Genomic DNA, 112,804 nt, shown 5'->3' on the forward strand with positions numbered 1-112,804 from the left:
CAGACCGCCATCAGGTGCTCGCCGTCGTCGGCGAGGCCGCCCAGCAGGTCACGGAAGATCGGCAGCACCCGGGCCAGCGGGTGCGCCGCCCGGTAGGACTCCAGGTCGTCGTCGCTGAGCTCGATCGGGGCGGTCGCGTCAGGGCCGGGCAGCGCGACGGCCGAGCGCTGCCAGGACTCCGCCACGACCGACCGGATGGCGGGGGTGGTCGGCGCGGCGCCCGCCACGAACTGCTCGTGGGCGCGCCCGACCTGCCGTATGCGCTCGACGGGATCGGCGCCGGCGTCGAGGGCGAGCCACGGATTCGCCAAGGAGCACCTCCAGATCCACCCATCGTGACGCCGATCACGGCCGCCGACAAGCGCTGATCGATCCGGGGTGCCGGCAGTGATCTCATCACGTAACAGTGACGCTGCCTCGTTGCCACCTTGTCGTAGCCGTGCCTCCGCTACTCTCGGCCGCAACAAAAAGTGGTCCGAGGGGGAGCAGTGTCTGATCTGTCCAAGATCGTCAAGGCGTACGACGTCCGGGGCATCGTGCCGGACCAGTTCGACGAGGCGATCGCCCGGGCCCTGGGCACGGCGTTCGTCGAGATGCTGCGCGAGAGCGGCGACGACGCCGACCGGATCGTCATCGCCCACGACATGCGCGAGTCGGGCCCCGGCCTGGCCGCCGCGTTCGCCCGGGGCGCCAACGCCGCCGGCGCCGCGGTCGTCAACATCGGCCTGGCCTCCACCGACGAGCTCTACTACGCGTCCGGCTCGCTCGGCCTGCCCGGCGCGATGTTCACCGCGAGCCACAACCCCGCGCAGTACAACGGCATCAAGCTGTGCCGCGCGGGCGCCAAGCCGGTCGGCCAGGACAGCGGCCTCGCGGTCGTGCGGCAGCGCGCCGAGGCCCTGCTCGACGACCTGAACGGCGCGGCCGACGGACCGTCGCGGGTGGAGACCCGCGATCTGCTCACCTCGTACGCGGAGCACCTGCGCTCGCTGGTCGACCTGTCCGGCATCCGCCCCCTCAAGGTCATCGTGGACGCCGGCAACGGCATGGGCGGGTTCACCGTGCCCGCCGTCCTCGGCGACCAGGTGCTGCCCGCGCTGCCGCTCGAGATCGTCCCGCTCTACTTCGAGCTCGACGGCTCGTTCCCCAACCACGAGGCCAACCCGCTGGACCCGGCCAACCTGGTCGACCTGCAGCAGGCGATCCGCGAGCAGGGCGCCGACATCGGCGTCGCGTTCGACGGCGACGCCGACCGCTGCTTCATCATCGACGAGAACGGCGACCCGGTCTCGCCGTCCGCGGTCACCGCGCTGGTGGCCAAGCGCGAGCTGGCCAAGTTCCCCGGCAGCACGGTGATCCACAACCTGATCACCTCGGCCGCCGTGCCCGAGATCATCCAGGAGAACGGCGGCACGCCGGTGCGCAGCCGGGTCGGCCACTCGTTCATCAAGGCCGAGATGGCCCGCACCAACGCGGTCTTCGGCGGCGAGCACTCGGCGCACTACTACTTCCGCGACTTCTGGTTCGCCGACACCGGCATGCTTGCCGCGATGCACGTGCTCGCCGCGCTCGGCGGGCAGGACCTGCCGCTGTCCGAGTTTGCCGCCGAGTACGAGCGCTACGCCGCCTCCGGCGAGATCAACTCGACGGTCGAGGACGCCGCCGCCAAGACGGCCGAGGTCCGGGCGCACTTCGCCGGCGCGACCTTCGACGAGCTCGACGGCCTCACCGTGTCGCTGCCCGACGGCGCCTGGTTCAACCTGCGGGCCTCCAACACCGAGCCCCTGCTGCGGCTCAACGTCGAGGCGCCCAAGCCCGACCGCATGGCGTCGCTGCGGGACGAAGTGCTCGCCATCGTCCGCAGTTAGGATCGTGGAGCCCAGCCTTCGCCGTCATGTAAGGAGCCGTTCGGTGGCCCTCGATCCGCAGCTGTTGGACATACTGGCCTGTCCGGACACGCATCACGCGCCGCTCACCCACGACGCCGACGCGCAGACCCTCACCTGCACCGAGTGCGGGCGTGTCTTCGAGATCCGCGCCGACATCCCGGTGCTGCTGCTCGACGAGGCCCGCACGCCGGGCGGTGCGGCCTGATGGCGGGTCCGCTGGAGGGCGCCGCCGGCGTGCACGGTCATCGGCACGCCGACGAGTCGCTGCTGGACGACGAGCAGTCGATGCTCGCCAACGACCCGGGCGGCATGCTGCGCGCCACGGCGTCGGCCGGGGCCCAGGTGCGCGAGGCGGCCGCGCTCGCCGCGGAGACCGACCTGAGCGTGCTCGCCGACGAGGGCCGCCCGCGCGCGGTCGTCGTCGCCGGCATCGGCACGGCCGGGCTGACCGGCAGCATCCTGTCGACCGTGGCGGGCCCGCGCTGCCCGGTGCCGATCATCGGCCACCGCAGCGCCGGCGTGCCCGGCTGGGTCGGCGCCGCCGACGTGGTCATCGCCGTGTCCGCCTCGGGCCGCAGCCCCGAGGCCCTGGCCGCCGCCGAGGCCGCCGCCCGCCGCGGCGCCCGCCTGGTCGCGGTCGGCAACCCCGACTCCGAGCTCGAGGCGGTGGCCGCCCGCGCCCGCGCGCCGTTCATCCCGGTACCGCGCCGCGCGCCCGCCCGCGCCAGCCTGTGGGGCCTCGCCGTCCCGGTGCTGCTGGCCGCCCGGGCGATCGGCCTGGTCAAGGTCAACGAGGCCGACCTGGCCGAGACCGCGACCCGGCTCGACGCCGACGCGGAGCGCTGCCGTCCCGGCGCCGACTCGTTCGTCAACCCGGCCAAGGCGCTCGCGCTCGGCCTGGCCGGCTCGATCCCGATCGTCTGGGGCTCCTCGCCGCTGGCCACCGTGGCCGCCCGGCGCTTCGCCGAGACCCTGGCGGCGAACGCGCGCTATCCCGTGATGGCCGGCGCGCTGGGCGAGGCCGGCCGGGGCCGGGTGGGCCTGCTCGACGGCGTCTTCGGCGGCTTGGCGGAGTCGTCGCGCGACATCTTCGCCGACCCGGGCGACGACGACGACGAGTCGAGCGCGACCCGCCTGCGGCTGGTGCTGTTCCGCGACGGCGGGCTCAACCCCGAGGAGGACGCGGACGAGCCGGTCGCCGTCGAGGAGCGCCGCGCCGACGCCGTGCAGACGCTGGCCGAGCGGCGCGGGGTGCGCTGCGACGTGCTCACCGCCGAGGGCGGCTCCGCTCTGGAACGGCTCGCCTCGCTCACCTCGGTACCCGACTTCGCCTCGCTCTATCTGGCGCTCGCCCACGGGCTCGACCCGATGGCCGTGCCCGCGATCAGCGAGATGAAGGAGCTTTCAAACCCTTTGCCCGAGGGAATGCAGTAACTCGACGTCACCTCGAGCACAGCGGAGCCACAGCATGAGCGCAGAAGGCGGTACCAAGGCAATCCTCGCGGCCCTGACCGCGAACCTCGGTATTGCGGCCACGAAGTTCGTCGCCTGGTTGCTGACGAGCTCGTCGTCGATGCTGGCCGAGTCGATCCACTCGGTGGCCGACTCGGGCAACCAGCTGCTGCTGCTGGTCGGCGGCAAGCGGTCGCGCCGCCAGGCGACCCCCGAGCACCCGTTCGGCTTCGGCCGGGAGCGCTACATCTACGCGTTCATCGTCTCGATCGTGCTGTTCACCCTCGGCGGGCTGTTCGCGCTCTACGAGGCGTGGCACAAGATCAGCGAGCCGCACCCGATCGAGAGCTGGCAGTGGGTGCCGATCGTCGTGCTCGTGGTCGCGATCGGCCTCGAGACGTACTCGTTCATCACCGCGATCCGGGAGTCGAACCGCACCCGGGGCAACACCTCGTGGGTCGACTACGTGCGCCGGGCCAAGGCGCCCGAGCTCCCGGTCGTGCTGCTCGAGGACTCCGGCGCGCTGCTCGGCCTCGTGTTCGCGCTGTTCGGCGTGGCGATGACCCTGATCACCGGCAACGGCGTCTGGGACGGCATCGGCACCGCCATGATCGGCCTGCTGCTGGTGGCCATCGCCGCGATCCTGGCGATCGAGACCAAGAGCCTGCTGATCGGCGAGGGCGCCAACCCCGAGGCCACCCGCAAGATCGAGCAGGCCGTGCTGGCCGGCGAGGGCGTCGAGCGGATCATCCACATGAAGACGCTGCACCTCGGCCCCGAGGAGCTGCTCGTCGCCGTGAAGATCGCCGTGCCGCGCGCCGAGCGGGCCGAGGAGCTGGCCCGGCACATCGACGAGACCGAGGAGCGCATCCGCGAGGCCGTGCCGATCGCCCGCATCATCTACATCGAGCCCGACATCTACCGCCCGGGCGCGGCCGCTCCCGCCACGGACGCCACCGCGGTGTCCTCGGCGCCGTCGCCCACCGCCTGATCCTCGCTCCCGTCCACCAGCCAACCGGATAAGGGCTACTTTTTCCGTCATGAGCGTGTTTCCGCTGACCGGGGCCGTCCGCCCGTACGCCTGGGGTTCCCGCACCATCATCGCCGAACTGCAGGGCCGGCCCGCGCCGACCGACGAGCCGGAGGCCGAGCTGTGGCTGGGCGCCCACCCCGGCGACCCGGCCACCGTGCAGGCGCCCGGCGGCCCCGTCAGCCTCGAGACGCTCATCGCCGACGACCCGAAGGGCCAGCTCGGCGCCGAGGTGGTCGAGGCGTTCGGCCCGCGGCTGCCGTTCCTGCTCAAGGTGCTCGCGGCCGAGGCGCCACTGTCGCTGCAGGCCCATCCCGACTCCGAGTACGCCGAGCAGGCGTACGCCCGGCAGGAGGCCGACCCCAGCCTGCCGAAGAACTACACCGACGCGCACCACAAGCCCGAGATGCTCGTCGCGGTCACCCCGTTCGAGGCGCTGTGCGGCTTCCGCTCGCCCGCCGCGGCCGCCGACGCCCTCGAGGCCTTCGGCGTGCCCGGCCTGGCGCCCGTGGTCGAGGCGCTGCGCTCCGGCGACCTGCGCAAGGCCGTCCACACGCTGCTGACCTGGCCCGCCGAGGACCGCAACGGCCTGATCGCCGCGGTCGTGGCCGCCGCCGGCGCCGCCCCCGCCGACCACCCCCAGGCGCCGTCGTTGGCCCTGGCGTCCCACCTGGCCGCCCACTATCCCGGCGACCCCGGCGTGCTGGTCGCGCTGCTGCTCAACCACGTGCGGCTGGCCCCCGGCGAGGCGATCTGGATGCCCGCCGGCAACCTGCACGCCTACCTGCGCGGCGCCGGCGTCGAGCTGATGGCCGCCAGCGACAACGTCCTGCGCGGCGGCCTCACCCCCAAGCGCGTCGACGTCGACGAACTCCTGAACGTCCTGCGCTTCGAGGTCCTCGACGACCCGATCCTGCCCGGCGCCGAGGCGGCCCCCGGCGTCACGACCTGGTCGGTGCCGATCCCCGACTTCGTCCTGTACCGCGTGGACCTCGACGGCACCCGCCCGCCCACCGAGGTCCCCGCCACCGGCCCGCGCATCATCCTGGCCACGGCGGGCGACATCTTCGTCGGCGAGAGCGTCGACGGCACCCCCGTCGAGCTCACCCCCGGCGCCGCCGCCTACGCCCCCGCCGACGCGGGCCTCATCAAGGTCGCCGGCACCGGCCAGGCCTTCGTGGCAGCCGTCCCTTCCTGACCCGCCCACCCGCGCCGCGGCGCCGTCCTCCCGCGCGCCGCCCGCGGTGCCTGTCACCTGCCGTGCGCTGCGCGCGCCGCCATCGTGCCGCGCCCGCCGCTGTCTTTGCGCGCTGTGCCCGCCGCGCGCTATGCGCGCCGGTTGCCTGCTCGCTGTGGCCGCCGCCATCGTGCCGCGCCCACCGTTCTTCTGTGCGCCGTTGCCGCTCCCTGCGGTGCCCGCTTCCTGCGATTCCTGCTCGCTGCGGTGCCGCCGCGCGCCGTGCCCCGTCGTTCTCTAGTCCGCTGTCGCGGGGGCGGCGGCGGCCGCTGAACTCCACGTGCTGTCGCAGGAGCGGCGCCTGGTGATGCCGACGGTCGGCTCGGCCCCGCAACGCCGCCCTTGAAGCGGTTTGGTTAGCTGATCGAGGTCGTCGGCGCCCACTCTGGGTTGCCCTAAGAGGCAGTCAAAACAGGAAATTTCCGGATCTGCTTGACACGGTCTGTGCGGAGTGTGAATCTATAACCACGCAGCGTCATTGGTGATCGGGGGGTCCCACGGACGCGCGCGGTACCAAACCGGGGGGATGAACGGGGCGGCGGGCTCAGGCCTGCCGTCCCGTTCGCTATGCAGGGCTCACCGCCGCACCGTCGGCCGTTCAGAGCCCACCGGCCGCGCGCAACCCGCCGTCGTTGCCCGAAGTGGCCGGCCGCCCGAAGCTCGCGCCCGGCCGCATGGGCCGACAGCCAGTCGCTTGGGCCGGCAGTCAGTCGCCTGGATCGGCAGCCAGTCGCCCGGGCTGGCAGCCAGTCGCCCGGGCTGGCAGCCAGTCGCCCGGGCCGGCAGCCAGTCGCCTGGACCGGCAGCCAGTCGCCGGACCGGCAGCGGCCGTTCGAGGCCCTCGACTCGTCGCCGTCCGGACCGTCTGCCATCGAACGCGACGACAGTGATCCACCGGCGGGTCGCAGTCGCCGGCGCCAGGGACAACCGCCGTGGGCCCGACCGAGTGAATGGCAAGCCGGACAACCGCGGCGTCCGCCGCCGGGCCGGGGGCACGCCGAAGATGGCGAGGACCCCGTCCGCCCGCCGAACGGGGCCTCTCCTTCGGGCCGCAGGTGTTTGCCGCCACCTTCGGACCCGTCGTTCCCCTCCATTACTTCATGGCCCCTGACCTGCTTGCAAGTGCATAGCGTGGGATGCAAGTTGCAGACAGCGACCACCGTGCCGTTATGGTGTTGCGCATGGCGAGGGCAACGTCGACGGCTCGGCGCGAGCTCGGCAACGAGCTGCGCCGGCTCCGCGGTGACCGCCGGGCGGCCGACGTGGCGACGGCGCTCGGCTGGTCGGAGTCCAAGCTCAGCCGCATCGAGACCGCCCACACCGGCATCACGGAGCCCGACCTCGACCGGCTGCTGACGGCCTACGGCGTACGGGTGGAAGACCGTGACCGCCTGCGCGACCTCGCCCGCCGGGGCCGCGCGCGGGCGTGGTGGACGCCGTACCGGTCGTCGGTGCCCGACCCCTACGACGAGTACGTCGCGCTCGAGGCCGAAGCCGTGCTCATCAGCGAGTGGGAGTCGCAGGTGGTGCCGGGGCTGCTGCAGACCGACGAGTACGCCCGTGCCGTGATCGAGGTCGGCGCCGACGTGGGCGCGGCCGAGACGATCCAGCGCCGGCTCGCGCTGCGGATGGCCCGGCAGGCCGTGCTGACCCGGGAGCCGCCGCCGACGCTGCGGATCGTGGTGGACGAGGCGGTGCTGCACCGGCAGGTGGGCGGCCCGGGTGTGCTGCGCCGCCAGCTGGCCCGGCTCGTCGAGGCCAGCAGCCGGCCCGGCGTCGAGCTGCTCGTGCTGCCGTTCAGCGCCGGCGCGCACGCCGGGATGACGGAGCCGTTCATGGTGCTCGAGTTCGCTCCGGGCACGCGCGCCGCCGTCGTCCACATCGAGGGCCTGACGGGTGGTCTCTTCCGGGTGAAGCCCGCCGATGTCGACGTCTACCGCGACGCCCTGTCTGACCTGCGGGAACGCGCTCTTTCCGCAGAGATGAGCCGAACGGTTATCGCTGAGAGGGAGGAAGCGCTCCGCTACTCGACCGCTTCGTGAGTTCCAATGGACACGCACTCTTACTTCACCGAAGGGAACCCACGATGCAGGACGCCACCCTCACCTGGCGTAAGAGCACTCGCAGCGGAGCCGCCGGCCACTGCGTCGAGGTTGCGACCGTTCCGTCGAGCGTGCTGGTGCGCGACTCGAAGGACGTCACCGGTCCGGTGCTCGCCTTCGGCGACGCCGACTGGGCCGGCTTCATCGCCGGTGTCCGGGCCGGGGAGTTCGACCGGCCCAGCGCCTGATCCGCGCGGACAGCCTGCCGGGCGGCCCCCGTCGTGGGGCCGCCCGCTTGCGTGTCGCGGGGCCTCGATCTACGCAAGATCGGCCCCGGGGTACATGGGGTGCGGGAGGACAGTGCAATATTGGACCGCATGAGAGCCCGGGTACTCGTCGTCGATGACGATCCAGCGCTGGCCGAGATGCTCGGCATCGTCCTGCGGAGTGAGGGATTCCTGCCCTCGTTCGTCGCCGACGGCGAACGCGCCCTGGCCGCCTTCCGCGAGAACCGGCCCGACATCGTCCTGCTCGACCTGATGCTGCCCGGCATGAGCGGGATCGACGTGGCCCGCGCGATCCGTGCCGAGTCCGGTATCCCGATCGTGATGCTGACCGCCAAGAGCGACACCGTCGACGTGGTGCTGGGTCTGGAGTCGGGCGCCGACGACTACGTGGTCAAGCCGTTCAAGCCCAAGGAGCTGGTGGCGCGCATGCGAGCCCGGCTGCGCCGCGGGGAGGACGCTGCTCCCGAGATGCTCACCATCGGGCCGCCGGGCAACCAGATCACCATCGACGTGCCCGCGCACACGGTGTCGCGCGACGGCGACGAGGTGAAGCTGACCCCGCTCGAGTTCGACCTGCTGGTGGCGCTGGCCCGCAAGCCGCGCCAGGTGTTCACCCGCGAGGTGCTGCTCGAGCAGGTGTGGGGATACCGGCACGCGGCCGACACCCGGCTGGTCAACGTCCACGTGCAGCGGCTGCGCGCCAAGATCGAGCCGGACCCGGAGCGGCCGGAGATCATTTTGACCGTACGGGGAGTCGGCTACAAGGCCGGCACCGCGTAGGAGCCCCGAGCGGCTAACCTTGCCGCGTGCGCGCTCCGGCCTGGCTCCCGCTTCCGGTTCGCCGCATCCTGCGGGTGGTGCGGCGCTACTGGCGCGTCCTGGTGCGCCGGTTCGCGGTCTGGTCGTCCCCGGCCCGGCGCGCGTGGCGGCGTTCGCTGCAGCTGCGCGTCGTCGCCCTCACGCTGGTGGCGTCGAGCCTGCTGGTGGGCGCGTTCGGCTGGTTCATCGCGGAGCGCAGCGCCAACATCCTGCTGAGCCGGACGCAGGACGAGGTCCAGATCTCGATGCGCAACAAGGTGGCGTACGCGGAACAGCAGCTCAGCGTCCACCCGACGGCACGCGACCCCCGGCTGCCCACCACGTTCACCACGATCGTCAGCCAGCTGGCCGACGGCGACCCCGCCGAGTCCGGCGGCTCGGTCCTGTCGATGCGCGCCGGGCAGTACGCCGACCTGCTGCCGGTCAACCTGCCCAACAACGTCGACACCGAGCAGCTGGTCACCCCCGAGCTGATCCGGCGGGTGTCCGACGACGGCAAGGTGGCCCGGCAGATCGTCACCGCCCGCGTCAACGGGCACACCACCAAATACCTGGCCACCGGCTCGCCCGTGCCGACCAGCTTCGGCCACGTCGAGCTCTACTACCTCGTGCCGCTGACCACCGAGGACAGCGCCGCCGCCCAGATCCGCGCGACGGTGCTGGCCACCGGGCTCGCGCTGGTCATCATGCTGGGCGTGATCGCGGGCCTGGTGACCCGGCTGGTCGTCACCCCGGTGCGGGTCGCGGCGCGCACGGCGCAACGGCTCAGCGCCGGCCTGCTCGACCAGCGCATGAAGGTCGACGGCGAGGACGACCTGGCCCTGCTCGCCGCGTCGTTCAACCAGATGGCGGCGAACCTGCAGCGTCAGATCGTCCGGCTCGAGGAGCTGTCGCGGCTGCAGCGCCGGTTCACCTCCGACGTCTCGCACGAGCTGCGGACCCCGTTGACGACCGTACGCATGGCGGCCGACCTGATCTTCGCCGAGCGCGACGAGTTCGACCCTGCGGTCGCGCGCAGCGCCGAGCTGCTGCAGGCCGAGCTCGACCGGTTCGAGAGCCTGCTCACCGACCTGCTCGAGATCAGCCGCTTCGACGCCGGCTTCGCCGCGCTCGACGCCGAGCACACCGACCTGGTGCCGATCGTCGAGCGGGTCGCCGACCGGCTGTCCGGGCTCGCCGAGCGGGTGGGCGTGACGATCGAGCTGCGGCTGCCCGACACGCCGGTGATCGCCGAGATCGACCCGCGCCGGGTCGAGCGCGTGCTGCGCAACCTGGTCGGCAACGCGGTCGAGCACGGCGAGGCCCGGCCGGTGCAGATCACGCTCGCCAGCGACGACGCGGCCGTGGCGGTCACCGTCCGCGACCACGGCATCGGCCTCAAGCCGGGCGAGGAGCGGCTGGTCTTCAACCGGTTCTGGCGGGCCGACCCGTCGCGCGCCCGGCAGACCGGCGGCACGGGCCTGGGCCTGTCGATCAGCGCCGAGGACGCGCGCCTGCACGGCGGCTGGCTCGAGGCCTGGGGCGCGCCGGGGGAGGGCGCCCAGTTCCGGCTCACGCTGCCGGTGCGCTCGGGCGACCGGCTGCTGGCGGCGCCGTTGCCGCTGATCCCGCGCGACCGGGAGCCGGTGCTGTCGCCCGCGTCCGGCGAAACCGCCGAGCCGAAGGCCGAGGTGGTCTGACATGAGACGCCTGCTCTGCGCCGCGGCGGTGCTGGCCACGCTGCTGGCCGGCGGCTGCGGCATCCCCGACGAGAGCGACGTGACGGTTGTCGGCGACGGACCGGCGGCCGGCGTGTCGGTCGACTACGGCGGCGAGACCCCGGTGCAGAACTCCCGGGAGGACACCGACGACCTCAAGACGTTCGCCGACAACTACCTCAAGGCCGCGGCCGGCGATCCCGACACGTCCGTCAACCGGGTCAAGGCGTTCCTCGCGCCGGAGATGGCGGCCAGGTTCCCGGCGCAGTCCGACATCGAGGTCTTCCGCCCGACCGAGGACCCGCTCTACTCGCCGAGCGATCCCGAGATCACCTACATCGGGCAGGTCGTCGGCACGCTCAAGAGCAACGGCGTGCTGGAGCCCGCCGACGCCACGTCCGGCCCGCAGCGGTACACGCTGCGCATCGGCCCGGTGGAGGGTCACGACGGGTTGTACGTGCTCAACGCGCCGACCAAGATGCTGATGGCCGACGTCACGCTCGAGGCGTTCTACGGGCGCCGCACGATCTACTGGTGGAACAAGGACAACACCGGCCTCGTCCCCGACCTGCGCTACATGCCGCGCACCGTGCCCACCGTGCAGCAGCCGACGACCATCCTGGGCTGGCTCACCGGTCAGCCCGCGTCGTGGCTCGCCGACGCCGTCAACACGCTGCCCCAGGGCACCCAGGCCGCCGACAACGTGCCCGCGATCACCAACGACACCCTCGAGATCCGGCTCAACGAGAAGGCCCTGCCGCCGGGCGCCGACGCGGGGGCGCTCGACCGGCTGCGCAGGCAGCTGCAGTGGTCGATGCGGCCCGTCCCGCGCACCATCACCATCGCGGTCGGCCACAACGATCCGGTGCGCGTCACCGATGGCGAGTACCTCGACAGCAACCCGGCGTACCGGGTCGCCGACGTGCCGGAACGGTTCGCCCTCTTCGACGGGGCGATCCGGCGCCTCAAGGAGACGCCGCACGAGACCGATCCGGTGCCGGTCCTCAAGATGGCGGCGAACAAGAGCATCGCGTCCGCCGCGATCAGCGCGTCCCCGACCCGGGCGTACGCCGCCGTCGTGACCGGTCCGGCCGGCGCACGGCAGCTGCGGGTGGCCCAGGCGCCGCTCGGGGAAGAGGCCGACCTCGTCCAGGTGGGCGGTCTGCCCGGCCCGCTCGGCATGCCGGTGTGGGCGCAGGTGCCGCCCGGTGACGAGGCCGACCGGGCGATCGGGCTGATCACGTCGAACGGGCGGATCTACAGCTTCGACGCCGCAGGGTCGCGGGCCGAGGCGGTCGACTGGCAGGGCGGGCCGGGCGCGGTCACCGCGCTCGCCGTGGCGCCCGACGGGCGGCAGGTCGCGGTGGTCAGCGGCGGCCGGCTCTACCGTGCGGTGCTCGACACCAGCGGCGACGACATCGTGCTCAGCGCGCCCCAGCGGGTGCTGCCGCCGACGGTCAAGGCCGTGGCGGCGGTGGCCTGGATCAGCGAGACCCAGCTGGTGATCGCGGGCGTGCGGCCCAACGGCCGCTACACGGTGTTCGACATGACCGCCGACGGGGCGGTCTCCACGCCGCGCCTCGACGACATCGGCGCCGAGCCGGTGACGTACCTGGCGGCGTACCCGATGAACCCGGTGAACGGCGAGCGCTACGCCGTCGAGGCGTACGTGGCCGGCAACAAGGCCTTCGACGTGCAGAGCGGCCCCGTCTCCATCACGCCCGGGCACATCGCAGGTCTGACGGCGCCGCCACGGGCCGGCTTGAACCCGACCAACCCGTTCTTCCTGGGCTGAGCCGGACGAGCGCGTGGCCGGCCTGCTGGGTGATCTCGCCGACCTGGTGCTGCCGGTTGCGTGCGCCGGGTGCGACGCCGAGCGGGTGCCCCTGCGGTACGGCGCCTGCGCGGCCTGCGCCGCCCGTCTCGAGGCGCTCAGACCTTTCCGTACGGCGCCCGAACCGCCGCCGCCCGGTCTGCCGGTCTGCGTGGCGGTGGGACCGTACGAGGGCGCCCTGCGCGGTGTGCTGCTCGCCTACAAGGAGAGGGGGCGGCACCGGCTCGCGAGGCCGCTCGGCGCGCTGCTGGCGTCGGCGGTGGCCACGCTCGCGCCGCGGGGCACACCGGTGACGCTCGTGCCCGTGCCGTCGACCGCCGCCGCGGTCCGGGAGAGGCACGGCGACCACATGGCGCGGCTGGCCGGGCACACCGTCCGGCGGCTGCGCGAGGCCGGCTGGGACGCCCGCGTCAGCCGTCAGCTCGAAGCGTTACCGCGTCCCGACTCCACGTCACTGAGCGTGGCCGGACGCCGTGCCGCAGCTGACAGTTCGCTGCGAATTCGCGGGCCCCGAATCGGCGTTCCGCGGCGCGCCGCGCCGCGGAAAGGCACGCTGGTGATAGTCGACGACATCGTCACGACCGGGGCCACCCTGGCCGCGGCGACGGGCCGGCTCGAGGAGGCGAAGATGCAGGTCGCAGGCGCTGCGGTGCTGTCCGCCACCCGGTTGAGGCGAGGTTCCCCCTTCCGCTGCGCCGGATTCCCGCCCAGGGGTGCAGATAGGGCGCAATGCAGGGGATCCGGTATCCCTAACGAGGGGTGACGCGGGAGCATCGGCACGTTAGCGTCTTGGTGACGAGGGTATGAGGTTCGCCTCCTACCCGTCCTGCCTCCAGGCGCAGCGTTCCGCGAACGCGCACCGGAAAGGAGTCGTCTCATCCGTGATCGGTCACGTCCGGTGAGTCGGCCGAGAGGCTGACCACGACGTCGCCGAATACAGCACCGACAGCACCGCGTGTAGTTCGGCGCCCCCGGCCCCCTGTTGAGGGCGCCTGCACGACCAGAACACGTTGGGGGAGGTCACGAGTGGACATTGTCGTCAAGGGCCGCAACGTAGAGGTTCCCGATCACTATCGGGAACACGTCGCCGACAAGCTGAGCAAGGTCGAACGCTACGACCAGAAGCTGATCCGGGCGGACGTCGAGCTGTTCCACGAGCGCAATCCGCGCCAGTCGGACAAGTGCCAGCGAGTCGAGATCACTGTCATGACGAGGGGCCCGGTCATTCGCGCCGAGGCCTGCGCCAAGGACTTCTACGCAGCCCTGGACTGCGCCATCACCAAGCTCGACGGCCGGCTGCGGCGTTCCGCGGACCGGCGCCGGGTCCACCGCGGGCGTCACGCGCCCCTCTCGGTGGCGGCGGCCACCGCCGGCCTGCCCACCGACCTCGACCTGGCCCAGGCGGCCGGGGAAACGTCATCGGTCGCCACCGCCCTCGCGGAACACGACGAGGACCAGCCGTGGCGCATCGTGCGCGAGAAGGAACATCCCGCCGACCCGATGACCGTCGACGACGCCCTCTTCCAGATGGAGCTCGTCGGCCACGACTTCTACCTGTTCCTCGACAAGGACAGCGGCCGTCCCAGCGTCGTCTACCGCCGGCGCGGCTATGACTACGGCATCCTGTCGCTGGACACCACGGGCTAGTCACCCATCCCGGCCGAGGGCCTTCAGTTCAGGAGGTCCTCGGCGAGGAGGAGGTACTGCACGTCGTCGACCCGTGTCCCGTCCGGGCCGGGCAGCCGGGCGCGCAGGTAGGCCTCCCGGTGGAAACCCGCCTTCTCCAGCACCCGCTGCGAGCCCAGGTTCGATGGCATCGTGCCGGCGATCAGGCGCGCCACGTCCGTCTCGGCGAAGGCCCACAGCGACAGCAGCTGAGCCGCCCGGGTGGCGAAACCCCTTCCGCGGTACGCCGGGAGCATGCTGTAGCCGATCATGGCCTGCTGCGTCACCGGCTCCTGGTAGAACAGCCCGATGTCGCCGGCCGGCGCGCCGGTCTCGGCGTCCTCGATCACCAGGTCGGCGCGGGTCCCGGCGAGCCAGTGCGCCTCAGCCCGGCCGCAGCGCTGCTCGATGTCCGCGCGTGTCGGCGGCAACGGCGGCACGCTCGTGGCGACCACCTCGGGGAGGCTGAGCAGCTCGGTGAGAAAGTCCACGTCGCCGGGGCCCAGCGGGCGCAGCCGCACGACGTTGTCGGTCAGCTCGCCGCCGGGCAGGTCCGGCAGCAGCCGCGGGGCCGGCTCGTCCGAGTCGCCGGCGAGCCGCGCGTGCACGATCAGGTCGTCGCGCTGCTCGCCGGGGCCGGGCTGCGCCCCCCGCCGTACGCCCTCGCGCTGGAAGCCCGCGGCGAGCGCGACCCGCTGGCCGATCGGGTTGTCCCAGTGGGTGAGCAGCTCGAGGCGCTCGAGGCCGTGGCCGAGGGCGTGCGCGCCCAACGCCCGCAACGCGGCGGTCGCCACCCCGCGGCCGCGCGCCCACGGACCCACCCAGAAGGTGGTCTCGGCCTGCCGGCGCGCCGGCACGACCTTGTCGAAGCCGATGCCGCCCAGCAGCTCGTCGGTCTCGGCGTCGGCGATCGCGTAGAGCGCGCCGCCCTCCGCGAACGTGGCCACGACCCGCTCGGCGATGTACCGCTCGGCGTGGGTGACCGTGAACGGTGACGGCACCGGCGGCAGGAACCGGCGGGACAGTGGATCGTTGAGTCCGGCGGCGAGCGCTTCCGCGTCGTCCGCGTGAAACGCCCGGAGGCGTACCCCTGTGCCGGTGATCTGTGCGATGGTCAAGCGCTCTCCTTTTCCGGGGCTCATCCTGCCCGAAGAGCTGCGCTGAGAGCGAACTTGATGCGACGTTTCGCACGTTTTGTGCGGTTAACCGGAGGCTCGGGTCACAGCTTCGGCCCGAGGGTGCCTACCATGGTTCGGCAGACTGTCTAGGGGAGCGCTGACCCGTGTCGATTTTGGAAAAGGTCCTACGCGCCGGCGAAGGCCGCATGGTGCGCCGGCTCAAGGCGATCGCGGACGCGGTCAATTCGATCGAGGACGACTACGTCGACCTCACCGATGACGAGTTGCGCGAGTGCACCCAGCAGTTCAAGGAGCGCTACGCCGACGGTGAATCGCTCGACTCGCTGCTGCCGGAGGCCTTCGCGGTGGCCCGTGAGGGCGCCAAGCGGGTGCTCGGCCAGCGGGCGTACGACGTGCAGCTCATGGGCGGCGCCGCGCTGCACTTCGGCAACATCCCGGAGATGAAGACCGGTGAGGGCAAGACCCTGACCGGCGTGTTCCCGGCCTACCTCAACGCGTTGAGCGGCAAGGGCGTGCACATCATCACGGTGAACGACTACCTGGCTCAGCGCGACGCCGAGTGGGTCGGCCGGGTGCACGTGTTCCTCGGCCTGACCGTGGGCGTGATCCTGCCCAACCGGCCCGCCGCCGAGCACCGCGCGGCGTACCTGTGCGACATCACGTACGGCACCAACAACGAGTTCGGCTTCGACTACCTGCGCGACAACATGGCGTGGTCGAAGGACGAGCTGGTGCAGCGCGGCCACAACTTCGCGATCGTCGACGAGGTCGACTCGATCCTCATCGACGAGGCCCGCACCCCGCTGATCATCTCGGGTCCGGCCGAGCACTCCGCCCGGTGGTACGGCGAGTTCGCCGCGCTGGTCAACCGGCTGCAGCGCGGCAAGGACGGCGAGGGCGACTACGAGGTCGACGAGGCCAAGCGCACCGTCGCGGTCACCGAGCGCGGCGTCGCCCGCGTCGAGGACCGCCTCGGCATCGACAACCTCTACGAGTCGGTGAACACGCCGCTGGTGGGCTACCTCAACAACGCCATCAAGGCCAAGGAGCTCTACAAGAAGGACAAGGACTACATCGTCAGCCCCGACGGTGAGGTCCTGATCGTCGACGAGTTCACCGGCCGCATCCTGCACGGCCGCCGCTACAACGAGGGCATGCACCAGGCCATCGAGGCCAAGGAGGGCGTGGAGGTCAAGCAGGAGAACCAGACCCTGGCGACCATCACGCTGCAGAACTACTTCCGCCTCTACGACAAGCTCGGCGGCATGACCGGTACGGCGCAGACCGAGGCCGGCGAGTTCAACAAGGTCTACAAGGTGGGCGTCGTGAGCATCCCGACGCACCGGCCGATGATCCGCATCGACCACCCCGACGTGATCTACAAGACCGAGAAGGCGAAGTTCAACGCCGTCATCGAGGACATCGCCGAGCGGCACGCCACCGGCCAGCCCGTGCTCGTCGGCACGGTCTCGGTCGAGAACTCCGAGATCCTCTCGACGCTGCTGCGCCGCCGCGGCATCCCGCACAGCGTGCTGAACGCGAAGTTCCACGCCCAGGAGGCCACGATCATCGCGCAGGCCGGCCGCAAGGGCGCGGTCACCGTCGCGACGAACATGGCGGGCCGCGGCACCGACATCCTGCTCGGCGGAAACCCCGAGTTCCTCGCGGCCAACGAGCTGCACCAGCGCGGCCTCGACCCGGTCGAGAGCCCCGAGGAGTACGCGAAGGCGCTCGAAGAGGTCCTGCCGGTGTGGAAGGAGGCCTGCGAGGCCGAGGCCGCCGAGGTGCAGGCCGCCGGCGGTCTCTACGTGCTCGGCACCGAGCGGCACGACTCCCGCCGCATCGACAACCAGCTGCGCGGCCGCTCCGGCCGGCAGGGCGACCCGGGCGAGTCCCGGTTCTACCTGTCGCTGCAGGACGACCTGATGAAGCGGTTCCGCGCGAGCGCGGTCGAGGCGGTCATGGACCGGTTCAACATCCCCGAGGACGTGCCGATCGAGTCCAAGATGGTGACCCGGCAGATCCGCAGCGCCCAGACCCAGATCGAGGGTCAGAACGCCGAGATCCGCAAGAACGTCCTCAAGTACGACGAGGTGCTCAACAAGCAGCGCCAGGTCATCTACGCCGAGCGCAAGCGCGTGCTCGACGGCGAGGACATGCACGACCAGGTCGAGCACATGATCGACGACGTGATCCGGGACTACGTCACGGCCGCGACCGCCGACGGCTACGCCGAGGACTGGGACCTCGAGCAGCTCTGGACCAACCTGCGCCGGCTCTACCCGGTCAGCGTGACGATCGACGACATCGTCGAGGAGTCCGGTGGCGAGCGGCAGAGCATCGACCAGGAGTTCCTCGCCGAGCAGCTGCGCCAGGACGCCCGCGCGGCGTACGAGACGCGCGAGGAGGAGCTCGGTCCCGAGGCGCTGCGCGAGCTGGAGCGCCAGGTGCTGCTCAGCGTCATCGACCGCAAGTGGCGCGAGCACCTCTACGAGATGGACTACCTGCAGGAGGGCATCAACCTGCGGGCGTACGCCCAGCGCGACCCGGTGGTCGAGTACCAGCGCGAGGGCTTCGACATGTTCAACCAGATGATGGAGGGCATCAAGGAGGAGGCGGTCGGGTTCCTGTTCAACCTGGAGGTCCAGGTCGAGGAGCAGCCCTCGGTGGTCGTCGACCCCAGCAAGGCCGTCCCGCTGCCGGCCGGCGGCGTCGTGGACTCCACGGCGACGCTCGACGAGGACGCGAACGAGACCGAGTCCGACCGCGTCGAGGTCCGCGCCAAGGGCCTGGGCGGCAGCCGGCGCCCGCAGAACCTGCAATACACCGCCCCCGCCATCGACGGTGAGGCCGGCGAGGGTTCCCCGGTGATCCAGCAGCAGCAGGCGCCCGCGCTCGGCATCGGCGCCGGCGGAGCCCCCGTGGTCCCGCCGCCCAGCCCCGCCCACACGTCGGGCCGCCGCCCGCAGTCGTCGGGCCAGGCCGAGGCCTCCAACGGCCCGTCCCGCAACGCCCCCTGCTACTGCGGCTCCGGCAAGAAGTACAAGCGCTGCCACGGCGCCCCCGGCGCAGCCTGACAACGCCCGCCCCGACGGCCCGCCAGCGGTACCCCCGCGGCGGGCCGTCGCCGTTCAGCCCCTGTTCCGCTCCGCGCCGCATCCGGTCCCGGCTCGAACCTGCAGCGCCGCACTACCGCGGCCGGCTCCGGCTCGACCGGCGCCGCCACGCGGCCTCCTCTCCTGGTCGCCCTCTTCCTTCGGGCGTGGCTCGCTCGCCCGGCGATGGGGCCCGGGACGCCCGCTGCCGGGCGTGGTCGGTAGGCGCCCCGGGGGTCTTCGGGTCAGATCAGCCGGAGCGTGGTGGCGCGCCAGCTGTCCTGGTGCAGCTCCAGGCGCAGCGCGAGCGCCCACGTGCGCTCGCCGGTCAGGAGCGCCACGGCGGCCTCCACGGCGCCCGGGCGGGGCTCGCACAGGCGGACGTGCACGATGCCCACGGGCGAGGCCCGCTCGGAGGGGCGTCCGGGGCGCCGTGAGGCCTTGCGCAGGTCGGCCACCCGGTGGGCCGCCGCCATCCCCTGGGCGACCACCTCGGAGGCCTCCATGGGCCGAGCCAGGCGCCGCAGATGAGCCGCCGGGCGGTGGCCGTTGAGAACCTCGACGCAGGTGCGCACGAAGCGGCGCACCGCCAGCTTGGCGTCCGCCGACGCGCCCGCGACGGGGGAGCGGTACGGCCCGTCGTATCCCGGCATCGACCCGCCGCCGCCAGTAGGACCCGCCCGCTCGGGCAACGCGCCGGACGTAGCCGGCGAGGCTCCAGCACCGCGCGGCAACGGCGCCCCTGTACCGTGCGGCGGCGCCCCGCCCAACGCCGCCCGCCCACCGTGCCGCGACAAGGCGACCTCCTGCGAGGACAGCGCGGCGGCAGGCGGGCGCGCGGGCCAGGCGAGCGTCAGCTGATGGGCCGTGGCCCAGAGGGCCGGCTCGAGCTCGTCGTCGAAGGGTGGCTCGCAGCGTGGCGCCGGGCGCAGGCTGATTGCGGGCCCCAGCCCGGCCGACGTTGCCTCCAGCGTCCTCTGCATCGCAGCACCACCCCTGGTCTGATCTTGCGTTTGCCTACGTTTGCCTCCGACAGCGATTCTGGCGAGCGCCGAACGGCAGGGTCAACGCGAGACGAGATCGAACTGGCGCAGACGAGAAGACGGACAAATCACTCGGCATCCGGCGGCGTGAGCGGGTTCTGCGCCACCCACGCGGCCGTCTCGGCGTACTTGTCCTCGATGTACTTCTCCAGGCGCGCCCGCTCCACGCGCCACTGGCCGCGGCCGCCTATCTTGATGGCCGGCAGCTCGCCGCTGCGCACCATGTGGTAGACCTGCGACTCCGAGACGTTGAGCTCGGTGGCAACGTCGGAGAGCAGCAGGAAACGTGGTTCCGCCATGGTCACCTCCCGCCGCCGTCGTCGTGGATGCTTCAGTTTGCCACCGTTCGCCTGTGACGGTTGCCCGGACCCTCGGGTGGCGGGAGCGCGAAGCCCGGCGAGCCACGATCAGGACACGACTGGTGGAATGGGCCTTCCCCGCGCCGCCGTGGCGGTGTACTACGGGGACGGTTCAACCGCTGGAGGAGATGTGCCGATCACCGAGCTGGTCCGGGTCTACGTGCCGGCCACCGTGCCGATGCTGTCGGCCCTGCGCGCCGACGGGCAGCTCGGCTCCGGGCCGCTGGAGGCGCACGCCGTGACGCCCGCGCTGCGGGAGTGGTATGCGGAAGGCGACGAGGAGGAGCTGGAGTACGTCGCCTTCACCCGTGCCGCCCAGGGGGCGCTGCACCTGCTGCGGCTCGACCCGCAGGCCCCGCGCCGGCGGGTGGTGGTCTCGGCCGACGTGCCGTCCACCGCGCTCGTGCGCGAGGACGTGGAGCTCGGCTCGAGCACCGTCCGGCTGCCGCAGCCGGTGTCGCTCAAGGAGGTTGCCGCGATCCACGTGGACGGCGCCGACGCGGCCGAGGCGGTGGGGGCCGCCGCCGAGGTGGTCGACGAGGCGGCCGCGGGCGATCCCGACGCCCAGTTCACGGTCGACGGCGCCGAGGACCACGAGCTCGAGTGGTACGCGGTGACCGAGCTCGACGAGCTGGTCTGAGCGGCGGGCTACGCGTCCTCGTCGTCGGGGGCGGGGCTGATCGTGCGGCCGACCGCGATCGTTGCGGAGATCGCCCCCACGAACAGGATGATCAGGGCGCTGTTGAGGCGCGCGCCGCTCAGCGTCTGCTGGACGGCCAGCTCGAGCTCGCTGACCCGCCCGGCGAGGTCGAGCACCCGGCTGCCGGCCGTACGGGTCAGGATCTCGGCGATGACCAGCAGCAGACCGGCCCCGGCGCCCGCGAGCGCGTAGAGCGGCCACGGCACGTCCAGCTCGTTCGTCCGGCGGCGGTCGCGGCGCAGCACGAAATACGCCACCAGGCCCGCGGCGAGGCCACTGAGGAACCCCTGGCCGTACGAGAACCACTGTGACGCACTGGCCTGGGAGGCGGGGTCGCCGGAGCTGAGCGCGTCGAGCAGCGGGCCCTGGAACAGGTTGAGCACGAAACCGACCACGAACACGGCGACCGAGGCCCAGCCGACCGCGTTCACGACCCGGGGCACGCGGAAGCCCGCGAGCGCCCCGCCGATCGTGGCGGCCGCGGCCACCGTGCCGCCCATCACGGCGTACACCCAGCCCTCGGTGTTGATCGTGACGATCACCAGGGCGCCCAGCAGGCCGACGACCAGCCCGCTGCCGGTGGCGACCAGGAAGCGGCTGCCGGCGCCGAGCTCGCGGCGGCGGCTCAGCAGCGCCAGGACCGCGAGCGCGACTGTGGACCCGGTGACGAGGCCGGCCGAGATGGCGCCGGGCAGCGCGTAGGCCGTGGAGGTCACCTCCATCTCGGCGTCGGTGCGGCCGGTGATGGTGGCGCGGGCCGACCACAGCATGGCGCCGGTCCAGACGAGCGTGACGATCGCCAGCAGAAAGCCGTTCGACGAGGCGGCAGCGTCGGCCGTCTGCGGGGCCGGTGCGACCTCCTGCTTACTCATGGGGCTCAGGGTACGCGGCCGGACCGCGTGGCCCGGCGCACCTCCGGCCGCTAAACGGAGTGGGGCACAGGCGACAATGGAGAACGCACGCGTTCCGCGAAGGCTCGCTGTACGGTTTCGTCCGTTTCCTGCCCGGCATCGCCGTCTGACCGATTAATGAGTGCCATTTTAGCTGGTCAAGACCAAGTTCCGGGCGAAACGCGCCGGGAACGACCCTCGTGGTCGGACTGTCTGTGCGGGACAGTCGCTTGTGGAGACGCAAACTGGACGGATCGGGCGAAATCCTGGACGTCGGCGCGACAAAGTGGCAGCTTAGAAGGCATGCCCGACTCTCAAATCAATCCCACGGCTGCCGCACTGCTCGGCCTGCTTCACGAGGGGCCGATGACCGGCGGACAGCTCATGGCGGCTGCCGAACGCCGTCTCGGGCCATACTGGTCGATGACGCGGAGCCAGGTCTACCGCGAATTGCCGGTTCTCGCCGAAATGGGGTTCGTCCGTCTCGGCAAGCCCGGTCCCCGATCAAGCCAGCCCTACGCCATCACCGCCGCCGGCAAACGAGCCTTCAGCCGGTGGCTCGCCGAGCCCGCGGGCCGGGACGCGCTGCGCAACCCGGTCGCCCTGCGGGTCGCCTTCGGCGATCAGCACAGCGGCAACCAGCTGCAGACCCTCTACACGGGCGCCAACGAGTACCACGCGGAGGCGCTCGCGATGGCCAGGGAGCAGGCGAAGGAGGCCAAGAAGGCGGGCGACCAGTACGGCGCCGCGGCCCTCGAGTTCGCCGTCGCCTATCACAAGGCCGCGCTCAGCTGGCTCAAGGCCGCACCGAGCACCTGACACAACCCACTGCCCCGGCCAGCTTTCTGGCCGGGGCGGCGTAGTCTTGACTGTCGTGACCGCTGCCGACTATCCCGAGCAACTCAAGACCCTCGACGCCACCCTGCGCAACATCGAAAACGTCCTGGACGTCGACAAGCTGCGCCGGGACAAGGCCGACCTCGAGGAGCAGGCCTCCGCGCCGGACCTGTGGGACGACCAGGCCCGGGCGCAGGAGGTCAACAGCCGTCTCTCGTACGTCTCCGGGGAGATCAGCCGGATGGAGCGTCTGCGCTCCCGGCTCGACGACGCCGGCCTGCTGCTCGAGATGGCGCAGGCCGAGGGCGACGAGGCCTCCGTCAACGAGGTGGGCGAGGAGCTCGTCTCGCTGAGCAAGGCCATCGAGGAGATGGAGGTCCGCACGCTGCTGTCGGGGGAGTACGACTCCCGCGAGGCGGTGGTGGCGATCCGGGCCGGCGCCGGCGGCGTCGACGCGGCCGACTTCGCCGAGATGCTCATGCGGATGTACCTGCGCTGGGCCGAGCGCCACGGCTACCCGACCGAGGTCTACGACACCTCCTACGCCGAGGAGGCCGGGCTCAAGTCCGCCACCTTCGCGGTCAAGGTCCCGTACGCCTACGGCACCCTCAGCGTCGAGTCGGGCACCCACCGCCTGGTGCGCATCAGCCCGTTCGACAACCAGGGCCGCCGCCAGACGAGCTTTGCCGGCGTCGAGGTCATGCCCGTGGTCGAGCAGACCGACCACATCGACATCCCGGAGAACGAGCTGCGCGTCGACGTCTACCGCTCGTCGGGCCCTGGTGGACAGAGCGTGAACACGACCGACTCCGCCGTGCGGCTCACGCACATTCCGACCGGCATCGTCGTGACGTGTCAGAACGAGAAATCGCAGCTGCAGAACAAGGCTTCCGCCATGCGCGTGCTCCAGGCGCGGCTCCTCGAGCGCAAGCGCCAGGAGGAGGAGGCGAAGATGGCGGGCCTCAAGCAGGACACCACCGGCTCCTGGGGCGACCAGATGCGCTCGTACGTGCTGCACCCCTATCAGATGGTCAAGGATCTGCGCACTGAGCAGGAGACGGGCAACCCGTCCTCGGTCTTCGACGGCGACCTCGACGAGTTCATCGAGGCCGGCATCCGGTGGCGCAAGCAGACCCAGAAGGCCGGCTGATCCTCGCCGGTCCGGCCCCGGACGTACGGACGGCGACCGCGCCTGAACGTTGGGTCAGGCGCCGCCGTCCGGACGCGGGTTTCTCCACCCGTGGTGCACATTGACGGACCCGGCGGGGTTGGCGTTTTCGTTACACCGCGTAGACTGCGTTCCCGTGATTCAGCTCGAGAACGTGACGAAGACGTACCCGAAGGCGTCTCGGCCGTCGTTGGACGATGTCAGCGTCGGTATCGAGAAGGGTGAGTTCGTCTTCTTCATCGGCCCCTCCGGTTCCGGCAAGTCGACGATCATCAAGCTCCTCCTGCACGAGGTGGCGCCCACCCAGGGCAAGGTCATGGTGAACGCCAAGGACGTGACCTCGCTCCGGTCCTGGAAGATCCCCCACTTCCGCCGCTCGATCGGCTGTGTGTTCCAGGACTTCCGCCTGCTGCCCAACCGCACGGCGTACGAGAACGTGGCCTTCGCCCTCGAGGTCATCGGCAAGACCAAGGCGGTCGCCCGCCGGGTCGTGCCCGAGGTCCTCGAGCTGGTCGGCCTCGGCGGCAAGGAGCACCGCTACCCGCACGAGCTCTCCGGTGGTGAGCAGCAGCGTGTCGCGGTCGCCCGGGCGTTCGTGAACCGCCCGCTGATCCTGCTCGCCGACGAGCCGACCGGAAACCTCGACCCGGACACGTCGATCGAGATCATGCGGCTGCTCGACCGGATCAACCGCACCGGCACGACCGTCGTGATGGTCACCCACGACTCCAACATCGTCAACCAGATGCGCCGCCGCGTCATCGAGATCGAAAGCGGCCGTATCGTGCGCGACCAGGCTCGCGGCGTCTACGGCTGAGCCCGGCTCCGCCAACCGTTCCCCCTCGAGAAGAACCTGAAATGCGCGGAGTCCCGGAAGGAACCCCCCGATGCGCTTGAAGTACGTCCTCAACGAGGTCCTGGTGGGCCTGTGGCGAAACGTCACGATGACGGTCGCCATGATCATCACCATGGCGGTCTCGCTGACCATGCTGGGCGCGAGTGTGCTGCTGTACATGCAGGTCGACCAGATGAAGAACTACTACTACGGCGAGATCGAGGTCTCGGTCTTCCTGCGCACCGACGTCACCGAGGCGCAGCGGGCGGCGATCGACAAGACGATCTCGGAAAACCCGCTGGTCGCCAGCCGCACGTACGAGACCCGCGAACAGGCGCTCAAGCGGTTCCAGGAGCTCTGGAAGGACTCGCCGGAGTTCGTCAAGTCGGTCGGCCCCAACAGCCTGCCCGAGTCGTTCCGGGTCAAGCTCAAGAACCCGGAGACCTACAAGACGTTCACCGACCAGATGACCGGGATGCAGGGCATTCAGGACATCATCGACCAGCGTGCGCTGCTCGACAAGGTGTTCAACATCTTCAACGCCATCCAGGTGGGTGCGCTGGTGGTCGCGGGGGTGATGGCGTTGGCCGCGCTGCTCCTGGTGGGAAACACCATCCAGGTCGCCGCGTACAGCAAGCGCCGCGAGGTCGCGGTCATGAAGCTGGTCGGCGCGTCGAACTGGTTCATCCAGGCGCCGTTCGTGCTCGAGGCGGTGGTGGCCGGCGTGATCGGCGCCGTCCTCGGCTTCGTCTTCCTGTTCGTCAGCAAGCTGGTGCTGTTCGACAACAAGCTCCAGGCGCTCACGAACATCCTGACGCCGATCGACAACGGCAACGTGTGGCTCATGCTGCCGCTGCTCGCCGGGGTCGGCGCGCTGGTCAGCGCCATCACGGCGTGGATCACGCTGCGCTTCTACCTCAAGGTCTGACGCCCCGCCGAGCTGCTCACACCGCGGCCGCGTCCCGGATCACCGGGATGCGGCCGTTGGGCGTTTTAGGCGTGAAGGCGTGGATGATCGCGTTACGGTGCCTGGGTGTGGTCCAAACGTCGACATAGCCGGAAAAGTGCCCTTCTGGTCTTTTGCGCGGGCCTGCTGATCGCACCCCACCCCGTGCGGGCCGACCCGGGGGACAGCGCCGCCGAGCGCGCGAACCGGGCCGTCCAGCGCGCCGAGTCCGTCCTCGAGCACGCCACCGACGTGGCGCGCGCGGCCGCCCGGCGCCTCGAGGCCGCGACCGCCGCCATGCCCGCGGCGCAGAAGAAGGTCGCCACCTCCCGGGGCGTGGTGGACGCCGCCCTGGCCTCGGCCACCACCGCCTCCCGCAAGGCCAAAGAGGCCCGGGCCGCGTACGCGAAGGTCGCCGGGCGGTTCGAGCAAGCCCAGAACCGGGTGGACGAGGCCCGTGAGCGGGTCGACGAGATCGCCACGGCCAGCTACATGGGCAGCAACATCGCCCGGCTCAACGTGCTCGTCGACGCCTCCGGGCCGGCCGACATGATGGACCGGCTCAGCATCGTCGACCAGATCATGCGCAACCAGCAGCACGACGTCGACACCCTGGTCGTGGCGCGGCGCGACGCCCGTACGGAACAGGACCGGGCGGGTCTCGCCAAGCGCGCCGCCGAGGAGGCCGAGGCCGCCGCCCGCGGCCGGTTGCGCGCCGCACGGTCCGCACAGGCCGCCGCCCAGCGCGCGCAGCAGGCCCTGCTCCAGCTGGCCCGGACGCGCGCCGCCGCGCTGCGGGTCGCGAACGCCCAGCGCTCCGCCGTGCTCGCCCGCTACCGCGCGGCCAAGGCCGAGGAGTCGCGGATCCAGGCGGCCCTGCGCGGCTACTCGCGCAAGTCCGGTGAGGGCCGGTACGGGGGCGGCCGCCTGCTCATGCCGGTCAACGGCTGGAAGTCCAGCGACTACGGCTGGCGCTACGACCCGTACTACCGGGTCTGGCAACTGCACGCCGGCATGGACATAGCGGCGGGCGGGGGCACGCCCATCCACGCTGCCGCGTTCGGCCGGGTGATCAGGGCCGGATGGGCCGGCGGGTACGGCAGATACACCTGCATCAGCCACGGCCGGATCGGCGGGGCCGGGCTGCAGACCTGCTACGGGCACCAGTCGGCGATCCTCGTGCACGTCGGCGAGTACGTACGCCGCGGCGAGGTGATCGGCCGGGTCGGCACCACGGGCGCGTCCACTGGCAACCACCTGCACTTCGAGACCCGCTTCGACGGCTCACCCCGCAACCCGGTGAACTATCTGCCTCCATGTCTGTGTTGAACCCCGGGTAACATTGTCCGGCTGGTTCACTTCTCCATAGGAGGTCGGCGGCATGCCACGCGAGCAAGGCCGCAAGGTCGTCGCCTCCAACCGCAAGGCCCACCACGACTACGCCATCCTCGACACCTACGAGGCGGGCATGGTGCTCACCGGCACCGAGGTCAAGTCGTTGCGGGCCGGGCGGGCCTCGCTGGTCGACGCGTTCGGCCACGAGAACGGCGGCGAGATCTTTCTGCACGGGATGCACATCCCGGAGTACACGCAGGGCACCTGGACCAACCACGAGCCCCGCCGCGTCCGCAAGCTGCTGCTCAAGCGCGACGAGATCGCGAAGATGCGCAACAAGCTGCGCGACGACGGCGTGACGCTGGTGCCGCTCCAGGTTTATTTCCACAACGGTTACGCCAAGGTCGAGATCGGCCTCGGCAAGGGCAAGAAGAGCTACGACAAGCGGCAGGACCTCGCCTCGCGCGACGCGCAGAAGGAGATCAGCCGCGCGCTCGGCCGGCGTGCCAAGGGCATGTCCTGACAGGTACTCTTCCCCGCCGGCACTTTCGATCACCGCCGGCGCGATCGTGTCGGGGAGGGGTCGGGGAGTGGCAGCCAAGCACTCCGTGCGCGTGTTCGGCACGGCCAGGTTCGTGTTGAGCTTCGCCGTGGCGATCCTCGTGCTGCTGGTCGTGTGGGTCGCGGTGCGCGCCGTCGGCCCCGCCGAGGCGTCCAAGGCCCCCTCGCTGGTGCTGCCCGCGCCGTCGCTGCGGGTGACGCCCGCGGCCCCCACCCGTACGCCCTCCCGTTCCCCGGCGCCGTCGAAGACCTCGGCCACGCCCCGAGCCACCACCCCCACCCCCGAGCGGACCCGTCCCACCACCACCCGGCCCGCCCGGACGACCGCGCCGCCGCCCGCGACCGACGTCGAGGCCACGCTCTCGGTCCGCGCGAGCTGGGAGGACGGCTACGTCGCCGCGGTCCGCGTCGTCAACGACGGCGACAAGCCGGTGTCGTGGCGGGTGACCGTCAGCCACTCCCGCCGCGACGACGTGGAGCTGCGCGGGGTGTGGAACGCCAGCGGGAACCAGCAGGGCAACAGCATCGTCTTCACCGGCGGCACCCTGCAGCCGGGCGCCACCGCCACGTTCGGCTACCAGACGTCGTCGGGCGGCCGCGGCGGCGCGCGGCCCGCCGCCTGTAATGCAGTGGGCGGCTCGTGCAGCGTCAGGTAGGATGGCACAGTTGTTTCACTACCAGGGGGTGACTGGTTTCGACTTCGAATGTGGAGACAGGGGAAGCGAGCCGAGGAAGCCGACGTCGTCTCGAGAATCGATCGTCGGAAACCAATAAGCGCCGATTCCAATCGCGCTGACTTCGCTCTCGCCGCCTGAGGCGAGTAGCGAGTCTGTCGGACCGGGAGCACCTCCGTCCCGGATTTCCGGCATCAGCTAGGAGGTTGGCCTATCGGTCCCGGTCGCGGGGACCGTGCGGCGAGATCAATCAGCGACTGGGCCCGTCACTGGAACTAGCTCACGTGATTCCAGGGGCCGAGTAGAGGCACAGTGAGCTGCGCTCGGAGAAGCCCTGACGAAGCGACGAAGGACCCGGGTTCGATTCCCGGCACCTCCACTGACTGGCGGCCCCCTGCTCGCGGAAAGCGCGAGCAGGGGGCCGTTTCGGTTCTTCTGCTCAAAGGGGGCCGAGCCCCCGAAACCCTCCCGGCATGGCGTGCGCAGCACTTGATCGGATCGGGCCGCAGCGATCGGGCGCGGCCGGTACGTCCCCGGCCAAGGTTGACGTCGGAAGGGGACTTCATGATCTCGGCGCTCAACCGGCTCGTCGACCTTGTCGAGGAGAGCCTCACGAACGACCTCGATGTCAAGGCTGTCGCCGGCGCGCTCGGCACGACCGAGCACCACCTGCGGCGGATGTTCTCGTCGTTGGCCGGCATGCCGCTGTCGGAGTACGTCCGCCGCCGCATGACCGTTGCGGCCGCCGACGTCGTCCGGGGCGAAGCAGACTTGCTGAGCATCGCCGTCCGGCACGGATACGGCTCGGTCGAGGCGTTCGGGCGGGCTTTCTCCAGCGGTCCACGGAGCCGGCCCTGGTGACGTACGCCGCGATGGAGGGCCCCTTCGCGCACAACCACAGCTCAGGTTCCGCCTGACCGTCGAAGGGAGCGAACGCATGGACACCCGCATCGTCGACCGCCCCGCGTTCCGGCTCGTGGGGCACGCAGCCCGCGTTCCGCTGATCCACCAGGGCGCCAACCCACACATCCAGCAGCACATCTCTGCACTGCCACAGCAGGAGCACCTGCGCTTGAAGGCTCTGAACGACACCGAGCCGGCGGGCCTGCTCGCGGTCAGCGACGACCTCGACCCCGACCGCACCGAGGGCAGCGAACTGACCTACCTCCACGGGGTCGCCGTATCTCCGGAGACATCGACCCCGGACGGCCTCGACACCATCGGGGTCCCGGCCGGCAGATGGGCAGTCTTCCGGACCGCGGGGCCGCATCCGCAAGCTCTGCAGGATGCTTGGGCCGCGACCGCAACGGACTGGTTCCCCTCCAACCCGTGGCGTCTCCGGCCCGGTCCGGAGATCGTCGCGGTGCTCGAGCGCGCGGACGACTTCAGCACCGCAACCTGTGCGCTCTGGTTGCCGGTCGAACCCGCGTAACGGCACCTCACCTGCATGATCAAGTGCAGCCCCGGCCGGATGGCCGGGGCATCGCCGTTACGCGTCCCTGCTCCGTCGGTGGCGGAGCACCAACGCCTCGAGCGCGCGCAGCTCGGCGTCCAAGGCGTTACGGCCGACGGGCGTGATGGCGATCCACGTTCTGGGCCGGCGGCCCTCGTACCCCTTCGTCACGTCGATCAGGCGGGCCTCTTCGAGGACGGCGAGGTGGCGCGAGAGGTTGCCCCCGGTCAGTTTCAGCATGTCGCGGAGGTAGGTGAACTCCACGCGTTCGGCCTCCGCCGTGATGGTCAGGATGCCGAGCCGGTGCCGCTGGTGGACGGTGTCGTCGAGTGCCTGGGTGGGGTGTGCGGGGGCGGCCGCGTCCGAAGGGTCACGTGGCATGGTCATGTGCGGTTTCGGCGGGCCTGTTTCGTGGCGACGACGCCGGTGACGAGCAGGAGGAGGGCCGGCAGGAGCACGGTGGGAAGATATCCGAAGCGGGGGAAGTCGTCGCCGAACGGTGCCGTGTTGACGTACACCGGGGCCAGGGCCAGAAGGACGACCAGCAGCCCTCCGGTCGCGGCGAGCAGACGGCTGCGTTCCAGCCGGGCCAGGACCAGCAGGCCGACCGCGACCACGAGGATCGGGATCAGCCCCAGGTTGAGCAGGACGAAGATCGGGGCGAAGACGCTGCGGACGATGTCGGACACCGCCGTCGCGGTGCTGGTTGCCAGGAACTGCAGGACCGGGCCGAGCGCCAGCCCACCGAGCACGCCGAGGATTCCGGCCGTCAGGTAGGTGCGCGTCCGGGTCTGGACTCCCACTCTGAGCGCGTGCCGGCGGTACCACCACAGCGTGCCGAGATACCCGCCCAGGAGGGCGGCGAGCCAGTACCAGCCGATGGCCTCGGAGTGCTGGAGCAGGTCGCCGCCGAGTCCGGAGAGCGCGGGGTTGTCGTGGGGCGTCCGCAGGGCGTCCGGACCGGTGGGGTCGAGGTGCAGCGGCGTGGCGGCCAGCGTCAGCAGGCCGAAGAGCAGCAGGGGAAACGCGTACGCGTGCCGATCGCGGCGAACCGCCCCGCGCAGGAGCATCAGGTCGGCCAGCAGCCGCTCCGGTTGTCCGGTCTCTCCGCGTCGTGCGAAGTCAGCCATCGCGCACCTCCGTGTGCCGTAGCAATCAGTTTGGATTGCAAACCGGAGAAGCGCAAGGCCGTGCCGAAGGGTCCGACGGTGGTGAGCCGGGTCAGTAGTGGCCGTTGTCCTGGAAATAGCCCCAGGCGCCGCAGGGTGTGTCGTAGCGGCCCTTCACGTAGCCGAGGCCCCACTTGATCTGCGTGGCGGGGTTGGTCCTCCAGTCGGCGCCGGCGGAGGCCATCTTCTTGCCGGGCAGCGCCTGCGGAATGCCGTACGCCCCGGAGCTCTTGTTCTCCGCCTTGTAGTTCCAGCCGCTCTCGTGGTCCCACAGTTCCTCGAGGCACGGGAACTCGGAGATCGGGAAGCCCTTGTCGAGCATGAGCGCGCAGCCGATCTCGCGGCTCCCGGAGTACTCGTTGCAGGAGGCGGGGATCGGGCCGTCGTACGGCACCGGGCCCTTCGCCTCCTCCTTCTTGCGCTCCTCCTCCGCCTTCTTGGCGGCGGCCACCCTGGTCTCGGCCTTGTGCGCGCGCACGGCGGCGGACCGGGCCGCGGTGGCGGCCTGGGCGGCGGCGCGGATCTCAGCCTCGCGCTGGTGGGCGCGGGCGGCGGCGCGGCGGCTCTCGTGCTGTTTGAGCAGCTGCACGTCGAGGTCGGCCTGCACGGCGTCGGCCACCGACTCGGCGGCGGGCCGCGGCTGCGGGGCCTGCGAGTCCCGGCCGAGATGGACGCCGCCGATCAGACCCGCGACGAGTACGCCGACCGACACGGCGCGTACTCCCATCCGGCTCCAGAGCCCATTCACGAGCTTCCCTTTCGTCCGCTGCCCGCAACACCCTGGCGTATCGGAAGCGCGAAGGCAATATCGCGCCGGTAAAGGACGGGAACTGACCGCTGAAAGGGCGACGATTGCCGGATGAAGATTCCGCACGGTAAGGGAACAGTGACTCCGTACGTGGCCGCGAAGGGCGCCGAGCGGTTCCTTGCTTTCATCGAGGCGACCTTCCGCACCGAGCCGGCGCAGAAGGTGTTCAACCCCGACGGCACCATCGGCCACTCCGAGGTGACGATCGGTGATTCGGTCGTGATGGCGTTCGACGCCGACCCGGCCTGGCCGGACCTTCCGGCATTGCTCAGCGTCTATGTGGATGACGTCGACGAGGTCTTCGCCCGGGCGCAGCGCAACGGCGCCACGGTCGTCACCGGCATCTTCACCTCGCGGATCGTCGGGGCGCGGGGCGGCCGGCTGCGTGACCCGGTGGGCAACCTCTGGTGGGTGCAGACGCATCTCGGCGACCCCGACCTCGGCGCCTTCGAGGACCCGGACGAGCTGCGGATCATGCGGGACGCTCAGCGGTCCTTCGTCGACGAGATGGGCCGCCGCGCGAAGGCGTAGCCGAACGCCACGAACCCGTCGATCACGAGCACGAGCGTCCACAAGCGCATGACGTTCCACAGCGCGAGCGTCCGGCCGGCATCGCCGACGAGGGCGGTGAACAGACCCAGGACCAGACCCCCGACGACGTACGCCGTGAGGTGCCGCAGCCACATGCGGCGCTCGTGCGCGGCGCGCTCGCGCGTGCCCTTGGCCGGCGGCCGGACGGGCGGGGGCCCGCCGGCGAAGCGGTGCGCGAACCGCTGGTCCGCCCAGCTCAGCATCCGGTGGCCGTACGCGACCGACACCCCGAGGTAGACGGCGGCCAGCCCGTGCGTGGTCCCGGCCTCGCCGCCGCGCCGCAGGTCGATCACCGAGAAGGCGAGCAGTGCCACGTCGACCAGCGGCACCGACACCAGCAGCACCGTGCTCAGCGCGCGGGCCTTGAGCAGATAGCGCGCGGCCAGCCCGGCTCCGAGCAGCACCCAGAACCCGATCTCGCACGCGACGATGGCGACGATCATGCCTACCCCCTGTTTTCGCACGGTCGTGTCATAACCTTTGTAACACGACCGTGCGAGAATGGGGTGTGCCAAAAGTCGTCGACCATGAAGCCCGTCGCCGCGAGATCGCCGCCGCGGTGGGCCGTGTCATCGCCCGTGACGGCGTGGCGGAGGTGTCGATCCGGTCGGTCGCCGCGGAGTCGGGCTGGTCCTCGGGCGCGTTGCGGCACTACTTCGGCACCCGCGCCGAGCTGCTGGCCTTCGCCTGCGAGCGGGTGCTCGACCAGGTCACCGCGCGCATCCAGAACCTTCGACTGCCGGCGGACGTACGGGAAGCAGTTCGCATGGTCCTGCTGGAGACCATGCCGCTGGACGAGCGCCGCCGCACCGAGGCGACGATCGCGTTCTCGTTCGTGGCGCTCGGGCTCGGCGACCCGGCGCTGGCGCAGGTGCAGCGGCTGACCTTCACCCGCATGTACGAGCTGTGCCTGCAGCTGGCCGGCTATCTGGACCCGGACGGCGACGCCGAGGCCACCGCCCGCCGGCTGCAGGCAGTGGTGGACGGCCTCAGCATGCACGTGCTGGTCGGCCACGTCACCCCGGACGAGGCGACGCGCCGCCTCGACGGCTACCTCGGCGAGCTCACGGGCTGAGCGTCACGGCAGCTCGATCGGCAGCTCGAGACCGTCGAGAGCGGACGCGCACGGGCAGGTGCGCTCGGCCGGGAGCCGCGTCACGGCGTCGAGCAGCACGCCGCGCAGGCGTTGCGTGTTGTCGGCGAACACCCGGAACACCTCCTCCTGGGTGACGCCGTGCTCGCCCTCGACGCCGGCGTCCAGATCGGTGACCAGGGCGATCGCGGTGTAGCAGAGGCCCAGCTCGCGGGCCAGCACCGCCTCGGGGTGGCCGGTCATGTTGACCACGGCGCCGCCGATCGAGGTGAACCAGCGCGACTCGGCGCGGGTGGAGAAGCGCGGACCCTCGACCACGACCATCGTGCCGCCGTCGACCGGTGCGACGGGCTCGGCGGCGGCCAGCACCGCGCGGCGGCCGTCGGGGCAGTACGGGTCGGCGAAGTTCACGTGCACCGCGCCGGTGTCGTAGTAGGTCTGCGCGCGGCCGCTCGTACGGTCGATGAGCTGGTCGGGAACGACGAACGTGCCCGGCCCCAGCTCGGGCCGCAGACCGCCGACCGCACAGGGCGCCACGATCTGGCGTACGCCCAGCGCGCGCAGCGCCCAGAGGTTGGCGCGATAGGGGATCTTGTGGGGCGGGAAGCGGTGGTCGCGCCCGTGCCGCGGCAGGAAGGCCACGCGGCGGTCACCCACTCGGGCGACCGTGATCGGGTCGGACGGCGCGCCGTAGGGCGTGGGCGCCTCGTGCTCCGTGGCCCCGTCCAGCAGGGCGTACAGCCCGGAACCGCCGATGACGCCGATCTCCGCCGCTGGGTTCATGGGCAGACCTTATCGGTGGCCGGAATCTCGGGCTAATGTGCGATGCATGGCGTTGCTGGGGACGGCGAATGTATAGCGAGGGCCAGCGGATCGGAGGCCGGTCGATGGAGTCGATGACCGGTCGGCTCCTGGTGGCGACACCGACCCTCAAAGATCCGAACTTCGACCGTACGGTCGTGCTGCTCGTCGCCCACGAGACGGGCGGGGCACTGGGCGTGGTGCTCAACCGCGCGACCGAGGTGCCGGTCGCCGACGTGCTCGGCGGCTGGGGCGAGCTGGCCGGGGATCCCGCCGTGCTCTTCGAGGGCGGCCCGGTGCAGCCCGAGTCGGCGATCTGCCTGGCCCGCACCCGTCCCGAGGTCAAGAAGCGCGTCTCCGGGTTCCACCAGGTGGCCGGCTCGCTGGGCACGGTCGACCTCTCCGGCGACCCCGAGCGCCTGCGCGAGAGCCTGGCCGGCATCCGGGTGTTCGCCGGCTACTCGGGCTGGTCGGCCGGTCAGCTCGAGGAGGAGATCGCCTCGGGCTCCTGGTTCCTGCTCGACGCGCTGCCCGGCGACCCGTTCATGACCCGTCCCGACGACCTGTGGGCCATGGTCCTGCGCCGCCAGGGCGACATCCTCGCCGCGGTGGCGCACTTCCCGCCCGACCCGGCGCTGAACTGAACCCAGGGGGTCCCGGCGGGCCCCGTTCGCGGGTGTGTAGTATTTCCTCCGTGCCCGGGTGATCCGGGGACGGCAAGGGGCTGTGGCGCAGCTGGTAGCGCACCACACTGGCAGTGTGGGGGTCAGGGGTTCGAGTCCCCTCAGCTCCACCCTTGAGAAACGCCCGGACGGATGTCCGGGCGTTTTTGTGTGTCGGTTTTGCCGCACCCGATCGTTTCCCGGCCTTTCCGCGGATGACCCGGCTTATCCGTGATGCAACTTTCCCTGGTCCGTGCAAAGGCCAGATCTTGCTGCAGTCTGCATCTCGGTCGGCGGATCACGCGCCGCAAGCACGTCGGCACTCTGCATAGAAATACGAACCTGATGGAAGACCTTTATGCCGTCTTCGCCGCCGTTGTGGGGCTGATCCCGTTTCGGTTGATCACGCACGGAACCTCATTCACGGGACACCACGGAGTGAGCCGTCCCTCTATGGTGTGGCCCGCTCCTTTATTGGACCAAGCGACGGGGAAACACCATGAAGGCTTTGCAAGATCTGGACGTGGACAAGTTCTGGGAGAACGGCTACGCCATCCTCCGGAACGTCTACACCCCGGATGAGATCCAGCGATTCCGCGAGGGCGCCTTCGCGTCGCGCGGACGCGGCCCCGGCGACCTGCTGTCCAACCCGCTGATGCAGGACGCCCTGCTCGACGGCAACTTCGTCGCGGTCGCCCGCAAGCTGCTCGGCAGCGACGACATCTGGTACGCCGGCGACAGCTCCTTCACCATCAACTCCGGCCAGCGGGGCTTCCACAAGGACAACGTCGACCGCAAGGACCCCAAGGGGCCGGACTGGAACGGGCGCTACACGCTGCTCCGGTTCGGGATCTACCTGCAGGACCACTGGACCCACACCGGCGGGCTCAACCTGCGCGCCAAGTCGCACAACACCACCGACCACTCGTACGGCAAGAACGTCTACGTCCGTACGCGGGTGGGTGACATCGCCGTGTGGAGCATGCGCACCACGCACAGCGGCAACGGCGCGCTGCTGCGGTGGCCGTGGAGGAACAAGTTCCCCGAGCCCACCGAGATCCCGAACCTGCCCAAGTGGAAGGTCGCCAAGCCCGACGGCGACCGCCTGGCCGTGTTCGCCGCGCTCGGGCTCAACGACGCCCACCACGACCGGTACGTGGAGTACATGAAGACCCGCACGTACCTGGTCAACTCGTTCCGCGCCTCCAAGTACGACGACGAGACGCTGGCCAAGGCCGCGAAGATCGGCCTGAACGTCCGCGACATCGCCAAGGAGATCGAGGGCGACGACACGGTCGGCAAGAACGTCGCGTGGGAGCCGATCCCGTACGACGTCGGCGCCCGCTGACCCTCCCGGCAGCGGCACCGTCCTCTTCCGGCGGTGCCGCTGCCGCCCACTCTGCCTCCGGCGTCAGCTGCCGGGAGAGTGACTCATGCGGTCGGTGGCTCCGTGATCCACTAGCGTCGGGACCGTGATCATCGTTCTCGACCTCGAGTTCACGACGTGGGACGGCGCGCAGGAGCGCGGCTGGACCGGGCCCGGCGAGTTCCGCGAGATCGTCCAATTCGGGGCGTTACGCGTCGACGCCGGCAGCCTCGAGGTGGACGGCGAGTTCGACGCGCTCGTGCGCCCGCGCCGCAACCCCGCGCTGTCCCCGTTCTTCCAGACCCTCACGGGCATCAGCCAGGCCGAGGTCGACGAGCGCGGAGTTCCGTTCCTCGCGGCCCTCGACGCGTTCCTCGACTTCTGCGGCGGCGACTACGTCCTCTCGTACGGCAACGACATGGTCATCGTCGGCGAGAACCTCGTGCTCCAGGTGCCCGAGGGCCGCGCCCCGAAGCGGGGGCTGCCCCCGTTCCTCAACATCAGGCCGTACGTGAACGGCGTGCTCCCCGCGACCGCCGGGCTCTCGGCGGGCCGGCTCGCGCACGGACTCGGTCTGGCGGAAACAGCGGACCGCGAGCACAACGCGCTGGCCGACTGCTATTCGATCGTCGCGACGCTGGCCCATCTGCGAAAGCAGGGCCATCCGCTTCTCGAGATCGGGTGAAGCCGGCCGTTATTTCCCTGGCGCCGGGCTGCCGAAACGTATCGGTGCGCCTCCTCTTTTCGGATGTCGATCTTCCGGGCTACTTGGCGTGTTGAATGCGCCGTTTCCGGCGGGGTGCGTGCTTTTCTTGATCACGCACCGCCTGGAAGGAAATGAAGTAGTCCCGAAAGGAGAATGGCATGGAAAAGATGATGCGTCTCGCGACGGCCGGTCTCGGACTGGTGGCCGGGCTGGCCTTCGCGGCCGCCCCGGCACAGGCCGCCACCGCGGCGCCGTCCGCCGAGGGCAAGCAGTCCACCCAGGCCGACCGGCACCGGGACCGCGACGTCGTGGTCGGCTACTACCGCTCCCTGCGCGCCTGCGAACTGGCCGGCCGGATCGGCGAGCGCTTCGGCCGCTGGCACGACTACGACTGCGACTACCAGCGCCGGGGCTTCAACCGTGGCGTCTTCGCCCTCGAGGTCGAGCGCGGCTGGGGCGGGGCCCGTCCCGGCCACCACGGCGGCTGGGGCGGGGACCGTGCCGGCCACCACCGCGGCCGCTGACCGCATCCCCCGGTAACAACTGAGCACCGTAGTCCACCCATCAGTGCGCCTCTGCCCCGAGGCCACGGAAATGGAGGCGCGGATCAGATAGACAACGAAAACTCCACAGGTCCCCCTGCCGGTGCCGGGCACATCACGTGCCCGGCACCGGTGTGCCTAACACCTTCTCGAGAGCCTCGTGCAGTTGTGCGAATTCCGCTCCCCGATGCATCTCGGGCGTCAAGGTGTTCATGTCGCGCAGAATGTCGGTGATCCCGGCGACAGTGTTGCGAATTCGTTCGTAGAGGTCGAGGTCCTCGCGGATTCCCTGCAAATTCTCCTGACCCACGCCCCGCATGGCATCCTCGAGTTCTGCCTTCTGCCGCTCCCAGTAGCCGACGTGCTTGACCCGGTCGATCGGCCGGAAGATGCCGGCGTCCGCGAGCACGATCGGGAACACGCGGTCCCGGAACTCCGGCCGCGCGGCGATCTCGGTCAGCTCGAACATGCAGTTCTCCGACTCGAGGTACGCCTTGTCGAGCACCACGACGACGGCCTTGCCGGCGCCGAGCCGCCGCATGAAGCCGCGGATCGAGTCGCGGTACGACATCTCGTCCCGGTCCCGCACGACGGCGACGCCGCGCTCGCCCAGCCGGGTCACGATGCCGTCGACGAGCGCGTCCGCCTGACCTCCCCACTTGTACGAGACGAACACCTCGGGCTCCGGTGCGACACGTTCCTGCCGGACAGCACCGGTCCGCCACACGGGATCAGGTGACAGCTCGGCCAGGAGCGGGACGGGGTCGAGCAGCTTGCGGCTGACGCGGCACTGGATGAGGTCGCCGGTCCGGGCGAAGTCCTCCAACTCGCTGACCGGGAACATGCCAGGCTCCGCCGAGGCCTGGCACACGGCGCAGTTGCACGGCCGCAGCTTGCTGAATCTGATCTCGGGATACGAGCGGTGGATCAGCGTCAGCTCCCGGTCGATGATCGCCAGAAGCGTGCGCGGATCGGCTCCGTCGAGCCGGATGCGTAGTCGCCGCCGGTGGTACTCCTCGATGAGTTCTGCCCGGCCGTGGTCGTGGGTGAGAACCACGCCGGACCGCCACACCAGTGGGCCGTCGATCAGATCGTGGAGCGCGACGATGAGCCGGCGGACGATGCCCTTCGGCATGACGTCGTACTCGTAGCGCAGCGCCAGGGTGCCTGTCTCGCTCCACGCGTAGGCAGGCTGGGCCGGCGACAGCAGCTGGGGCGCGACATACCTCTGCTCGGGGCCGTCCACCGGGAAGCACAGAGCAAACTTGACCATGAGCTGCACGAGCTCGGCGTGCATGCCGGCGAAGGACTGCTCGTGCCAGATCCGCGGCAGATCGTTTCTGGCGAAGACGCCCAGGCGTGAGATGACCTCATCGTCGTCCAGCACCCGGTAGACCGCGCTCGTGCCCCACTCCGGCTTGAGGATGACCGTCTTGCGAAGCAGGTCGTCGTCCTGGAAGTACAGGCAGATGCCCAGGTCGTGCAGGAAGCCGCCGAGCTGCCGGATGTCGTCGTCGCGGGTGAACCCGTGCGTCCGGCAGATGCGGAAGAACTCCTCGGCGCTGATGTAGTCGCGGGTGTCGCGTTCCAGGGCTACCCGCACGTCACGCCAGGTCTTGGGCAGAGCCGCTCCGATGTGTGGCAGCGACTCGACCTCCTGGCGAATCTTCGCGACGGCGTCGTCGAGCCCGCTGTTGTCGGCCAGGTTGAGACTGATGGTGTCTCTGAGATGCGGGTACGCCTGCCGAAGCCCGGTCGTGTTCAGGGCCTGCGCGCGTCCCTGCTTCCGGTTCTGCACGATGATCAGCGGGCTGGCGCCACTGAGCAGGTTGACGACGTCGAGCCAGTACTGGAAGTCGGTGTCCTCCTTGCGCTCGTCACAGACCAGGACGTAGACCGATCGCTTGGTCAGGAAGAACTGATGCGTGGCGTGATAGATCTCCTGGCCGCCGAAGTCCCACACGTTGACGCGGAAGGCGCGATCGAGCATCCGCTCGGCGCCGCCGTCGCGAACCCGGATCGCGCTCGGGAAGCTCCAGGTGTGTACGTCGATGCCTTCGGTGGAGTCCTCCGACTCGTCAAGGGAGTACGAGGGATTGAGGATCTTCTTGGTCAGTGAGGTCTTGCCCGCTCCCGGCTCGCCGATGATGAGCAGTTTCGCCTCGGCGAGGTAGTCGACCCCGGCTTCCTCGTTCTGGAGCCAGTATCGCTTGATCGCTTCGAGGCCCTGCTGTGCGACCTCGGGCGGAGGGGAGACGAACTCGTCGGGAACCCTCGAGGCAGAGCTCGCCAGCTGGTCCGAGCCGATCGTCAGCGTGACGAGCTCGCTCAGCCGGAGCACGTCAGCCGGCACCTCGCTGATGGGACACCCGTCGAGATGGAGATCCTGGAGGCTGTGCAGGTTCCAGACACTCGACGGGATGCTGCGGAACTCGTTCGAGCGCAGATCCAGGCTGCGGAGTCCTCGCGCGAGCGACACCGACTGCGGCAGGTCGGTCAAGCCGTTGAACGCGAGCGCCAGATCCGTCAAGGACGGCAGGGTGAACAGCCAGTCCGGCAGGGACCGCGGCCGGACCGCCGCAAGGTCGAGCTTTTCCAGCCGGTGGAGGCGGGAGATCGCTGGAGGAACGTGCCCGAGCGGACAGCCGAACATCATCAACGACTCCAGCGAGGGCTGGGTCGAGAGGAGCGCGTCGGCATTGTTCTGTATCCAGGTCAGCGCGCCCCAGTCGTCTGTTGTGAACGGTGCGCCTGTCGGGACGACTATCGCGCCGGTGATGCGGAGTTCGGACAACCTCAAGTTGCCGGTCCGGGCGACGGTGAGGAGTTTCTCGAGTACGGGCTCCGTCGTGTCGCTGCCGATGTCCACGGCATAGACCAAACTTGGCGCGACTTCGAGACGTACCAGGGTGTCGGCGTCGAGGGCCCAACGCGCCTGTCGATGAGGCGGCAGATAGGTAGGCTCCATCCCGCGGACGTCGATCTCCTCGAGGCCGCCGAGGTCGCTCAACCAGTCAGGCAACGCGCGGTCGTCGTCCCGGCGGATGATCCGTTTGTCGGTGTCGACTTTCCGCAGGCCCGCAAGGCGCCGGGCAGCTACCGCGACTCCCTCGGTTTCGACGAACGTGACGAGGGTGTCGAAGTCGAGCGTGTCCAAATGGCCTGCCAGGACCGCCCGCAAGATTTCCGCTTGCGCTGGTGTGAGATCGGTTCTCGAGCCGGTCTTCGACCGCCACCAGCGCGCCACGCGTCGACACTACAGACCCGTTGCCGGCTCGGCAGCTCCTGATCGGACGGTTTTCATACGTACCGTCGCAGTGTGAATACCGGTCCGGTAGCCGCCGATGCCGTGATCGAGGCCCGCGCCGGGGTGTCACTGGCCGCAGGAGAGGAGTAGCCAGTTGAGGCGGCGCATCATCTCGTGGGAGGTGAAGGGCTTGGGCAGGTAGTCGTCGGCGCCGGCGGCGTAGCCGAGCTCGAGGTCGGCGGGGGCGCAGTTGCCGCTGATCATGAGGACGGGGATCTCGGCGGTCAGCGGGCTGGAGTGCAGGCGGTTGCAGACGGTGAGACCGTCGATCTGCGGCATGGTGACGTCCAGGATGATCACGCGGGGGCGGCGCTCGATGGCGAGGCTCAGCGCGGACCGGCCGTTGTCCGCCGTGATGGTGCGGTAGCCGGCGACCTGCAGGCGGAACTCGATGACGTCCCGTACGTCGTCATCGTCGTCGGCGATGAGGACGCTGGGGGACAGCGGCGCCGTGATCGGCCCGGAGGACAGCGCGCGGGCGAAGTCGTCGGCGTCGGTGGGCGGTGCGAGAAGCGCGGTCATTTCTGTCTACCTCCTGGTGCGGGAAACGGCTCAGGGGACTCGGCGGTTCAGCGGCCGGACGTGCCGCGTTCGGCGATCAGATCGCGCAGTTCGGCGACCAGGCGCCGGGGCGACACGGGTTTGGGCAGGTAGCGGTCGGCGCCGCAGCTCCGGGCGGCGTCGAGGTCGAACTGGTGCGCAACTGCGGAAATCATGAGGATCGCGGTGTCCCGGGTGGCCGGGTCGCGGCGCGCGAGCTGGCACAGCTCCATGCCGTTGAGCGCCGGCATCCGCACGTCGGTGATCAGGCCGGCCGGGCGGGCGACCGTGAGGATGCGCGCGGCGGTGTGCCCGTCCTTGGCGGCCACGGCGCGGAACCCGGCGGACTCCAGGGTCACGGTGAGCAGGTCGCGGATGTCGGGGTCGTCCTCCGCGACGAGGATCAGCTGGGGGGTCACGTCCCGCCCATCGACCGGCTCGGTGCGAGCACGAGGAAGATCCCGGTTGCCGGACGGTTGCAGGTTCGCCGGGGGCGAAAATGTGTGGGCCGTGCGGCGGAGCCGGGGCCAGGATCGGGCGATGGTGACCTTCTCGCTGCAGGCCCTGCCCGACACCGCCGCCGGCTGGCTCGACACCGCCCGCCGCGCCGAGGAGCTCGGCTTCGAGGCGCTCTACGTGGCCGACCATCCGGGGTCGTGCGCGTCCCCGTTCGTCGCGCTCGCCGCGGCCGCGGCCGTCACGTCACGGCTGCGGCTGGGGTCGTACGTCTCGAACGCCGGCGTCCGGGAGCCGATCCTGCTCGCCTCCGACGTGGCCACGCTCGACGTCGTCTCGGGCGGGCGCGCCGTGCTGGGGCTCGGCGCCGGGCACACCCCGGCGGAGTGGGAGGCGATCGGCAAGGTACGGCCGGACGCGGACGGACGCGTCGACCACTGCATCGCGGTGGCCGAGGCGACGACACGGATGCTCGCCGGCGAGGGCATGGCCGAGCCGCGGCCGGTGCAGGAGCGCGTGCCGCTGCTGATCGGCGGCGGCAACACGCGGCTGCTGCGCTGGGCGTCCGGGCACGCGGACCTGATCAGCCTCTCGGGGCTGGGCCGGACGCTGCCCGACGGGCACCTGCACACGTCGCGGTGGCGTCCCGACCAGGTCGACGCGCACGTCGAGCTCTGCGGCGGCAAGCCGATCGAGGCGCTGGTGCAGCACTTCGAGGTCACCGGCGACGCCGGAGCCGCCTACGCGGCCTACGCGAAGGAGTCCGAGGAGGACGAGGGTGCGGTCGCCACGTGCCCGTACGTCTTCGCCGGCACCGTGGGCGAGATCGCCGCCAAGCTGCGGGACGTGGAGCGGCGCTGGGGGATCACGCGGTTCGCCGTACGCCCTCCCGCGGTCGCCGGCGTGGCGGAGCTCAGGCGGGGTCGATGAACAGCTCGCGCTCGACCTGGGCCCGGTAGTCGACGTAGATCTGGCGGTAGCGGGCCAGCGCGCCCTTGCGGTCGCCCTCCTCGAGCAGCCGCAGGATCGCGTCGTGCCCGTCGATCCAGCTCGTCCACAGGTCGCTCTCGGCGGTCATCGCCAGGATGCGCATCGTCCGCGCGACCACCAGGTCGACCATCGACTGCAGCTCACGGTTGCCGCTCGCCAGGATGATGATCGTGCTGAAGTCGGCGCCGGCGGCCCCCGCGGCCAGCACGTTGCCCGCGGCCAGCGCCTCGACGAACTCTTTCTGCCGCAGGCGCAGCAGCTCGATGTGGGTGTCGGTGAGGTTGTCGACACCCCACTCGAAGCCCGCGCAGGCCAGCACGCTCATCACGTCGATCAGCTCGAGGGCGTTCTTCTGGGTGACCTTGGTGACGTGCCGGGTGCGGTTCGGCGCGATGTCGATCAGGCCCTCGACGCTGAGCTGGGCGATGGCCTCGCGTACCGGAGTGATGCTGACCCCCAGGCGCGCGGCGAGCTCGGCGTCCTTGATGAGCGTGCCGGGAGGCAGCTCGCCGGTGACGATCTCGTTGCGCAACTGACGGACGACCGCTGCGGTACGGGTCGGTGGGACCGCGTAAGACATACGGGCAGAGTACTCAGGGTGACGAGAGAGCGTGGTCCCGCCCGTCCGATCGGCGGGTCAGGTCGCCGCGCAGATGTCGGTGCGGTCGGCCTCCGCGCTGTCGGCCAGGTCCGAGGTGGTGCAGAACGCGGTCATCGTGACGTTCGCGCTGATGTCGCCGGCGCTGTCGTCGCCGCCGGTGGCCAGGGTGACGGAGTCGATGAGCACGGCCCGGTTCTGCGTCTCCTGCAGGCGCACCAGGAACTTGCTGACGTTTGCCGACTTGCCCTTCGCGGTCAGCGACAGCGGCATCTCGACCGCGGTCGTGACCGTCTCCGACTTGCGCGCGGCGCCGACGGAGAGGCCGCTGACCTCCACGCTCAGCGCCGTCCCGGAGTCCTGCAGCGCGCGCAGGAAGGCCGGCATGCCGTACGTCTCGGGCATGTTCGTCACCAGGGTGTCGAGCTGGGCCTGGTAGGTGGCCTTCTTCGCGTCCTGCTCCTTGAGCGCCGCCACCTCCTTGCGGAGCTTGGTGAGCTGCAGCGAGGTGTCGTCGGCCTGGGTCTGCACGTTCTCGACCTCGGCGAACTTGGGTGAGATGGCCAGGAGCCAGGCGGCGGCGACCAGGATGACGATCGCCACGATCCCGCCGATGAGCCAGATCCGGTCGGTGCTCCGCGCTTCCATCAGTTGCCTCCGGTCCGGTCGCACGCAGTGGTGAAGCGGCCGCAGAGCGCGGCAGAAGTGATGTCGAGGGAGAGCGCGTAGCTGACGCCGTTCGTGCCGTTGGTGGCCGTCGTCAGGTACGGGTCGGTGATGCCCTCGAGGGTGGCGAGCTTGTCGATGAAGGTCGCGATGTGCTTCTTGTCGGGCGCGTGCCCGGTGACCGTGAGCGTCCCGACGGTACGGTCCTTGTCCGTCGTCGAGGTTCCGGAGCCCGCCGCGGCCGGGGCCGCCGCGCCGGGAGCGCCGGCCTGCTGGAGGGTGCCGCCGATGTTGTCGATCGTGACGTCCGTCGCCTTGGCGTTGTCGCGCACGGTGTCGAGGGTCTTCGCCCACGGCAGGTCGTCCGCCATCAGGGTCTTGAGGTCGGCGGTGGCCGTGTCCCGGTCCTTGATGACGGTCACCACGTCGCGGTAGGCCTTCTTGTCGTTCTGCGCCCGCTGGACCGCGTCGCTGGCCGTGGCCAGGTTCTCGTTCGCGCCGCTCAACGACTGCACGGCGAACAGGTACCAGGCGGCCAGCACGGCCACCACGATCACCACGGCGCCGATCAGCGCGATCCGGGTGCGCCGCGCGTTACGCCCCGCGAGGATCTCGCCGGGCAGCAGGTTGGCCCGGATCGGCAGGACGCGCGAGACCTGGGCCGGTGAGACCGCCGGGTCGATCGGCATCAGGGCGGTCGGGGTCGGGTTCGGGGTCGGGAAGGTGGTGGTCATCAGGCTGCCGCTCCCAAGGTCAGGCCGATCGACACCGCGGCCGAGGGCACGAAGCTGTCGAAGCCACGCTCGCGACCCTTGCGCGTGTCCCGCAGCCGGCTGGCGCTGTCGGCGTACATGACGGTGATCCGCAGTTCGTTCTGGAGGTGCTCGGCGAGGCCGGGCATGAGCGCGCTGCCGCCGCAGAGCGCGAGCCGGGTGACCTGCTTCTGCCGCTCACCCGAGGCCAGATACGTGAACGAGCTGCGCAGCTCGCTCACCAGCGGGCGGACCGCCTCCTCGGCGGACTCCGCGCCGTCCGGCCGGCCGTCGCCGTGCAGGCCGTACCGGCACTTGAGCTCCTCGGCCTCGGGCTGGGAGATGCCGAGCCGGGCCGCGATGCTTTCGGTGATCTCCTGGCCGCCGCGCGGCACGGTCCGCACGATCAGCGGCTCGCCGTCGGCGTGCACGACCACGCTGGTCACGTCGAGGCCGATGTCGACGATCGCCTCGACCTGGGCGTCCAGCCGGGAGGCGGCGCGCAACAGGGCGAACGAGGCCAGGTCGACGGACTTGACGTGCAGGCCGGCCTTCTCGACGGCGCCGACGGCGCTCATCACGGCCTCCTTGGGCATGGCGATCAGCAGACCCCGTACGGTCGGGTTGTCGCCCGGGTCCTCGAGCGGATAGAAGTCCAGCAGCGAGCGCTCGACGGCCAGCGGCAGCGCGTCCTTGACCTGGAACGGCAGCGCCTGCTTCATCTCCTTGGCCGGCAGGTTCGACAGCGTCATCTCGCGGACCACCAGCTGCGGGTTGGTCACGCCGATGTTGACGTTCTTGGTGCCGAACTTGCAGGCCGCCCAGAGCTGCTTGAGGGCCGAGGTGACCATGACCGGGTCCTGGACCACGCCGCCGTTGACGGCGCCGGGCGGCAACGGCACCTGGCCGAAGTTGGACAACGTGTAGTCGTCCTTGCCGCGGCGGACCTCGACGGCCCGGATCGAGGACGTGCCGATGTCCAGCCCGATCGGGGTTGCGCCAGCCATGGGTTCTCCTTCCTTCGAGCAGACTTCAGACGGTGGGCACGAGTAACGAGGCGTACCACTGCGCGATGGGCGCTCCGGCGAAGACCGCGAGGAAGGCGCCGGCGAGCATGTAGGGACCGAACGGGATGCGGGTCTTGCGGTTGGCCCGGCGCAGCAGCATCAGCACGGCGCCGACCACGCCGCCGAACAGGAACGCCGAGAACGCGCCGATCGCGACCGAGCTCCAGCCGAGCCAGCCGAGGTAGAAGCCGAGCAGCGGGGCGAGCTTGAGGTCGCCGCCGCCCATGCCGCGCGGCATGATCGCCAGCAGGAAGTACAGCGCGTACAGCACGGCGGCAGCGATCAGTGCCCGGACGGCCGTCGACCAGCTCCGGTCCGCGATCACCGCGGGGGAGAGGAGGACCAGGGCGACGGCGTACGAGGGCAGGACGATCTTGTCGGGCAGCCGCATCACGTCGAGGTCGATCACGGCGAGGGCCACCGAGATCGCCGCCAGGTACAGGTACGCCGGCAGCTCCCAGGAGAGGCCGAACCGGGCCGCCACCGCGACGAACAGGGCGGCGGTGCCGGCCTCGACGAGCGGATAGCGGGGGCTGATCGGGGTCCTGCAGTCGGCGCACCGGCCGCGCAGCAGCAGCCAGCCCAGCACCGGGACGTTGTGCCGGGGCCGGACCGCGTTGCCGCAGGCCGGGCAGTGCGAGCCCGGGCGCACCAGCGACTCGTCGCGGGGCACCCGGTGGATCACGACGTTGAGGAACGAGCCCACCGCCAGCCCGAGCAGGGCGACGACGACGAGCAGCGCGGGCTGCGGCATCCGGGCCTCCTCGAGCAAGTGGTGGGACCCGGGCAGCGCCGCCGGCGCCGCCCGGGTGGAGCTTCAGCCAGTCGTCAGGGCGTCGTCGCCGCACACGTGTCGAGGTTGCCGTTGGCGAGCGCCTGGACCGAGCCGCCCTTCGAGCTGTCGTAGACGTAGAGCTTGCCGCTGCCGCCGTCGTTCTTGGCGCAGACCGTGTAGGACTGCCCGGCCGGGGTGCCGCCCGCGAGGATGTAGGTCATCTTGGTCTTGTCCGACAGGGTGACCCAGCCGCCCTGCGAGGCGCCGGCCGTCGTCGAGCCGTCCTTGAGGCTGAAGCTCGACGCGATGGACTTGATCGGGGTGGTCGGCGCCGGGTACGCGTTGCCGTTGTCGGTGTAGTACTGCTCGATCGCGCTCACCGCGCCGCGCACGTCGGACTGCGCCGACTTGTCCGCCGCTCCCTTGCGGTAGTTGAGGTAGACCGGCACGGCGATCGCGACGAGCACGCCGATGATGACCACGACAACGAGCAGCTCGATGAGGGTGAAGCCCTCGTCGGCCTTCTTGTTGCGGAGCCGGTTGATGATGTCGTGCATTGGGGGTGCCTCCATGGCGTCTGGGGTGGGGCGGGGCGGGTGGTGCCGGGCCGGGGGGCCCGTTCGGCCGGCGGGAGTCCGGCCTGGTGGCACGCGATTTCAGTTGCTCTGGATGTTCTGGTAGATCGTGAACATCGGGAGGTACAGGCAGATGACCATGCCGCCGACCACGGCACCCATGACGAGCACCATGATCGGTTCGATCGACGCGGTCAGGGACTCGGCAGCGCTGTCGACTTCCCTGTCATAGAAATCGGCAACCTTGTCCAGCATCTGACTGATTTGGCCGCTTTCTTCGCCGACTTCGATCATCTGCGTGACCATCGCGGGGAAGATGGGGTGGTTGCGCAGGGCCGAGGACATGGTGTGGCCGTCGCGGACGGCGGCCTGCACGTCCTTCATCGCCATGTTGATGACCTCGTTGCCCGTGGTCTCGCCGACCACGGTGAGCGCCTGCATGACCGGCACGCCGACGTTGAGCAGCAGGCCCAGGTTGCGGGCGAACCGGCTCATGGCGAGCTTGCGGAACAGCGGGCCGAAGACCGGCATCCGGACCTTGATCCGGTCGACCTTGAGCCGGAACGCCTCGTCCGCGCGCATCTGCCGCTTGTAGAAGATCGAGCCGCCGATCCCCGCGCCGAGCACCAGGGGTCCGATCCACCACATGTTGTGGCTCGCGTCGACCAGGAACTGGGTGATCGCCGGCAGCTCGCCGCCGAGGTTGCGGAACATGCCCTCGAAGATCGGCACGATGAAGATCAGCACCGCGGCGATCAGGACGAAGGTGAACGCCAGCACGATCGCCGGGTACGTCATCGCGCTCTTGATCTTGCCGCGGAGCTCGGTGTCCTTCTCCAGGCTGTCCGCGATCTGCTCGAGAGCGCGGTCGATCATACCGCCGGTCTCGCCGGCCCGGACCATGGCGATCATGAGGCGCGGGAAGATCCGGTCGTGCTTGGCCATCGAGGCCGACAGCGAGGCGCCGCCGGCCACGTCCGTACGGACCTCGCCGAGCGCCTTCTTCAGCGGCGGCGAGCTCGTCTGCTCCTCGAGGATCGCCAGCGACCGCAGCAGCGACATGCCCGAGGCCGTCATCGTCGCGAACTGGCGCGCGAAGACGGCGAGATCCTTGAGCTTGACCCGGCCGCCGAAGCCCGGGATCTTGATCTCCATGTCGAGGCCCTTGCCGGCCTCGGTCAGCTCGAGCGGGGTCTCGCCGCGCTGTTTCAGCAGATGCGAGGCCGCGGCCTCGTTGGGCGCCTCGACGGTGCCCTTGGCGCGGTGACCAGCGCCGTCGATGCTGCTGTAGCGGTAGACCTTGGTCGCCGGCATCGGATCACATCCGTCCCACGAGTCGTTTGAGTTCCTCCTGCGAGTGGCACAGCTCGAGGGCGGCCGGCAGCGTGACGACCTGCTCGCGGACCTTCTCGGCCAGGTGCTGGTCGAACGCGAGCATGCCGTCGCCCGCGCCGGCCTGCATGAACGAGGGGATCTGGTGCGACTTGCCCTCACGGATCAGGCTGCGGATGGCGGGCGTGGCGGTGAGGATCTCGCAGATCACCGCGCGGCCCTTGTTGTCGGCGCGGGGGGCCAGCGCCTGGGTGATGACGCCCTGCAGCGACGCCGCGAGCTGGGCGCGGATCTGCAGCTGCTGGTGCGGCGGGAAGATGTCGATGACGCGGTCGATGGTCTGCGTGGCGCTCTGCGTGTGCAGCGTCGCCAGCACCAGGTGGCCGGTCTCGGCGGCGGTCAGCGCGGTGGCCGTGGTCTCCAGGTCGCGCAGCTCGCCGACCAGGATGATGTCGGGGTCCTGCCGCAGCGCGTGCTTGAGCGCGCTGGCGAAGTCCTCGGTGTCGGTGCCGACCTCGCGCTGGTTGACCACGCTGCGCTTGTGCGGGTGCAGGAACTCGATCGGGTCCTCGATCGTGATGATGTGGTCGGCGCGGCTGCGGTTGGCCAGGTCGAGGATCGAGGCGAGCGTCGTGGTCTTGCCGGAGCCGGTCGGGCCGGTCACCAGCACCAGGCCGCGGGGCAGGTGGGCGAAGCGGGCGACCGAGTCGGGCATGCCCAGCTCGTCGAGCGGCTTGATCTCGTGCGGGATGGCCCGGAACACCGCGCCGCACGAGTTGCGCTGCACGTACAGGTTGCCGCGGAAACGGGAGACGCCGACGATGCTGTGCGCGAAGTCCAGCTCCTGCGTGCGCTGGAACGTGTCCCACTGGTCGATCGACACGGGGGCGCGGGCCAGCAGCGCGGTGTCCGCCGAGTTGAGGTTGCCGTAGCCCTGCAGCGGGCGCAGCGAGCCGTTCACCCGGATCATCGGGGGCGTGCCGACCGTCAGGTGCAGGTCGGAGCCCTTCGACTCGACCAGCGTCACGAGCATCTGGTTGAGCACGGCCAGGTCGCCGGGCGCGGGCGAGGCCGCCACCGCCTGTTGGGGCACCACGGGGTTGGTCGTGTACATCTCCACCGCTTCTGCTCGTCGGTTCTTCGGGCGCCTCTTGTATTCGGCACTCCACTGGGCCGCTTTAGGGGCTTTTCCGGGGTTTTCGGATATTGACAACGCGTACGCGGTACCCTGCGCGCCCCTCAGATGGCGACGCGCGAGACCTCGCGTACGGAGGTGAGACCGCCCGCGGCCTTGGCCAGGCCGTCGGCGCGCAGCTCGTACATCCCCTGGTACAGGGCCACCTCGCGGATCTCGTTGGCCGAGGCGCGCCGGATGGTCAGCGCCTCGATCTCCGGCGAGATCGGCATGACCTCGTGCAGCGCGAGCCGGCCGCGGTAGCCGGTGTTCGCGCAGTTGCGGCAGCCCACCGGCCGGTACAGCGCCTCGGGCACGGCGAGGTCCTCGAACGGCCAGCGGGCGCCGACCAGCTCCTCCTCGGTCGGCGCGTACGCCTCCTTGCACCAGTCGCAGAGCCGCCGCGCCAGCCGCTGGGCCAGCACGCAGTCCAGCGACGAGCCGACCAGGAACGGCTCGATGCCCATCTCGGTCAGGCGGGTGACCGCGCCGGGCGCGTCGTTGGTGTGCAGCGTCGACAGCACGAGGTGGCCGGTCAGCGACGCCTCGACCGCGATCTGCGCCGTGTTGCTGTCCCGGATCTCACCGATCAGCACGACGTCCGGGTCGGAGCGCAGGATGGCCGGCAGCACCGCCGCGAACGTCAGGCCCGCCTTCGCGTTGACCTGCACCTGGTTGACGCCGCGCAGCCGGTACTCGACCGGGTCCTCGACGGTGATCACGTTGACTTCCGGCTTGCTGATCCGGCCCAGCGTGGCGTACAGGGTGGTCGACTTGCCCGAGCCGGTCGGCCCGGTCACCAGCACCATGCCGTGCGGCTTGGTGAACGACGCGGCGAAGCGGTCGAGGTTGTGCTGGGTGAAGCCCAGCTTGTTCATGTCGAGGTCGATGCCGCCGGTGTCGAGCACGCGGAGCACGAGCTTCTCGCCCCACACCGTGGGCAGCGTGGCCGTACGCAGGTCGACCGTGCGGTCGCGGATGAGCGCGGTGATGCGGCCGTTCTGCGGCACCCGCTTCTCGGTGATGTCGACGCCCGACATGATCTTGATGCGGGAGGTCAGCGCGGCCATGACGCCGCGCGGCACGATGTCGACCTCGTGGAGCACGCCGTCGATGCGGTAGCGCACCCGCATGTCGTCCTCGGTGGGCTCGAGGTGCAGGTCGGAGGCGCGGTTCATGACGGCCTGCTCGATCAGGCTGTTGACGTAGCGCACGATCGGGGCGTCGTCGGTGCTGGTGGCCTGCGCGGCCATGCCGGACTGCGACTCCGCCTCGTCGTCGGCCATCTCGCCCAGGTCGCTGGACTCGCGCTGCAGCTTCTCGATGATCCGGCGGACCTCGCTGCGGGCGACCACGACGGGGCGCACGACCATGCCGGTGGCGGCCCGCACGTCGTCGAGCGCTACCACGTCGCCGGGGTCGGTGACGCCCACGACGATCTCGCCGCCGGCCATCGACAGGCCGAGCACGCGGTGGCGCAGCACGACCGGCAGCGGGATCTTCTTGAGCGCGGCCGGGTCGGGGACGAAGCTGACCAGGTCGACGGTGTTGATGCCGAACGCCAGGGCGGCGGCCTGGGTGAGCTGCTCCTCGGTGACGACCTGGTCGTTGATCAGGACCGCGCGCACGGACCGGCCGCTGCGCTGCGCTTCCTCCGCGGCCGCGTCGACGGCGCGCGGATCGATCCCGATCTGCTTGAGCGCGTCCAGCAGCGGGCGGAAGGTCTGGTCCATGACATCCTTCGGATAGGCAGAGGTGCTCGCCTGTCCGATCGGACGCGCGGAACGTTCCCTGAGATGCGCCCGGTTATGATGTGGTTTGCGCCGGTTGCCGGAAGGTTCGGCGGTACGCGGTGGGCGCCACGCCGATGGCCGCCTGCAGGTGCTGCCGCAGCGCGGTGGCGCTGCCCAGCCCCGAGCGCCGGGCCACCGTCTCCACCCCCAGATCGGTCGACTCCAGCAGGAGTTGAGCGTGCGCGATGCGCTGGCGCAGAATCCACTGCCGCGGGCTCGTGCCGGTCTCCTCGCGGAAGCGCCGGGTGAAGGTGCGCACGCTCATCCGCGCGTGCTCGGCCATCTCCTCCAGGCTCACCGGCTCGGCCAGCCGGTCGAGCGCCCAGGCCCGCGTCGGCGCGGTGCCGGCGCCGTCGGAGTGGGGGACCGGCCGCTCGATGAACTGCGCCTGCCCGCCGTCGCGCCACGGCGGCAGCACGCAGCGCCGGGCCGCCCGGTTGGCCACCTCGGCGCCGTGGTCGCTGCGCACGATGTGCAGGCAGAGGTCCGCTCCGGCGCCGACGCCGGCCGAGGTGAGCACGTCGCCGTCGTCGACGAAGAGCACGTCGAGGTTCCAGCGCACCCGCGGGTAGAGCCGCCCGATCGTCTCGCCCCACGCCCAGTGCGTGGCCGCCGGGCGCCCGTCGAGCAGACCGGCGGCGGCGAGCACCGAGGCGCCGGTGCAGATGGAGACGATCCGGGCGCCCCGCTCGGCCGCCTGCCGCAGCGCCTCCCGCACGTCCGCCCGCAGCGTGCCGTCCACGACCGTGCTGCCGGCGTCGACCCCGGGCACGATCACCGTGTCGGCCGTCTCGAGCAGGCTCAGATCGTGGTCGGGGGTCAGGGTGAAGCCGCCCTTGGCCCGCACCGGGCCGGGCCCGCAGACCCGCGTCTTGTAGAGGCGGCGCAGGCCGGCGTCGCGGGCCGCGCCGAAGACCTGGATCGCCGTGCCCAGGTCGAAGGCGACGAGCCCGTCGAGCACGAGCACGGCGACGGTGTGGCGTTCCGGCAGGGTCATGGCCTGATTCTTGCGCATCATGGCTTCCGGGCCACTCGCCCGTCCGGCCGGGACTTTGCAGAATCTTGTGCGTGACCAAGTACCGCATCCATCCCGCCTGGCTCGTCGCCGTCGTGGCGTTCGTCGCGCTCGTGGGCGCCGCCGGCTTCCGGGCCACCCCGTCCGTCATGATCCGGCCGCTGCACGAGGAGTTCGGCTGGTCGCTCGGCACGATCTCGGCGGCCGTCTCGGTCAACCTGCTGCTCTACGGCCTCACCGCGCCGTTCGCCGCGGCGCTGATGGAACGGTTCGGCATCCGCCGGGTCATCATGGCCGCGCTGCTGTTGGTCGCGGCCGGCTCCGGGCTGACCGTGTTCATGCGGCACAGCTGGCAGCTGATCCTCTGCTGGGGCGTGCTGGTCGGCCTGGGCACCGGCTCGATGGCGCTGGGCTTCGTCGCCACCATCACCGGGCGCTGGTTCGTCAAGCACCGCGGCCTGGTCACCGGCGTGCTCACCGCGGGCGGCGCGGCCGGCAACCTGGTCTTCCTGCCCGTGCTGGCACGGCTCACCGAGCACTCCGGCTGGCGCCTGGCCGCGCTCACCGTCACCGGCGCGGCGCTTCTGGTCGTGCCGCTGGTCTGGTGGCGGCTGCGCGACCACCCGGCCGAGCTCGGGCTGGGCGCCTACGGCGGGCAGTACGAGCAGCCCAAGCCGATCGCGCCCGCCGGCGCCGCCCGCATCGCCCTGCGCGCGCTCGGCAGGGCCGCCCGCACCCGCCCGTTCTGGCTGCTCGCCGGCGGGTTCGCGATCTGCGGCGCGACGACCAACGGGCTGGTCGGCACCCACTTCATCCCGGCCGCCCACGACCACGGGATGCCCGAGACCACCGCCGCGGGGCTGCTCGCGCTGGTCGGCGTCTTCGACATCGCCGGCACCATCGCCTCGGGGTGGCTGACCGACCGGGTGGACAGCCGCATCCTGCTGGGCGGGTACTACTTCCTGCGCGGGTTGTCGCTGCTGGTGCTGCCCTCGCTGTTCGCCGCGGCCGCGCACCCGAGCATGCTGCTGTTCATCCTGTTCTACGGCCTCGACTGGGTCGCCACCGTGCCGCCGACGGTCACGCTGTGCCGGGAGTACTTCGGCGAGAGCGGCGCGGTGGTCTTCGGGTGGGTCTTCGCCTCGCACCAGTTCGGCGCCGCGGCCGCCGCCACCGCGGCCGGCCTGGTGCGCGATCAGCTCGGCGCGTACACCTGGGCCTGGTACGGCGCCGGGGCGCTCGCCGTCCTCGCCAGCGTGCTCAGCCTGATGCTGTTCGCGGGCAAGCGGCTGGGCCCGGTCGCGCCGGGGATCGGGCTCGCGGCACAGGCCGTCAAGGCGTGAGCTCGACGACCTCGAGCAGGCCGCTGAGCACCAGGATCTGGCGGACGGTCGGGGTCGGGTTGGCCAGCCGGAAGCGGATGCCGGCGTCGCGGGCGCGCTGAAACCCGAAGATCAGCGCGCCCAGGCCGGTGGAGTCGATGAAGTCCAGATCGGTGAGGTCGACCAGGATCTCGCGGGGCCGCCCGGCGAGCGCGTCGGCCATCACCGAGCGGACCCGGTCCACCGTGAGCACGTCGACCTCGCCGCGCAGCGCCACCGTGGCGACGCCACCGGTCTCATCCAGGTTCGTCACGAACTCGTCGGCCAAGGCATGCCCTTCTTCCACTGTGGCGATGGTTCCACGTACGGTAATCGGCATCACCGAACACGTGAGGAGCGTGGTGTGCCGGTCCTGGGCGGTCTGCCACCGCGGAATACCCGTTTCGTGGGCCGCGAGAACCTGCTCGCCCGGCTCCGCACCAGACTCGGCACGGGGCCGGTCGTGCTGCTGCCCGACGAGGAGCACCCGCTGGGCGGCACGGGACGCACCCAGCTGGCCGTCGAGTACGCGTACCGCTACGCCGAGACGTACGACCTGGTCTGGTGGATCCCCGCCGAGCAGGCCGCCGGCACCCGCGCGGCGCTGATCGGGTTGGCCCACCGGCTCGGGCTGCCCGAGTCCGGCGACATCAACCGCACGCTGGCCGCCGTCCGCGACACGCTGAGCCGCGGGGAGCCGTACCGCAACTGGCTGATCGTCTTCGAGGACGCCAACCGGCCCGAGGACATCAAGCCCTACCTGCCCAGCGGCGCCGGGCACGTGCTGGTGACCAGCCGCAACCCGCGCTGGTCGGCGGAGGTGACCCAGGCGGTGCCGGTCGGCGTGTTCGACCGCGCCGACAGCGTCGACCTGTTGCGCCGCCGGGCCCCCGAGCTGACCACCGAGGACGCCGACCGGCTCGCCCGGCAGCTCGGCGACGTGCCGATGGCCCTGGAGCTGTCCGCCGCGGTGCGGGCCGTCACCGGCCGCGGCGTCGACGACTACCTGGACCGCTACGAGTCCCGCGCCGCCGAGCTGGCTTTTCCCAGCCCGTTGCGGGTGACCTGGGGGCTGGCCGCCGACGAGCTGCGGGCCGCCTCGCCCGCGGCGTACGGGCTGCTCGAGCTCTGCGCCTTTCTGGGCGGCGCGCCTGTCTCGTGGCGGCTGCTCTGGGGCGCGCGCACCCTGGCGCTGCCGCCGGAGCTGGCGCCGACCGTCCGCATCGAACGCCGGCTCAAGGCGGCGCTGCGCCTGATCGGACGCTACGGGCTGGCCGAGCTCGACCCGCCCGGCGAGCACCTGCTGGTGCACCCGCTGGTGCGCGGCATGCTCGGCCAGGAGCTCAGCTCCGAACGGCACGCCGCGCTGCTGGGCACGGTGCGGGCCATGCTCGCCGCCGCCGACCCCGGCGACCCGGACGACCCGGCCACCCGCGCCCGCTACGCCGAGCTGACCCCGCACCTCGTGCACTCCGACGTGCTCGGCGCCGCGGCCGAGGAGATCCGCCAGCTGGTGGTCAACTGCGTGCGCTACCACTACGCCCGCGGCGACTACGACTCCAGCCGCGACCTGGCCGCCGCCGCGGTGGCCCGCTGGCGCGAGTCGCTCGGCGAGACCGACCCGCAGACGCTGCTCGCCTCGTTCCACCTCGCCAACGCGCTGCGGGCGGTGGGGCGTACGGCCGAGGCGCGCGCGCTCAACGCCCAGACCCTGCGGGCGCAGCGCGAGGCGCTCGGCGGCGACGACGAGACCACGCTGGCCACGGCCAACAGCGTCGGCGCCGACCTGCGCATCCGCGGCCACTTCGGACAGGCCCGCCAGCTCGACGCCGACAACCTGGTGCGCTACCGGCGGCTGTTCGGCGAGAGCTTCCCGACCGCGCTGCGCTGCGCCAACAACCTCGCCGCCGACCTGCGCCTGCTCGGCGACTTCCGGGGCGCGCGCACGCTCGACGAGCAGACCCTGCGCCACCGTCAGGCGATCCTCGCCGACGGGCACCCCGAGATCCTCTCGTCGCGGGCGGCGCTGGCGTTCGACCTGTTCGGACTCGGCGACTACGCGGCCGCCGCCGAGATGGCCGTCGTACGCCCCGGCACGGTCGGCGAGGACCACCCGTTCGCGCTGTGGGCGGCCCGGTCCGCCGCGATGGCCGCCCGCCGCCGGGGCGAGCCGCGCGCGGTGCCGCTGGCCGAGACGGCCGTCGAGCTCACCCGGCGCCGCTTCGGCGACCTGCACGTCGAGACGCTCGCGGCGGGCGTGTCGCTCGCCAACGCCGTCCGCGAGACCGGCGACTTCGACCGCGCCCACGAGCTGCTCGAACGGGCCGTGATCCGCTACCACTCGGTGCTCGGCGACGACCACCCGTTCACGCTCGCCGCCTCCGCCGTGCTCGCCGGGGTGGTGCGCGCGACCGGCCGGTACGCCGAGGCGCGCCACATCGACGACGAGGCGCTCGGCGGCCTGCGGCGCAGCGTCGGCCCCGACCATCCCTTCACGATGAGCTGCGCGAACGGCTACGCCACCGACCTGTTCGGGCTGGGGGAGCGGCAGGAGGCCCAGCAGCTGGCCGCCGAGACGTGGCAGCGGTCCCGGCTGATCCGCGGCCCCGAGCACCCCGACACGCTTGCCTGCGCCTGGAACGCGGCGCTCGACGGCGGCGACGAGGAGGCGCTCAACCAGGTGACGGCCGCGCTGGCGAAGGCGTACGGGGAAGGGCATCCGGTCCTCGCCCGGGTGGCCCGCGGCGAGCGGCTCGAGACCGACGTGGACCTACCGCCCCTGTAGCGCGGCCTGACGGGTGAGCAGGCCGGTCAGCTCGCCGGCGGGCATCGGCTTGGCGAAGTGGTAGCCCTGCGCCTGCCCGCAGGCGAGCTCGCGCAGCATGGCCGCCTGCACCTCGTCCTCGACGCCCTCGGCGACCGGCGCCAGGTTGAACGTGCGGGCGATGTGCAGCACCGCCTCGGCCACCGACCCGTTGGCCGTGGACTCCTGCATCGCCTGCACGAACGACTTGTCGATCTTCACAACGTCGACCGGCAGCGCGCCCAGGTGGCTCAGCGACGAGAACCCCGTGCCGAAGTCGTCCAGGGCGATGCGCACGCCCAGCGCCTTGAGCGAGCCGAGCACCCGCGCCGACTCGGCCAGGTCGGTCAGCGCCGCCGACTCGGTCAGCTCCAGCACCAGCGACTCGGCCGGCATGCCCGTGTCGGCCAGCACCGCACGGATCTCCTCGGTCAGCGCCGGACTGGCCAGCTGGGTGGCCGACAGGTTGACGTTGAGCTTGAAGCCCGGGCTGACCCGCTGCCACTGCACCGCCTGCAGGCACGCCTCGCGCAGCACCCACAGGCCCAGGCCCGGCATCATCCCCATCGACTCGGTCAGGTCGATGAAGTCGGCCGGCGCGAGCAGCCCGCGCACCGGGTGCCGCCAGCGCACCAGCGCCTCGACGCCGACGGTGTGCTCGCCGTCCAGGTCCACGATGGGCTGATAGAACACCTCGAACTGGCACTCGGACAGCGCCCGGCGCAGGTCGCTCTCGTCCCGGCGGCGCTGCGCGATCTCGGCGAACCGGACCGGGTCGAAGCGCCGCACGACGCCCTTGCCGTCGTCCTTGGCGTGATAGAGCGCCTCGTCGGCCTCGCGCAGCAACGAGTCGACGTTGTGCTCGGCGCCCCGGGCGATCGAGATGCCGGCGCTGGCCCGCACCTGCAGCAGCACCTGCCCGTCCACCTCGAGCGGCTGCTGCAGGTCGCGCAGGATCCGGTCGGCCACCGAGTCGGCGATCTCGTCGTCGGCGAGCCGGGGGAGCAGCACCACGAACTCGTCGCCGCCCAGCCGCGACACGGTGTCGTTGGCCCGGACGTTCGCGTTCAGCCGGTCGGCGGTGACCTTGAGCAGCTCGTCCCCGGCGGCGTGCCCGTACATGTCGTTGATGCCCTTGAACCCGTCGAGGTCGAGCAGGATCACCGCGGTCATCGTGTCGTCCGCGTCCTCCAGGGCGTCCCGGGCGTGATCCATGAACATCGCGCGGTTGCCGAGCCCGGTCAGCGGGTCGCGGAACGCCTGGCCGGCCAGGATCGCGCGCTGCCGGGTGAGGTCGCGCATCAGGCCCGCGTTGGTGTGCGAGCCGAGGAACTGGCGGATCAGGATGATGCCCGTGACGACGAGGACCAGCCAGATCAGCTCGGGGCCGGAGTCGCCCAGGTGGGTGTGCAGGGCCGCCATGATCACCGCAGCCGAGACCGGCGCGTACTGCACCAGCGGCCAGCGGCGGGTCGCCCGGGCCACGCCCGCGCCGGCCAGCACGACGGCGCCGACCGCCAGCAACCAGGCCGGGGCGCTGCTGCCGGGGCCGGTGAGCGGCTCGAAGAGCAACGGCCAGGCGAGCACCATGAGCGACGCAAAGATCATGGCGATGTCGACGCCGCGCCGCACACGATCCAGGGTCTTGCCGAACCGCCCCATTGAGCACCTCCGCCGCGACTGATCGGCCGGGGGTTCGCGCACATGAGAACTCTTGATCGTGGGGGTGTCGCTCGCTTGATCACCGGTGGGCGGCCGTGTTCCCGGCTTGCTTGATCACCGGGGGCCGCCGTCTTTCCCGGTCCTTTTGATCACCGGTGGGCCACCGCCTCCCCCGCCCACCCAGGGACGGGGGCGACGCTACCCCGCCGCGTCCCGCCCCGTCGGGTCGTCCACATTCCCGCCTCGTCCACAGGGCCCCTTGTCAGCGCCGCCCACCCACTCCGCCACGGCGCGCAGGTCTCCGCCGACCCGCCGCCACAGCGCCCTCACCACCTCGGGCCGCTCGCGCAGCGCCGGCAGCGGGGCGACGAGCGCCAGCCCCGCCACGTCCCCGGCGTACGCGTCGGCGGCCACGTCGTGGTCCCCGCGCAGATAGGCGGCGTCCCCCGGCCGTACCGCCGCCTCGGACCGCCCGCGCAGATACCGGTGGGTCAGCGTGAGCCGCTCGCTGTGCGAGAGCTCGCGCCGCGCCGCGGCCCGCAGCTGCGGCGGAGGCACGGCCGGCGGCACTGCGCCCGTCTCCCACGCCCGGGCCAGCGCGTTCACCGCGCCCGGGTCCACGGTCAGGTTGCGCAGCCGCCACCGCACCCGGTGCTCGAGGTTGGCGCCCGCGGCCAGCCGCGCCACGTCCGGGTCGACCGGCTCGCCGAGCCACGGCGCCACCTCGTCGCGCAGCGCCCCGGTGAAGCGCCGCCCGACCGGAGTGAGCAGGCCGCCGGTGAGCAGATCGCCCGCGAGCAGATCGCCCGCGAGCAGGTCGTCCGCGGCGGCCACCACGGCGGACCGCCACCGGGCGAACTCGAACGCCGCGAGCGGGTCGCCCGCCGCCTCCGTACGCCAGAAGCGCGCCACGCTCTGGTAGGCGTACGCGCCGTGCAGGATCCCGAACGCCGGCCGCGGGTCGTCGCGCCACGGCGAGTAGCCGCGCGCCGGGGACGGCTCGACCAGGTCGAAGAGCACGCGCAGCGCGTTCAGCAGGCTGTGCTGCGCCTCGTGCAGCAGGCCGACCGCCAGCGACGTCGCGTCCGCGGGAGCCGAGATCGCCACCGCGCCGAACGCGTCCGCCGACGTGGCGCTGATGCCGCCGGCGCCGGGGTCGGGCTCGACCGGGACGAGCACCGACAGCACCCGGGCGAGCGTGGCCGCGGCGGGGCGGTGGCGGTCGGCCAGCAGGCGCCAGGCGTCGTCGAGGTGGCGCTGCCAGCGGGCGACCGCCTCGTCGGTGAGCCGGTCGGTGGGGGTGAGGCCGAGCCGTTCCCGCAGCGGGTCGGTGTCCTCCAGGCGTACGCGCAGACGCAGCCCGGCGTGCGAGGCGGTCAGGAAGCGGGTGGACACCACGGCCGCGTCCGGCGGCGTGGCGCCCGCGAGCCGGGTGGCCGTGTGCAGGGCCGCCATCGGGTCGGCGGGGTCGCGTCCGGCGGGCGGACCGGGCAGCGACCGTAGCTGCAGCAGGTGGCGGCTGAGCTGAGCCCTGCGCAGCAGGCCGAGCGTGGCCGGCGAGGGGCGGCCGGCCGCGAGCGCGACCAGATCGGTGTCGCTGAGCCGGAACGTACGCACGAGGACTGCCCTAAAGGGCGGAGTTGAAGCCGGCGATCGGCTCGCCGGGGTCGTCGCGGTCGGCGGCCAGCCGGCGCAGGCAGGCGGCGAGGGCGGAGTCCGACTCGTCGAGCGCCGCCAGCTCGGCCGGCGACATTGCGGACACGTCGACCATTGCCGACCGCCACTGGTCGGCGTTCTCCTCGGTCGTCCGGTCCACGACTGCCACTCCTACCCGTCCGTCAGCACCGGTCAATCTCTTGCGTGAAGGTTACGGTGGTCGTCAGGTCGGGTGACCGGCGGGCGGTGAGACGGGGTGTGCGGCACGCTGTTGCCCGACCGTGATCTCATAGGCCAACAGCACCAAAGTCGGCAACGGAGGACAAAATAGTGCCGGGTGGAAATCTCGAGGACCGGCTCGCGGCGCTCAGCGCGACGGCGACCGACGAGGACGGCGTGGTCACCGTGACGGTGGGCGGCCCCGGCGTGGTCACCGGGCTGCGGCTCGACGACCGCGTGCAGGAGCTCACCGGGGCGACGCTCTCTGCCGAGATCCTGCGGACCATGCGCCGGGCCCAGGCCGCGCTCGCCGAGCAGGCCGTGGTGGCGGTCGACGAGACGGTCGGCGCCGGCACCGAGGACGGCAAGGCCCTGCTCGACAGCTACACCGAACACTTCGGCGACCCCGCGGAGCCGCCGGCGCCCGTCATGCCGGCCGCGCCGCCGTTCCCCACGTTCCAGAACACGCCGACCCTGCCGGCGCAGTCGCCCGGCAACGGTTTCGAGAGCGGGCGGGACAGCCGTGCCCGGTGACCTGCCCTCGCTGCCCCGGCGCGGGCCCGCACCCGCGGTGGACCGGATGTCGAACGCGGAGCTGGCCCGCATGGTGGAGTCGGAGCACCCGTACCGGGGAAAGGCGCTTTTCGAGCTCTCCGACCGCATCCCGCACGACGACGACGCGGCCACCAAGGTGGCGATGCTCAGCCGGCTGACCTCGCTGCGGCAGGCGCGGCTGTTCGACCGGGTCTCGCTGGCCTGGTCGGGGATCATCGCGCTGCTCGCGGCCGAGACCGAGCACTCGCGCGCGGTGGCGTACGAGGCGTTCGGCGCGCTCGACGTGGCGGAGCAGCGCGACATGCTCGACTATCTGGAGGTCTCGTCGATAGAGCTGGCTCACCCCCGCATCGTGTGAGCGGGCCGGGCTCAGTCCTCGACGCGGACGTCCTTCCAGAAGGCGACGCGGTCGCGGACCACCTTGGCGTCCGGCTTCGGCTCGGGGTAGAACCAGACGGCGTCGGGCGTCGTGCGGCCGTCGGCGGTGAGCGTGTAGTACGACGCCCTGCCCTTCCACGGGCAGATGGTGTGGGTGTCGGAGGGGGCCAGCACGTCCTCGCGCAGCGATGCGCGCGGGAAGTAGAGCCTTCCCTCGACAACCACGGTGTCGTCGCTCTCGGCGATCACTTCGTCGTTCCAGATGGCCTTCGGCATTGCTCGAACGTAGCGCGAGATGAGCCCGACGTCTGATATGCGAGGGTTAATCGCTATCGGGAGTGAAAGGTGATGACTCGTCCCCACATTGCCGCGCCGGTGCTAAAGAATCTAGAGTCGATCCGGTGAACGGTCCGATCACGCTGCCTGCCACCGCCGAGCAGGCCCGGCACGCGCTGCTCCTGCTCGGCGCGCCGGCCGCTCCCCGGCTCGTGGTCGACGTGCACAGCGCGCTGTTCGACGGCGACCTCTCGATGCCCGCGCTGGCGGCGCTGCGGCGCGATCCCGCTTCGGGGCTGGCCGCCGCGCTGCGCCCCGACCTCACCGCGGCCCCCGGACTGGTCACGCTCGCGGAGTGGCCGCTCGAGCTGCGGATCGTCACACCGGCCGCCCGGCGGGCCGGTGCGCTGACGGCGGTGGTGCGCGTGGCGGAGTTCGTGGCCGCGCGGCCCGGCGCCGGGCGGGCTGCCCACCTGCTGCTGCGGTCGCTCGCGGAGGACGTGCCGCAGGGATGGGAGGCCGCCGACCTCGCGGACGCGGCGCGTGCGGCACTCGCGTCGCCGGAGCTGGTCGCGGCCCTCGCGGAGGAGGAGCCCGTACGGGTTGAGGCGGCCGCGCGAGCGGCGTCGCTGCCGGCGGCCCAGCAGCTCACCGGCGCTCCGGCGGTGCCCTCCCAGCGCGGCGGGGAGCTCGGGTGAACCGGATCGACCGGCTGCGCGGCTCCGCGCCGGGCAAAAGGCACAACGCCCGTACGGTCGCCGCGCTCACCGGCAACCCCGGCTGCACCCGGCGAGCCGTGCTCGACGCGGCCGGGGTCGACAAGGTGGGACTGGCCGAGCGGATCGGGTTCCCGGGCAGCTTCGGGCAGTCGCGGTTCGCGCTGGCCCGCGGCAACGCGTTCGAGGCGATGCTCAAGGCCGACGACTGCGCGCTGCTGCGGTCGACGCTCGGCGCGTACGTGGGCGGCTACGAGGACCTCGGCGCCGACGAGGACGACACGCTCACCTCGCGGCACGCGCGCACCCGGGCGCTGCTGCGCTCCGGCGCCGAGGGGCTGCTCGACCACCCGCTGCTCACGCTCGAGGTGGCGGGGCAGACGGTGTACCTCGAGCCCGACCTCATCGCGTACCGCAACGGCTCCCAGCTGCAGGTCGTCGAGATCAAGTCGTTCGCGATCATCGACGGGCAGGCGGACGGGACCGCGGTGTCGGCCGCCGCCGTGCAGGCCGCGGTCTACGTGCTGGCGCTGCGGCGGCTGCTCGGCGACGACCAGGTCAGCCACGAGGTCGTGCTGGTGTGCCCGGAGAACTTCTCGATGCAGCCGGTGGCCGTCGTGCTCGACGTGCGCAAGCAGCTGTCGACGCTGCGCCGCCAGCTCTCGCGGCTCGCCTCGGTGTCGGCCCTCGTCGACGGGCTGCCCGAGGATCTCTCGTTCGACCTCGCCCTGTCGCCGTCCTCGCTGATGACGGCGCTGTCCGCCGTCGAGGCCCGGTACGCGCCGGAGTGCCTGTCCGCCTGCGAGCTGTCGGTCTACTGCCGCCACGAGGCCGCGGGGACGACCGCCGTGCTGGGACGGCCGGTCCGCGATGCGCTCGGCGGCATCGACACCGTCGACGAGGTGCTCGCGCTGGCCTCCGGTGCGCCGGCGTCGGAGGAGAAGGCCGAGGCCGCGGCGCTGTTGCGGGCCGCTCGGCGCCTGCGGGACGAGGTTCTTTGAGTACGCTCGTCGCGCTCGCGCGGGCGCAGGCGTTCGCCGCCGGCCGGGCGCAGCCGATCACGACCGTACGGCATCTGCACCTGCACGAGCGCCCGCTGGTGCTCATCCCGCTCGCCATGGCAGGGGAGGCGAACGCGCCGCTCGCCGCGATGCTGGGCACCTCGCGCGACGACCCGCGGCTGCTCGTGGTGGGCCAGCCGCGCAACCGCGACGAGCGCTTCACGTTCACCGCCGACCTCGCCGGCGAGATCGTGCCGTACCTCGACTCGTTCGCCGCCGGCGCGACCGAGGCCGTGCCGGTCGACCGCGGCCGCGACGTACGCCACCGGTTCGTCGACGCGCCGCAGGTGTGGGTGCCCAACCCCGGCGGCGTCGACTTCCTGCGGCTGCTGGGCCGGTCCACCCGCTTCCGCCGCACCGACGGCGACAACCCCGTGCCGCCGTCCGTGCCGCTGCTCGGGCAGTGGCTCACGTTCCTCACCTCGGCGGCGGAGGTGCCCGGCTCGCAGCTGCTGGTCAACACCGTGCAGGCGCTCGGCACGCACTGGGCCACCGGGCAGAGCGCGGCCGAGGACAACCACCTCGGGTCGCTGTTCGCCTGGATCACCTCGGGCGCCGCCGCCGCGCGCGAAGCCGAGCGGGGCCCGGTCGCGGGCCCGGCGACGGACCCCGACTTCGACAACAAGGTGCTCGCGCCGCTGATCGCCGCCTCCTCGCCCGATCTGACCGGCGCCGTCCGCGAGCTGCTGCTGCCCACCTGGGAGCGGATGTGGGCCTCGCTCGACCTGCTGCGCGCGCTGCCGCCCGGCGCCCGCGTCGGCTCCCGGTGGGACAGCGACCGGGACGCTTACTCGGCCTTCGTCGCCCACCTGATCGAGGACGGCACGCCGCAGCCGCGCCGCGACGGGGCCGTGGCCGCCGCCGCCCGGCTGCAGCGGCTCGAGAACGCGGCCGCCCGCTACGCCGTCCAGCGGGCCTTCGACGACCCGCTGGTGATGGCCGAGCACCGGCTGACCGGCGCGGCGTTCGGCGGGGTGGTCACGCTGGCGAAGGCCGACCGCATCGACGACAGCGGCAAGCGGCCCGTGCTGCGCCCCCGCATCATGGTGGCCACGACCGAGACCGTACGGGTGGAGCCCGGCGCGTCGCTCACCTCGCCCGCGCGCCCCGCCCAGAAGGCGAAGGTCATCTCCGTCACGCCCACCGCGACCGGCTTCGACGTGGTGCTGGAGCTCTCCGGCGGCATGGGCCGCAAGCTCGTGGCCGAGCCCGGCAGCGTCCCCGCAGTGGGGGAGCAACTGCTGCTGACCACCCTCAGCGAGGCCTACCGCCCGGGCGCCGCCTTCCCCGACCCGGCCGACACGCCCTGGACCCACGGCGGCCCACCCGGCGTGTCCTAACAGGAGTGCCCGCTCCGCCAGAGCTCGGGGATCACGTCGTTGCCCCACAGCACGGCCCGGCCGCGGCCGGCGGCGATCGTCGCGACGGTGCGCACGAAGGAGAGGCTCAACGCCGGCCAGTCGCGGTCGCGGTCCTGCCCGGCCATGCCGGCGAACGTGGGCGCGTAGCGCGGCAGCGGCAGCCGGTCGAGGCGTACGGCGAGGTCGGCTGTCTCGGCGACGGTCAGCCAGCCGTAGATGCCCTCGCTGCTGCCCCACCGGTAGCCCACCACAGTTCCGCGGGTGCCCAGCGCGCGAAGGTGAGCGCGGACGGGGCCGTCGCCGGGCACGCCGAGGCGATCGAGCACGGGAAGGTAGTAGTCGGGCGTGGCCGTGCGGCCGACGAACTGCGCCTCGCCCAGGCAGCGGGTCGCCACGAGCGCCTCGTGCAGCGCGTGCAGCTCCTCCCGCTGGTCGTTGGCGGTGTGGAAGACGCAGCGTCCGCGCTCCGGGCAGGTGCGGGAGGGGCAGCGCAGCAGCCGCCTTTCCGGACGGGCGCCCGCGCTGCGCAGGTCGTCGCCGAGCCAGGTGCAGTGGCGCGCGAGGTCGGCGGGATGGTCCCGCAGCCAGTCGGCCATCTGCGGCCACTCCACGTCGTAGCCCCACTCGCCGTCGGCGATCCACGGCGCCAGTTCTCCCGTACGGATCAGATCGACCAGCGCGGGCACGACCTCGTGGCGGTAGCGGTCGTGGTCGAACAGGAACAGCTCCGCGTCCGACCCCACGTCACCGCCCTCGCAGGCCGACGACCAGCAGCGCGATGTCGTCGGCGCGGCGGCGGACGGACTCGACCAGCCGGGCGCAGAGCTCCTGCGGCGGCAGCGACGGGTTGCCGTGCAGCACCGACCGGATCCGGGCGATGCCGTCGTCGATCAGGTGAGCGGGGTGCTCGACCAGGCCGTCGGTGTAGAGCAGCAGCGTGCTGCCGGGAGCCACGCGACGGTGGTGGGTGGTGCGCTGATCGCGGGGGATCAGGCCGAGCAGGGGCTCCGGCTGCTCCCACCACACCTCGACCTCGCCGTCGGGGCGCAGCAGCACCGGCGGGGGATGGCCGGCGTTGGCGAACGAGACCAGGTAGTCGTCGTGGTCGCGGCGCAGGCGGGCGAGCACGGCGGTGGCCGCGGCGGGCACGTGCAGGCCGTGCAGCGCGCGGTCGAGCTGGGCGAGCAGCGGGCCCGGCTCGTCGTCCCGGCCGTACGCGTCGCCGCGGACCAGGTTGCGGACCTGGCCCATCGTCGCGGCCGCCTCGATGTCGTGGCCCGAGACGTCGCCGACCGCCAGCATCAGGCTGCCGTCCGGCTGGGCGAAGGCGTCGTACCAGTCGCCGCCGACCGCGGCGCCGTCCTGGGCCGGCAGGTAGCGGCCGTGCAGGTCCACACCGTCCACCACCGGCAGTTCGGGCAGCATGCTCTGCTGCAGCACCTCGGCGACGTGGCGCTGCCGGCCGTAGACGCGGGTGTTGTCGACCGCCATGCCGGCGCGGCGGCCCACCTCGGCGGCCGTGTTCTCCTCGGCCTCGGTGAAGGGCGCCCGGCCCGGGCCGTTGACCAGCACCACGGCGCCGAGCACCCGGTACGTGCCCGGGGACGTGATCGGCACGACGAGGAACGACCCGAAGCCCATGCGGTCGGCCAGCTCGGCGAGGTGCCCGGCGGTGAGGCGGTCGCGCAGCGTGCCCGGGTCCGCGTCGTCGCGCCGGAAGGGGCGGCCCGTACGCTGCACGGCCCGCAGCAGCGCCTTGACGTCGAACCGTGCCACGCGGGCCAGCTCGGCGAGGCGGCCCGCGGTCGTGGCGTGCGCCGGGTCGTGGTGCGCCGCGGAGACGTGCCGCAGGTCGCCCGACGGGTCGGTCAGCGTGATGAAGCACCAGTCGGCGAGGCGGCCGGCCACCACGCCGCCGAGCCGGTGCAGGGCCGCGTCGATGTCCATGGTGGCCGCGAGGGTGTCGGTCAGCTCGCCGAGCAGGGCGAGCTGACCGTGCGCCGACTCGGCCGCGCGGCGCTCCTCGTCGGCGATCTCCCGCGCGATGCGCAGGCGCAGCTCGGAGCTGCACACCTCGCCCAGCTCGGTGAGCAGGGCGAGCTCGCTGGCGGTCCAGACGCGCGGTTCCCGGTCGGTGACGGCGAGCGTGCCGAGCACCAGCCCGTCGGAGTCGGTGAGCGGCACCCCGGCGTACGCGATCACGCCCACCTCGCCGATCGCCGGGTTGTCCCGCATGCGGGGGTCCGCGCGCACGTCCGGCACCACGATCATCTCGCCCGACTCGGCCACGTGCCGGCTGAACGAGTAGTCCAGCGGCATCTCCCGCGCCGTGGCGAACGGCTCGGGCAGACCCACCTGGCCCGGCAGGTGCTGCCCTTCGCCGGTGAGCACGGTGACCAGCGCGACCGGCGCGTCGACCAGCCGCTCCACGATCGTCGCGATCCGGTCGAACGCCGCGTCGGCCCGCGCCCCGAGCCCCAGCCGCGCGACCGCCCGCAGGCGCGCGGGATCCACGAGCACGCTCCCCGGCGCTTCGGTTGCCAAGTCACCCCGCAGCACAGTCGCTCCCCGGCAGGTTGGAGCTGCCAGGCTACCGGCGGTCCGCTCGTCCATCGACCCCCGCAGGCCTGGTCCCTCATCCCCCGACAATCCACAATTCCCCCGCGCGCGTGACCCGACCGCCCACCCGGAGACACCGCCCGCCGTCCGCCGCTGCCCGGCCCGCCCGGCCGCCCGCCGCTGCCCGGCCCGGCCCGGCCCGGCCGCCCGCCGCCGCCCGGCCCGGCCCGGCCGCCCGCCGCCGCCCGGCCCGGCCCGGCCGCCCGCCGCCGCCCGGCCCGGCCCGGCCGCCCGCGGCTCCGACCGGCCGGAGCGTCAGGAGCCGGGGGCTCGGTCGGCGGCCGTGGTGATCGTGGCGTCGGCGGCCATGGGCGCCCACCGCTTCGCCCATGTCTCGCGCGCCGCCTCGAACCCGGGGTCGTCGACGCCGTACATCGAGACGGTCACCTCGAAGCGGGCCGCCGCGGGATCGTCGAGCGGGATCCGGCCGGCGACCACGATGAGGTGACCGTCCTCGACCGTCCAAGCCACCCGCGGCCCGAACCGCTGCCACTCGCCCGACGCCAGCGTCAGCGCCTGCCGCCCGGTGGTCTCACCGGTCAGATACAGCGTGCGCCGCCGCCCCTCCGGCCGTTCCTCGAGCAGGAACCGCAACTGGATCAGAAACGACCGCCACCCCTCCTCGATCGCGTCGTAGACCTCCGGCCCGCCCGGACCGGTGCCCTCGCGGGCCACCCGCACCCGCGCCGTGTCGTCCCCGCCGCCGACCTCCAGATAGGAGCCGTCGGCCCAGCCCATCCTCTCCGGCGCCCACAGGGTCGCCTCGTCCACGAAGATCTGCTTGATCTCGGCGGCGAGCCCGTCGTAGTCCCACCCGAACCACTGGTGGAGGACGGCCGGCTGCGTCACGGCCTCCCAGACCTCGTCCCGCCCCGCCGCCACGGAGATCTCCACGTCGTAGGGCTTCAGCTCTCGTGCGCGTGTCTCGGTCCTCTCGGTCATGCCCCCATCTTTGGGGCAGAAGTGTTTTCACGCCACGTGGCGACGTGAACCGGAATCAAGTGCAACCGGATCGAAAGGCGTGCGCCGGCCCGCCGTGAGCCCCGACCGCAGGGTGCCGCGGATCTCGGCCCGGCCCAGCCCGGCGAAGCGGGCCGCGTCCTCCAGCTCGCGCATGGTCTCGGTCAGGTCGAGCAGCCCGGCGCCGACGAACCGGCCCAGCGCGTACGCCGCCCGGTTGAGCGTGTCGTTGCGGGCGCCCACGGGCGCGCGCGCCACCCGATCGGCCTCGGCGGTCAGCGCCGCCCGCGCGTACCTCGTCGGATGGGCGATCGCCCGCCGGCTGTGCGACGGAGCGGGCCCCTCGATCAGGGCGCGCAGGGCCTCGGGGCCCTCGGGCAGCGGCTCGCCCGGCGGGTGCACCCACCGATAGTCGCCGCCCGAGTGGTGGCGCGACGGCGGGGCGACCACGTAACCCCCGGCGCCCCGCCAATCGAGGCCGGGCAGCAGCCGTACGCGGTTGCCGTAGCCCATCGGCGCGAACCAGAAGTGCCACCCGCCGCTGCCCGTGCGCACGCGGGGGCCCGCCGGGGGATCGCCCCCGAGCAGGTGGCACAGCCCGTGCCACCCCTCGGCGGAGTCGACATCGGCCACGTCCATCACGATGCCGGTGCGCAGGCCGACGTTGGCGCCGGGCCAGCGCTCCCACCACAGGTCTATCTGTCGCGGGTCGGTGCTCGCCTCGGTGAGACCGTGGCGCAGATGGGGATGCTTGCCGGGTCGCGCGCATGACACTCCCTTGTCGCAGGTGCAGCCGCCGCGCGGATCAGGCGCATGCACCGGCAGGACGGGGATCCCGTGCCGGGCGTAGGCCAACGCGGCTGTCAGCGACATTAGAACAAGCGTACGACAGTTTCAGCCGGCCCTCAGGCTTTGCAGCACATGCGCGATGTGGTGTGAGGTGCTCCACGACATCCAGCTCGCGGCGCTGCCGGCGCCGTGCGCGATCCGGGCACGCCGGGCGATCTCGGCGTCGCCCCACGAGAAGCGCGCGCCGGCCGCCGGCCAGTGCGGCGAGGTCACCAACGTGCGGCACAGGTCGTGGCAGCGGTCGTCGCTGCGCCCGCCGCGCCGCGACCAGCGGTAGATCCACCAGTTGTGCTCGGCCGTGTAACGCAGCGTGGGCAGCTGGCGGTGCCGTTGCACGCCGCGGCGCCGTACGGGAGAGGTCACGCCGTAGTCCGCGTACCCGATCCCCGGCTCGCCGATCCTGGCCCAGACCCGCGCGTCGTGCCGGTCGATGGTCACCGGCCGGTCGGTGGGCAGGTCGTCGAGGTTGGGCGGCATCGCGCCGGAGGCCACGCTGACCGTGCGCCACGGCCGGCTGCGAGCCCAGCGCAGGATCCGCCGCAGCTGCTCCTCGAACCGGTCCGCGTGTGCCACGCAGGCCGTCTCGGCCAGATCGATCAGCAGGTCGACCTCCTCGACCTCGAGGCCCGCGCCCCGCAGCATCCGGTCGACCAGCACGTCGGCCTGCGCGGGGTTGGCCGCGTCGGTGTGCGGCTGCAGGCGCAGCACGGCCCGGCGCAGGTGCATGCGGGCGGCGAGCCCGTGCGCGGCCAGCCGGCGGCGGCTCTCGTGCGCCCGCAGCACCGGCAACATCGCCACGCCCGACGCCGCGAGCGCCTCGGCGAGGTCGAGCGAGGGCGCCACGAGCGGGTCGACGGGGTCGGGGACGTCGCCGAAGTCGACCGCGAGCGCGCCGGTGCGCGGTGGCAGCTCACGGATCAGCGGAAGGAGCCCAGTACCCTCGTCGAGCTCGAGGATCGGCATGACGCGCGTGGCCTCGGTCGGTGTCAGGTGGGCGAGCGCTGCCATCTCGCCGCGGCGGGGGCGCAGGATCGGGCGGTAGACGCCGTCCTGCATGGAGCCCGCCGTCGTGAAGACCGCCATCAACACAAAGTAGCGGTCAGTGTCGGCTAAGCGACACTCCCTTGTGCAAATGGGCGAGAACTGCCTGATTCGCCTCCCAGCCGTCGGGGAACTTGACCGGCACGTTGAGGTGCACCGGCTCGGTCGAGGGGTGCGCGTCGAGCAGCTCGGCGATGCCCTCGCGGGCCACCACGACGCAGGCGTGACGGTGCCGCGAGGTGAGCACGCAGAGGCGGCCGGACTCGAGGTGGAAGGCCGTCGCGTCCTGCCGGCCCGACAGCGGGTGCAGCACGATCGTCAGGTCGTACTCCCGCCCCTGCAACCGGTTGGCAGTGTCGACTGTGACCCCTTTCGCCTCGGGCGGCAGCTGAGAGCGGATGGCCGCCGCCTGGTCGCGGTGGGCCGCGCCGATGGCGATGCGGTCGGCGGTCAGCGCGCCGCCGCCGGACTCGGACGAGGTCACGGCCTCGCGGGCCAGGGCGCGGACGGCCAGCTCGGCGCAGGCCGACGCGGCCTCGGCGTCGGTGCGGATCGTGAAGCGGGCGGGCAGCTCGTGCAGCCCCCACCCCGTCTCGGCGGCGACGTCGAGCACGTCGTCGAGCGGCCCCTGCGAAACTCGCCCGAAGCGCAGCGCGCGGTCGCCCGGCCCGGTGCCCGACCGGAATCCGGTGAAGGGATAAAAGGCCTCGGCGACGACCGGGGCGGCCGTGTGCGGCAGCCGCCACGACACCGGCAGCCGGTGCACCGGCAGGTCGGGGTTGTGGCGCAGCAGGACGGCGACGGCGCTCTGCATCGGGTCCCACGACAGGCCGGTCCAGCGGTCGACCTCGACGGTGGAGAACGGGTCGAGCTGGCCGGGATCGCCGACGAACAACGCCCGCAGGAACCGCGGAGCCACCCTGAGCAGCGCGTCGGAGCGCATCTGATAGGCCTCGTCGACGATCGCCCACGGCCACGACCCCTCGGTCACCGTGGCCCACTTGGCCGCCGTGCCGATGGTGACCGCCGGCGTGCCCAGGTCGGCGACCTTGGCGCCCACGCGGCAGTTCGGATGCTCGCGCACCCGCTCGCTGGGCTCGTAGTCGACCGCGGAGAGCCGGCCGACGCCGACCTCGGGCGAGCGGGCCCCGAGCCGGGCGATGAGGTCGTCGACCTGCTCGTTGGTCTGCGCGACGATCATCAACGGCTCGCCGGAGGAGGCCAGCTCGCCCGCGGCCCGCACGACGAGCGTCGACTTGCCAGCCCCCGGCGGCGAATCGACGACCACGCCACGATGGTCGCCCTCGCGCAGATCGCGCAGGACGGCCTCGACGACGAGGCCCGCCTCGGCGGCCGGACTGAGCAGCTGTTCCGCATTCACCGGGGCACCGTAGCGCGAGCCGCCGACAGTTTCCGGCGCCCTGTGGACGGCGCGCCCGTCATCCACAGGCGCCGCCGGTGTTGGCTTCCGGGACTACGGTGAGCCCGATGTCGATGCGGGGAGGAGGCATCCATGGTCGACGGTCGCGGTGTAGATCCCCCTCGCAGACAGCGGCACTTCGGATGGACCTCCGTGACCCATCCCGATGCGGAAGCGTGGCTGACCCAGGAGGCCGACGACCTGTTGAGCCAGGGGCCGTTCGGCCTTTACGAGTTCGTGTGGGGGCTGCGGGGCACCGACTTCGGGCTGACCGACGCGCAGGCCCGGGAGCTCGCGGCCCGAGTTGCGCGGCGGATCGTCGACGCCGGGCGGGCGCGGATCTTCGCCGTCACGTGGCCGGCGCTCGAGGTGGTCGAAGGGCCGCTGGACACCGGCGTGCTCGACGAGCACGAGACGTGGTCGCCGGGGAGAGCGGCGCGCTGATGGCTCTGGTGCCGTCCGCGTAGCTGATTCGCGCGACGGCGGGAAGCTGAATGGCGGTGGTCTCATGCGGGTGCCGTGGTCGGTGCCGGCGGCGTTGCGGGACGACTGGGTCTCGGACTTTGAGATTCAGTCGGATTATCGGGACGAGTTCTCGCTGTCCGCCGAGGACGCCTATCGGCGGATGATTGCGGATCTTGCGGTGGATCTGCGTGACGGGGTTCTGGTGGCGGGCGATCTTGTGGGTGGTTTTCGGCCCTGGGCGGGTGGCGCGCAAGAGGTGAGCGACCGCTTCGTCAGTGAGGCGGGGCAGCGGTCCGTGGTGGCGTCTCCGGGGCAACTGTGCTGGTTCGATCTCGGTCCCCACGCACCTGGGGACGACTGAATCGCTTTAGCAATGCGTCGCGCGATTATGGCCGGTGATGTATCGATCGCCCACTCCGATGGCAACTTCGGGCCTGTCGGTGGGGGTGAATGAACCGGCTCAACGCCGATCGCTTGGATGGTTGTCGATGATTGTGCGTCGAGGCGCAAGCCGGGTGCGACAGTGCTATTGCTCACAGTGGTGGAGTGATTACGCCACGTTGCAGGTGGGCAGAGAAGACATCGACGCTCTCTCTGCGTCACCGGGCCGGGAATGTCCGGTGAGGCCGCCGTGTCCATCGGGCGAAACGGGTCTATGGCGCGTATCCGGAGCGGCGCACGCGGCCGTGACGGGTATCCGACAGCGGAACGGTCTTGGCCGCGCTCGCGCCGCCGACCGGTCGAGTTGCCGCGGTGCACGGAATCACGTATGGCGCAAGAAGTTAAGTGGCCGTCGTGCCGCAGGTGAGAGCACTGTGGATCGTCACTGTGAGTGGATGTTTGCGTCGTGGTCATCACCTTGAAATATCGAAGTGATTTACTGGCTGCGCGGGATGAAAAGCGAAGCCGGCATGCAACTTGCACGTGCGGTTCGCCGTGCAAGTTGCATGTTTCGCATCCTCTACCTGCTGCTCCATCGTCGTGGCAAGGTTTGATCGTTTCGCTGGATTTCATTCACGGGCGTTTTTGCCGATCTTGGAAAGTCGACTCTTCCAGTCGATCACCGGAGATGAAACTCTTCTAGCCAGCAGTAACGCCAGCGACACGGACGGTGGTGGTAAAGAATGCGCCCAGACGTTCTGATTGGTCCGAGCGAGTGGGTGGTCGAGCAGTTCGGCGACAAGGTGGCCGGCGAGCTGTGGACCCGGGTGCCGGAAGCGCTGAGCACCGCGATCGAGCGCGAGATCCACACTCACCACGCGATGACTCAGGCCATGGAACGCGTGCTCGCGAATCCGCGATGGGCTCTTCCCTACGAGGAGCTCGTGCTCTTCCTGGGCACGCTCCCCGGTGCCGAGATCATCACTGTTCCCAAATCGATCTACCAGCTCGTCGTCATCAACGGACACGTCGTCGTGCCGTGGTGCTACGGGCAGTCCGCCAACGACTCGATGCGGGACGCGCCGGTCGGGCGTTCGTTCGGCCGCCTCGCCCGCGAGCTGCTGCGCCGCTTCGGCCCGCCGTGGCGCCGCTCGCAGGCCGAGCCCCCGTTGCCGCTCGACGCCGTCGACGAGCGGGAGGTCGCCAAGATCTGCGCAGCGATCGCGCGGATCGACCCGAAGCCCGAGGTCGTGATCGCCGGGTTCGCCGGCGCGCCCAACCTGGGCCTGGTCCGGGCGTGCCTCGGCGAGATCAAGTCGACCGACAACGGCTCGCTCAACTGGAGTCACCTCGACGACCTGCCGCTGCCCCCGCCCGTGATCCCGCGACCCCGTCGCATGCAGTTCCCCTGACGCGACGCGAACCCGCAGACGCGCGCCACCGGTCTCCCGGAGGTGCGCGTCTTCGCGTGGGGCGCCGGTGAAGGGCCGCGACAAGGGTGCCGACGGGTGGACGGTCGTGATGCGGGTGCCGGCGAGCGGGTGCCGGCGAGCGGGTCCCCGGACGAGGGCCGCCCGGTTTATCCGAAAGGCGCCAGGGAACTCGGCGACCATGGAAAGAGGAAGCAACAAGCACAGTCCCCGCGTGGACGAGGAGATGGCCAACGAGGTGCGCGGCATGGTCCAGGGCGTGACCGGCGGACGGGTGGACGAGCACCGCCTCGCCGAGCCGTCGGCGGAGGACCAGCCCGAGGTCAGCGGCGTGCTCGCCGAGGAGGTCAACGACCTGAGCCGGTTCGGGCGCTACATCGGCCTGTCCGCGCTGCCCGGCGACCGCGAGACGTTGCGGCAGAGCGCCGAAACCCTGAACGCGCCCGACGACGTGCTCGCCGACCTCGACAGCCTGCCCGCCGACACCGAGTACCGGAACGTCGCGGAGATCTGGTCGGCCCTCGGCCGGCGATAGTCGTTTCCGGGTGTACGGATTCGGAGCGCGCGGCGCTCCGGTGGTCGCGGCTGCGCCAGGGTCGCCGGAGCGTACGGCCGGAGCCCATGCCGATAGCCGGCCTGGGGGAGGGCAGCGCGGACCGCCGGGAAGGCCGCGTGGATCCGCGGGCGACGGCGTGGGCCTGCGGGAAGACCGGATCCGCCGACGACGGCGCGGGTCTGCGGGAAGACGGCGTACGCGGTAAGACCTACGGGTGACTTCTGTGGTGGTTACCGGTGGGGGACGTGGCGTCGGGCGCGCGATCGTGGAACGGCTCGTGGCCGACGGGGTGCGGGTCGTCGTGGTGGAGTTCGATCCGCGGGCGCTCGAGTGGGCCGAGGGGCAGGTCGTCCCGGTGATCGGGGACGCCTCGGACGAGCGGGTCGTGGCTCAGGCCGTCGAGGCGGCGGGGGAGCTGCGCGGCTGGGTCAACAACGCGGCGATCTTTCCCGACGGGTGGCTGCACGAGATCACGGCGGACGAGGCGGAGACTCTCGTCGCCCGCAACGTCGGGCCGGTGCTCGCGGGATGCCGGGCGGCGATCCGTGCCTTCCTCGCGGCGGGCGCCGGAGGATCGATCGTGAACATCTCCTCCCACCAGGCGCAACGGCCGGTCCGCGGTGCCTTCGCCTACGCGACGGCGAAGGCGGCCATCGAGGGGCTGACGCGGGCGCTGGCGGTGGATTACGGGCGCCACGGCGTACGGGTGAACGCCCTCGCCCTCGGCTCGATCGCCACCGACCGCTCGGACGCCCACCTGGCCGGGCTCGACCCGGCGGCGCGCGATGGCTTCGAACGGGAGATCCGCCTGCTGCAGCCGCTGGGCCGGATGGGGCGCACCGACGAGGTGGCCGAGGCGGCGGCGTTCCTGCTGTCGGAGCGGTCGTCGTTCGTCAACGGCGCAGTGATCCCGGTGGACGGTGGTCGTTCCGCAGTCGGCCGCGACCCCGAGGAGCTGTGATCCGCGGCCCGAGGAGCGGGAGCCGCGGCCAGAGGAGCGGGAGCCGCGGCCAGAGGAGCGGGAGCCGCGGCCAGAGGAGCGGGAGCCGCGGCCCGAGGAGCTGTAATCCGCGGCCAGAGGAGCGGGAGCCGCGGCCGCGCGGAGCGAGCTGCGAGCGTCACTTCCCGCCGGGGTGGGGGGCCAGGTACGCGGTGGAGAACGGCTCGTGGCGGGCGCGCATGTCGGCGTACGCGGTGAGCACGAGCGGGCTGATCACGACGCCCGTGGCGATGGAGAACGCGGCGGACACGAAGGCCAGGAACACGCTCACGGCGGTGCCCGCGTCGCCGCGGGGGTCCAGGATCGTACTGAACACGGTCTCGGCCAGCGCGAACGCGGCGTACAGGCCCACGGTGGTCGCGGCGCGGGCGAGCGCCGGTCCGAAGTCGGCGTGGAACAGCTGGAACGCGCGACCGATGCCCCGGCCGCGTTCGAGCAGGATGATCGCCGGCAGCGTGATGAACACGAACGTGAGGTAGATGCCGGGCAGGATGCAGAACAGCAGTCCGACCAGGATCATCAGGCCCGCCAGCAGCTGCCACCCCACCAGCGGGAAGAACCGGCGCAGGCCCGTGCGCAGCGCCCGGCCGGCCGAGACCGGCTGACCGGTGGCGCGCTGCACCAGCACGTCGAGCGTGGCGAGGTTGGCGACCAGGCTCAGCAGCACCGCGGCGAACGTGAACACGATCAGCACCAGCAGCGGCGCCACGAAGTCGTCGAACGAGATCTCGTCGGCGTCGATCTCGTTCGCGTCGGGAACGACGAAGGCGGCGACCAGGCCGACGATCACCAGCGGGACCGCCCAGACCAGCTGCACCAGCGTCATGGGCCGCCAGACGGCCGCGAGCAGGGTGAAGCTGCGCCGCCACCATCCGCCGAAGTCCGCGCTGACCAGCGGGTCGTCGGGTCCGGCGTAGTAGCCGGGCGGCAGCGCCTGACCGGGCATGCCGTAGCCGCCCGGCGGGAAACCCTGACCGGGCATGCCGTAGCCGCCCGGCGGGAGGCCCTGGCCGGGTACGCCGTAGCCGGCGGGCGGGAAGCCCTGGCCGGCGGGCGGGAAGCCCTGGCCGGGGTCGCGGTAACCGTGCCACGGGTCCTGAGCCGGCGGCGGTTGCTGTCCGTGAGGCGTGCCCGAGGAGCCGGGATTGTCCGGTGAGTCCGGTGTCTCCGATGGCCTGTCGCTCACGTCTTCCCCGCTCCGGTTGTTGATCAGCGGCGACACCATAGCGGCCCGGGCCTGCGATCCGCGTCCCCCGCCCGGCGCGCGGGTGTGACGCCGACCGGCGGGAGGACCTGGCGTCCTAGACTTCCGAGGATGGCCGAGCAGCTGGAGTCCCCCACGACGATCCGGGACCGGGCCGTTGCGGTCGCCGACTATCTTCTCGCCGTACGCGCTCAGATGGAACGGCCCGCACGGACCGTTCCCGCCGACACGCTCCGCCTCGACCTGCTGCCCGGCCATCCCGCCTGCAGCCTGGGCCCCACCGGCGCGGATCTCGACGGGGCAGCGGGAGCCTCGTGGCTGCGGGTCGGGCTGCCCGCTCTGCCGCCGCCGGTGCGGGTGCCCGCGGAGCTGAGGCGCCGGCTGCGGGGCGACGTCACCGCCGGGGCCGAGCCCGCGCCGGACGACCCGGGCGAGGACGAGGAGTTCGCCGCCTGGCGCGAGCAGGTGTGGCGGCCGTGGGCGGCGGCCACGGCGGAGGCCGAGAAGACCCGGGCGCTGCACCGGCGGCTGTTCGACCTCATGCACCAGCTCGACATGACCGCCGCCACGACCGAGCTGGTCTGGGGGCACGGGCTGCTCGAGACGACGGTCAACGGCGAGCGCGTCCGCTATCCGCTGGTGACCACGCCGGTGCTGATCGAGTACGAGCCGGACCGCTCGCTGGTCACGGTGTCGCCGGCCGGGCCGTCGCGGCTGCAGACGGACGCGCTCACCGGCCTCGACGACCGCTACCTGAGCCAGCTGGTCGCGCTCGCCGGACCGGCCGGCACGCTCGAGGTCGACCTGTGGAACGACCTCGACCGGCGGGAGCTGTTCGAGCGCGCGCTCGGCCGGCTGGGCCTCGACCGCCTGATCACCGACGAGGACGACGTCCGGCCGCACGTCAAGGACGTCGGCGTGCTGTTCGCCCGGCCCAGGCAGCGGCTGCTGCGCGGTTTCCTCGAGAGCCTGCGCGACCGCCTGCTCGCCGGCGACACCACCGCGGTCGGCGCGCTCGCCGCGATCGTCGCGCACGAGCCCAGCAAGCTGCGGATGCCCGGCGACGAGCCGGAGCGCTGGCAGCGCGTCGGCGAGCGGCTGCTCATGCCGCTGCCCACCAACGAGGCGCAGGAGTCGATCGCCCGCCGCCTGGCCCTGCACCGCAACGTCGCCGTGCAGGGGCCGCCCGGCACCGGCAAGACCCACACCATCCGCAACCTGATCTGCCACCTCATGGCGAACGGCAAGCGCGTGCTGGTCGTGGCCCAGAAGGAGGATCCGCTGCGGGTGCTGCGCGACGGGTTGCCGGAGGAGATCCGCTCGCTGTGCCTGGCCGTGCTCGGCCGCACCACCGACCAGCTCGTCCAGCTGCAACTCGCCGCCCGCGAGCTGTCCGACCGCGCCGCCACCCTGGACCGCGACGCGGAGGCCCGCCGCGTCGAGCGCCTCACCGCGCTGCTGGAGGAGGCCGAGCGCGAGCTGGCCGCGGCGCTGGGTGGCCTGCGTGCGATCGCCGAGAACGAGGCGGTCACGTACGAGATCGACGGCGCGCCGCTGACGCCGGTCGAGGTGGGCGCCTGGCTGCGCGAGCGGGCGCCCACCCGCAGCGGCATCCCCGACCCGGTGTCCGGGCCGCCGCCGCTGGACGCCGCCGGGTTCGGCGCTCTGCTCGAGCTGGCCGCCCGGCTCTCGCCCGCGGATCGGGCGGCGGCCCTGCGGGAGCTGCCGGCCACCGACGACCTGCCCGCGGCGGTGGACGAGAAGAGAGCCCGGGCGGAGCGCGACGCCCTCGCCGACCGCGTCGACGCCCTCGCCGCGCAGGGGCTGGACCTTTCCGCCGTACGGGCCTCCAACGTGGCAGCCGTGCGCGACGACCTGCACGACGCGCTGGCGTGGCTGCGCCGCCGCGAGGGCACGTGGACCGACCGGCTCGGCCGCCTGCTCACCGACGCGCACTGGCGGGCTGTCTGGGCCGACCACGTGGCCGCGACCGAGACCCTGCTCGCCGAGCTGGCCACGCTCACCAGGACGCTTGCCGGTCACCGGGTGAGCGTTCCCGAGGCGTACGCCGGGGAACCGAAGCGGCTGCTCGCCCAGCTGGGTGAGATCCGGCAGCGCTTCGCGGGCGGGCGCGGTCTGAGCCGGCTGCTGCAGGCGGGGCTGTACCGCCTGGCCGACGAGGTGCGCGTGGACGGCGAGCCGCTGCGCGCCGCGGAGGACGTCGACGTGGCGGCGGCGTGGGTGCGCCGCGCTCAGGCCCGGCAGCGGCTGGGCGCGCACTGGTCGGAGTGGCGTCAGCGGCTCACGATCGGCGAGCCGGCCGGCGGGTGGGGCGACCCGGAGGTCTGGGCGGGCGCACTGCTGGCCGAGGCGGCGCAGTCGCTCGACTGGGACGTACGCCACTGGCCCGCGCTGGCCGCGCGCCTGGCTCACCTCGTACCGCAGCAGGAACTGGACCTCGACCCGGCGACGCTGGAGCCGGTGGCGGGGCTGCTCGACGCGGCGCCCGCGGTGTACGACCTGGACGCGCGGGCCGCCCACGAGCAGCGGATCGAGGAGCGGCTCCGGCCGTGGCCGCGCCTCGCGAAGGCGTGGGCGAGCCTGGAGGGCTGGGACGAGGAGCTGGCCGAGGTGCGGCGGCTGGCCGAGCTGCGCCCCTCGGCGGAGCGGTTCCGCGAGTCCCTGAGCAGGCTCGCCGAGGTTGCCCCGGAGTGGGCGGCCCAGATCGAGGCGGGTCGCGTTCCGCCCGTCTCCGGCCGGGCGTGCCTGGCGGCGTGGCAGTGGCGGCAGGCGCAGACGTGGTTCGACGACGTGATCGGCAGCGTCGACCCCGCGGTGCTGGGGCAGCGCGTCGAGAACGCGCGCGAGAGGATCCGGCGGCGCACGGCCGAGCTGGTGGTGGCGTCCGCGTGGCTCGAGGTGTCGCGCGGCCTGGACGACCGGCGGCGGGCCGCGCTGGCCGACTGGACCACCGCGCTCCGCAAGATCGGCAAGGGCACGGGTCGTACGGCCGCGGCGTGGCAGGCCCACGCCCAGCGCGCGATGGAGTCGGCCGTCGAGGCGGTGCCGGTCTGGGTCATGTCGGTCGACCGGGCGATCGAGCAGTTCGCCGGCGGCGCCCGGTTCGACGTGGTGATCGTCGACGAGGCGTCGCAGGCCGACCTGTTCGCGCTGCCCGTGCTGTCGCTGGCCGAGCGGGCCGTGGTGGTCGGCGACGACCAGCAGATCGGGCCCCAGCTGGGCTTCGTCGGCCCGGTGACCGGGCTGATCCACAGCCACCTCGGCGACGTGCCCTCGGCCGAGCACTTCGACCCCGAGTCCTCGCTCTACGACCACGCGGTGCGCCGCTCGCCCGAGCGGATCCTGCTCACCGAGCACTTCCGCTGCGTGCCGCAGATCATCGAGTTCTCGTCCCGGCACTACTACGACGGCAAGATCATGCCGCTGCGCGCGGACCGGCCGTCGTTCACGCCGATCCGCCCGGTCTTCCTGCCCGACGGCGTGCGGCAGCCGCTGGCCGGCTTCGGCGACGTCAACGTGGCCGAGGCGCGGGCGCTGGTCGAGCAGGTGGCCGCCATCGTGCGCGACCCGCGGTACGACGGGCGGACGCTCGGCGTGATCTCGTTGCTGAGCACCAGCGGCCAGGCGACGTACCTGCTGCACCTGCTGCGCGAGGAGATCGGCGAGGACGAGATCCAGGCGCGCCGGCTGCGGGTCGGCGACGCGTACACGTTCCAGGGCGACGAGCGCGACGTCGTGCTGGTGTCGATGGTGGTCTCGGACAACGACCCCAAGGTGGCGGCGTTCACCAAGCGGGAGTACCACCGCCGGATCAACGTGGCCGCCTCGCGGGCGCGCGACCAGCTGTGGCTCTTCCACTCCGTGCGGCCCGGCTCGCTGCTCGCCGACGACGCGCGGGGGCTGCTCCTCTCGTACGCCCTGAACCTGACCCCGGCCGAGGAGGCCGCGGACCTGGCCGCGCGCTGCGAGAGCGGCTTCGAGCGGGACGTGCTCGAGCGCCTGCTCAGTCGCGGGTTCCGGCCGGTGCCGCAGTTCCGGATCGGCGCCTACCGCATCGACTTCGTGCTCGGCGCGCCCGACGGCCGCCGGCTCGCGATCGAGTGCGACGGCGACGCCTATCACGGCCCGGAGCAGTGGGAGAGCGACATGCGCCGCCAGGCCGTGCTCGAACGCGTGGGCAACTGCGTCTTCGTCCGCATCCGCGGCAGCATCTTCGCCCGCGAGCCGGAGGCCGCGATGGCGCCGGTGTGGCAGCGCGCCGCGGAGCTGGGGATCGCGCCGGCCTAGACCTCTCGCAGGTGCCGGGCGATCGCCGCGGCGGAGCGGCGGCCCGAGGTGGTGAGCACGTTGTGGGCCGCGTGCGGAACGGTCACCGCCGTGCCGCCGGTCAGGGCCGCCACCTCGGCGCGCCACAGCGGCGGCGCGACCGGGTCCAGCGAGCCGCCGAGCACGAGGGTCGGCACGCCCACCTTGGCCAGGTCGTCCTCGACGGCGTTGCGCACCGAGTGGCCGACCGTGGCGAACACGCGCCACGGCTTCGCGTCGACGATGTCGCGCGCGAGGATCGGCGCCTGCCACGGCGCCTCGATCTGGGTGTCGGCCAGCCACCGCCCGATCAGCTCGCGCCGGGTGCGGGCGCGCGGGTCGGTGGTCGGGCTCGCGAGCACCAGCGCGGTCACCGTGCCGGGCAGCAGCACGGCCAGGCGCGCGGCCACCTCCGCGCCGAACGAATGCCCGAGCACCGCCACCCGGTCGAGGCCGCGCGCCGCCAGCCAGGCCGCCAGGGCCTCGGCGTGCTCGCGTACGTCGTACGCCCGCCGGGGTTTGCTGCTGTGCCCGAAGCCGGGCATGTCGGGCACCACGACGGGGTGCCGGTCGGCGAGCACCCGGGCCGTCGGCATCAGATAGCGGTGCGATACCGCGAGCCCGTGCAGCATCACCACCGGCAGACCCGGCGCGTCCTCGCGAGCGCGGTCGTGGATGCGGAGCCCGGCCGCCTCGGTGTGCCGGCTCCGGAACTCCTCCGGGCTCACGAGTTGTCGTCCGCGACCTTCCCGGACGGGCCGTACGGCGACGCCTGTCCCTCGGGCACCGGCGCGCCGCCACCCTTCTCGTGGCTGCCGTGCGGCGCCTCGGTCGGGTTCGCGTCCTGGGTCCGCTGCTTGGTGGTGGGCGATTCCTCGCTCCGACGCATCTCGGGTTGCTGGATGTTGGTCATCGCTCACTCCTTAAGATCTTTCTCTCGCCGTGCTGGCCGACTACCCTCTGCCGGGCCGGGTATGCCCTTTTCGCTGCGGAAAAGGGTCCGCATCGAACGGCCGCCGAGGGGAACGCGAGGCTCATGACCGACATCGTCCGGCCGCGCTCGGCGGTGATCGCCGACCTGCTGGCGGACCCCGCCATGGCGCCGCTCCACCGCTCCCTGCGCTACTACTACGGCGACGCCGACCGGGACGCGGCGCTCGACCGCCTATACGGGCAGTTCGTCCGCCCCCGCGACCTGGTGTTCGACATCGGCGCACACGTCGGCGACCGGATCGCGAGCTTCCGGCGGCTCGGCGCCCGGGTGATCGCGATCGAGCCGCAACCGCTCTGCGTGCGAGCGCTGCGGCAGATTTTCGCCGGCGACAACCAGGTCCGGGTGATCCAGGCGGCCTGCGGCGCCGAGGCGGGGATCCTGCCGCTGCACGTCAACTCGGCCAACCCCACCGTCTCGACGCTGTCGGAGAACTTCGTGTCCGCGGCCGACGGCGCCGGCGGCTGGGAGAGCCAGACCTGGGACGAGGTGCTCACCGTCCGGGTGCTGACGATCGAGTCGCTCGTGCGCCGGTTCGGCACGCCCGCGTTCATCAAGATCGACATTGAGGGGTACGAGGACCAGGCGCTCGCCGGCTTGCGCAGCGCCGTGCCCGCCCTGTCGTTCGAGATGACGACGATCGCGCGGGACGTGGCACGGCGCTGCCTCGACCGGCTCGCCGAGCTCGGCTACGAGGGGTACGACTTCTCGCAGAACGAGACCATGGCGTTCGACGCGGACGCCTGGATCTCCAAGGACCGCATGCTCGAGCACCTGCTCGGGCTGCCGCACGAAGCGAACGCGGGCGACGTCTACGCGGTCCGGTCGATGCGGGCCTTCACCCGGCAGTAGTTCGACAGCAGCGTCACCAGCGCCGGGCCGTCGATCAGCTCGAGGGGGCGGCCGGCCACCGCCTCGTACGCCTCCGGCTCGATGCCGCCGAGCGAGATCAGGATGCCCTTGGTCGCCCCGGCCGCCGCGACCGCGCCCGCGAGCGCGTGCACCGACGCCGAGCCGGACGATGTCCCCCGTACGGCGAAGATCACCACCGGCCCGCCGAAGATCGGCCGCGGGTCGGTGGCCAGCCAGCGGGTGCCCCGGTCGCTGCGCACCGGCCCGCCCATCTGCAGGCCCATCACGCCGAAGAGGTCGGCGAGCTGCTGCTCCCACGCGGCGTCGGGCATCGTGACCAGGTTGGGCCGCTCGTCGATCTCGGCGAGCACGTTGAACTCCTCGGTGAAGTCGCGGTCTGCGTCGCGGTCGAAGTCGATCTTCTCGGGCACGGCGGTGAGCTCGTCGGGCGCGACCGAGAGCGCGCCCTCGAGGTGCTTCACGCAGGCGGCGGGGTCCACCCGGCGCAGCTTGATCGCGGCGAACGTCTCGCGCGAGGTCTGGACCGACACCAGGCACGGCCGCACGAACGCGCCGGTGCGCCGGTCGATCGAGTCGACGATGCCGTTGAACGAGACCTGCCGCACGAGCCCGCCCCGGTCGGCCTCGATGACCTCGTGGATGGTGCGCAGCGTCACCCGGGCGATCACGTCCACGTACCGGCGGCGGATCTCGCCCTCGTCGCGCGGCACCGCGGTCAGGTCGTCGCGAAAGCGGTCGTAGCGGTACTCCTTGACCGGCGGCACCACCTCGATCGGCGGCAGGTGGTACTCGATCAGCAGGTGCCGCTGCTTGGGCAGGTACGCGAGCCGGAAGTGCTGCGGGAAGTTGTCGGGGTAGACGGAGTTGCCGAGCACCATTGCGAAGTACTCCACGACCGAGGCCGGGTCGGCGTCCGCGACCGCCCGTGCGAACCGGTCCACCTCGGCGTTGTAGGCGGCGATCTTCGCCTCGTGCCGGCGGGTGCTCTCCTCGTACGCCCGGCGGCGGGCCACCAGCTGGCGTCTGCGCCGCTGCTCGGCCTCCACCCACCGGGCCTGCGCGTCCTCGAAGGCCCGCCGCGCGGAGGCCGTCTGCTGCTGGCGCAGCCGGTCACCGCCCAGGATCTTGCCGACGCCGCGCGGCTGCGGCGGGATGAAGCTCTCCCACCGTGGCTCGGGCAGCGGCCGGCCCAGCGGTCCTGGGTCGAACGGCGGCACGGCCATCGGCTTCTTGAACACCTCGAGGTCGATGTGGTCGTCGACGTCCAGGGTGGAGAGCAGCAGCGCGTCGAGCTCGCTGAGCCGGGCCCTGATGTCGGCGTTGGCGGCCGCCGCGTCGGCCGTGCGCGCCTCGACGTACAGTCGGTGGTGTTCGCGCTTGCGGTCGGCGTCGCCCGCAGCCTGCTGCGCGGCGGCGATCGCGAGATCGGCGTTGCGCCGGATCAGATCGCGCTGTTGCGCGGCCGCGGTGTTAGCCCGCTGGTCGGCGGCCACCTGGGTGGCGCGCTCCCGCTGCATGTCCCGGATGATGCCCATGCCTCGTCCTCGCTTAGCGTCGGTCCAGCCAGGATCATTCGCGGGGGGCCTGCGAATAATCCTCAATCTCCACCATATCCGTCCTTAACGGATCTCGTTACGCGGCGCAGCCTTGGGGTGCCGTTGCGTGCATGGTCGGCGGCATGTGCGGGTAGCAGTCGCTTAAGGTTCCGCGATCAGCACAAGCAGTGACTGTCTGTCATGGAAAAGACAGGGCTTCGGGGGAGGAACTACTCAACGCAATGGTCAACCGATCAGGTATTTCCCTACTCTGATCGGGCGAGAAAGTGCTGCTCGGCGCCTCGCCGGACAGTCGGGGCAAAGTTTGCGGCAGGCGTCCTCTGTTATCTCGGCCGCGTGACGGGTCGTAATAGTTCAGGGGCGCGGGGACATTCTGGGGGGAGGTGGCGCGCTGATGGCTGCACCCGATGAGCAACGTCACGTCGCGCCGCGCCTCCCGGGGCAGCGTGCGCCCGTCGAGGACCGGCCCGCCTGGTTCTCCTACACGGCCACCGGCGACCGCATCGTCTGGTCGGCCGCGCTGCGCGCCCTGCTCGGCGACCCGCCCGCCCAGGACGAGGTGAGCCGCAAGGTCCTGGCCCGCTACGTGCACCGCGACGACCACGCCGCGGCGCTGTCGGCGATCACCAAGGCGTGGACCACCCGCGCCCAGGTGCGCACGACGATCCGGCTGATCCGCGCCGACGGCGGGTGGTTCGACGTGGACTGCCGGCTCGACCCGGTGAAGAGCCCCGACGGCACCGTGCGCGGCATCCGCGGCACCGTGACCGACGTCTCGGCCCGCGAGCGCGCCCGGCGCGAGAGCGACCGGCTGGCCCGCCGCGGCGAGACCGTGCAGGCCTCGCTGGTGGAGCGCGACCCGGCGACCGGCCTGCTCAACCGGGCCCGGTTCGCCGACGAGATCGACCGCGCGCTGCGCCGGGGCGGCGGGGCGGTGCTCGTCGTGCGGGTGCAGCCCGAGCCGTCCGGCGAGGACCTCGATGGCGTACGCCCGGAGCGCACCTCCGACCTGCTGCACCGGGCGGCCCGGGTGCTCGAGGGCGTCATGCAGCAGGGCGCGTTGCTGGGCCGGGTCGGGCCCAGCGAGATCGGCGTGCTGCTGGCGGGCACCTCCTGGCCGATGGCGCGGCGCGAGGCCGAGCTGCTGGTCGAGGCGGTGCGCTCGCAGACGTTCGTGCTGCCCGACACCTGGCTGCGCGCGCACGCCTGGGGCGGGCTCGTGCGGTTCACCCCCGACGGCGAGGCGGGCAGCCACGACCTGCTCATCGACGCCGAGCACGCCTGGCGGCAGGCGCGCGACGGCGAGGTGGCGCTCACGCTGATCCCGCACCCGCTGCCGGCCCGCGACCGGCAGGGCTCCTACCGCAGCCGGGTCGCCGACGCGCTCGACACCGACCGCTTCACGCTCTACGCCCAGCCGATCCTCGAGCTGCAGACCAACGAGATCACCCGGCACGAGCTGCTGCTGCGAGTGCTCGACGACGGGGACGGCCCGCAGTCGCCGATCCAGGTGCTCGACATCGCCGAGCGCCTCGACGCGGTGTTCGACATCGACCTGTGGGTGGTGGAGCGCGCCATGCAGCTCGCCGCCGACCAGCCGGACTCCTGCCTGCAGATCAACCTTTCCGGGCGCTCGGTGGGCGACCCGCGGCTCACCGCCGAGGTGGAGAGGCTGCTGGAGCAGTACGGGGTGAAGCCCGAGCAGCTGACCTTCGAGATCACCGAGACCGCGCTCATCGGCAACCTCAGCGAGGCCCGCCGGTTCGCCGACCGCATCCGCGACCTCGGCTGCGAGCTCGCGCTCGACGACTTCGGCTCCGGCTACGCCTCGTTCCGCTACCTGCGGATCTTCCCGATCGACCTGGTGAAGATAGACGGCGAGTACGTGGTGGACCTGGTGGACAACCCCCAGGACCAGGTGCTCGTGCGCGCGCTGGTGCAGGTCTGCCAGGCGTACGGGATCCACACCGTGGCGGAGTTCGTGCAGGACGAGCCGACCCTGCGCCTGCTGCGTGAGCTGGGCGTCGACTACGTACAGGGCTACCTGATCGGCCGCCCCGCCCCGGTCGCCGGGGGCCGGTTGCGGACGAGCTGACCGGGGTATACGGATGACCATGGAGCACTTCACGATCGCCACCGTCGCCGAGAAGAGCCCGGATTTCCGCCGCGTGCTCTGGACCGGGAAGCACACCCAGCTCGTGATCATGACGATTCCGCCGGACGGCGAGATCGGTGAGGAGATCCACGAAGTGGATCAGATCCTCACCTTCGTCAGCGGCACCGGCAAGGCCGTCGTGGGCGGCCAGACCCGCAACGTCGCCCAGGGCGACCTGGTCGTCGTGCCCGCGGGCAAGAAGCACAACTTCCTCAACACCGGCCCGAACCCGCTGGTGCTCTACACCGTCTACGGCCCGCCGGAGCACGCGGACGGCGCCGTGCACAAGACGAAGGAAGAGGCCGACCGGCTCGAGGAAGAGGGCAAGGACGAGCCGCCGCAGAGCTGAGCCTGCCCGGACATGTGACACGACGCCGGCGCCGGCCGTGGCCCCCCAGCCGAACCGGTGCCGGCGCCGTGCCGTCCATGGCAGTCCCCGGTGCAAGTCCCAGCGCAGCGTACTAGGGACAACGTCGGCCGTCGATCGATCGGGCGGCACCCGGGGGCAACCGGGACCCGGATCGTGACCTGAGCCCGGCGCGCCACTAACCTCTCTGCATGACAGAGCCTTCCGGCAGCCCCGGGCCGCGGTGGTTGACCGACGAGCAGCAGCAGACGTGGCGCCGCTTCGTCGAAGTGCTGATCAAGGTGCCCGCGGCGCTCGAGGCCCAGCTGCAGCGCGACGCCGGCCTGACGCACATGGGCTACATCGTGCTCGTGCGCCTCAGCGAGCAGCCCGACCGCCGGCTCGCGATGAGCAAGCTCGCCAAGAACGTGAGCGCCTCGCTGTCGCGGCTGTCCCACGTCGTCGCCCGTCTCGAGGGGCAGGGCTGGGTGCGCCGCGAGCGTGACCCCGAGGACGGCCGCGTGCAGATCGCCGTGCTCACCGACGACGGCTTCGCCAAGATCGTCGAATCCGCGCCCGGCCACGTCGAGGCCGTGCAGCAGCTCGTCTTCGACCGGCTCACCCCCGCCCAGGCCCGGCAGCTCGCCAAGCTCGCCGACGCTCTGCTCTCCCCGGCCCCCTGTGACTAATCTGACCAGATGAGTCAGCGAGTGCAGGGCGTGATCGCCCGCAGCAAGGGTGCCCCCGTCGAGCTCACCACGATCGTGGTCCCCGACCCCGGGCCGGGTGAGGCCGTGGTCGCGGTCCAGGCGTGCGGGGTGTGCCACACCGACCTGCACTACCGCGAGGGCGGCATCAACGACGACTTCCCGTTCCTGCTGGGCCACGAGGCCGCCGGCGTGGTCGAGTCCGTCGGCGCCGGGGTCACCGACGTGGCTCCCGGCGACTTCGTCGTGCTCAACTGGCGCGCGGTCTGCGGCGTCTGCCGGGCCTGCAGGAAGGGCAAGCCCTGGTACTGCTTCGCCACCCACAACGCCGGGCAGAAGATGACGCTCGAGGACGGCACCGAGCTGTCCCCGGCGCTGGGCATCGGCGCCTTCGTCGAGAAGACGCTGGTGCACGCCGGACAGTGCACGAAGGTCGACCCGCGGGCCCGGCCGGCCGCCGTCGGCCTGCTGGGCTGCGGCGTGATGGCAGGCATCGGCGCGGCGATCAACACCGGCGGCGTGACCCGCGGCGACTCGGTGGCGGTGATCGGGTGCGGCGGCGTCGGTGACGGCGCGGTGGCCGGCGCGGCGCTGGCCGGGGCCACCACGATCATCGCGATCGACACCGACGACCGGAAGCTCGAGTGGGCCCGCAAGTTCGGCGCGACCCACACCGTGAACGCCCGCGGCACCGACGTGGTCGAGGCGGTCAAGGAGCTGACCGGGGGATTCGGCGCCGACGTCGTGGTCGAGGCGGTGGGCCGCCCCGAGACGTACGAGCAGGCCTTCTACGCCCGCGACCTGGCCGGCACGGTCGTGCTCGTCGGCGTGCCCACGCCCGACATGAAGATCGAGCTGCCGCTGCTGGAGATCTTCGGGCGCGGCGGGGCCCTCAAGTCCAGCTGGTACGGCGACTGCCTGCCCACCCGAGACTTCCCGATGCTGACCGAGCTCTACCTGCAGGGCCGCCTCGACCTCGACGCGTTCGTGACCGAGGAGATCCCGCTCGGCCAGGTCGAGGACGCGTTCCAGAAGATGCACACCGGCGACGTGCTGCGTTCGGTCGTCGTCTTTTAGGCGGCCCGTCCTTTCAGGCGGCCCGGGCGGCCCGTCCGCTAGGCGGCCCGGGCATAGACCGGCACGCTGCGGTCGGCCAGCAGGTCGAGGGCCAGGGCGGCGGTCCAGCTGAACGTGGGCGCGCCCAGGCCCTCGCCGGTGTTCGGGTGGAAGTACTCGAAGTGGCCGTTGCGGTGCACCAGCCGCACCATCGCGGCGCGCAGGTCCTCGGCCTCGCCGTGCAGGCCGTGCACGAGCAGCCCGCGGCGCAGCAGCCAGTTCATGTTGATCCAGACCGGCCCGCGCCAGTAGCGCAGCGTGTCGAAGTCGGCGGCCGTACGGTCGTAGCTCGGCGCGGGCAGCCCGAACCGCTCGGAGTTCATCGCGTCCACGAGGCCCCGCACGTGCTCGGCGGGCAGGCCGGGCAGCAGCAGCGGCAGGAGCCCGCTGACGCAGCGTGCCGGGCTTAGCGTGCCGGTGCGCACGTCGCGCGCGTGGAACATGCGGGTCCGCGGGTCCCACAGGCGCTCGACGATCGCGTTGGTGATCCGCCCGGCGCGCTCGTGGTGCGCCTCGGCGTCGCTCAGCCGGCCCAGCGCGCCGGCGATCTGGGCCAGCGCCAGCTCGGCCGCGCCGAGGATCGCGTTGAACGAGGGGCACTCCACGGCGAACGGGTGCCGCTGGAGCAGCCCGGTGTCCGAGTAGCGCTCGGCCCGGTAGCTGAGGACCAGGCCGACGTACCGGGCGTAGTCGCGGTCGGTGGGCCGGTGCGCGGCTTCGGCGACGTCGAGGTCGCGGCGGTGGAAGGTGGACAGCAGCGCCGGGTCGGCGGGCACCCCGGCCAGCGCGGCGTCCCACGCGGGGCTGTTGTCGAGCCCGGACTCCCACGGGTGCACGATGCTCGCCAGCCCGCCGCCGCCCAGGTCGCGGCGGGTGCTCAGGTAGTCCTGCTGGGCGACCAGGCGGGGGTAGAGCCACTCGAGCTCGGCGTGGGCCTGCTGCACACAGGCGGCCCCGTGGGCGGCGGCCCGGCGGTAGACCTTCCAGGCGGCCAGCGCGTGCAGCGGCGGCTGGACGATGCCGGTGCTGCCGTTGGCGGGCCGGGACCCGTACGCGGGAACACCCCAGAACGACGGGCCCGGGAAGTAGTCGCCCTCCGCGGTCGCCGGGTCGAACACGATGTGCGATCCGGCCGTCCGGCCACTGCGCCTCGAACAGGCTGCGCAGGTCGCGCCAGGCGCGCGTCGGGTTGACGTACGCCAGTCCGATCGCGACGAACGCGGAGTCCCAGCTCCACTGGTGCGGGTAGAGACGCCGGGACGGGACCATGTGGTCGCCGGACCAGTTCGTCTCGAGAACCCGCGCGGCGGAGTTCCAGAGTTCGGCGGACATCTCAGACATGGGCGGACTCGCGGGTGTCGGGGTGCATCTGACCAGAAGACCTTTCCGCTCGGGGCGCCGGTAAACGTTCTTCCGCTGAAGGGAACTCGCTGACCGCCCCGGCGGCTCGGACTGCCCGTCCGTCTGCTCCGCCGCCTATGCCGGGATCGCCAGCCACAGGCGGCTGCGGCGGCCCGGCAGATAGGGGGAGTCCAGGCGCTTCGCCACGATCCCGGGCAGCCCCTGCGCGCGGGCGGCGTCGAGCGCGAACTCGCCGCCGCCGGGGAAGTAGGGCGGGGTCTGCCAGTGGTCGCCGTTGATCGCCAGGCCGTCGAGCAGTTCCCGGCGCTCGGCGTAGCGCAGCGCCTCGACCGTGCTGTGCCCCTCGAGCCACAACAGGTCGTACGCCAGGAAGTGCACCGGCGTGCGCTCGGCGGCCCGCTTCGCCGCGGCCGAGTCCTTCGGGGCCTTGCGCCGCTCGAGCAGGGCGGCGCTGGGCAGCGTCCCGTCGAAGGCGACGAGCTCGCCGTCGAGCACGGCCTCGGTGGGCGCCAGCGCCGGGCCGAGCGCCCGGACCTCCGGGTACCACGACGTGACGTCGGTGCCGTCGCCGTCCTCGCCGCTGATCAGGCGCACGCGGCCGCCCGAGACGTACGCGACCACGCGGCGGCCGCCCCACGCCATCTCGTAGCCCCACTCGGCGTCCTCGGCCGCGGGGGGCAGCTTGCGCGCGGCCGTGGCGAGCATCGGCGCGACGGCCTCGGGCATCGGCTCCCAGCCGGGCTCGGGCGGGTCCATGCGGCGGACCATCCAGTCGTTGCCGCCGGTCTGGAAGAAGACGTACCGGCCGCTCGTGCGGTCACCGTGGAACGTCACGCCGATCTCATCGTCGCGCCACTTGCCGGTCTCGTACGTGCCGGTGTCGAAGATGGTCATGCGGCCGCCGCCGTACTCGCCGGCCGGGATCTCGCCCGAGAAATCCAGGTATTCCAGCGGGTGGTCCTCGGTGTGCTTGGCCAGGTTGTTGCGGCCCTGGTCGCGGGGCAGGCCGCGGGGCACCGCGAACGAGACCAGCACGCCGTCGCGCTCCAGACGGACGTCCCAGTGCAGGCTGCGGGCGTGGTGCTGCTGGATGACGAACCGCCGCTCGTCGGTCTCGCGTGGACGGTCGGCGGGGATCGGCTCGGGCGTGCGGGACGCGTCCCGTTTGCGCCGGTAGTCGGTGAGCCGATCGGTCATGCCGCGATTGTTCCCCCGCGCCGGGGCGAAATACACCGGCGTCATTCGTGTGAGGGCCGGGGCATGATAACCAATGGAACAATTCGGACGCCTCGATGATCGCGGGTTTCCCTCGGCCGTGGCTGCGGGTAGTGTCTTGGCTCCGACGCGTGTCCGACGGGTGGGAGGCAAGACTGCGATGACGTTGCGCATCCTGGTGGTGGGCGCCGGAATCGCCGGATTGGCCGCCGCACGTGCCCTGCGGCTCGCCGGCTTCCGGCCCGACGTGGTCGAGGAGCTGCCGGCCACCATGCTTCCCGGCGCGGGCATCTATCTGCCGGGCAACGCCTCGCGTGCTCTGCGTCAGCTGGGCCTCGACGCGCCGCTGCGCCCGCTGGGCGACCTCATCTTCCGGCAGGTGTTCCTCGACGCCCGTGGGCGCGAGCTGTTCGAGCTCGACGTGGCCGGGCTCTGGGCCGGCGTCGGCGAGTCCCGCGCGCTGTCCCGCGCCGACCTGCAGCAGGTGCTGCTCACCGGGGTCGGCGGCGAGGTGCGCTACGACACCGCCGTCCGCGAGCTCGAGCTCTTCGACGCCACCGCCAAGGTCGAGTTCGGCGACGGCAGCGTGGCGGAGTACGACCTGGTCGTCGGCGCCGACGGCCGTCGCTCCACGATCCGCACCAAGGCCGGGCTGGGCGGCGCCGCCGTGCCCACCGGTCAGATCGTCTACCGCTCGGTGGTGACCGGCGGGCCGCCGCTGAGCGACTGGACGGCCCTGCTCGGCCGCCGCTCCTCGTTCGTCGCGATGCCGATGGGCGGCCGCAAGCTGTACTTCCACGCCGACGAGACCGCCCCCGACTCGCCCAACCCGCCGGATCCGGTCGCCCACGTGCGCGAGCTGTTCGGCTCGTTCGGCGGGCCGGCCCCGGCGATCCTCAAGGCGATCGAGAAGGTGCAGGTCGCCCGCACCGACGAGGTCGTGATCGACGCGTGGTCGCGGGGGCCCGTGGTGCTGGTCGGCGACGCCGCCCACGCCACCGCCCCGACGCTCGCACAGGGCGCCGCCATGTCGTTCGAGGACGCCGTGGTGCTCGGCGAGGAGCTGCGCAAGGCCTCGGGCGACGTCCCCGCGGCGCTGCGCGCGTACGAGACGCGCCGCCGCCCCCGCTGCGCCGAGGTCCGCGACCACACGCGTGAGCGGGACCGCACCCGCGACGTGCCGCCCGCGCTGCGCGACCCGATGTTGCGCAGGCGCGGCCTGCGGATCTTCGCGGACCACTACCGGCCTTTGGTGCAGCCGGTCTGACGTTTCGCACAAACCCTTGTTGACCTCTTTCGTCACCCCCCGCCCGCGGGGGGTCGGCGGGGGACTATTCTGCCTGCGAGGTATGCCTTTCACTTCCGGCGTACTGACTGGCACGAACGAGACAACGGAGGCTATTCGTGACGACCGTTGCGCCTAAGCCGATCGTGACCCGGCCCTATCCGGTCCGGCGGCAGGTCAAGGGTTCGGCGATCGCCCGGATCCTGCGCACGACGGACGCGAAGCAGATCGGGATCATGTACATGATCACGGCCTTCGTGTTCTATGTGCTCGGCGGCCTCATGGCGCTGCTGATGCGCACCGAGCTGGCCCGCCCGGGCATGCAGCTGCTCTCGCCCGAGCAGTACAACCAGCTCTTCACCATGCACGGCACGATCATGCTGCTGTTCTTCGCGACGCCGATCGTGTTCGCCTTCGCGAACTTCGTGGTCCCGATCCAGATCGGCGCGCCCGACGTGGCCTTCCCGCGTCTGAACTCGTTCGCCTACTGGCTCTACCTGTTCGGCGGCACGATCACCATCGGCGGCTTCCTCACGCCGAGCGGCGCCGCCGACTTCGGCTGGTTTGCCTACACGCCGCTGAGCGACTCGCTGCACTCGCCGGGCGTCGGCGGCAACATGTGGGTGGTCGGCCTGGCCATCAGTGGTCTGGGCACCATCCTCGGTGGCGTCAACATGATCACCACGATCCTGACGCTGCGCGCCCCCGGCATGACGATGTTCCGCATGCCGATCATGACCTGGAACATCCTGGTCACCAGCCTGCTGGTGATCATGGTGTTCCCGTTCCTGGCGGCCGCGCTGTTCGCGCTGGCGGCCGACCGCGTGCTCGGCGCCCACGTCTTCGACGTGAACACCGGCGGGCCGATGCTCTGGCAGCACCTCTTCTGGTTCTTCGGCCACCCCGAGGTCTACATCATCGCGCTGCCGTTCTTCGGCATCATCACCGAGGTCATCCCGGTATTCAGCCGCAAGCCCGTCTTCGGCTACAAGGGCCTGGTCGCCGCGACCCTGCTGATCGCCGCGCTGTCGATGAGCGTGTGGGCCCACCACATGTTCGTCACCGGCCAGGTGCTGCTGCCGTTCTTCAGCTTCCTGAGCTTCCTCATCGCGGTGCCGACCGGCATGAAGTTCTTCGTGTGGATCGGCACGATGTGGCGCGGCCAGATCAGCTTCGAGACGCCGATGCTGTTCGCCATCGGCTTCCTGGTGACGTTCCTGTTCGGCGGTCTGTCCGGCGTGCTGCTGGCCTCCCCGCCGATCGACTTCCACGTCTCCGACTCGTACTTCGTGATCGCGCACTTCCACTACGTGCTGTTCGGCACGATCGTGTTCGCGGTGTTCTCGGGCATCTACTTCTGGTTCCCGAAGATGTTCGGCCGGATGCTCGACGAGCGCCTCGGCAAGATTCACTTCTGGCTGACGTTCATCGGCTTCCACGCCACGTTCCTGGTGCAGCACTGGCTCGGCACCGAGGGCATGCCCCGCCGCTACGCCGACTACCTGGCCAGCGACGGCTTCACCACGCTGAACACGTTCTCCACGATCGGCTCGTTCGTGCTGGGCCTGTCCACGCTGCCGTTCCTCTACAACTGCTGGAAGTCCTACAAGGTCGGCCAGGTCGTCACCGTCGACGACCCGTGGGGTCACGGCAACTCGCTCGAGTGGGCCACCTCGTCCCCGCCGCCGCTGCGCAACTTCGACCGCATGCCGCGCATCCGTTCCGAGCGGCCCGCGTTCGACGCCAAGTTCCCCGAGCTGGCGGCCGGCGAGCAGTCCATCGCCGGTCCCCCCGAGGGCGGCGCCCGCCCCCTCACCAGGGAGTCCGACGGCGGCGCGACCTACCCCGAGGACACCACCTCCAACCGCGACTGACCGCCCAGCGCACGACGACGGCCCGCTCTCCTCGCCGGAGAGCGGGCCGTTCTCGTCGGTTCTCTACCCCGCGGCGGCTCGCGGGCGGTGATCGGGTCTTTCCGGCGGCGGCTCGCGGGTGGGTGGTCGGGTTTCTGTCCGGCGGCGGCTCGCGGGCGGGTCGTCGGGTTTCTACCTGGCTGCGGTCAGCCGGCGGATCGTCGCGGTCAGCGCCCCGGCGTCGACGTCGCGGCCGGTGATCAGCGCCTGCAGCGTGACGCCGTCGAACAGCGCGACCAGGTCACGGGTGGCGGCGGCCCCGAAGTGCGGTTCCAGCAGATCGTGCATGCCGGTCAGCCACGCGGTCGCCAGCGGGCGTAACGCCGGGTCGCGGCCCGCCGCCACGTACAGCTCGCACTCCATCTGCGCCCGCTGACGGTCGGTGACGTACTCCGCGATCAGCCCCGCCACGGCCGCCGGCACGTCGTCCGTGCCGCGCAGCCGCTCGGCCCAGATCGCCAGGTCCGCCTGCTGATCGGCCGCCGCGAGCTGCAACCCCGCGGCGATCAGGTCGTCGAGCGTGGGGAAGTAGTAGGTGGTCGCCCCCAGCGGCAGATCCGCCCGCGCCGCAACCGCCCGGTGCGTCGTGCGGCCGATGCCCGACTCCGAGATCACCTCGAGCGCCGCCACCGCCAGCGCGCGCCGCCGCGCCTCCGGGTCCCGGGCACGCTGTTGCCGCCGCTCACCCGTGGGCTCCCGGTCCGTACGCCGCCGCGCGGGCTTGCCCGGCGCCGGCGCGTCGTCGTGCAGCGGGTCGCGGTCGCTGCGGCGCCTCGACGGCCGCGGCGCTGCCGGCACGTCCGCGGCCCGCGACACCCGGTCGCTGCGCCGCCGCGCCGGCCGACCCGGCGCCGAGGACGCCTCAGCCTCGGCGCTGCCGTGATGTGTCGGGGTGCTTTCGCGCTCTGCGCTGCCTTGATGGGCTGCAGCGTCCTCCGGCTCAGCGCTGCCGCGATACGGCGGGGCGGTAACGGGCTGGGCGCTGCCGTGCTGCGGCGGGGCATTTCCGGGCTCAGTGCTGCCATGATGCGCCGGGGTGGCTTGGGGCTCAGCGCTGTCGTGCTGCAGGGCGGCATCTTCAGGCTGGGCGCCGTGATGCGCCGGGGTGGCCTCGGGCTCGGCGCTGCCGTGCGGGGGCGCGGCGGGACTCGGTGCCGGCGTCCGGTCGGTGCGACGGCGCGCGGGGGCGTCCTCGGAGAGGTTGCTCAATGGGCACCGCCCAGGTTCACGGTCACTACGCCGGCGATGATGAGGCTGACGCCGACGACCTTAACCGTCGTGAGCGGCTCACCGAGGAACACCGCGCCGATCGCCACGATCGCGGCCGTGCCGAGCGCCGACCAGACCGCGTAGACCACGCCGACCGGCAGGTCCTTCACGCACACCGACAGCGCCGCGAACGAGACCACGTAGCCGGCCAGGCACCCGATCGTCGGCCAGAGGCGAGAGAAGCCTTCCGTGGATTTCAGCATGCTCGTCGCCAGAACTTCCGCGCTGATGGCAACCAGCAGAAACACGTACGGCACGGCGGTCCTTCTCTCGTCTTGTACGGATGTACAAGTACAACCGTACAAGAGCCCGCGGGAAGCGCCTCGTGATGTGCGCCACGCGGGTTAAGAAAGCCCCGCGGCCTGCCACCCAGGGGTGCGCTCCGGTGGGCGCGGATCTGCGCCGGCAGGCCGCCTGGCCGGAGTTCGTGCGGTCACGGCGCAGGCCGCGCCGGGAAGGGGTCCGCGGCCGAGCGGTGATCAGGCTCCGGGGGAGCGTGGGTGCGGCCTGCTGTGAGGCGTGCGGCTAAGGACGGCCGGCGGGGAGGGCGTCGCCGTGGCCGGTCGGGTCTGCGTCGGGGGAGGGCGGCAGGTCGCCGGGGATCGTCTGACGCGGCGCGGCGGGGTGGCGTCGCATGGCGGTGCCGTCGGCGGCCGTCTCGGCTGCGGAGGCTGCGACGGCGGAACCGGGAAGGGCCGGCTCGCCGACGGTGGGCTCCGGCAGCTCCGGATCGTCGACCGTGCGGTCCGCGGCCGCGCCGGGGTGGGAAGGGGTGGGCTCGGCGGGGGAGCGGCGCCGGAGTTCGGTGGGGAGGACCAGCAGGGCGATCAAGACGCCCGCGCCGCCGACGGCCAGGAAACCCCAGGGCGGGGAGAGGGTGTCGGCGGCCAGGCCGGCCAGGGGGCCGCCGAGGGCGACGCCGACGGTCAGGGAGGAGTTGTGCAGGCCCATGGCCTCGCCGCGGGCGGCGGCGGGGATCATGCGGCTGATCGAGTCGGCCGTGGAGGTGATGAGCGGGGCACAGAGGGCGCCCGCGGGGATCAGCAGCAGGGCCACCAACCACCAGTGGGCGCTGCCCAGGCTGACGAGCATGGTGGTCACGGCCAAGGGGGCGAGCAGCACCACCGGCGGGAGGGCGCGCTGGAGGGTGCCGTACGCGAAGCCGCCCAGCAGTGAGTAGAAGGCCCACAACGTCATGACCGGGCCGGTCCAGCCGAGCTCGCCGTTGCCGCGCAGCATGGCGACGACCGCGACGTCGGTGCCGGACAGCACCAGCGTGGCGGCCATCGTGACGAGCAGCACGGCGACGAAGCGGGGGCTCAGCCAGCTGCGCCGGGGCACGCGCTCGCCGGCGGCGATGGGCGCCTCGTGCGGGGCGCGGACGGGCGGGTTGAGCAGGTAGAGGCCGACGCCGGAGACGAGGATGCCGGCGCCGATCGCGAGCATCGCCCAGCGGGCGCCGGCCGTCGTGGCGATCAGGACGCCGAGCGCCGGACCGGCCATGAACGAGATCTCGGTGGTGATCGAGTCGAGGGCGAACGCGGGCAGCCGCTGCGCCTCGGGGGTCAGCGCGCTGATCGACTGGCGGGCGACGGCGAACGCGGGCAGCGCCAGGAAGCCGCCGAACAGCGCCATGACCAGCAGCAGCCAGTACGGCGCGGCCTGCGCCAGCGACCAGAACAGCACCTCGGAGACCGTGGTGAGCACCAGCACGAGCCGCAGCCCGCGCCGGTCGACCAGCCGGCCCATGAGAGGGGCGCCGACCGAGCCGCCGATCGTGAACGCGGCGCCGATCAGCCCGGCCGCGCCGTAGCCCCGCCCGAGGTCGGTGACCACGTGCAGGGTGAGCACGACGGCGCCCGCCGCGATCGGGATGCGCGCCAGCGTCGCGACCGCCAGCAGCGACTTGATGCCGGGCAGCGCGAGCGTGTCACGGTAAGGCTTGAGAAGCATTCGGGTACTGACCTCCGGGGCTCATCCTGCCCCGGAGGTACGACAAAAAACCAACCGCCTGATCGAGCAGGAATCAGGACGAGACGACCGGTTCGCCCGTGGTCTCGATCGATGCCGTACGGAACTCCTCCACCGCGGCGGCGGTCGTCCCGGCGGCCACCCCGGCCGTGAGCTCCAGCAACACGGTCGTCGCGAAGCCTTCGGCCTTGGCGTCGAGCGCGGTGGCCCGTACGCAGTGGTCGGTGGCGATCCCCACCAGCTCGACCTCGGTCACGTTCCGCTCGCGCAGCCACGCGGCAAGCGTCTCGCCGCTCTCGGTGTGACCCTCGAAACCCGAGTACGCCGCCCGGTGCTCACCCTTGTGGAAGACCGCCTCGATGCGGTCGGTCGCCAGCTCGGGGTGGAAGTCGGCGCCGCCCGAGCCGACCACGCAGTGCGCCGGCCAGGTGTCCAGGTAGTCGGGGTGGTCGCTGAAGTGGTTGCCCGGGTCGATGTGCCAGTCCTTGGTGGCGACCACGTGGTCCCACCGCTCACCTGCCTTGTCGAGCACCAGCGAGATGCCCTTGGCCACCGCGGCGCCGCCGGTCACGGCCAGCGAACCGCCCTCGCAGAAGTCGTTCTGCACGTCGACGATGATGAGCGCTCGTGTCATGGGACAACCCCTATGCGGTCGGGACGATGGTGACGGGGATGGCCGGGTCGCCGGCCGAGAGCTTGAGGCCCTCCCACGGTATGGAGATCAGACACTGCCGCAGGTGATCGCGCGACTCCTGCAGGGTCGGCACGTCGGCCACCTCGCCGCCCACGACGAACGAGCGCTGCAGCAACCGGTCGTTGGGCGCGTGGTCGGGCACGCCCTGGGAGACCACGATCTCCTCGGTGGCGGTGCCGGTGGGCTTGTGCCGGCGTACGGCCGTCTTGCGCCCGCCCACGGTCGCCTTGTTCTCCGAGCGCTTGACCACCGGCCGCCCCTCGACCTCGACCAGCTTGTAGACCAGCCCGGCCGTCGGCGCGCCCGACCCGGTGACCACCGCGGTGCCGGCGCCGTACATGTCCACCGGCTCGGCGGCGAGCGTGGCGATCGCGTACTCGTCCATGTCGCCGGAGACCACGATCTTGGTCTCGGTGGCGCCGAGCGAGTCGAGCAGCTCGCGCGAGTGCTGGGCCAGCACCGAAAGGTCGCCCGAGTCGATCCGCACCGCGCGCAGGTCGGGGCCCGCCACCGCGATCGCGTTGCGGATGCCCTGCCCGATGTCGTACGTGTCCACCAGCAGCGTCGTGTTCTTGCCGAGCGCGGCCACCTGGGAGGCGAACGCGGCCGGCTCGTCGTCGTGCAGCAGCGTGAACGCGTGCGCGGACGTGCCGGTGGTGGGGATGCCGTAGCGGGCGCCCGCGGCGAGGTTGGAGGTCGACGCGAACCCGGCGAGGTAGGCCGCGCGGGCCGCGGCGATGGCGGAGTCCTCGTGCGTACGCCGGGAACCCATCTCGATGATGGGCCGGCCGCGCGCCGCGGTCACCATGCGCGCCGCCGCCGAGGCGATCGCGGCGTCGTGGTTGAGCACCGAGAGGATGAGCGTCTCGAGCACCACGCACTCGGCGAACGTGCCGCTGACCGTCATGATCGGCGAGCCCGGGAAGAAGAGCTCCCCCTCGGCGTACCCGTCGATGTCGCCCGAGAAGCGGTAGTCGGCCAGCCACTTCGCGGTCGTCTCGTCGACGATGCCCGCCCCGCGCAGGAAGTCGATCTCGGCCGCGCCGAACCGGAAGTCGCGGATCATCTCGACCAGCCGGCCCGGCCCGGCCACCACCCCGTAGCGCCGGCCGCCGGGCAACCGGCGGGCGAAGACCTCGAAGACGCAGCGGCGGTCGGCCGTGCCGTCCTTGAGCGCGGCGCTGACCATGGTCAGCTCGTACTGATCGGTCATCAGCGCGGGGGCGTAGGTGTTCACCAGCCCACCCTATTGCGCGCGGGGGCGCCGTACGAACCGCGCGCTGACCTGCGGTTCGGCGTTCCGGTTCCCCGATGCGGCGAATCCGGTGGCACCATGGGGGCATGGCGCTGCCACAGGTCGCTCCCGTCGAGAGCCCCGAGATCGAGGAGGCACCCGCCAACGATCGGCCCTGGGTGACGATCGTCTGGGATGATCCGGTGAACCTCATGTCGTACGTGACCTGGGTCTTTCAGAAGATCTTCGGCTATTCCAAGGAGAAGGCCGAGGCGCTGATGCTCGACGTGCACAACAAGGGCAAGGCCGTGGTCAGCATCGGTGCGCGCGAGCGCATGGAGATGGACGCCAATCAGCTGCACGGATACGGTCTCTGGGCGACGGTGGACCGGGCCTGAACACCGCGGGAGAGAGCAGATGTTCCGACGCAACGGCAGCCAGTGCGTGGCCACGTTCGCGGTCGACGAGGTACGCGTCCTGCGCAAGGTCGCCGGTGAGGTGGTCGGCCTGCTGACCGACGGCATGGATCACAGCGATCCGGTCGTCGGCCGGCTGTTCCCCGACATCTATCCGGACAGTCCCGAGGACTCCCGGGAGTTCCGCCTCTACACCGAGGGCGAACTCAAGACCGGCAAGATCGATCAGGCGGGCGCGATCCTGGCCGCGCTGCCCGACGAGGGCGAGGGTGAGGTACGCCTCGACGGCGAGGCCGCCGAGGCGTGGCTGCGGGCGATCAACGACGCCCGGCTGGCGATGGGCACCCGCCTCGACATCAAGCCCGACACCGACCTGAGCGAGGAGCTCGACAACGCGATGCTGCACGACCCGGGCTCGAGCCGGGTCTTCCAGCTCAGCGTGTACGCCTACCTCGGCTACCTGCAGGAGTCGCTGCTCAACGCCCTGCCGGAGATGGAGTGAGCGCTGCCACGCGCGGCCCGGCGAATTCTCACGGTAATGTGAACGACGTGCTGACCATCGACAGCGCGATCGTCGACGCGATCGTCGCCCACGCTCGCCGGGACCACCCCGACGAGGCCTGCGGCGTGGTCGCCGGCCCGGCCGGCAGCGACCTGCCGACCCGGCTCATCCCGATGGACAACGCGGCGCGGTCGATGACGTTCTACGAGTTCGACTCCATGGAGCAGCTGCGGGTCTGGCGCGAGATGGACGACAACGACGAGGAACCCGTGGTCATCTACCACTCGCACACGGCCACCGAGGCGTACCCGTCGCGCACCGACATCTCGTTCGCCGGTGAGCCGGGCGCTCACTATCTGCTCGTGTCCACGCGCGAGAGCGACTCGGAGGAGATTCGATCGTTCCGCATAGTGGACGGCGTGGTGACCGAGGAAGAGATCAACATCGTGGATGCGACGGTGGACGCGTGATGGCGAGCGCTGTGCAGTCGTACATGTTCGGGCAGAGCCCCGTGTCGGTCGTTTACGAGTGTCGCTGACGACCACTCGGTAATCGACCCTGCCCTCGTTCGACCTTCATCAGGAGCATTCACAGTCATGGCTATCGAAGTTCGCGTCCCCACCATCCTGCGCAGCTACACCGGCGGCGCCAAGACCGTCGAGGGCGCCGGCGACACGCTGAGCGCGCTGATCGACGACCTGGACGCCAAGCACAACGGCCTCAAGGGGCGGCTCATCACCCCCGAGGGCGGGCTGCACAAGTTCGTCAACATCTACGTCAACGACGAGGACGTCCGCTTCCTCGGCGCGCTCGACGCCAAGGTCGCCGACGGTGACTCGGTCACCATCCTGCCGGCCGTGGCCGGTGGCGCGCTCGGCTTCGCCGCGGCCGCCGCGATCCTCGGACGCTAACCTCATGGCTCGCTTCGAGAGCCTGCTGGACGCCTGTGGGGGCACGCCGCTGGTCGGCCTGCCCCGCCTGTCGCCGACGGTGCCCGAGGGGGCGCCGCCGGTGCGGCTGTGGGCCAAGCTCGAGGACCGCAACCCGACCGGCAGCATCAAGGACCGCGCCGCGCTGTTCATGGTCCGCGAGGCCGAGGAGTCGGGCCACCTGCGCCCGGGCGACACCATCCTCGAGCCGACCAGCGGCAACACCGGCATCGCCCTGGCCATGGTCGCCAAGCTGCGCGGTTACCGGCTCGTCTGCGTGATGCCCGAGAACGTGTCGGCCGAGCGCGTCCAGCTGCTGCGCATGTACGGCGCCGAGATCATCTTCTCGCCGGCCGCGGGCGGCTCCAACCAGGCCGTCGCGACCGCCAAGCAGATCGCCGCCGAGCACCCCGACTGGAAGATGCTGTTCCAGTACGGCAACCCGGCGAACGCCCGCGCGCACTACGAGACCACCGGTCCCGAGCTGCTGCACGACCTGCCGACGATCACCCACTTCGTGGCCGGGCTGGGCACCACCGGCACGCTGATGGGCACCGGCCGGTTCCTCAAGGAAAAGGTCGAGGGCATCCAGATCGTCGCCGCCGAGCCGCGGTACGGCGAGCTGGTGTACGGCCTGCGCAACATCGACGAGGGCTACGTGCCCGAGCTGTACGACGCCACGGTGCTGGACCGCCGCTTCTCGGTGGGCACCCGCGACGCCGTGCTGCGCACCCGCCAGCTCGTCGAGGTCGAGGGCATCTTCGCCGGCTTCTCCAGCGGCGCGATCCTGCACGCCGCGCTCGCCGTGGCGCACGAGGCGGTCAAGGCCGGCCGCCGCGCAGACGTGGCGTTCGTCGTCTGCGACGGCGGCTGGAAATACCTCTCGACCGGCGCCTACGGCGGCACCCTCAACGACGCCGAAGAGGCCCTCGAGGGTCAGCTCTGGGCCTGACGGCTCAGGTCCGGTACGACAGCGCGATCAGCGCGGCGATCACCATCGGGCAGGTCGCGCCCGCGAGCAGCAGCCAGGGCAGCACGGGGCGGTGGACCGACAGGAACGCGCCGACCGCGAACGCGACGCTGAGCAAGGCGAACAGCACGAGCGTCGGCACGTACCAGAACGGCACGCCGCCCCACACGGTGACGAGAGCGCGCACGCCCACACCCACCGCGCTGAAGCCCAGCGCGGCGCCGCACATCGCCATCGTGAGCACCCGGGTCTGGCTCGGCGCCGGGTCGTCGGGCGCGGGAAAACGGAAAAGCGTTTCCTGATCTCCGATTTCGCCGCCCGCCGGTGTACTCTCCCAGCCACCGAACGGCATGATCTCTGCCGCCTCGGTGCGGGTGGTGCGGTTCTTCTCGACCGTGGTCAACGTGCCTCCGCCTGTTCCGTCCCCTGAAGTCCTCACGTTGTGCAACGCAAACGACTCACCGGACGTAACGGGAATTGCAGTAATGGCCGAGGTCACGGGCGGTGTGATGTACGTTGTCGATTTAGCGACAAATCGATCAGACATTTACATGGCGCGCAGGTCCCGGCGTACGCTTCGCTCCGTGATTGACTGGTCTGAAGACTTCAGCACGGACCGGTCGGGCGGGGCGTGTTCGACCCAGCGTGAGCCAGAGGGACCCGCATGCGACTGACCGTTCTCGGCTGTGCCGGCAGTTTTCCCGGCCCCGAGTCGGCTTGTTCCGCCTATCTCGTCGAGGCCGAGGGCTTCCGGCTGTTGATCGATTTCGGCTCGGGGTCGCTGTCCGCGCTGCAGCGCTACTCCGACATGAACAAGATCGACGCGATCATCCTCACGCATCTGCACTGCGACCACATGCTGGACGCCTGCACCTACATAGTGGTTCGTCGTTACGACCCCTCCGGGCCGCTGCCGCCCGTGCCGGTCTACGCCCCGCCGGGCGCCGCCGAGCGGATCTCCGCCGCCTACAGCCAGGAGAACGAGTCGATCGACGACGTCTACACGTTCTACGGCCTGCAGCCGGGCACGTTCCCGATCGGTCCCTTCGCGATCACGGTGGACCGCGTCAACCATCCGATCGAGACCTATGGCGTCCGCATCGAGCAGGGCGGGCGGGTTCTGGCGTACTCCTCGGACACCGCCCCCTGTGAGCCGCTGCTGCGACTCGCCGCGGGCGCGGATTTGTTTCTCTGTGAGGCCAGTTACCTCGACGGCGCCGACAACCCCCCTGGCCTGCACCTGACCGGCGGCGAGGCGGGCGAGGCGGCCACCAAGGCGGACGTCGGCAAGCTGCTGCTGACGCATCTCGTGCCCGCCTGGGTCAGCGAGGCATCTATTGTGGATGCCGCCGTGGCCGCGTATGCGGGACCGGTTGAGGTCGTGCGCCCGGGTGCCCGCTACGATCTCTAGGCCCGGGACCGGGGCGGGGGTGCGGTCCGAGCACGAGAGCACCAGCGGATCGTGATCTTGGAGTTCTTGCATGCGCATCGTTCGCCTGGCCAACTTCGTGACAACCCATTCGGGTGGCCTGCGGACGGCTCTTCGCAACCTCGGCGAGGGCTACCAGCGCGCCGGGCACGAGGCGGTCCTGATCGTCCCCGGGCGTGAGCGCTCCGACACGATGACCCCGCAGGGCCGGGTCATCACGATGCCCAGCGCCCCGCTGCCGCGCACCGGCGGCTACCGCGTCATGACCGGCCGCCGCGAGCTCACCAAGCTGCTCGACGACCTCGAGCCCGACCGTCTCGAGGTGTCCGACCGCACCAGCCTGCGCTGGACCGGCGGCTGGGCCCGGCAGCGCGGCGTCGGCTCGGTGATGGTCTCGCACGAGAGCCTGGCCGGGCTGCTGGGCGTGTGGGGCGTGCCCAAGCGCGACTCCGTGGCCGACAAGTTCAACCTGCGTACGGCCGAGTTCTTCGACCAGATCATCTGCACGACGTCGTTCGCGGCGGCCGAGTTCCGCCGGCTGGGCGTGCCCAACCTGATCGAGGTGCCGCTCGGCGTCGACCTCGACGAGTTCCACCCCGGCCGGGCCGACGAGTCGGTGCGCGCCCGCTACGCGCGCCCCGGCGAGCTGCTCGTGGCGTTCTGCAGCCGGCTGTCCGGCGTGAAGCGCCCTGAGCTGGCCGTGGACACGATCGCGGCGCTGCGCAACGACAAGGTGGCCGCGGTGCTCGCGGTGGCCGGAGACGGCGTACGGCGGGCCGCGCTGGCCTACCGTGCGGCGCGGCTGCCCGTGCGGTTCGCCGGCCACATCGCCGACCGCTCGGCGGTGGCCGCCCTGCTCGCCAGCGCCGACGTGGTGCTCGCCCCCGGCCCGGTCGAGACGTTCGGGCTGGCCGCCCTCGAGGCGCTGGCCTGCGGCACCCCGGTGGTGGTCAACGAGTCCAGCGCGCTGCCCGAGGTGGTGGGCGACGCGGGCGTCGCGGTGCCCGGCACGCCGGAGGCCTTCGCCGACGGCGTGCGCCGCCTGATGGAGCGCCCCGAGCCCGTACGCCGGGCCGCCGCCCGCGCCCGTGCCGAGCGCTTCGGCTGGCCGCAGGCGGTGGACGGGTTCCTGCGGGCGCACGGCGCGCTGCCCGAGGTCGCCATGGCCGGCCGGCAGCGGCCCGCCGCGGTGCTGCGCCCTGCCGTGCCCCGCCCGGCCGGGCCCACGCTCGGCTGAGTTGTCCACAGGGCGGCCCTCCGCGGAGCCCCGCCGGGGCGGGTTGTCCACAGGGCGAGGGGCGGACGCAGCGGAGACGCCTGCGGCCTAATAAAGTTCTCCGCATGGCACGCCCCGACGGCCGCGCGGCCGACCAACTGCGACCGGTGACGCTGACCCGGCACTGGAGCATCCACCCCGAGGGGTCGGTGCTCGTCGAGTTCGGCAACACCCGGGTGCTCTGCACCGCGAGCGTCACCGAGGGCGTCCCCCGCTGGCGCAAGGGCTCCGGCCTCGGCTGGGTCACCGCGGAATACGCCATGCTCCCGCGCGCCACCAACACCCGGGGCGACCGCGAGAGCATCAAGGGCAAGGTCGGGGGCCGCACCCACGAGATCTCCCGCCTGATCGGGCGCAGCCTGCGCGCCTGCATCGACCTCAAGGCCCTGGGGGAGAACTCGATCGTCCTCGACTGCGACGTCCTGCAGGCCGACGGCGGCACCCGCACGGCCGCGATCACCGGCGCCTACGTGGCCCTGCACGACGCGGTCACCTGGCTGGCCGGGCGCAAGTCGCTGGCCGGCAAGGTCGACAAGGTGATGCACCGCTCGATCCAGGCGGTAAGCGTCGGCATCATCGAGGGCGAGCCCCGCCTCGACCTGGCCTACGTCGAGGACGTCGACGCCGAGGTCGACATGAACGTGGTGTGCACCGGCGAGGGCGACTTCGTGGAGGTGCAGGGCACGGGGGAGAACGGCGTCTTCCGCCGCGACCAGATGGACGCGCTGCTCGACCTGGCGCTGCTGGGCTGCGCCGAGCTGGCCGCCGCGCAGCAGAAGGCGCTGGCCTCGTGAGCGCCCGCCTGCTGCTCGCCACGGCGAACAAGAAGAAGCTGGTAGAGCTCCAGCGCATCCTCGACGCGTCGCTCGGCGCGGGCCGCGTCGAGCTGGCCGGCCTGGCCGACTTCGAGGGCTACCCCGACGTGCCCGAGACCGGGCTCACCTTCGGCGAGAACGCGCTGATCAAGGCCCGCGAGGGCGTCAAGCGCACCGGGCTGCCCACGGTCGCCGACGACTCGGGCCTGTCGGTCGACGCGCTCAACGGCATGCCCGGCGTGTTCAGCGCCCGCTGGTCCGGGCGGCACGGCGACGATCAGGCCAACCTCGACCTGGTGCTGGGCCAGATCGCCGACGTGCCCGACGAGCACCGGGGCGGCGCCTTCGTCTGCGCCGCCGCGCTGGTGCTGCCCAACGGCCGCGAGCACCTGGTCGAGGGCCGCCAGACCGGCCGCATCCTGCGTGCGCGGCGCGGCGAGGGCGGCTTCGGCTACGACCCGATCTTTCTGGGCGACGGGCAGGACCGCACCAACGCCGAGCTCTCGCCCGCCGAGAAGGACGCGATCAGCCACCGCGGCAAGGCGTTCCGCGAGCTCTCCAAGGTCATCGCGCGGGAGGTCGGCGGATAGCTCCGGCGGCGGACTCCGGCCGGCGCGGTCCTTCCCTCGGTCAGCGCAGGCGGCGGACTCCGGCCGGCGCGGTCTTTCCCTCGTTTTTCGGGCGGGCGTGATGAGATCGACTGCGGATCCGACGCTCGCGCGGGCTGCCGAGGGGGCACCGATCGGTGACAATGGTTGAAGGCCGCATCCACCCGAGAGCCTCTGAGGAGAAGCCATGCAGCTGAGGATTCCCGCGCTCTTCGCGGCCGGCGTGCTCGTCGCGCTGTCGGTGGTCTTCGCGAGCAAGCCGCTGCCGGCCGGGCAGGACTCCGCCGTTCCGGCCGCTGCCGCGAAATACGTCGTGGTGGAGCCCGACTCCTCCGACTGCCCGTGGGAGGCGTCCTCCGCCGCGTAGCCCCCCGGATCGTCCGCCGCCGCGTCAGCCGGTGACGACGTTGACGAGCGTGGGCGGCCGCACGACCGTCCTTCTGATCTCGCGTCCCGCCACGGCCGGTGAGCCCAGGGCGAGAGCCTCCAGATCGCGCGCGGAGATGTCGGCGGGCACGGTGAGGCGGTCGCGCAGCTTGCCGTTCACCTGCAGCGCGCAGGTCACCGTGGTCTCGGCGGCCAAGGCGGGGTCGACGGCGGGCCAGCCGGCGCGGGCCACGCCCGGCTCGTGCCCCAGCCGCGCCCACATCTCCTCGGCGGTGTACGGCGTGAACAGCGACAGCACCACGGCCAGCGCCTCGGCCGCTTCGCGTACGGCGGGATCGCCGGCCAGCCCTTCGTCGACAGCTCTGCGGGCCGCGTTCGCCAGCTCCATCGCGCGGGCCACCGCCACGTTGAGCCGGCGCTCCTCCATCAGATCCGTGATCGTCCGCAGCAGCCGGTGCGTGGTGCGGCGCAGCTGCGGCGAGCCCGCCGCGGGATCGGCGCCGGGCGGGCAGGTCACGTCGGCGGCCAGCCGCAGCACCCGGCCCAGGAACCGCGACGACCCGGACGGCGACACGTCCGCCCAGTCGATGTCGTCCCCGGGCGGCCCCGCGAACACCATGGTCAGCCGCACCGCGTCCACCCCGTGCGCGGCGATCTGCTCGCCCAGGTCGACCATGTTGCCCTTGGACTTGCTCATCGCCGCGCCGTTCAGGACGACCTGGCCCTGCGTGAGCAGCCGCCGGAACGGCTCGCCGAAGTCGATCAGCCCCAGGTCGCGCAGCACCTTGGTGAAGAACCGCACGTACAGCAGGTGCAGCACGGCGTGCTCGGCGCCGCCCACGTACTGGTCGACGGGCATCCACCGGCGTACGGCCTCGGGGTCGAAGGGTCCCTGCTCGTACGCGGGGGAGCAGTACCGCAGGAAGTACCAGGACGAGTCGACGAACGTGTCCATCGTGTCCGTGTCCCGCTCGGCCGGCCCGCCGCAGCGGGGGCAGTCCACCTCGGCCCAGTCCCGCGCCGCGGCCAGCGGTGACACGCCCCGGGGCGCGAGGTCGGCGCCGCGCAGGTCGGGCAGCACCACCGGCAGCTGGTCGTCGGGCACCGGCACGACCCCGCACGCCGCGCAGTGCACCACGGGGATCGGGCACCCCCAGTACCGCTGCCGCGACACCAGCCAGTCCCGCAACCGGTAGGTGACCCCGGCGTGGCCGACTCCCCGCGCCTCGGCCTCCGCGACGACCGCCGCGATGGCTGCGTCTCGCTCGTGGCCCACGGCAGTGTCGGCGCTCGGCGCGGTCGTGCCGGCGGCGTGCGAGGGCGCGGTGGGAGAGGGCGCGGTGGGCGGAGATGCGGCGGGTGAGTGCGTGGTGGGCGAGGGCGTGGCGGGCGGAGATGCGGCGGGTGGAGGCCCGGTGGGCGGAGGTGCGGCGGCGGGAGAGGGTGGGGTGTGGGGCAGGTTGAAGGCGTCGGCGAACTCGCGGTCTCGGGTGTCGTGGGCGGGAACGGCCATGACGGCGCCGGTGCCGTAGCCGGGCAGGACGTAGTCGGCGGCCCAGATGGGCAGGCGGGCGCCGGTGAAGGGGTGGGTTCCGTACGCGCCGAGGAAGACCCCGGTTCTGGGGCGGTCGGTCGCCATGTGTTCGATCTCGGACGCGGCCCGCACGCGGGCCAGGTAGGCGTCGAAGGCGGGCCGCTGCCCGGGCGTGCACAGCGACGCGGCCACCTCCGAGTCGGGCGCCACCACCAGGAACGTGGCGCCGTGAACGGTGTCGGGGCGCGTGGTGAAGACCCGCACGGGCCCGAAGTCGAGGTACGCGCCGGTGGAGCGGCCGATCCAGTTCCGCTGCATGGTCAGCACGGCGGACGGCCAGTGCCCCTCCAGCGAGTCCAGGTCGTCGAGCAGCTGGTCCGCGTACGTCGTGATGGTGAAGAACCACTGCGTCAGGTCGCGCTTGGTCACGGCCGCGCCGCAGCGCTCGCACCGGCCGGCGATCACCTGCTCGTTGGCGAGCACGGTGCGGTCGGCCGGGCACCAGTTGACCGCCGAGCGCCGCCGCACCGCCAGCCCCCGCTCGAGCAGCCGCAGGAACAGCCACTGCGTCCAGCGGTAGTACGACGGGTCGCTGGTGTGCAGCCGGGTCCGCCAGTCGACCGAGGTGGCGTACTGCCGGAACGACGCGGCCTGGGTCTCGATGTTCGCGTACGTCCAGTCGGCCGGGTGCGTGCCCCGCCGGATCGCCGCGTTCTCGGCGGGCAGTCCGAACGAGTCCCACCCCACCGGATGCAGCACGTCGTACCCCTGCTGGATCCAGAAGCGCGCGACGGCGTCCCCGAACGCGTACGCCTCCGCGTGCCCCATGTGCAGGTCGCCCGACGGGTACGCGAACATGTCCACCATCGACCGCCGCGGCCCCGAGCCCCTGGGCCGGAAGAGGTCGAGCGACTCCCACACCGGCTGCCATGTGCGTTGCAGGGCCGCGAAGTCGTAGTCGCTCATGCGCCGCAAGCTAACGCAGCGGGCCCGATCCGCGCCTGCGCTTTCTCGCCATCCGCAACACCCGCACGGCGAACGCGGGCCTGGTCAGCACCGACGGCGGATCGAGCAGTTGCTGCACCCGCATGTACACCCGGTTCACGCCGGAGTCGATCTGCGACGCGTACGCGATCCGCCGCGAATACCAGTGGCGCAGCTTCATGCCCCGCGGGCGCGGACCAACCGTCTGCGGGTACGCGAAGTCGCCGCCCACCGCGAACTGCCACGGCGTCGCCACGATCCGCGCCACCGCGGCGTAGTAGTCGCGCACCATCGCCGTACCCGCCCGCCGCCGATGGTTGTCGAGGGCCACGCCGAGCGCGCCGGCCGACAGCGCCGCGCAGGTCATGCCCTGCCCGTAGATCGGGTTCACGCTGCAGACCGCGTCGCCCAGCGCCACGTATCCCGGCGGCGGGCTGTCCATCCGCTCGAACAGCCGCCGCCGCGACGACGGGAACCTCGCCACCACCGGGTCGCTCAGCGGCTCGACCCGGCTCAGCAGCTCGGCGAGGATCGGGTCGGGCAGCTCGCGCGCGTACCGCTCGAACGACTCGGCGTCCGTGGGCACCTCGGGGAAGTGCCATCCGCCGATCCCGATCAACCAGCGGTCGCCCTCGACCGGCACGGCGATCCCGTCGATCCGCTCGCCGGGGGCGGTCGGCAGCACGAACACGGCCTGCCAGTCCGGCAGGTCGCCGGGCCGGCGGCGGTAGAACCGGGACGAGTACGTCACCCCGGCCTTGACCTCCTCCTGGGCCGGCGCGGGCAGGCCGAGCGCGGTCAGCCACCGGTCCGAGCGCGCGCCCCGGCCGGTGCAGTCGACGACCAGGTCGGCCGGCAGCGTCTCGCCGGTGTCGAGCACGACGCCGGTCACCCCGTCCGCCGAACCCGCGAGCCCGGACACCGCCACCCGGTCGCGGATCACCACGCCGGGCAGGGCAGCCACCCGGTCGCGCACGAGGCTCTCGATGAGCGGCCGGGTGGCCGACACGAGCTCGATGCCGGTCGGCGCGGACGGCCAGCGGCGGCCCAGGCGGAACGTGCACAGCCCGGTGCCCGTGTCGAACCTCGTGCCGCCCGCGGCGATCAGCTTGTCCTCGAAGCCGGGGAAGAGCGTGTCGAGCTGCCGCAGGCCGGCCGCGAGCAGAATGTGCGGCTGGATGCCCTGCGGCACGCCGCGGCGCGGCACGACCCGGTCGGGCAGCTCGTCGCGGTCGAGCAGGGTCACCCGGGCGTACCGGTCGCCGAGCACCCGGGCGGCGGTCAGCCCCGCGATCCCGGCGCCGACGACCACTGCATTGCCATCCACAGTGGCCAGTTAACTACACCAGCGCTCCCGTGGCGGTCTCGATCGCGGCGCGCAGGTCCCGGCCGGCGACGACCGCGCGGGCCGCCTCGAGGGCGGGGGCCAGGAACAGGTCGGGGCCGGGCCGGCCGGCGGCAGGCTCGAGCGCGGCGATCGCGGCGCGGCCCGCGGGGGAGGGGGTCAGCGGCTCGCGCAGCTGCAGACCCCGCACGGCGGAGATCAGCTCGACGGCGAGCAGGCTGGTCAGGTTGTCCAGGACCGTGCGCAGCTTCTTGGTGGCCGCCCAGCCCATCGAGACGTGGTCCTCCTGCATGCCACTGGTGGGCAGCGAGTCGACCGAGGCGGGCGCGGCGAGGCGGCGGTTCTCGGCGACGATGCCGGCCGCCGTGTACTGGGCGATCATCAGGCCCGAGTTCACGCCCGCGTCGGGCGACAGGAACGGGGGCAGCTCGCGGTTGCGGGTGACGTCGAGCAGCCGGTCGACGCGGCGCTCGGCGATCGCGCCCACCTCGGCGGCGGCGATCGCCAGGAAGTCGGCGGCGAACCCGAGCGGCGCGCCGTGGAAGTTGCCGGTCGACTCGACCCGGCCGTCGGGCAGCACGACGGGGTTGTCCACGACCGACACCAACTCGCGCGCGGCGACCGTACGCACGAAGTCGAGCGTGTCGCGGGCCGCGCCGGCGACCTGCGGGGCGCAGCGCATCGAGTACGCGTCCTGCACCGCGTGCGCCAGGTCGTCCCGGTGCGAATCCATGATCGCCGAGCCCTGCAGCAGCCTGAGGATGTTCGCGGCCGACGCGGACTGGCCGGGGTGCGGCCGGATCTCGTGCAGCTCGGGCAGGAACGGCCGCTCCGAGCCCAGCATCGCTTCGATCGCGAGCGCCGCGGTCACGTCCGCCATCGCGAACAGGTGGGCGGCGTCGTCGATGGCCAGCAGCAGCATGCCGAGCATGCCGTCCGTGCCGTTGATGAGCGCCAGCCCCTCCTTGGCCGCCAGCTCCAGCGGCCGCAGCCCCGCGCCGTGCAGGGCCTCGGCCGCGGCGATCCGGGCGCCGTCCTTGCCCAGCACCCAGCCCTCGCCGAGCAGCACCAGCGCGCAGTGCGCCAGCGGGGCCAGGTCGCCCGAGGCGCCCAGCGAGCCGTGCTCGGGCACCCACGGGGTGAGGTCGTGGTTGAGCAGGTCGGCGAGGCCCTGGGCGAGAACCGGGCGTACGCCCGAGCGGCCCAGCGCGAGCGAGCGCAGCCGCAGCAGCATCATGGCGCGGACGACCTCGCGCGGCATGGGCGCGCCGATCCCGGCGGCGTGCGAGCGGATCAGCGCGTGCTGCAGTTCGGCGCGGCGCTGCGGGGCGATCGAGGTGTTCGCCAGGGCGCCGAAGCCGGTCGACACGCCGTACACGGGCCGGCCGGAGGCCTCGATGCGGTCGACGATCTCGCGGCTGGTGGCCATGGCGGCCACGGTCTCGGCGGCGATCTCGACGCGGGCGTCGCCGCGGGCGACCGCGAGCACGTCGGCGGGGGTGACGCCGGTGGGCTGAACTGTGACTGTGACTGTCATTGCGGCACTCCGTTGTGCAGAACTTGCCTGATCAGGGGCACGCCGGGCCGGTAGGCCAGGTGCAGGTGGGACGGCGCGCCGAGCACCATGAGGTCGGCCCGCGCGCCGGGGCGCAGCCGTCCGAGGTCGTCGCGGCGCAACGCTCGCGCCCCGCCGGCGGTCGCCGCGTGGACGGCCTCGGCGGGCGTCATCCGCATGTCGCGCACCGCGAGCGCGATGCAGAAGGGCATCGAGGACGTGTACGAGGACCCGGGGTTGCAGTCCGTGGCCAGCGCGACGGTCACGCCCGCGCCGATCAGCCGGCGCGCGTCCGGGTAGGGCGAGCGCGTCGAGAACTCGGCGCCCGGCAACAGCGTGGCCACCGTGTCCGAGCCGGCCAGCGCTGCGACGTCCGCGTCCGTCAGGTGCGTGCAGTGGTCGGCGCTCGCCGCCCCGAGCTCCACGGCCAGCCGTACGCCCGGGCCCTCGGCCAGCTGGTTGGCGTGCACCCGCAGACCGAGCCCCTTGGCCGCGGCGGCCCGCAGGATCGCGCGCGTCTGCTCCTCGTCGAAGGCGCCGCGGTCGCAGAAGACGTCGGCCCATGTCGCGTACGGGGCACAGGCGTCCAGCATCTCGCCGCGCACCAGATCGACGTACGCGTCGGGGTCGTGCCCGGCCGGCACCACGTGCGCGCCCAGGAACGTCGTCTCGTCGCTCAGCTCCCGCGCGATCCGCAGCGACCGGGCCTCGTCGGCGACGCTCAGCCCGTACCCGCTCTTGATCTCGACGGTCGTCGTTCCCTGCCGCCGTGCCTCCTCGACCAGCCGCCGCGCGTTGCGCCGCAGATCGTCGTCGCTCGCCGCCCGCGTCGCCGCCACCGTGGTGCGGATGCCGCCCCCGGTGTACGGCTCGCCCGCCATCCGCGCGCCGAACTCCTGCGCCCGGTCCCCGGCGAACACCAGGTGCGCGTGGCTGTCCACGAACCCGGGCAGCACCGCGGCGCCGTCCGCGTCGATGCGCTGATCGGCGGCGGGGGCCTGCCGCGCGGGGCCGATCCAGGCGATGCGGTCGCCCTCCACCGCCAGTGCCACGTCGCGGCGCAGGCCCAGCAGCCCGTCACCCTCGTCGTTGGTGACCAGCTCGCCGATGTTGTCGATCAGAATGCTCACGCCGGCCCGCCTCGCCCCGCCGCGTGGCTGCCTGTCAACGGGGCGATGGCGGCCGCGAGCGCCTCTCCCACGTCGATGCCGGTGTGGCGGCCGTCCGCGACGATCGTGCGGCCGTCGGCGATCACGTGGGTGATGTCGGCCGCGGTGGCCGCGAGCACCGCCTGCGCCGGGTC

The 112,804-nt window shown here is 71.9% G+C and carries 105 protein-coding genes, 1 tRNA gene, 1 other RNA gene and 6 pseudogenes (2 of these 113 cut by a window edge); 62 read left to right on the top strand and 51 right to left on the bottom strand.

All coding sequences use genetic code 11. The features are described 5' to 3' along the window. On the bottom strand, positions 1–311 hold the beginning of the coding sequence (locus tag ACSNN8_RS18075; protein WP_436650372.1) for a GAF domain-containing protein. It extends 976 nt beyond the left edge of the window; only the first 311 of its 1,287 coding nucleotides appear in the window; its start codon is at positions 309–311; the stop codon falls past the left edge of the window. A gap of 177 nt (positions 312–488) precedes the next feature. Here ACSNN8_RS18075 and ACSNN8_RS18080 point away from each other — a divergent pair, with 177 nt between their 5' ends. The 12 genes from ACSNN8_RS18080 (at position 489) to hpf (ending at position 13,934) form a co-directional block, all read left to right on the top strand. Further along, positions 489–1,868 carry a phosphomannomutase/phosphoglucomutase gene (locus tag ACSNN8_RS18080; protein WP_436650373.1) on the top strand — a complete coding sequence of 460 codons (1,380 nt, stop codon included), beginning with the start codon at positions 489–491 and terminating at the stop codon, positions 1,866–1,868. A 43-nt stretch (positions 1,869–1,911) separates the two neighbouring features. Next, the gene (locus tag ACSNN8_RS18085) at positions 1,912–2,094 is read left to right on the top strand and encodes a Trm112 family protein (protein ID WP_436650374.1); all 183 of its coding nucleotides are present in this window, start codon (positions 1,912–1,914) and stop codon (positions 2,092–2,094) included. Beyond that, positions 2,094–3,323 (top strand): SIS domain-containing protein, encoded by a 1,230-nt coding sequence (locus ACSNN8_RS18090; RefSeq protein ID WP_436650375.1) that lies wholly within the window; start codon positions 2,094–2,096, stop codon positions 3,321–3,323. Before ACSNN8_RS18085 ends, ACSNN8_RS18090 begins: the two co-directional genes overlap by 1 nt. Positions 3,324–3,357: 34 nt before the next feature. Then, the gene (locus tag ACSNN8_RS18095; protein WP_436650376.1) at positions 3,358–4,332 is read left to right on the top strand and encodes a cation diffusion facilitator family transporter; all 975 of its coding nucleotides are present in this window, start codon (positions 3,358–3,360) and stop codon (positions 4,330–4,332) included. A gap of 49 nt (positions 4,333–4,381) precedes the next feature. Next, positions 4,382–5,569 (top strand): mannose-6-phosphate isomerase, class I, encoded by a 1,188-nt coding sequence (manA, locus tag ACSNN8_RS18100; protein ID WP_436650377.1) that lies wholly within the window; start codon positions 4,382–4,384, stop codon positions 5,567–5,569. 1,220 nt (positions 5,570–6,789) lie between these two features. Then, on the top strand, positions 6,790–7,650 hold the full coding sequence (locus tag ACSNN8_RS18105) for a helix-turn-helix domain-containing protein (RefSeq protein WP_436650378.1): 861 nt from the start codon (positions 6,790–6,792) through the stop codon (positions 7,648–7,650). A gap of 44 nt (positions 7,651–7,694) precedes the next feature. After that, positions 7,695–7,898 (top strand): DUF397 domain-containing protein, encoded by a 204-nt coding sequence (locus tag ACSNN8_RS18110; protein WP_436650379.1) that lies wholly within the window; start codon positions 7,695–7,697, stop codon positions 7,896–7,898. Positions 7,899–8,027: 129 nt separating this feature from the next. Continuing rightward, a complete protein-coding gene (gene mtrA / locus ACSNN8_RS18115; RefSeq protein WP_436650380.1) occupies positions 8,028–8,717 on the top strand; it encodes an MtrAB system response regulator MtrA in 690 nt (229 codons plus the stop codon). Positions 8,718–8,743: 26 nt separating this feature from the next. Next, positions 8,744–10,435 carry an MtrAB system histidine kinase MtrB gene (mtrB, locus tag ACSNN8_RS18120; protein ID WP_436650381.1) on the top strand — a complete coding sequence of 564 codons (1,692 nt, stop codon included), beginning with the start codon at positions 8,744–8,746 and terminating at the stop codon, positions 10,433–10,435. A gap of 1 nt (position 10,436) precedes the next feature. Beyond that, positions 10,437–12,248: an LpqB family beta-propeller domain-containing protein gene (locus ACSNN8_RS18125; RefSeq protein WP_436650382.1), complete on the top strand. Its 1,812-nt coding sequence runs from the start codon at positions 10,437–10,439 to the stop codon at positions 12,246–12,248. Positions 12,249–12,261: 13 nt separating this feature from the next. Further along, positions 12,262–13,050, top strand: coding sequence for a ComF family protein (locus ACSNN8_RS18130; RefSeq protein ID WP_436650383.1), 789 nt, complete (start codon positions 12,262–12,264; stop codon positions 13,048–13,050). A 263-nt stretch (positions 13,051–13,313) separates the two neighbouring features. Continuing rightward, a complete protein-coding gene (hpf, locus tag ACSNN8_RS18135; RefSeq protein WP_436650384.1) occupies positions 13,314–13,934 on the top strand; it encodes a ribosome hibernation-promoting factor, HPF/YfiA family in 621 nt (206 codons plus the stop codon). 23 nt (positions 13,935–13,957) lie between these two features. Here hpf and ACSNN8_RS18140 read toward each other — a convergent pair whose 3' ends face one another. Further along, positions 13,958–15,070 (bottom strand): GNAT family N-acetyltransferase, encoded by a 1,113-nt coding sequence (locus tag ACSNN8_RS18140; protein ID WP_436650385.1) that lies wholly within the window; start codon positions 15,068–15,070, stop codon positions 13,958–13,960. 164 nt (positions 15,071–15,234) lie between these two features. Here ACSNN8_RS18140 and secA point away from each other — a divergent pair. Further along, a pseudogene (gene secA, locus ACSNN8_RS18145) lies at positions 15,235–17,755 on the top strand (preprotein translocase subunit SecA); the annotation flags it as partial. Between the two features lie 104 nt (positions 17,756–17,859). Further along, positions 17,860–18,168, top strand: a pseudogene (locus tag ACSNN8_RS18150) (SEC-C metal-binding domain-containing protein); the annotation flags it as partial. Between the two features lie 263 nt (positions 18,169–18,431). Here the strand turns inward: ACSNN8_RS18150 and ACSNN8_RS18155 are convergent. Both ACSNN8_RS18155 and ACSNN8_RS18160 read right to left on the bottom strand, forming a co-directional pair. Beyond that, the gene (locus tag ACSNN8_RS18155) at positions 18,432–19,169 is read right to left on the bottom strand and encodes an Rv3235 family protein (protein WP_436650386.1); all 738 of its coding nucleotides are present in this window, start codon (positions 19,167–19,169) and stop codon (positions 18,432–18,434) included. Between the two features lie 128 nt (positions 19,170–19,297). After that, positions 19,298–19,528, bottom strand: coding sequence for a helix-turn-helix domain-containing protein (locus ACSNN8_RS18160; protein ID WP_436650387.1), 231 nt, complete (start codon positions 19,526–19,528; stop codon positions 19,298–19,300). Positions 19,529–19,766: 238 nt separating this feature from the next. Between ACSNN8_RS18160 and ACSNN8_RS18165 the strand changes: the two genes are divergently transcribed. Continuing rightward, complete coding sequence (locus tag ACSNN8_RS18165) at positions 19,767–20,228, top strand: DUF6912 family protein (RefSeq protein WP_436650754.1); 462 nt, start codon at positions 19,767–19,769, stop codon at positions 20,226–20,228. 8 nt (positions 20,229–20,236) lie between these two features. On the opposite strand, the gene ACSNN8_RS18170 is transcribed toward ACSNN8_RS18165, so the two are convergent. Next, positions 20,237–21,160, bottom strand: coding sequence for a hypothetical protein (locus tag ACSNN8_RS18170; protein WP_436650388.1), 924 nt, complete (start codon positions 21,158–21,160; stop codon positions 20,237–20,239). A gap of 321 nt (positions 21,161–21,481) precedes the next feature. Between ACSNN8_RS18170 and ACSNN8_RS18175 the strand changes: the two genes are divergently transcribed. The 9 genes and pseudogenes from ACSNN8_RS18175 to ACSNN8_RS18215 all read left to right on the top strand — a co-directional run bounded on the left by ACSNN8_RS18175 (position 21,482) and on the right by ACSNN8_RS18215 (position 28,966). After that, positions 21,482–21,997: a PadR family transcriptional regulator gene (locus ACSNN8_RS18175; RefSeq protein WP_436650389.1), complete on the top strand. Its 516-nt coding sequence runs from the start codon at positions 21,482–21,484 to the stop codon at positions 21,995–21,997. Between the two features lie 55 nt (positions 21,998–22,052). Further along, complete coding sequence (prfB, locus tag ACSNN8_RS18180; protein ID WP_436650390.1) at positions 22,053–23,165, top strand: peptide chain release factor 2; 1,113 nt, start codon at positions 22,053–22,055, stop codon at positions 23,163–23,165. Between the two features lie 154 nt (positions 23,166–23,319). Beyond that, on the top strand, positions 23,320–24,000 hold the full coding sequence (ftsE, locus tag ACSNN8_RS18185; RefSeq protein ID WP_436650391.1) for a cell division ATP-binding protein FtsE: 681 nt from the start codon (positions 23,320–23,322) through the stop codon (positions 23,998–24,000). 70 nt (positions 24,001–24,070) lie between these two features. After that, positions 24,071–24,946 carry a permease-like cell division protein FtsX gene (gene ftsX, locus ACSNN8_RS18190; RefSeq protein WP_436650392.1) on the top strand — a complete coding sequence of 292 codons (876 nt, stop codon included), beginning with the start codon at positions 24,071–24,073 and terminating at the stop codon, positions 24,944–24,946. Positions 24,947–25,129: 183 nt separating this feature from the next. After that, positions 25,130–26,293 (top strand): M23 family metallopeptidase, encoded by a 1,164-nt coding sequence (locus tag ACSNN8_RS18195; protein ID WP_436650393.1) that lies wholly within the window; start codon positions 25,130–25,132, stop codon positions 26,291–26,293. Positions 26,294–26,345: 52 nt separating this feature from the next. Further along, positions 26,346–26,822 (top strand): SsrA-binding protein SmpB, encoded by a 477-nt coding sequence (gene smpB, locus ACSNN8_RS18200; protein WP_436650394.1) that lies wholly within the window; start codon positions 26,346–26,348, stop codon positions 26,820–26,822. A gap of 67 nt (positions 26,823–26,889) precedes the next feature. Beyond that, on the top strand, positions 26,890–27,516 hold the full coding sequence (locus ACSNN8_RS18205) for a cellulose binding domain-containing protein (protein WP_436650395.1): 627 nt from the start codon (positions 26,890–26,892) through the stop codon (positions 27,514–27,516). 24 nt (positions 27,517–27,540) lie between these two features. Then, positions 27,541–27,916: a transfer-messenger RNA gene (gene ssrA / locus ACSNN8_RS18210) on the top strand. Positions 27,917–28,098: 182 nt separating this feature from the next. Next, positions 28,099–28,966 (top strand): annotated as a pseudogene (locus ACSNN8_RS18215) (AraC family transcriptional regulator). A 57-nt stretch (positions 28,967–29,023) separates the two neighbouring features. Here the strand turns inward: ACSNN8_RS18215 and ACSNN8_RS18220 are convergent. From ACSNN8_RS18220 to ACSNN8_RS18230, 3 genes are all read right to left on the bottom strand, one after another. Next, the gene (locus ACSNN8_RS18220; protein WP_436650396.1) at positions 29,024–29,374 is read right to left on the bottom strand and encodes a winged helix-turn-helix domain-containing protein; all 351 of its coding nucleotides are present in this window, start codon (positions 29,372–29,374) and stop codon (positions 29,024–29,026) included. Next, positions 29,371–30,117: a hypothetical protein gene (locus ACSNN8_RS18225; RefSeq protein WP_436650397.1), complete on the bottom strand. Its 747-nt coding sequence runs from the start codon at positions 30,115–30,117 to the stop codon at positions 29,371–29,373. The genes ACSNN8_RS18220 and ACSNN8_RS18225 overlap by 4 nt, the downstream gene beginning before the upstream one ends. Before the next feature lie 91 nt (positions 30,118–30,208). Next, positions 30,209–30,883, bottom strand: a complete 675-nt coding sequence (locus ACSNN8_RS18230) for a lytic transglycosylase domain-containing protein (protein WP_436650398.1) — start codon at positions 30,881–30,883, stop codon at positions 30,209–30,211. Positions 30,884–31,015: 132 nt separating this feature from the next. Between ACSNN8_RS18230 and ACSNN8_RS18235 the strand changes: the two genes are divergently transcribed. Beyond that, positions 31,016–31,495 carry a VOC family protein gene (locus ACSNN8_RS18235; RefSeq protein WP_436650399.1) on the top strand — a complete coding sequence of 160 codons (480 nt, stop codon included), beginning with the start codon at positions 31,016–31,018 and terminating at the stop codon, positions 31,493–31,495. On the opposite strand, the gene ACSNN8_RS18240 is transcribed toward ACSNN8_RS18235, so the two are convergent. Next, positions 31,450–31,998: a hypothetical protein gene (locus ACSNN8_RS18240; RefSeq protein ID WP_436650400.1), complete on the bottom strand. Its 549-nt coding sequence runs from the start codon at positions 31,996–31,998 to the stop codon at positions 31,450–31,452. The genes ACSNN8_RS18235 and ACSNN8_RS18240 overlap by 46 nt on opposite strands. A gap of 65 nt (positions 31,999–32,063) precedes the next feature. On the opposite strand from ACSNN8_RS18240, the gene ACSNN8_RS18245 reads away from it, so the two are divergent. Continuing rightward, positions 32,064–32,630, top strand: coding sequence for a TetR/AcrR family transcriptional regulator (locus ACSNN8_RS18245; RefSeq protein ID WP_436650401.1), 567 nt, complete (start codon positions 32,064–32,066; stop codon positions 32,628–32,630). A 3-nt stretch (positions 32,631–32,633) separates the two neighbouring features. Here the strand turns inward: ACSNN8_RS18245 and ACSNN8_RS18250 are convergent, their stop codons facing one another. Further along, positions 32,634–33,431, bottom strand: a complete 798-nt coding sequence (locus tag ACSNN8_RS18250) for an S-methyl-5'-thioadenosine phosphorylase (RefSeq protein ID WP_436650402.1) — start codon at positions 33,429–33,431, stop codon at positions 32,634–32,636. 68 nt (positions 33,432–33,499) lie between these two features. Between ACSNN8_RS18250 and ACSNN8_RS18255 the strand changes: the two genes are divergently transcribed. The 5 genes from ACSNN8_RS18255 (at position 33,500) to ACSNN8_RS18275 (ending at position 36,707) form a co-directional block, all read left to right on the top strand. Then, a complete protein-coding gene (locus ACSNN8_RS18255; protein ID WP_436650403.1) occupies positions 33,500–34,093 on the top strand; it encodes a YqgE/AlgH family protein in 594 nt (197 codons plus the stop codon). 76 nt (positions 34,094–34,169) lie between these two features. After that, positions 34,170–34,242, top strand: a tRNA-Ala gene (locus tag ACSNN8_RS18260). A 368-nt stretch (positions 34,243–34,610) separates the two neighbouring features. Next, entirely contained in the window at positions 34,611–35,459 is an 849-nt protein-coding gene (locus ACSNN8_RS18265) for a hypothetical protein (protein WP_436650404.1), read from the top strand. A 124-nt stretch (positions 35,460–35,583) separates the two neighbouring features. Further along, a complete protein-coding gene (locus ACSNN8_RS18270) occupies positions 35,584–36,162 on the top strand; it encodes a 3'-5' exonuclease (RefSeq protein ID WP_436650405.1) in 579 nt (192 codons plus the stop codon). 179 nt (positions 36,163–36,341) lie between these two features. Then, the gene (locus ACSNN8_RS18275) at positions 36,342–36,707 is read left to right on the top strand and encodes a hypothetical protein (protein WP_436650406.1); all 366 of its coding nucleotides are present in this window, start codon (positions 36,342–36,344) and stop codon (positions 36,705–36,707) included. A 133-nt stretch (positions 36,708–36,840) separates the two neighbouring features. Here the strand turns inward: ACSNN8_RS18275 and ACSNN8_RS18280 are convergent, their stop codons facing one another. The 3 genes from ACSNN8_RS18280 to ACSNN8_RS18290 form a co-directional block, all read right to left on the bottom strand. Continuing rightward, the gene (locus tag ACSNN8_RS18280) at positions 36,841–39,972 is read right to left on the bottom strand and encodes a COR domain-containing protein (RefSeq protein ID WP_436650407.1); all 3,132 of its coding nucleotides are present in this window, start codon (positions 39,970–39,972) and stop codon (positions 36,841–36,843) included. A 126-nt stretch (positions 39,973–40,098) separates the two neighbouring features. Continuing rightward, positions 40,099–40,554: a response regulator gene (locus tag ACSNN8_RS18285; protein WP_436650408.1), complete on the bottom strand. Its 456-nt coding sequence runs from the start codon at positions 40,552–40,554 to the stop codon at positions 40,099–40,101. A gap of 47 nt (positions 40,555–40,601) precedes the next feature. Next, positions 40,602–40,991: a response regulator gene (locus tag ACSNN8_RS18290; protein WP_436650409.1), complete on the bottom strand. Its 390-nt coding sequence runs from the start codon at positions 40,989–40,991 to the stop codon at positions 40,602–40,604. A 121-nt stretch (positions 40,992–41,112) separates the two neighbouring features. Here ACSNN8_RS18290 and ACSNN8_RS18295 point away from each other — a divergent pair, with 121 nt between their 5' ends. Beyond that, a complete protein-coding gene (locus tag ACSNN8_RS18295; RefSeq protein WP_436650410.1) occupies positions 41,113–41,958 on the top strand; it encodes an LLM class flavin-dependent oxidoreductase in 846 nt (281 codons plus the stop codon). Here the strand turns inward: ACSNN8_RS18295 and ACSNN8_RS18300 are convergent. From ACSNN8_RS18300 to ACSNN8_RS18345, 10 genes are all read right to left on the bottom strand, one after another. Beyond that, a complete protein-coding gene (locus ACSNN8_RS18300) occupies positions 41,942–42,598 on the bottom strand; it encodes a GntR family transcriptional regulator (protein WP_436650411.1) in 657 nt (218 codons plus the stop codon). The genes ACSNN8_RS18295 and ACSNN8_RS18300 overlap by 17 nt on opposite strands. A 57-nt stretch (positions 42,599–42,655) precedes the next feature. Then, entirely contained in the window at positions 42,656–43,264 is a 609-nt protein-coding gene (locus tag ACSNN8_RS18305) for a type 4a pilus biogenesis protein PilO (RefSeq protein ID WP_436650412.1), read from the bottom strand. Then, the gene (locus ACSNN8_RS18310) at positions 43,264–44,016 is read right to left on the bottom strand and encodes a hypothetical protein (RefSeq protein ID WP_436650413.1); all 753 of its coding nucleotides are present in this window, start codon (positions 44,014–44,016) and stop codon (positions 43,264–43,266) included. The genes ACSNN8_RS18305 and ACSNN8_RS18310 overlap by 1 nt, the downstream gene beginning before the upstream one ends. Beyond that, positions 44,016–45,041 carry a type IV pilus assembly protein PilM gene (gene pilM / locus ACSNN8_RS18315; protein WP_436650414.1) on the bottom strand — a complete coding sequence of 342 codons (1,026 nt, stop codon included), beginning with the start codon at positions 45,039–45,041 and terminating at the stop codon, positions 44,016–44,018. Before pilM ends, ACSNN8_RS18310 begins: the two co-directional genes overlap by 1 nt. Positions 45,042–45,066: 25 nt before the next feature. After that, a complete protein-coding gene (locus tag ACSNN8_RS18320) occupies positions 45,067–45,855 on the bottom strand; it encodes a prepilin peptidase (RefSeq protein ID WP_436650415.1) in 789 nt (262 codons plus the stop codon). A gap of 74 nt (positions 45,856–45,929) precedes the next feature. Further along, a complete protein-coding gene (locus tag ACSNN8_RS18325) occupies positions 45,930–46,433 on the bottom strand; it encodes a type II secretion system protein (protein ID WP_436650416.1) in 504 nt (167 codons plus the stop codon). 99 nt (positions 46,434–46,532) lie between these two features. Beyond that, positions 46,533–47,765, bottom strand: a complete 1,233-nt coding sequence (locus tag ACSNN8_RS18330; RefSeq protein WP_436650417.1) for a type II secretion system F family protein — start codon at positions 47,763–47,765, stop codon at positions 46,533–46,535. A 4-nt stretch (positions 47,766–47,769) separates the two neighbouring features. Next, positions 47,770–48,897: a type IV pilus twitching motility protein PilT gene (locus ACSNN8_RS18335; protein WP_436650755.1), complete on the bottom strand. Its 1,128-nt coding sequence runs from the start codon at positions 48,895–48,897 to the stop codon at positions 47,770–47,772. A 125-nt stretch (positions 48,898–49,022) separates the two neighbouring features. After that, on the bottom strand, positions 49,023–50,690 hold the full coding sequence (locus tag ACSNN8_RS18340; RefSeq protein WP_436650418.1) for a GspE/PulE family protein: 1,668 nt from the start codon (positions 50,688–50,690) through the stop codon (positions 49,023–49,025). Between the two features lie 73 nt (positions 50,691–50,763). Next, complete coding sequence (locus ACSNN8_RS18345; RefSeq protein ID WP_436650419.1) at positions 50,764–51,765, bottom strand: GlxA family transcriptional regulator; 1,002 nt, start codon at positions 51,763–51,765, stop codon at positions 50,764–50,766. A 53-nt stretch (positions 51,766–51,818) separates the two neighbouring features. Here ACSNN8_RS18345 and ACSNN8_RS18350 point away from each other — a divergent pair, with 53 nt between their 5' ends. Then, complete coding sequence (locus tag ACSNN8_RS18350) at positions 51,819–53,108, top strand: MFS transporter (protein WP_436650420.1); 1,290 nt, start codon at positions 51,819–51,821, stop codon at positions 53,106–53,108. Here the strand turns inward: ACSNN8_RS18350 and ACSNN8_RS18355 are convergent. Then, positions 53,098–53,415, bottom strand: coding sequence for an STAS domain-containing protein (locus ACSNN8_RS18355; protein WP_436650421.1), 318 nt, complete (start codon positions 53,413–53,415; stop codon positions 53,098–53,100). The genes ACSNN8_RS18350 and ACSNN8_RS18355 overlap by 11 nt on opposite strands. 117 nt (positions 53,416–53,532) lie before the next feature. Between ACSNN8_RS18355 and fxsT the strand changes: the two genes are divergently transcribed. After that, on the top strand, positions 53,533–55,911 hold the full coding sequence (gene fxsT / locus ACSNN8_RS18360) for an FxSxx-COOH system tetratricopeptide repeat protein (protein ID WP_436650422.1): 2,379 nt from the start codon (positions 53,533–53,535) through the stop codon (positions 55,909–55,911). Here fxsT and ACSNN8_RS18365 read toward each other — a convergent pair. From ACSNN8_RS18365 to fxsA, 3 genes are all read right to left on the bottom strand, one after another. Continuing rightward, a complete protein-coding gene (locus tag ACSNN8_RS18365; RefSeq protein ID WP_436650423.1) occupies positions 55,897–57,591 on the bottom strand; it encodes a putative bifunctional diguanylate cyclase/phosphodiesterase in 1,695 nt (564 codons plus the stop codon). The genes fxsT and ACSNN8_RS18365 overlap by 15 nt on opposite strands. A gap of 198 nt (positions 57,592–57,789) precedes the next feature. Continuing rightward, a complete protein-coding gene (locus ACSNN8_RS18370) occupies positions 57,790–59,208 on the bottom strand; it encodes an aKG-HExxH-type peptide beta-hydroxylase (RefSeq protein ID WP_436650424.1) in 1,419 nt (472 codons plus the stop codon). Between the two features lie 10 nt (positions 59,209–59,218). Then, on the bottom strand, positions 59,219–59,407 hold the full coding sequence (fxsA, locus tag ACSNN8_RS18375) for an FxSxx-COOH cyclophane-containing RiPP peptide (RefSeq protein WP_436650425.1): 189 nt from the start codon (positions 59,405–59,407) through the stop codon (positions 59,219–59,221). A 170-nt stretch (positions 59,408–59,577) separates the two neighbouring features. Here fxsA and ACSNN8_RS18380 point away from each other — a divergent pair, with 170 nt between their 5' ends. Further along, positions 59,578–60,000, top strand: coding sequence for a YbaB/EbfC family nucleoid-associated protein (locus ACSNN8_RS18380; RefSeq protein ID WP_436650426.1), 423 nt, complete (start codon positions 59,578–59,580; stop codon positions 59,998–60,000). 46 nt (positions 60,001–60,046) lie between these two features. Then, positions 60,047–60,379 carry a hypothetical protein gene (locus tag ACSNN8_RS18385; RefSeq protein WP_436650427.1) on the top strand — a complete coding sequence of 111 codons (333 nt, stop codon included), beginning with the start codon at positions 60,047–60,049 and terminating at the stop codon, positions 60,377–60,379. Positions 60,380–60,390: 11 nt separating this feature from the next. On the opposite strand, the gene ACSNN8_RS18390 is transcribed toward ACSNN8_RS18385, so the two are convergent. Further along, the gene (locus tag ACSNN8_RS18390) at positions 60,391–60,675 is read right to left on the bottom strand and encodes a DUF427 domain-containing protein (RefSeq protein WP_436650428.1); all 285 of its coding nucleotides are present in this window, start codon (positions 60,673–60,675) and stop codon (positions 60,391–60,393) included. 125 nt (positions 60,676–60,800) lie between these two features. Between ACSNN8_RS18390 and ACSNN8_RS18395 the strand changes: the two genes are divergently transcribed. The 3 genes from ACSNN8_RS18395 to ACSNN8_RS18405 are packed head-to-tail and all read left to right on the top strand — an operon-like array spanning position 60,801 to position 63,792. After that, positions 60,801–61,373, top strand: a complete 573-nt coding sequence (locus ACSNN8_RS18395) for a hypothetical protein (protein ID WP_436650429.1) — start codon at positions 60,801–60,803, stop codon at positions 61,371–61,373. Then, positions 61,370–62,392, top strand: a complete 1,023-nt coding sequence (locus ACSNN8_RS18400; protein ID WP_436650430.1) for a hypothetical protein — start codon at positions 61,370–61,372, stop codon at positions 62,390–62,392. The genes ACSNN8_RS18395 and ACSNN8_RS18400 overlap by 4 nt, the downstream gene beginning before the upstream one ends. Continuing rightward, complete coding sequence (locus ACSNN8_RS18405) at positions 62,389–63,792, top strand: hypothetical protein (RefSeq protein WP_436650431.1); 1,404 nt, start codon at positions 62,389–62,391, stop codon at positions 63,790–63,792. Before ACSNN8_RS18400 ends, ACSNN8_RS18405 begins: the two co-directional genes overlap by 4 nt. Here the strand turns inward: ACSNN8_RS18405 and ACSNN8_RS18410 are convergent. The 6 genes from ACSNN8_RS18410 to ACSNN8_RS18435 all read right to left on the bottom strand — a co-directional run bounded on the left by ACSNN8_RS18410 (position 63,789) and on the right by ACSNN8_RS18435 (position 70,663). Then, entirely contained in the window at positions 63,789–64,556 is a 768-nt protein-coding gene (locus ACSNN8_RS18410) for a hypothetical protein (protein ID WP_436650432.1), read from the bottom strand. The two genes, ACSNN8_RS18405 and ACSNN8_RS18410, sit on opposite strands and share 4 nt — an antisense overlap. A gap of 1 nt (position 64,557) precedes the next feature. Beyond that, a complete protein-coding gene (locus ACSNN8_RS18415) occupies positions 64,558–66,327 on the bottom strand; it encodes a SpoIIE family protein phosphatase (RefSeq protein WP_436650433.1) in 1,770 nt (589 codons plus the stop codon). Positions 66,328–66,687: 360 nt separating this feature from the next. Next, positions 66,688–67,374: an activator of HSP90 ATPase gene (locus ACSNN8_RS18420; protein WP_436650434.1), complete on the bottom strand. Its 687-nt coding sequence runs from the start codon at positions 67,372–67,374 to the stop codon at positions 66,688–66,690. Between the two features lie 27 nt (positions 67,375–67,401). Continuing rightward, entirely contained in the window at positions 67,402–68,265 is an 864-nt protein-coding gene (locus ACSNN8_RS18425; protein WP_436650435.1) for a bifunctional DNA primase/polymerase, read from the bottom strand. 21 nt (positions 68,266–68,286) lie between these two features. Beyond that, the gene (locus ACSNN8_RS18430; protein ID WP_436650436.1) at positions 68,287–69,324 is read right to left on the bottom strand and encodes a beta family protein; all 1,038 of its coding nucleotides are present in this window, start codon (positions 69,322–69,324) and stop codon (positions 68,287–68,289) included. A 16-nt stretch (positions 69,325–69,340) separates the two neighbouring features. After that, a complete protein-coding gene (locus ACSNN8_RS18435) occupies positions 69,341–70,663 on the bottom strand; it encodes an AAA family ATPase (RefSeq protein WP_436650437.1) in 1,323 nt (440 codons plus the stop codon). 192 nt (positions 70,664–70,855) lie between these two features. Between ACSNN8_RS18435 and ACSNN8_RS18440 the strand changes: the two genes are divergently transcribed. The 5 genes from ACSNN8_RS18440 to ACSNN8_RS18460 all read left to right on the top strand — a co-directional run bounded on the left by ACSNN8_RS18440 (position 70,856) and on the right by ACSNN8_RS18460 (position 74,495). Then, on the top strand, positions 70,856–71,146 hold the full coding sequence (locus ACSNN8_RS18440) for a hypothetical protein (protein ID WP_436650438.1): 291 nt from the start codon (positions 70,856–70,858) through the stop codon (positions 71,144–71,146). A gap of 64 nt (positions 71,147–71,210) precedes the next feature. Continuing rightward, entirely contained in the window at positions 71,211–71,528 is a 318-nt protein-coding gene (locus ACSNN8_RS18445) for a hypothetical protein (protein WP_436650439.1), read from the top strand. Between the two features lie 763 nt (positions 71,529–72,291). Next, the gene (locus tag ACSNN8_RS18450) at positions 72,292–72,960 is read left to right on the top strand and encodes a hypothetical protein (RefSeq protein ID WP_436650440.1); all 669 of its coding nucleotides are present in this window, start codon (positions 72,292–72,294) and stop codon (positions 72,958–72,960) included. 232 nt (positions 72,961–73,192) lie between these two features. Then, positions 73,193–73,513 (top strand): DUF2795 domain-containing protein, encoded by a 321-nt coding sequence (locus tag ACSNN8_RS18455; protein ID WP_436650441.1) that lies wholly within the window; start codon positions 73,193–73,195, stop codon positions 73,511–73,513. Positions 73,514–73,748: 235 nt separating this feature from the next. Further along, positions 73,749–74,495 carry an SDR family NAD(P)-dependent oxidoreductase gene (locus ACSNN8_RS18460; protein WP_436650442.1) on the top strand — a complete coding sequence of 249 codons (747 nt, stop codon included), beginning with the start codon at positions 73,749–73,751 and terminating at the stop codon, positions 74,493–74,495. A gap of 157 nt (positions 74,496–74,652) precedes the next feature. Here ACSNN8_RS18460 and ACSNN8_RS18465 read toward each other — a convergent pair whose 3' ends face one another. Beyond that, positions 74,653–75,720: a hypothetical protein gene (locus ACSNN8_RS18465; RefSeq protein WP_436650443.1), complete on the bottom strand. Its 1,068-nt coding sequence runs from the start codon at positions 75,718–75,720 to the stop codon at positions 74,653–74,655. Between the two features lie 129 nt (positions 75,721–75,849). On the opposite strand from ACSNN8_RS18465, the gene ACSNN8_RS18470 reads away from it, so the two are divergent. Further along, positions 75,850–80,046, top strand: coding sequence for an AAA domain-containing protein (locus tag ACSNN8_RS18470; RefSeq protein WP_436650444.1), 4,197 nt, complete (start codon positions 75,850–75,852; stop codon positions 80,044–80,046). On the opposite strand, the gene ACSNN8_RS18475 is transcribed toward ACSNN8_RS18470, so the two are convergent. Next, on the bottom strand, positions 80,043–80,792 hold the full coding sequence (locus ACSNN8_RS18475) for an alpha/beta fold hydrolase (protein WP_436650445.1): 750 nt from the start codon (positions 80,790–80,792) through the stop codon (positions 80,043–80,045). The genes ACSNN8_RS18470 and ACSNN8_RS18475 overlap by 4 nt on opposite strands. Continuing rightward, the gene (locus tag ACSNN8_RS18480; protein WP_436650446.1) at positions 80,789–80,977 is read right to left on the bottom strand and encodes a hypothetical protein; all 189 of its coding nucleotides are present in this window, start codon (positions 80,975–80,977) and stop codon (positions 80,789–80,791) included. The genes ACSNN8_RS18475 and ACSNN8_RS18480 overlap by 4 nt, the downstream gene beginning before the upstream one ends. A gap of 123 nt (positions 80,978–81,100) precedes the next feature. Here ACSNN8_RS18480 and ACSNN8_RS18485 point away from each other — a divergent pair, with 123 nt between their 5' ends. Then, positions 81,101–81,907 carry an FkbM family methyltransferase gene (locus ACSNN8_RS18485; RefSeq protein ID WP_436650447.1) on the top strand — a complete coding sequence of 269 codons (807 nt, stop codon included), beginning with the start codon at positions 81,101–81,103 and terminating at the stop codon, positions 81,905–81,907. Here ACSNN8_RS18485 and ACSNN8_RS18490 read toward each other — a convergent pair. Next, on the bottom strand, positions 81,868–83,463 hold the full coding sequence (locus tag ACSNN8_RS18490; RefSeq protein ID WP_436650448.1) for a restriction endonuclease: 1,596 nt from the start codon (positions 83,461–83,463) through the stop codon (positions 81,868–81,870). The two genes, ACSNN8_RS18485 and ACSNN8_RS18490, sit on opposite strands and share 40 nt — an antisense overlap. A gap of 415 nt (positions 83,464–83,878) precedes the next feature. On the opposite strand from ACSNN8_RS18490, the gene ACSNN8_RS18495 reads away from it, so the two are divergent. The 4 genes from ACSNN8_RS18495 (at position 83,879) to ACSNN8_RS18510 (ending at position 87,769) form a co-directional block, all read left to right on the top strand. Then, a complete protein-coding gene (locus ACSNN8_RS18495) occupies positions 83,879–85,579 on the top strand; it encodes an EAL domain-containing protein (protein WP_436650449.1) in 1,701 nt (566 codons plus the stop codon). Positions 85,580–85,598: 19 nt separating this feature from the next. Further along, positions 85,599–85,988, top strand: coding sequence for a cupin domain-containing protein (locus tag ACSNN8_RS18500; RefSeq protein WP_436650756.1), 390 nt, complete (start codon positions 85,599–85,601; stop codon positions 85,986–85,988). 209 nt (positions 85,989–86,197) lie between these two features. Then, positions 86,198–86,674: a MarR family winged helix-turn-helix transcriptional regulator gene (locus ACSNN8_RS18505; RefSeq protein ID WP_436650450.1), complete on the top strand. Its 477-nt coding sequence runs from the start codon at positions 86,198–86,200 to the stop codon at positions 86,672–86,674. Between the two features lie 9 nt (positions 86,675–86,683). After that, positions 86,684–87,769, top strand: a complete 1,086-nt coding sequence (locus ACSNN8_RS18510) for an S-(hydroxymethyl)mycothiol dehydrogenase (protein ID WP_436650451.1) — start codon at positions 86,684–86,686, stop codon at positions 87,767–87,769. A 38-nt stretch (positions 87,770–87,807) separates the two neighbouring features. Here the strand turns inward: ACSNN8_RS18510 and ACSNN8_RS18515 are convergent. After that, positions 87,808–89,149, bottom strand: a pseudogene (locus ACSNN8_RS18515) (MGH1-like glycoside hydrolase domain-containing protein). A 135-nt stretch (positions 89,150–89,284) separates the two neighbouring features. Further along, the gene (locus ACSNN8_RS18520; protein WP_436650452.1) at positions 89,285–90,367 is read right to left on the bottom strand and encodes a DNA polymerase ligase N-terminal domain-containing protein; all 1,083 of its coding nucleotides are present in this window, start codon (positions 90,365–90,367) and stop codon (positions 89,285–89,287) included. 178 nt (positions 90,368–90,545) lie between these two features. Here ACSNN8_RS18520 and ACSNN8_RS18525 point away from each other — a divergent pair, with 178 nt between their 5' ends. Beyond that, positions 90,546–91,652 (top strand): FAD-dependent monooxygenase, encoded by a 1,107-nt coding sequence (locus ACSNN8_RS18525; protein WP_436650453.1) that lies wholly within the window; start codon positions 90,546–90,548, stop codon positions 91,650–91,652. 137 nt (positions 91,653–91,789) lie between these two features. Beyond that, positions 91,790–93,544, top strand: a complete 1,755-nt coding sequence (ctaD, locus tag ACSNN8_RS18530; protein ID WP_436650454.1) for an aa3-type cytochrome oxidase subunit I — start codon at positions 91,790–91,792, stop codon at positions 93,542–93,544. Positions 93,545–93,715: 171 nt separating this feature from the next. Here the strand turns inward: ctaD and ACSNN8_RS18535 are convergent, their stop codons facing one another. The 5 genes and pseudogenes from ACSNN8_RS18535 to ACSNN8_RS18555 form a co-directional block, all read right to left on the bottom strand. Next, complete coding sequence (locus ACSNN8_RS18535) at positions 93,716–94,399, bottom strand: TetR/AcrR family transcriptional regulator (protein WP_436650455.1); 684 nt, start codon at positions 94,397–94,399, stop codon at positions 93,716–93,718. A 389-nt stretch (positions 94,400–94,788) separates the two neighbouring features. Further along, a complete protein-coding gene (locus ACSNN8_RS18540) occupies positions 94,789–95,109 on the bottom strand; it encodes a DMT family transporter (RefSeq protein WP_436650456.1) in 321 nt (106 codons plus the stop codon). A 511-nt stretch (positions 95,110–95,620) separates the two neighbouring features. Next, positions 95,621–96,805: pseudogene (locus tag ACSNN8_RS18545) on the bottom strand (MFS transporter); the annotation flags it as partial. A 73-nt stretch (positions 96,806–96,878) separates the two neighbouring features. After that, on the bottom strand, positions 96,879–97,457 hold the full coding sequence (locus tag ACSNN8_RS18550) for an isochorismatase family protein (protein ID WP_436650457.1): 579 nt from the start codon (positions 97,455–97,457) through the stop codon (positions 96,879–96,881). 10 nt (positions 97,458–97,467) lie between these two features. Then, positions 97,468–98,754 (bottom strand): nicotinate phosphoribosyltransferase, encoded by a 1,287-nt coding sequence (locus ACSNN8_RS18555; protein WP_436650458.1) that lies wholly within the window; start codon positions 98,752–98,754, stop codon positions 97,468–97,470. A 104-nt stretch (positions 98,755–98,858) separates the two neighbouring features. Here ACSNN8_RS18555 and clpS point away from each other — a divergent pair, with 104 nt between their 5' ends. The 5 genes and pseudogenes from clpS (at position 98,859) to ACSNN8_RS18580 (ending at position 101,550) form a co-directional block, all read left to right on the top strand. Next, positions 98,859–99,149, top strand: a complete 291-nt coding sequence (gene clpS, locus ACSNN8_RS18560; RefSeq protein ID WP_436650459.1) for an ATP-dependent Clp protease adapter ClpS — start codon at positions 98,859–98,861, stop codon at positions 99,147–99,149. 19 nt (positions 99,150–99,168) lie between these two features. Continuing rightward, positions 99,169–99,669, top strand: a complete 501-nt coding sequence (locus ACSNN8_RS18565; RefSeq protein WP_436650460.1) for a DUF2017 domain-containing protein — start codon at positions 99,169–99,171, stop codon at positions 99,667–99,669. Positions 99,670–99,716: 47 nt separating this feature from the next. Next, positions 99,717–100,207 (top strand): annotated as a pseudogene (locus tag ACSNN8_RS18570) (Mov34/MPN/PAD-1 family protein). A gap of 58 nt (positions 100,208–100,265) precedes the next feature. Further along, positions 100,266–100,580: a MoaD/ThiS family protein gene (locus tag ACSNN8_RS18575; protein WP_436650461.1), complete on the top strand. Its 315-nt coding sequence runs from the start codon at positions 100,266–100,268 to the stop codon at positions 100,578–100,580. Between the two features lie 4 nt (positions 100,581–100,584). Beyond that, positions 100,585–101,550 (top strand): PLP-dependent cysteine synthase family protein, encoded by a 966-nt coding sequence (locus tag ACSNN8_RS18580; RefSeq protein WP_436650462.1) that lies wholly within the window; start codon positions 100,585–100,587, stop codon positions 101,548–101,550. A 4-nt stretch (positions 101,551–101,554) separates the two neighbouring features. On the opposite strand, the gene ACSNN8_RS18585 is transcribed toward ACSNN8_RS18580, so the two are convergent. Continuing rightward, positions 101,555–101,971, bottom strand: a complete 417-nt coding sequence (locus tag ACSNN8_RS18585) for a hypothetical protein (protein ID WP_436650463.1) — start codon at positions 101,969–101,971, stop codon at positions 101,555–101,557. Between the two features lie 261 nt (positions 101,972–102,232). On the opposite strand from ACSNN8_RS18585, the gene ACSNN8_RS18590 reads away from it, so the two are divergent. From ACSNN8_RS18590 to ACSNN8_RS18610, 5 genes are all read left to right on the top strand, one after another. Continuing rightward, positions 102,233–102,979, top strand: a complete 747-nt coding sequence (locus ACSNN8_RS18590; RefSeq protein ID WP_436650464.1) for an MBL fold metallo-hydrolase — start codon at positions 102,233–102,235, stop codon at positions 102,977–102,979. 70 nt (positions 102,980–103,049) lie between these two features. Continuing rightward, positions 103,050–104,234 carry a glycosyltransferase gene (locus ACSNN8_RS18595; RefSeq protein WP_436650465.1) on the top strand — a complete coding sequence of 395 codons (1,185 nt, stop codon included), beginning with the start codon at positions 103,050–103,052 and terminating at the stop codon, positions 104,232–104,234. Positions 104,235–104,338: 104 nt separating this feature from the next. Then, entirely contained in the window at positions 104,339–105,067 is a 729-nt protein-coding gene (rph, locus tag ACSNN8_RS18600) for a ribonuclease PH (RefSeq protein WP_436650466.1), read from the top strand. After that, positions 105,064–105,678 carry an RdgB/HAM1 family non-canonical purine NTP pyrophosphatase gene (rdgB, locus tag ACSNN8_RS18605; protein WP_436650467.1) on the top strand — a complete coding sequence of 205 codons (615 nt, stop codon included), beginning with the start codon at positions 105,064–105,066 and terminating at the stop codon, positions 105,676–105,678. The genes rph and rdgB overlap by 4 nt, the downstream gene beginning before the upstream one ends. Positions 105,679–105,883: 205 nt before the next feature. Further along, a complete protein-coding gene (locus tag ACSNN8_RS18610; protein WP_436650468.1) occupies positions 105,884–106,063 on the top strand; it encodes a hypothetical protein in 180 nt (59 codons plus the stop codon). 24 nt (positions 106,064–106,087) lie between these two features. On the opposite strand, the gene ACSNN8_RS18615 is transcribed toward ACSNN8_RS18610, so the two are convergent. The 5 genes in view from ACSNN8_RS18615 to ACSNN8_RS18635 are tightly spaced (at most 13 nt apart) and all read right to left on the bottom strand, a layout consistent with a single transcriptional unit that may run on beyond the window. After that, positions 106,088–108,583, bottom strand: a complete 2,496-nt coding sequence (locus ACSNN8_RS18615; RefSeq protein WP_436650469.1) for a leucine--tRNA ligase — start codon at positions 108,581–108,583, stop codon at positions 106,088–106,090. 10 nt (positions 108,584–108,593) lie between these two features. Beyond that, positions 108,594–109,928 carry an FAD-dependent oxidoreductase gene (locus ACSNN8_RS18620; protein WP_436650470.1) on the bottom strand — a complete coding sequence of 445 codons (1,335 nt, stop codon included), beginning with the start codon at positions 109,926–109,928 and terminating at the stop codon, positions 108,594–108,596. Positions 109,929–109,941: 13 nt separating this feature from the next. Further along, positions 109,942–111,483, bottom strand: a complete 1,542-nt coding sequence (hutH, locus tag ACSNN8_RS18625; RefSeq protein ID WP_436650471.1) for a histidine ammonia-lyase — start codon at positions 111,481–111,483, stop codon at positions 109,942–109,944. Further along, the gene (gene hutI / locus ACSNN8_RS18630; RefSeq protein ID WP_436650472.1) at positions 111,480–112,631 is read right to left on the bottom strand and encodes an imidazolonepropionase; all 1,152 of its coding nucleotides are present in this window, start codon (positions 112,629–112,631) and stop codon (positions 111,480–111,482) included. Before hutI ends, hutH begins: the two co-directional genes overlap by 4 nt. Continuing rightward, a protein-coding gene (locus ACSNN8_RS18635; protein WP_436650473.1) for a formimidoylglutamate deiminase crosses the window boundary here: on the bottom strand, positions 112,628–112,804 show its end. It continues 1,146 nt past the right edge of the window; 177 of the gene's 1,323 nt are visible here — the last part of the coding sequence; its start codon lies beyond the right edge, outside the window — the gene reads right to left on this strand; its stop codon occupies positions 112,628–112,630. The genes hutI and ACSNN8_RS18635 overlap by 4 nt, the downstream gene beginning before the upstream one ends.

The organism is Actinoplanes sp. URMC 104 (assembly GCF_051386375.1).
GTDB lineage: Bacteria > Actinomycetota > Actinomycetes > Mycobacteriales > Micromonosporaceae > Actinoplanes.

Excerpts from the sequence above, each read along its gene's own strand:
- ACSNN8_RS18090 (WP_436650375.1), top strand. The coding sequence starts at position 2,094 with ATGGCGGGTCCGCTGGAGGGCGCCGCCGGCGTGCACGGTCATCGGCAC.
- ACSNN8_RS18095 (WP_436650376.1), top strand. The coding sequence starts at position 3,358 with ATGAGCGCAGAAGGCGGTACCAAGGCAATCCTCGCGGCCCTGACCGCG.
- manA (WP_436650377.1), top strand. The coding sequence starts at position 4,382 with ATGAGCGTGTTTCCGCTGACCGGGGCCGTCCGCCCGTACGCCTGGGGT.
- ACSNN8_RS18105 (WP_436650378.1), top strand. The coding sequence starts at position 6,790 with ATGGCGAGGGCAACGTCGACGGCTCGGCGCGAGCTCGGCAACGAGCTG.
- ACSNN8_RS18110 (WP_436650379.1), top strand. The coding sequence starts at position 7,695 with ATGCAGGACGCCACCCTCACCTGGCGTAAGAGCACTCGCAGCGGAGCC.
- mtrA (WP_436650380.1), top strand. The coding sequence starts at position 8,028 with ATGAGAGCCCGGGTACTCGTCGTCGATGACGATCCAGCGCTGGCCGAG.
- ACSNN8_RS18125 (WP_436650382.1), top strand. The coding sequence starts at position 10,437 with ATGAGACGCCTGCTCTGCGCCGCGGCGGTGCTGGCCACGCTGCTGGCC.
- ACSNN8_RS18155 (WP_436650386.1), bottom strand. The coding sequence starts at position 19,169 with ATGCAGAGGACGCTGGAGGCAACGTCGGCCGGGCTGGGGCCCGCAATC.
- ACSNN8_RS18160 (WP_436650387.1), bottom strand. The coding sequence starts at position 19,528 with ATGGCGGAACCACGTTTCCTGCTGCTCTCCGACGTTGCCACCGAGCTC.
- ACSNN8_RS18165 (WP_436650754.1), top strand. The coding sequence starts at position 19,767 with ATGCTGTCGGCCCTGCGCGCCGACGGGCAGCTCGGCTCCGGGCCGCTG.
- ACSNN8_RS18170 (WP_436650388.1), bottom strand. The coding sequence starts at position 21,160 with ATGAGTAAGCAGGAGGTCGCACCGGCCCCGCAGACGGCCGACGCTGCC.
- ACSNN8_RS18175 (WP_436650389.1), top strand. The coding sequence starts at position 21,482 with ATGCCCGACTCTCAAATCAATCCCACGGCTGCCGCACTGCTCGGCCTG.
- ftsX (WP_436650392.1), top strand. The coding sequence starts at position 24,071 with ATGCGCTTGAAGTACGTCCTCAACGAGGTCCTGGTGGGCCTGTGGCGA.
- smpB (WP_436650394.1), top strand. The coding sequence starts at position 26,346 with ATGCCACGCGAGCAAGGCCGCAAGGTCGTCGCCTCCAACCGCAAGGCC.
- ACSNN8_RS18220 (WP_436650396.1), bottom strand. The coding sequence starts at position 29,374 with ATGACCATGCCACGTGACCCTTCGGACGCGGCCGCCCCCGCACACCCC.
- ACSNN8_RS18225 (WP_436650397.1), bottom strand. The coding sequence starts at position 30,117 with ATGGCTGACTTCGCACGACGCGGAGAGACCGGACAACCGGAGCGGCTG.
- ACSNN8_RS18230 (WP_436650398.1), bottom strand. The coding sequence starts at position 30,883 with ATGGGAGTACGCGCCGTGTCGGTCGGCGTACTCGTCGCGGGTCTGATC.
- ACSNN8_RS18235 (WP_436650399.1), top strand. The coding sequence starts at position 31,016 with ATGAAGATTCCGCACGGTAAGGGAACAGTGACTCCGTACGTGGCCGCG.
- ACSNN8_RS18240 (WP_436650400.1), bottom strand. The coding sequence starts at position 31,998 with ATGATCGTCGCCATCGTCGCGTGCGAGATCGGGTTCTGGGTGCTGCTC.
- ACSNN8_RS18250 (WP_436650402.1), bottom strand. The coding sequence starts at position 33,431 with ATGAACCCAGCGGCGGAGATCGGCGTCATCGGCGGTTCCGGGCTGTAC.
- ACSNN8_RS18255 (WP_436650403.1), top strand. The coding sequence starts at position 33,500 with ATGTATAGCGAGGGCCAGCGGATCGGAGGCCGGTCGATGGAGTCGATG.
- ACSNN8_RS18265 (WP_436650404.1), top strand. The coding sequence starts at position 34,611 with ATGAAGGCTTTGCAAGATCTGGACGTGGACAAGTTCTGGGAGAACGGC.
- ACSNN8_RS18275 (WP_436650406.1), top strand. The coding sequence starts at position 36,342 with ATGGAAAAGATGATGCGTCTCGCGACGGCCGGTCTCGGACTGGTGGCC.
- ACSNN8_RS18285 (WP_436650408.1), bottom strand. The coding sequence starts at position 40,554 with ATGACCGCGCTTCTCGCACCGCCCACCGACGCCGACGACTTCGCCCGC.
- ACSNN8_RS18295 (WP_436650410.1), top strand. The coding sequence starts at position 41,113 with ATGGTGACCTTCTCGCTGCAGGCCCTGCCCGACACCGCCGCCGGCTGG.
- ACSNN8_RS18300 (WP_436650411.1), bottom strand. The coding sequence starts at position 42,598 with ATGTCTTACGCGGTCCCACCGACCCGTACCGCAGCGGTCGTCCGTCAG.
- ACSNN8_RS18305 (WP_436650412.1), bottom strand. The coding sequence starts at position 43,264 with ATGGAAGCGCGGAGCACCGACCGGATCTGGCTCATCGGCGGGATCGTG.
- ACSNN8_RS18310 (WP_436650413.1), bottom strand. The coding sequence starts at position 44,016 with ATGACCACCACCTTCCCGACCCCGAACCCGACCCCGACCGCCCTGATG.
- pilM (WP_436650414.1), bottom strand. The coding sequence starts at position 45,041 with ATGGCTGGCGCAACCCCGATCGGGCTGGACATCGGCACGTCCTCGATC.
- ACSNN8_RS18320 (WP_436650415.1), bottom strand. The coding sequence starts at position 45,855 with ATGCCGCAGCCCGCGCTGCTCGTCGTCGTCGCCCTGCTCGGGCTGGCG.
- ACSNN8_RS18325 (WP_436650416.1), bottom strand. The coding sequence starts at position 46,433 with ATGCACGACATCATCAACCGGCTCCGCAACAAGAAGGCCGACGAGGGC.
- ACSNN8_RS18330 (WP_436650417.1), bottom strand. The coding sequence starts at position 47,765 with ATGCCGGCGACCAAGGTCTACCGCTACAGCAGCATCGACGGCGCTGGT.
- ACSNN8_RS18335 (WP_436650755.1), bottom strand. The coding sequence starts at position 48,897 with ATGTACACGACCAACCCCGTGGTGCCCCAACAGGCGGTGGCGGCCTCG.
- ACSNN8_RS18340 (WP_436650418.1), bottom strand. The coding sequence starts at position 50,690 with ATGGACCAGACCTTCCGCCCGCTGCTGGACGCGCTCAAGCAGATCGGG.
- ACSNN8_RS18345 (WP_436650419.1), bottom strand. The coding sequence starts at position 51,765 with ATGCGCAAGAATCAGGCCATGACCCTGCCGGAACGCCACACCGTCGCC.
- ACSNN8_RS18365 (WP_436650423.1), bottom strand. The coding sequence starts at position 57,591 with ATGGGGCGGTTCGGCAAGACCCTGGATCGTGTGCGGCGCGGCGTCGAC.
- ACSNN8_RS18385 (WP_436650427.1), top strand. The coding sequence starts at position 60,047 with ATGTCGAACGCGGAGCTGGCCCGCATGGTGGAGTCGGAGCACCCGTAC.
- ACSNN8_RS18390 (WP_436650428.1), bottom strand. The coding sequence starts at position 60,675 with ATGCCGAAGGCCATCTGGAACGACGAAGTGATCGCCGAGAGCGACGAC.
- ACSNN8_RS18420 (WP_436650434.1), bottom strand. The coding sequence starts at position 67,374 with ATGACCGAGAGGACCGAGACACGCGCACGAGAGCTGAAGCCCTACGAC.
- ACSNN8_RS18425 (WP_436650435.1), bottom strand. The coding sequence starts at position 68,265 with ATGTCGCTGACAGCCGCGTTGGCCTACGCCCGGCACGGGATCCCCGTC.
- ACSNN8_RS18430 (WP_436650436.1), bottom strand. The coding sequence starts at position 69,324 with ATGGCGGTCTTCACGACGGCGGGCTCCATGCAGGACGGCGTCTACCGC.
- ACSNN8_RS18445 (WP_436650439.1), top strand. The coding sequence starts at position 71,211 with ATGCGGGTGCCGTGGTCGGTGCCGGCGGCGTTGCGGGACGACTGGGTC.
- ACSNN8_RS18450 (WP_436650440.1), top strand. The coding sequence starts at position 72,292 with ATGCGCCCAGACGTTCTGATTGGTCCGAGCGAGTGGGTGGTCGAGCAG.
- ACSNN8_RS18470 (WP_436650444.1), top strand. The coding sequence starts at position 75,850 with ATGGCCGAGCAGCTGGAGTCCCCCACGACGATCCGGGACCGGGCCGTT.
- ACSNN8_RS18480 (WP_436650446.1), bottom strand. The coding sequence starts at position 80,977 with ATGACCAACATCCAGCAACCCGAGATGCGTCGGAGCGAGGAATCGCCC.
- ACSNN8_RS18485 (WP_436650447.1), top strand. The coding sequence starts at position 81,101 with ATGACCGACATCGTCCGGCCGCGCTCGGCGGTGATCGCCGACCTGCTG.
- ACSNN8_RS18490 (WP_436650448.1), bottom strand. The coding sequence starts at position 83,463 with ATGGGCATCATCCGGGACATGCAGCGGGAGCGCGCCACCCAGGTGGCC.
- ACSNN8_RS18495 (WP_436650449.1), top strand. The coding sequence starts at position 83,879 with ATGGCTGCACCCGATGAGCAACGTCACGTCGCGCCGCGCCTCCCGGGG.
- ACSNN8_RS18500 (WP_436650756.1), top strand. The coding sequence starts at position 85,599 with ATGGAGCACTTCACGATCGCCACCGTCGCCGAGAAGAGCCCGGATTTC.
- ACSNN8_RS18505 (WP_436650450.1), top strand. The coding sequence starts at position 86,198 with ATGACAGAGCCTTCCGGCAGCCCCGGGCCGCGGTGGTTGACCGACGAG.
- ACSNN8_RS18510 (WP_436650451.1), top strand. The coding sequence starts at position 86,684 with ATGAGTCAGCGAGTGCAGGGCGTGATCGCCCGCAGCAAGGGTGCCCCC.
- ACSNN8_RS18520 (WP_436650452.1), bottom strand. The coding sequence starts at position 90,367 with ATGACCGATCGGCTCACCGACTACCGGCGCAAACGGGACGCGTCCCGC.
- ACSNN8_RS18525 (WP_436650453.1), top strand. The coding sequence starts at position 90,546 with ATGACGTTGCGCATCCTGGTGGTGGGCGCCGGAATCGCCGGATTGGCC.
- ACSNN8_RS18550 (WP_436650457.1), bottom strand. The coding sequence starts at position 97,457 with ATGACACGAGCGCTCATCATCGTCGACGTGCAGAACGACTTCTGCGAG.
- clpS (WP_436650459.1), top strand. The coding sequence starts at position 98,859 with ATGGCGCTGCCACAGGTCGCTCCCGTCGAGAGCCCCGAGATCGAGGAG.
- ACSNN8_RS18565 (WP_436650460.1), top strand. The coding sequence starts at position 99,169 with ATGTTCCGACGCAACGGCAGCCAGTGCGTGGCCACGTTCGCGGTCGAC.
- ACSNN8_RS18575 (WP_436650461.1), top strand. The coding sequence starts at position 100,266 with ATGGCTATCGAAGTTCGCGTCCCCACCATCCTGCGCAGCTACACCGGC.
- ACSNN8_RS18580 (WP_436650462.1), top strand. The coding sequence starts at position 100,585 with ATGGCTCGCTTCGAGAGCCTGCTGGACGCCTGTGGGGGCACGCCGCTG.
- ACSNN8_RS18590 (WP_436650464.1), top strand. The coding sequence starts at position 102,233 with ATGCGACTGACCGTTCTCGGCTGTGCCGGCAGTTTTCCCGGCCCCGAG.
- ACSNN8_RS18595 (WP_436650465.1), top strand. The coding sequence starts at position 103,050 with ATGCGCATCGTTCGCCTGGCCAACTTCGTGACAACCCATTCGGGTGGC.
- rph (WP_436650466.1), top strand. The coding sequence starts at position 104,339 with ATGGCACGCCCCGACGGCCGCGCGGCCGACCAACTGCGACCGGTGACG.
- ACSNN8_RS18610 (WP_436650468.1), top strand. The coding sequence starts at position 105,884 with ATGCAGCTGAGGATTCCCGCGCTCTTCGCGGCCGGCGTGCTCGTCGCG.
- ACSNN8_RS18615 (WP_436650469.1), bottom strand. The coding sequence starts at position 108,583 with ATGAGCGACTACGACTTCGCGGCCCTGCAACGCACATGGCAGCCGGTG.
- hutH (WP_436650471.1), bottom strand. The coding sequence starts at position 111,483 with ATGACAGTCACAGTCACAGTTCAGCCCACCGGCGTCACCCCCGCCGAC.